The sequence below is a fragment of the Thermus brevis genome, assembly GCF_026427635.1.
GTDB lineage: Bacteria > Deinococcota > Deinococci > Deinococcales > Thermaceae > Thermus > Thermus antranikianii.
The window spans coordinates 970539-1076085 of record NZ_CP102606.1 but is presented as its reverse complement, the minus strand read 5'-3'; the positions used below and the strand labels follow the sequence as shown (position 1 = coordinate 1076085).

Annotated in this window: 132 protein-coding genes and 1 tRNA gene (2 of these 133 only partly in view); 61 read left to right on the top strand and 72 right to left on the bottom strand. The window is 65.8% G+C overall.

From position 1 onward, the window contains the following. A protein-coding gene (locus tag KQ693_RS06140) for a putative Ig domain-containing protein (RefSeq protein ID WP_267262264.1) crosses the window boundary here: on the bottom strand, positions 1–184 show its 5' portion. It extends 719 nt beyond the left edge of the window; only the first 184 of its 903 coding nucleotides appear in the window; the start codon lies at positions 182–184; its stop codon lies beyond the left edge, outside the window. Positions 185–214: 30 nt separating this feature from the next. On the opposite strand from KQ693_RS06140, the gene dcd reads away from it, so the two are divergent. The 5 genes from dcd to trmH are packed head-to-tail and all read left to right on the top strand — an operon-like array spanning position 215 to position 3630. Continuing rightward, the gene (dcd, locus tag KQ693_RS06135; protein ID WP_015716556.1) at positions 215–760 is read left to right on the top strand and encodes a dCTP deaminase; all 546 of its coding nucleotides are present in this window, start codon (positions 215–217) and stop codon (positions 758–760) included. Between the two features lie 3 nt (positions 761–763). Continuing rightward, positions 764–1369: a peptidylprolyl isomerase gene (locus KQ693_RS06130; RefSeq protein ID WP_267262263.1), complete on the top strand. Its 606-nt coding sequence runs from the start codon at positions 764–766 to the stop codon at positions 1367–1369. Next, complete coding sequence (locus KQ693_RS06125; RefSeq protein WP_267262262.1) at positions 1366–2451, top strand: ATP phosphoribosyltransferase regulatory subunit; 1086 nt, start codon at positions 1366–1368, stop codon at positions 2449–2451. The genes KQ693_RS06130 and KQ693_RS06125 overlap by 4 nt, the downstream gene beginning before the upstream one ends. Continuing rightward, positions 2448–3071: an ATP phosphoribosyltransferase gene (hisG, locus tag KQ693_RS06120; RefSeq protein ID WP_267262261.1), complete on the top strand. Its 624-nt coding sequence runs from the start codon at positions 2448–2450 to the stop codon at positions 3069–3071. The genes KQ693_RS06125 and hisG overlap by 4 nt, the downstream gene beginning before the upstream one ends. Next, complete coding sequence (gene trmH / locus KQ693_RS06115) at positions 3055–3630, top strand: tRNA (guanosine(18)-2'-O)-methyltransferase TrmH (RefSeq protein WP_267262260.1); 576 nt, start codon at positions 3055–3057, stop codon at positions 3628–3630. Before hisG ends, trmH begins: the two co-directional genes overlap by 17 nt. Here trmH and KQ693_RS06110 read toward each other — a convergent pair. Together KQ693_RS06110 and KQ693_RS06105 are read right to left on the bottom strand one after the other, a co-directional pair. Beyond that, positions 3620–4573 carry a branched-chain amino acid transaminase gene (locus tag KQ693_RS06110; RefSeq protein ID WP_219759984.1) on the bottom strand — a complete coding sequence of 318 codons (954 nt, stop codon included), beginning with the start codon at positions 4571–4573 and terminating at the stop codon, positions 3620–3622. The two genes, trmH and KQ693_RS06110, sit on opposite strands and share 11 nt — an antisense overlap. A 37-nt stretch (positions 4574–4610) precedes the next feature. Next, positions 4611–5507: a LysR family transcriptional regulator gene (locus tag KQ693_RS06105; RefSeq protein WP_219759985.1), complete on the bottom strand. Its 897-nt coding sequence runs from the start codon at positions 5505–5507 to the stop codon at positions 4611–4613. A 102-nt stretch (positions 5508–5609) separates the two neighbouring features. Here KQ693_RS06105 and KQ693_RS06100 point away from each other — a divergent pair, with 102 nt between their 5' ends. Further along, on the top strand, positions 5610–6518 hold the full coding sequence (locus tag KQ693_RS06100; protein ID WP_219759986.1) for a manganese catalase family protein: 909 nt from the start codon (positions 5610–5612) through the stop codon (positions 6516–6518). A gap of 39 nt (positions 6519–6557) precedes the next feature. Here KQ693_RS06100 and dprA read toward each other — a convergent pair whose 3' ends face one another. Next, the gene (gene dprA / locus KQ693_RS06095) at positions 6558–7559 is read right to left on the bottom strand and encodes a DNA-processing protein DprA (RefSeq protein WP_219759987.1); all 1002 of its coding nucleotides are present in this window, start codon (positions 7557–7559) and stop codon (positions 6558–6560) included. Between the two features lie 121 nt (positions 7560–7680). On the opposite strand from dprA, the gene era reads away from it, so the two are divergent. From era to KQ693_RS06080, 3 genes are read left to right on the top strand one after another with little or no spacing between them, the layout of a single operon-like run. Next, positions 7681–8586, top strand: coding sequence for a GTPase Era (gene era, locus KQ693_RS06090; protein WP_219759988.1), 906 nt, complete (start codon positions 7681–7683; stop codon positions 8584–8586). A gap of 44 nt (positions 8587–8630) precedes the next feature. Then, complete coding sequence (locus tag KQ693_RS06085) at positions 8631–9512, top strand: acyltransferase (RefSeq protein ID WP_038068424.1); 882 nt, start codon at positions 8631–8633, stop codon at positions 9510–9512. Positions 9513–9515: 3 nt separating this feature from the next. Then, a complete protein-coding gene (locus tag KQ693_RS06080) occupies positions 9516–10325 on the top strand; it encodes a HesA/MoeB/ThiF family protein (RefSeq protein ID WP_219759989.1) in 810 nt (269 codons plus the stop codon). 128 nt (positions 10326–10453) lie between these two features. Here KQ693_RS06080 and KQ693_RS06075 read toward each other — a convergent pair whose 3' ends face one another. Both KQ693_RS06075 and KQ693_RS06070 read right to left on the bottom strand, forming a co-directional pair. Further along, entirely contained in the window at positions 10454–11587 is a 1134-nt protein-coding gene (locus tag KQ693_RS06075; protein WP_219759990.1) for a citrate synthase/methylcitrate synthase, read from the bottom strand. A gap of 81 nt (positions 11588–11668) precedes the next feature. Then, a complete protein-coding gene (locus tag KQ693_RS06070) occupies positions 11669–12814 on the bottom strand; it encodes a class I SAM-dependent rRNA methyltransferase (protein WP_267262259.1) in 1146 nt (381 codons plus the stop codon). Positions 12815–12847: 33 nt separating this feature from the next. On the opposite strand from KQ693_RS06070, the gene sppA reads away from it, so the two are divergent. From sppA to KQ693_RS06055, 3 genes are all read left to right on the top strand, one after another. Beyond that, the gene (gene sppA / locus KQ693_RS06065) at positions 12848–13780 is read left to right on the top strand and encodes a signal peptide peptidase SppA (protein WP_267262258.1); all 933 of its coding nucleotides are present in this window, start codon (positions 12848–12850) and stop codon (positions 13778–13780) included. Beyond that, complete coding sequence (locus KQ693_RS06060; protein ID WP_267262257.1) at positions 13774–14208, top strand: RDD family protein; 435 nt, start codon at positions 13774–13776, stop codon at positions 14206–14208. Before sppA ends, KQ693_RS06060 begins: the two co-directional genes overlap by 7 nt. Positions 14209–14326: 118 nt before the next feature. Then, positions 14327–14638, top strand: coding sequence for a hypothetical protein (locus KQ693_RS06055; protein ID WP_267262256.1), 312 nt, complete (start codon positions 14327–14329; stop codon positions 14636–14638). Between the two features lie 49 nt (positions 14639–14687). On the opposite strand, the gene chrA is transcribed toward KQ693_RS06055, so the two are convergent. Both chrA and KQ693_RS06045 read right to left on the bottom strand, forming a co-directional pair. Continuing rightward, positions 14688–16082, bottom strand: a complete 1395-nt coding sequence (gene chrA, locus KQ693_RS06050) for a chromate efflux transporter (RefSeq protein ID WP_267262255.1) — start codon at positions 16080–16082, stop codon at positions 14688–14690. 289 nt (positions 16083–16371) lie between these two features. Beyond that, positions 16372–16773, bottom strand: a complete 402-nt coding sequence (locus tag KQ693_RS06045; RefSeq protein WP_246584385.1) for a metal-sulfur cluster assembly factor — start codon at positions 16771–16773, stop codon at positions 16372–16374. A gap of 232 nt (positions 16774–17005) precedes the next feature. On the opposite strand from KQ693_RS06045, the gene KQ693_RS06040 reads away from it, so the two are divergent. Both KQ693_RS06040 and KQ693_RS06035 read left to right on the top strand, forming a co-directional pair. After that, positions 17006–17701, top strand: coding sequence for a TerC family protein (locus tag KQ693_RS06040; protein WP_015716538.1), 696 nt, complete (start codon positions 17006–17008; stop codon positions 17699–17701). Position 17702: 1 nt separating this feature from the next. Continuing rightward, complete coding sequence (locus tag KQ693_RS06035) at positions 17703–18233, top strand: DedA family protein (RefSeq protein WP_267262254.1); 531 nt, start codon at positions 17703–17705, stop codon at positions 18231–18233. Here KQ693_RS06035 and KQ693_RS06030 read toward each other — a convergent pair. Both KQ693_RS06030 and KQ693_RS06025 read right to left on the bottom strand, forming a co-directional pair. Then, positions 18230–18532 carry a P-II family nitrogen regulator gene (locus KQ693_RS06030; protein WP_015716536.1) on the bottom strand — a complete coding sequence of 101 codons (303 nt, stop codon included), beginning with the start codon at positions 18530–18532 and terminating at the stop codon, positions 18230–18232. The two genes, KQ693_RS06035 and KQ693_RS06030, sit on opposite strands and share 4 nt — an antisense overlap. Positions 18533–18535: 3 nt before the next feature. Beyond that, positions 18536–19492 (bottom strand): sodium-dependent bicarbonate transport family permease, encoded by a 957-nt coding sequence (locus KQ693_RS06025; RefSeq protein WP_219759999.1) that lies wholly within the window; start codon positions 19490–19492, stop codon positions 18536–18538. Positions 19493–19539: 47 nt separating this feature from the next. On the opposite strand from KQ693_RS06025, the gene purE reads away from it, so the two are divergent. The 4 genes from purE to KQ693_RS06005 all read left to right on the top strand — a co-directional run bounded on the left by purE (position 19540) and on the right by KQ693_RS06005 (position 23500). Further along, the gene (purE, locus tag KQ693_RS06020; protein ID WP_041438080.1) at positions 19540–20034 is read left to right on the top strand and encodes a 5-(carboxyamino)imidazole ribonucleotide mutase; all 495 of its coding nucleotides are present in this window, start codon (positions 19540–19542) and stop codon (positions 20032–20034) included. Further along, the gene (locus tag KQ693_RS06015; RefSeq protein ID WP_267262253.1) at positions 20031–21134 is read left to right on the top strand and encodes a 5-(carboxyamino)imidazole ribonucleotide synthase; all 1104 of its coding nucleotides are present in this window, start codon (positions 20031–20033) and stop codon (positions 21132–21134) included. The genes purE and KQ693_RS06015 overlap by 4 nt, the downstream gene beginning before the upstream one ends. A gap of 38 nt (positions 21135–21172) precedes the next feature. After that, on the top strand, positions 21173–22309 hold the full coding sequence (locus KQ693_RS06010) for a phenylacetate--CoA ligase family protein (RefSeq protein ID WP_219760001.1): 1137 nt from the start codon (positions 21173–21175) through the stop codon (positions 22307–22309). A gap of 270 nt (positions 22310–22579) precedes the next feature. Further along, on the top strand, positions 22580–23500 hold the full coding sequence (locus KQ693_RS06005) for a carbohydrate kinase family protein (protein ID WP_267262252.1): 921 nt from the start codon (positions 22580–22582) through the stop codon (positions 23498–23500). Here KQ693_RS06005 and hisH read toward each other — a convergent pair. From hisH to KQ693_RS05985, 4 genes are read right to left on the bottom strand one after another with little or no spacing between them, the layout of a single operon-like run. After that, positions 23471–24067, bottom strand: a complete 597-nt coding sequence (hisH, locus tag KQ693_RS06000) for an imidazole glycerol phosphate synthase subunit HisH (RefSeq protein ID WP_267262251.1) — start codon at positions 24065–24067, stop codon at positions 23471–23473. The two genes, KQ693_RS06005 and hisH, sit on opposite strands and share 30 nt — an antisense overlap. 3 nt (positions 24068–24070) lie before the next feature. Then, on the bottom strand, positions 24071–24655 hold the full coding sequence (gene hisB, locus KQ693_RS05995; RefSeq protein WP_038071583.1) for an imidazoleglycerol-phosphate dehydratase HisB: 585 nt from the start codon (positions 24653–24655) through the stop codon (positions 24071–24073). Beyond that, positions 24648–25700: a pyridoxal phosphate-dependent aminotransferase gene (locus KQ693_RS05990; RefSeq protein ID WP_267262250.1), complete on the bottom strand. Its 1053-nt coding sequence runs from the start codon at positions 25698–25700 to the stop codon at positions 24648–24650. Before KQ693_RS05990 ends, hisB begins: the two co-directional genes overlap by 8 nt. A gap of 13 nt (positions 25701–25713) precedes the next feature. Then, positions 25714–26649: a thiamine-phosphate kinase gene (locus KQ693_RS05985; RefSeq protein ID WP_038031345.1), complete on the bottom strand. Its 936-nt coding sequence runs from the start codon at positions 26647–26649 to the stop codon at positions 25714–25716. 27 nt (positions 26650–26676) lie between these two features. Here KQ693_RS05985 and KQ693_RS05980 point away from each other — a divergent pair, with 27 nt between their 5' ends. From KQ693_RS05980 to KQ693_RS05965, 4 genes are all read left to right on the top strand, one after another. Then, positions 26677–27393: a 2-phosphosulfolactate phosphatase gene (locus KQ693_RS05980; RefSeq protein WP_267262249.1), complete on the top strand. Its 717-nt coding sequence runs from the start codon at positions 26677–26679 to the stop codon at positions 27391–27393. Beyond that, positions 27381–28085, top strand: coding sequence for a WecB/TagA/CpsF family glycosyltransferase (locus tag KQ693_RS05975; protein ID WP_267262248.1), 705 nt, complete (start codon positions 27381–27383; stop codon positions 28083–28085). Before KQ693_RS05980 ends, KQ693_RS05975 begins: the two co-directional genes overlap by 13 nt. Before the next feature lie 9 nt (positions 28086–28094). Next, positions 28095–29990, top strand: a complete 1896-nt coding sequence (locus KQ693_RS05970) for a tetratricopeptide repeat protein (RefSeq protein WP_267262247.1) — start codon at positions 28095–28097, stop codon at positions 29988–29990. A gap of 228 nt (positions 29991–30218) precedes the next feature. Then, on the top strand, positions 30219–31328 hold the full coding sequence (locus tag KQ693_RS05965; protein WP_267262246.1) for a motility-associated ABC transporter substrate-binding family protein: 1110 nt from the start codon (positions 30219–30221) through the stop codon (positions 31326–31328). 186 nt (positions 31329–31514) lie between these two features. Here KQ693_RS05965 and KQ693_RS05960 read toward each other — a convergent pair whose 3' ends face one another. The 46 genes from KQ693_RS05960 to KQ693_RS12955 form a co-directional block, all read right to left on the bottom strand. Beyond that, positions 31515–32165 carry a M23 family metallopeptidase gene (locus KQ693_RS05960; protein WP_267262245.1) on the bottom strand — a complete coding sequence of 217 codons (651 nt, stop codon included), beginning with the start codon at positions 32163–32165 and terminating at the stop codon, positions 31515–31517. Further along, positions 32162–32458, bottom strand: coding sequence for a hypothetical protein (locus KQ693_RS05955; protein ID WP_267262244.1), 297 nt, complete (start codon positions 32456–32458; stop codon positions 32162–32164). Before KQ693_RS05955 ends, KQ693_RS05960 begins: the two co-directional genes overlap by 4 nt. Next, positions 32455–32637: a hypothetical protein gene (locus tag KQ693_RS05950; protein ID WP_267262243.1), complete on the bottom strand. Its 183-nt coding sequence runs from the start codon at positions 32635–32637 to the stop codon at positions 32455–32457. The genes KQ693_RS05955 and KQ693_RS05950 overlap by 4 nt, the downstream gene beginning before the upstream one ends. A gap of 271 nt (positions 32638–32908) precedes the next feature. Continuing rightward, a complete protein-coding gene (locus KQ693_RS05945) occupies positions 32909–33292 on the bottom strand; it encodes a hypothetical protein (protein ID WP_267262242.1) in 384 nt (127 codons plus the stop codon). Positions 33293–33311: 19 nt separating this feature from the next. Continuing rightward, positions 33312–33743 carry a hypothetical protein gene (locus KQ693_RS05940; protein ID WP_267262241.1) on the bottom strand — a complete coding sequence of 144 codons (432 nt, stop codon included), beginning with the start codon at positions 33741–33743 and terminating at the stop codon, positions 33312–33314. Continuing rightward, positions 33740–34699 (bottom strand): WD40/YVTN/BNR-like repeat-containing protein, encoded by a 960-nt coding sequence (locus KQ693_RS05935; protein WP_267262240.1) that lies wholly within the window; start codon positions 34697–34699, stop codon positions 33740–33742. The genes KQ693_RS05940 and KQ693_RS05935 overlap by 4 nt, the downstream gene beginning before the upstream one ends. Position 34700: 1 nt before the next feature. Further along, positions 34701–35258, bottom strand: coding sequence for a phage tail protein (locus KQ693_RS05930; RefSeq protein ID WP_267262239.1), 558 nt, complete (start codon positions 35256–35258; stop codon positions 34701–34703). Beyond that, positions 35259–36350, bottom strand: coding sequence for a baseplate J/gp47 family protein (locus tag KQ693_RS05925; RefSeq protein WP_267262238.1), 1092 nt, complete (start codon positions 36348–36350; stop codon positions 35259–35261). It abuts the gene before it with no gap. Continuing rightward, the gene (locus tag KQ693_RS05920) at positions 36334–36717 is read right to left on the bottom strand and encodes a GPW/gp25 family protein (RefSeq protein WP_267262237.1); all 384 of its coding nucleotides are present in this window, start codon (positions 36715–36717) and stop codon (positions 36334–36336) included. The genes KQ693_RS05925 and KQ693_RS05920 overlap by 17 nt, the downstream gene beginning before the upstream one ends. Next, a complete protein-coding gene (locus tag KQ693_RS05915; protein ID WP_267262236.1) occupies positions 36714–36983 on the bottom strand; it encodes a PAAR domain-containing protein in 270 nt (89 codons plus the stop codon). Before KQ693_RS05915 ends, KQ693_RS05920 begins: the two co-directional genes overlap by 4 nt. 4 nt (positions 36984–36987) lie before the next feature. Then, positions 36988–37383: a hypothetical protein gene (locus KQ693_RS05910; protein WP_267262235.1), complete on the bottom strand. Its 396-nt coding sequence runs from the start codon at positions 37381–37383 to the stop codon at positions 36988–36990. After that, the gene (locus KQ693_RS05905) at positions 37370–38017 is read right to left on the bottom strand and encodes a hypothetical protein (RefSeq protein ID WP_267262234.1); all 648 of its coding nucleotides are present in this window, start codon (positions 38015–38017) and stop codon (positions 37370–37372) included. The genes KQ693_RS05910 and KQ693_RS05905 overlap by 14 nt, the downstream gene beginning before the upstream one ends. Before the next feature lie 4 nt (positions 38018–38021). Beyond that, positions 38022–38504: a hypothetical protein gene (locus KQ693_RS05900; RefSeq protein ID WP_267262233.1), complete on the bottom strand. Its 483-nt coding sequence runs from the start codon at positions 38502–38504 to the stop codon at positions 38022–38024. Further along, a complete protein-coding gene (locus KQ693_RS05895) occupies positions 38497–40761 on the bottom strand; it encodes a tape measure protein (RefSeq protein WP_267262232.1) in 2265 nt (754 codons plus the stop codon). The genes KQ693_RS05900 and KQ693_RS05895 overlap by 8 nt, the downstream gene beginning before the upstream one ends. Positions 40762–40913: 152 nt before the next feature. Continuing rightward, positions 40914–41228, bottom strand: a complete 315-nt coding sequence (locus tag KQ693_RS05890; RefSeq protein ID WP_267262231.1) for a DUF6848 family protein — start codon at positions 41226–41228, stop codon at positions 40914–40916. A gap of 2 nt (positions 41229–41230) precedes the next feature. Then, positions 41231–41650 (bottom strand): hypothetical protein, encoded by a 420-nt coding sequence (locus KQ693_RS05885; protein WP_267262230.1) that lies wholly within the window; start codon positions 41648–41650, stop codon positions 41231–41233. A gap of 10 nt (positions 41651–41660) precedes the next feature. Continuing rightward, positions 41661–43091, bottom strand: a complete 1431-nt coding sequence (locus KQ693_RS05880) for a DUF2586 family protein (RefSeq protein ID WP_267262229.1) — start codon at positions 43089–43091, stop codon at positions 41661–41663. Beyond that, positions 43091–43282: a hypothetical protein gene (locus KQ693_RS05875; protein WP_267262228.1), complete on the bottom strand. Its 192-nt coding sequence runs from the start codon at positions 43280–43282 to the stop codon at positions 43091–43093. The genes KQ693_RS05880 and KQ693_RS05875 overlap by 1 nt, the downstream gene beginning before the upstream one ends. A gap of 10 nt (positions 43283–43292) precedes the next feature. Beyond that, complete coding sequence (locus KQ693_RS05870; protein WP_267262227.1) at positions 43293–43736, bottom strand: hypothetical protein; 444 nt, start codon at positions 43734–43736, stop codon at positions 43293–43295. After that, positions 43733–44248 carry a phage virion morphogenesis family protein gene (locus KQ693_RS05865; RefSeq protein WP_267262226.1) on the bottom strand — a complete coding sequence of 172 codons (516 nt, stop codon included), beginning with the start codon at positions 44246–44248 and terminating at the stop codon, positions 43733–43735. Before KQ693_RS05865 ends, KQ693_RS05870 begins: the two co-directional genes overlap by 4 nt. After that, positions 44245–44637: a phage protein Gp36 family protein gene (locus KQ693_RS05860; RefSeq protein ID WP_267262225.1), complete on the bottom strand. Its 393-nt coding sequence runs from the start codon at positions 44635–44637 to the stop codon at positions 44245–44247. The genes KQ693_RS05865 and KQ693_RS05860 overlap by 4 nt, the downstream gene beginning before the upstream one ends. Then, positions 44615–44857: a helix-hairpin-helix domain-containing protein gene (locus tag KQ693_RS05855; protein ID WP_267262224.1), complete on the bottom strand. Its 243-nt coding sequence runs from the start codon at positions 44855–44857 to the stop codon at positions 44615–44617. Before KQ693_RS05855 ends, KQ693_RS05860 begins: the two co-directional genes overlap by 23 nt. 25 nt (positions 44858–44882) lie before the next feature. After that, positions 44883–45689 (bottom strand): phage major capsid protein, encoded by an 807-nt coding sequence (locus tag KQ693_RS05850; protein ID WP_267262223.1) that lies wholly within the window; start codon positions 45687–45689, stop codon positions 44883–44885. 79 nt (positions 45690–45768) lie between these two features. Continuing rightward, positions 45769–47076, bottom strand: coding sequence for a phage protease (locus tag KQ693_RS05845; RefSeq protein ID WP_267262222.1), 1308 nt, complete (start codon positions 47074–47076; stop codon positions 45769–45771). Between the two features lie 181 nt (positions 47077–47257). Beyond that, entirely contained in the window at positions 47258–48394 is a 1137-nt protein-coding gene (locus KQ693_RS05840) for a PBECR2 nuclease fold domain-containing protein (protein WP_267262221.1), read from the bottom strand. Then, positions 48381–49808 (bottom strand): phage portal protein family protein, encoded by a 1428-nt coding sequence (locus KQ693_RS05835; RefSeq protein ID WP_267262220.1) that lies wholly within the window; start codon positions 49806–49808, stop codon positions 48381–48383. Before KQ693_RS05835 ends, KQ693_RS05840 begins: the two co-directional genes overlap by 14 nt. Beyond that, the gene (locus tag KQ693_RS05830; RefSeq protein WP_267262219.1) at positions 49801–50082 is read right to left on the bottom strand and encodes a hypothetical protein; all 282 of its coding nucleotides are present in this window, start codon (positions 50080–50082) and stop codon (positions 49801–49803) included. The genes KQ693_RS05835 and KQ693_RS05830 overlap by 8 nt, the downstream gene beginning before the upstream one ends. Positions 50083–50090: 8 nt before the next feature. Continuing rightward, on the bottom strand, positions 50091–50216 hold the full coding sequence (locus KQ693_RS05825) for a hypothetical protein (protein ID WP_267262218.1): 126 nt from the start codon (positions 50214–50216) through the stop codon (positions 50091–50093). Positions 50217–50314: 98 nt separating this feature from the next. Further along, entirely contained in the window at positions 50315–51568 is a 1254-nt protein-coding gene (locus KQ693_RS05820; protein WP_267262217.1) for a terminase large subunit domain-containing protein, read from the bottom strand. Then, complete coding sequence (locus tag KQ693_RS05815; protein WP_267262216.1) at positions 51561–51881, bottom strand: hypothetical protein; 321 nt, start codon at positions 51879–51881, stop codon at positions 51561–51563. The genes KQ693_RS05820 and KQ693_RS05815 overlap by 8 nt, the downstream gene beginning before the upstream one ends. A 336-nt stretch (positions 51882–52217) precedes the next feature. Next, complete coding sequence (locus tag KQ693_RS05810; RefSeq protein ID WP_267262215.1) at positions 52218–52475, bottom strand: hypothetical protein; 258 nt, start codon at positions 52473–52475, stop codon at positions 52218–52220. Positions 52476–52620: 145 nt separating this feature from the next. Further along, positions 52621–52860, bottom strand: coding sequence for a hypothetical protein (locus KQ693_RS05805; RefSeq protein ID WP_267262214.1), 240 nt, complete (start codon positions 52858–52860; stop codon positions 52621–52623). Then, complete coding sequence (locus KQ693_RS05800) at positions 52857–53204, bottom strand: RusA family crossover junction endodeoxyribonuclease (protein ID WP_267262213.1); 348 nt, start codon at positions 53202–53204, stop codon at positions 52857–52859. Before KQ693_RS05800 ends, KQ693_RS05805 begins: the two co-directional genes overlap by 4 nt. After that, entirely contained in the window at positions 53201–53407 is a 207-nt protein-coding gene (locus KQ693_RS05795) for a hypothetical protein (protein ID WP_267262212.1), read from the bottom strand. The genes KQ693_RS05800 and KQ693_RS05795 overlap by 4 nt, the downstream gene beginning before the upstream one ends. Further along, positions 53404–53871, bottom strand: coding sequence for a DUF488 domain-containing protein (locus tag KQ693_RS05790; protein WP_267262211.1), 468 nt, complete (start codon positions 53869–53871; stop codon positions 53404–53406). The genes KQ693_RS05795 and KQ693_RS05790 overlap by 4 nt, the downstream gene beginning before the upstream one ends. Next, positions 53868–54089, bottom strand: a complete 222-nt coding sequence (locus KQ693_RS05785; RefSeq protein ID WP_267262210.1) for a hypothetical protein — start codon at positions 54087–54089, stop codon at positions 53868–53870. The genes KQ693_RS05790 and KQ693_RS05785 overlap by 4 nt, the downstream gene beginning before the upstream one ends. Before the next feature lie 3 nt (positions 54090–54092). Further along, entirely contained in the window at positions 54093–54254 is a 162-nt protein-coding gene (locus KQ693_RS05780) for a hypothetical protein (RefSeq protein WP_267262209.1), read from the bottom strand. A gap of 59 nt (positions 54255–54313) precedes the next feature. After that, the gene (locus tag KQ693_RS05775) at positions 54314–54988 is read right to left on the bottom strand and encodes a hypothetical protein (RefSeq protein WP_267262208.1); all 675 of its coding nucleotides are present in this window, start codon (positions 54986–54988) and stop codon (positions 54314–54316) included. After that, positions 54982–56601, bottom strand: coding sequence for an ATP-dependent helicase (locus KQ693_RS05770; RefSeq protein ID WP_267262207.1), 1620 nt, complete (start codon positions 56599–56601; stop codon positions 54982–54984). Before KQ693_RS05770 ends, KQ693_RS05775 begins: the two co-directional genes overlap by 7 nt. After that, the gene (locus tag KQ693_RS05765) at positions 56582–57526 is read right to left on the bottom strand and encodes a hypothetical protein (protein WP_267262206.1); all 945 of its coding nucleotides are present in this window, start codon (positions 57524–57526) and stop codon (positions 56582–56584) included. The genes KQ693_RS05770 and KQ693_RS05765 overlap by 20 nt, the downstream gene beginning before the upstream one ends. Next, positions 57514–58152 carry a hypothetical protein gene (locus tag KQ693_RS05760; RefSeq protein ID WP_267262205.1) on the bottom strand — a complete coding sequence of 213 codons (639 nt, stop codon included), beginning with the start codon at positions 58150–58152 and terminating at the stop codon, positions 57514–57516. Before KQ693_RS05760 ends, KQ693_RS05765 begins: the two co-directional genes overlap by 13 nt. Further along, a complete protein-coding gene (locus tag KQ693_RS05755; protein ID WP_267262204.1) occupies positions 58146–58715 on the bottom strand; it encodes a hypothetical protein in 570 nt (189 codons plus the stop codon). Before KQ693_RS05755 ends, KQ693_RS05760 begins: the two co-directional genes overlap by 7 nt. A 28-nt stretch (positions 58716–58743) precedes the next feature. Next, positions 58744–59109 (bottom strand): hypothetical protein, encoded by a 366-nt coding sequence (locus KQ693_RS05750; protein ID WP_267262203.1) that lies wholly within the window; start codon positions 59107–59109, stop codon positions 58744–58746. Next, a complete protein-coding gene (locus KQ693_RS05745; RefSeq protein WP_267262202.1) occupies positions 59102–59401 on the bottom strand; it encodes a hypothetical protein in 300 nt (99 codons plus the stop codon). The genes KQ693_RS05750 and KQ693_RS05745 overlap by 8 nt, the downstream gene beginning before the upstream one ends. Before the next feature lie 16 nt (positions 59402–59417). Then, positions 59418–59654 carry a helix-turn-helix domain-containing protein gene (locus KQ693_RS05740; protein ID WP_267262201.1) on the bottom strand — a complete coding sequence of 79 codons (237 nt, stop codon included), beginning with the start codon at positions 59652–59654 and terminating at the stop codon, positions 59418–59420. Continuing rightward, on the bottom strand, positions 59647–59859 hold the full coding sequence (locus tag KQ693_RS12955) for a helix-turn-helix domain-containing protein (RefSeq protein WP_416376368.1): 213 nt from the start codon (positions 59857–59859) through the stop codon (positions 59647–59649). Before KQ693_RS12955 ends, KQ693_RS05740 begins: the two co-directional genes overlap by 8 nt. A gap of 127 nt (positions 59860–59986) precedes the next feature. On the opposite strand from KQ693_RS12955, the gene KQ693_RS05735 reads away from it, so the two are divergent. From KQ693_RS05735 to KQ693_RS05725, 3 genes are read left to right on the top strand one after another with little or no spacing between them, the layout of a single operon-like run. Beyond that, positions 59987–60598, top strand: a complete 612-nt coding sequence (locus tag KQ693_RS05735) for a S24 family peptidase (RefSeq protein WP_267262200.1) — start codon at positions 59987–59989, stop codon at positions 60596–60598. A gap of 12 nt (positions 60599–60610) precedes the next feature. Beyond that, entirely contained in the window at positions 60611–61129 is a 519-nt protein-coding gene (locus KQ693_RS05730; RefSeq protein WP_267262199.1) for an FxLYD domain-containing protein, read from the top strand. A gap of 5 nt (positions 61130–61134) precedes the next feature. Beyond that, entirely contained in the window at positions 61135–62268 is a 1134-nt protein-coding gene (locus tag KQ693_RS05725; RefSeq protein ID WP_267262198.1) for a tyrosine-type recombinase/integrase, read from the top strand. A gap of 76 nt (positions 62269–62344) precedes the next feature. On the opposite strand, the gene KQ693_RS05720 is transcribed toward KQ693_RS05725, so the two are convergent. Together KQ693_RS05720 and KQ693_RS05715 are read right to left on the bottom strand one after the other, a co-directional pair. Next, positions 62345–62420 (bottom strand) — tRNA-Ala (locus tag KQ693_RS05720). A 37-nt stretch (positions 62421–62457) separates the two neighbouring features. Further along, the gene (locus KQ693_RS05715) at positions 62458–62820 is read right to left on the bottom strand and encodes a hypothetical protein (protein ID WP_219760038.1); all 363 of its coding nucleotides are present in this window, start codon (positions 62818–62820) and stop codon (positions 62458–62460) included. A 74-nt stretch (positions 62821–62894) separates the two neighbouring features. On the opposite strand from KQ693_RS05715, the gene KQ693_RS05710 reads away from it, so the two are divergent. The 26 genes from KQ693_RS05710 to KQ693_RS05585 all read left to right on the top strand — a co-directional run bounded on the left by KQ693_RS05710 (position 62895) and on the right by KQ693_RS05585 (position 86904). Next, positions 62895–64274, top strand: coding sequence for a hypothetical protein (locus KQ693_RS05710; RefSeq protein ID WP_267262197.1), 1380 nt, complete (start codon positions 62895–62897; stop codon positions 64272–64274). Positions 64275–64279: 5 nt separating this feature from the next. Next, a complete protein-coding gene (locus KQ693_RS05705; protein ID WP_267262196.1) occupies positions 64280–64528 on the top strand; it encodes a hypothetical protein in 249 nt (82 codons plus the stop codon). Beyond that, positions 64528–64830, top strand: coding sequence for a hypothetical protein (locus KQ693_RS05700; protein ID WP_153186794.1), 303 nt, complete (start codon positions 64528–64530; stop codon positions 64828–64830). The genes KQ693_RS05705 and KQ693_RS05700 overlap by 1 nt, the downstream gene beginning before the upstream one ends. A gap of 306 nt (positions 64831–65136) precedes the next feature. Next, entirely contained in the window at positions 65137–65289 is a 153-nt protein-coding gene (locus KQ693_RS05695; RefSeq protein WP_267262195.1) for a hypothetical protein, read from the top strand. 115 nt (positions 65290–65404) lie between these two features. Then, complete coding sequence (locus KQ693_RS05690; protein WP_267262194.1) at positions 65405–66916, top strand: hypothetical protein; 1512 nt, start codon at positions 65405–65407, stop codon at positions 66914–66916. Between the two features lie 415 nt (positions 66917–67331). Beyond that, positions 67332–67763, top strand: a complete 432-nt coding sequence (locus KQ693_RS05685; protein ID WP_267262193.1) for a hypothetical protein — start codon at positions 67332–67334, stop codon at positions 67761–67763. Then, the gene (locus KQ693_RS05680) at positions 67760–68677 is read left to right on the top strand and encodes a zonular occludens toxin domain-containing protein (RefSeq protein ID WP_267262192.1); all 918 of its coding nucleotides are present in this window, start codon (positions 67760–67762) and stop codon (positions 68675–68677) included. The genes KQ693_RS05685 and KQ693_RS05680 overlap by 4 nt, the downstream gene beginning before the upstream one ends. Positions 68678–69191: 514 nt before the next feature. Beyond that, complete coding sequence (locus tag KQ693_RS05675; protein WP_267262191.1) at positions 69192–70124, top strand: IS110 family RNA-guided transposase; 933 nt, start codon at positions 69192–69194, stop codon at positions 70122–70124. A 5-nt stretch (positions 70125–70129) separates the two neighbouring features. Beyond that, complete coding sequence (locus tag KQ693_RS05670) at positions 70130–70774, top strand: Rad52/Rad22 family DNA repair protein (protein WP_015716522.1); 645 nt, start codon at positions 70130–70132, stop codon at positions 70772–70774. After that, positions 70771–71520 carry a metallophosphoesterase gene (locus KQ693_RS05665; protein WP_267262190.1) on the top strand — a complete coding sequence of 250 codons (750 nt, stop codon included), beginning with the start codon at positions 70771–70773 and terminating at the stop codon, positions 71518–71520. The genes KQ693_RS05670 and KQ693_RS05665 overlap by 4 nt, the downstream gene beginning before the upstream one ends. Beyond that, positions 71510–72328, top strand: a complete 819-nt coding sequence (gene rsmA / locus KQ693_RS05660) for a 16S rRNA (adenine(1518)-N(6)/adenine(1519)-N(6))-dimethyltransferase RsmA (RefSeq protein ID WP_038071569.1) — start codon at positions 71510–71512, stop codon at positions 72326–72328. The genes KQ693_RS05665 and rsmA overlap by 11 nt, the downstream gene beginning before the upstream one ends. Before the next feature lie 167 nt (positions 72329–72495). Next, entirely contained in the window at positions 72496–72855 is a 360-nt protein-coding gene (locus KQ693_RS05655; protein ID WP_015716519.1) for an NADH-quinone oxidoreductase subunit A, read from the top strand. After that, a complete protein-coding gene (locus tag KQ693_RS05650) occupies positions 72846–73391 on the top strand; it encodes a NuoB/complex I 20 kDa subunit family protein (RefSeq protein ID WP_015716518.1) in 546 nt (181 codons plus the stop codon). The genes KQ693_RS05655 and KQ693_RS05650 overlap by 10 nt, the downstream gene beginning before the upstream one ends. A 3-nt stretch (positions 73392–73394) precedes the next feature. Then, the gene (locus KQ693_RS05645) at positions 73395–74015 is read left to right on the top strand and encodes an NADH-quinone oxidoreductase subunit C (protein WP_267262189.1); all 621 of its coding nucleotides are present in this window, start codon (positions 73395–73397) and stop codon (positions 74013–74015) included. Continuing rightward, entirely contained in the window at positions 74012–75232 is a 1221-nt protein-coding gene (nuoD, locus tag KQ693_RS05640; RefSeq protein WP_267262188.1) for an NADH dehydrogenase (quinone) subunit D, read from the top strand. The genes KQ693_RS05645 and nuoD overlap by 4 nt, the downstream gene beginning before the upstream one ends. Before the next feature lie 13 nt (positions 75233–75245). Continuing rightward, the gene (gene nuoE / locus KQ693_RS05635) at positions 75246–75791 is read left to right on the top strand and encodes an NADH-quinone oxidoreductase subunit NuoE (protein ID WP_015716515.1); all 546 of its coding nucleotides are present in this window, start codon (positions 75246–75248) and stop codon (positions 75789–75791) included. Further along, positions 75788–77101: an NADH-quinone oxidoreductase subunit NuoF gene (gene nuoF / locus KQ693_RS05630; protein WP_267262187.1), complete on the top strand. Its 1314-nt coding sequence runs from the start codon at positions 75788–75790 to the stop codon at positions 77099–77101. Before nuoE ends, nuoF begins: the two co-directional genes overlap by 4 nt. Positions 77102–77103: 2 nt before the next feature. Continuing rightward, positions 77104–79452 carry an NADH-quinone oxidoreductase subunit NuoG gene (gene nuoG / locus KQ693_RS05625; RefSeq protein WP_267262186.1) on the top strand — a complete coding sequence of 783 codons (2349 nt, stop codon included), beginning with the start codon at positions 77104–77106 and terminating at the stop codon, positions 79450–79452. Further along, complete coding sequence (gene nuoH / locus KQ693_RS05620) at positions 79449–80567, top strand: NADH-quinone oxidoreductase subunit NuoH (RefSeq protein ID WP_219760045.1); 1119 nt, start codon at positions 79449–79451, stop codon at positions 80565–80567. Before nuoG ends, nuoH begins: the two co-directional genes overlap by 4 nt. Beyond that, complete coding sequence (gene nuoI / locus KQ693_RS05615) at positions 80564–81112, top strand: NADH-quinone oxidoreductase subunit NuoI (RefSeq protein WP_038031322.1); 549 nt, start codon at positions 80564–80566, stop codon at positions 81110–81112. The genes nuoH and nuoI overlap by 4 nt, the downstream gene beginning before the upstream one ends. Then, positions 81109–81648 carry an NADH-quinone oxidoreductase subunit J family protein gene (locus KQ693_RS05610; protein ID WP_219760048.1) on the top strand — a complete coding sequence of 180 codons (540 nt, stop codon included), beginning with the start codon at positions 81109–81111 and terminating at the stop codon, positions 81646–81648. The genes nuoI and KQ693_RS05610 overlap by 4 nt, the downstream gene beginning before the upstream one ends. Further along, the gene (gene nuoK, locus KQ693_RS05605) at positions 81645–81932 is read left to right on the top strand and encodes an NADH-quinone oxidoreductase subunit NuoK (RefSeq protein ID WP_267262185.1); all 288 of its coding nucleotides are present in this window, start codon (positions 81645–81647) and stop codon (positions 81930–81932) included. Before KQ693_RS05610 ends, nuoK begins: the two co-directional genes overlap by 4 nt. 2 nt (positions 81933–81934) lie before the next feature. Then, positions 81935–83755 (top strand): NADH-quinone oxidoreductase subunit L, encoded by a 1821-nt coding sequence (gene nuoL / locus KQ693_RS05600; RefSeq protein ID WP_267262184.1) that lies wholly within the window; start codon positions 81935–81937, stop codon positions 83753–83755. Next, entirely contained in the window at positions 83749–85158 is a 1410-nt protein-coding gene (locus KQ693_RS05595) for a complex I subunit 4 family protein (protein ID WP_267262183.1), read from the top strand. Before nuoL ends, KQ693_RS05595 begins: the two co-directional genes overlap by 7 nt. After that, complete coding sequence (locus KQ693_RS05590; protein WP_267262182.1) at positions 85155–86435, top strand: NADH-quinone oxidoreductase subunit N; 1281 nt, start codon at positions 85155–85157, stop codon at positions 86433–86435. Before KQ693_RS05595 ends, KQ693_RS05590 begins: the two co-directional genes overlap by 4 nt. Before the next feature lie 85 nt (positions 86436–86520). Further along, the gene (locus KQ693_RS05585; protein ID WP_038031307.1) at positions 86521–86904 is read left to right on the top strand and encodes a hypothetical protein; all 384 of its coding nucleotides are present in this window, start codon (positions 86521–86523) and stop codon (positions 86902–86904) included. Here the strand turns inward: KQ693_RS05585 and KQ693_RS05580 are convergent. Beyond that, the gene (locus KQ693_RS05580) at positions 86894–87379 is read right to left on the bottom strand and encodes a DUF2939 domain-containing protein (protein WP_267262181.1); all 486 of its coding nucleotides are present in this window, start codon (positions 87377–87379) and stop codon (positions 86894–86896) included. The two genes, KQ693_RS05585 and KQ693_RS05580, sit on opposite strands and share 11 nt — an antisense overlap. A gap of 154 nt (positions 87380–87533) precedes the next feature. Here KQ693_RS05580 and KQ693_RS05575 point away from each other — a divergent pair, with 154 nt between their 5' ends. Continuing rightward, positions 87534–89321, top strand: a complete 1788-nt coding sequence (locus KQ693_RS05575; RefSeq protein WP_267262180.1) for a WD40/YVTN/BNR-like repeat-containing protein — start codon at positions 87534–87536, stop codon at positions 89319–89321. A gap of 230 nt (positions 89322–89551) precedes the next feature. Here the strand turns inward: KQ693_RS05575 and rocF are convergent, their stop codons facing one another. Beyond that, on the bottom strand, positions 89552–90442 hold the full coding sequence (gene rocF / locus KQ693_RS05570) for an arginase (RefSeq protein ID WP_267262179.1): 891 nt from the start codon (positions 90440–90442) through the stop codon (positions 89552–89554). A gap of 84 nt (positions 90443–90526) precedes the next feature. Here rocF and KQ693_RS05565 point away from each other — a divergent pair, with 84 nt between their 5' ends. From KQ693_RS05565 to lysN, 9 genes are all read left to right on the top strand, one after another. Beyond that, positions 90527–91063, top strand: a complete 537-nt coding sequence (locus KQ693_RS05565; protein WP_267262178.1) for a DUF177 domain-containing protein — start codon at positions 90527–90529, stop codon at positions 91061–91063. 58 nt (positions 91064–91121) lie between these two features. After that, complete coding sequence (gene rpmF / locus KQ693_RS05560; protein ID WP_015716502.1) at positions 91122–91304, top strand: 50S ribosomal protein L32; 183 nt, start codon at positions 91122–91124, stop codon at positions 91302–91304. Between the two features lie 92 nt (positions 91305–91396). Next, positions 91397–92365 carry a beta-ketoacyl-ACP synthase III gene (locus KQ693_RS05555; protein WP_267262177.1) on the top strand — a complete coding sequence of 323 codons (969 nt, stop codon included), beginning with the start codon at positions 91397–91399 and terminating at the stop codon, positions 92363–92365. Next, positions 92365–93282, top strand: coding sequence for an ACP S-malonyltransferase (fabD, locus tag KQ693_RS05550; protein ID WP_267262176.1), 918 nt, complete (start codon positions 92365–92367; stop codon positions 93280–93282). Before KQ693_RS05555 ends, fabD begins: the two co-directional genes overlap by 1 nt. Next, positions 93275–94012, top strand: coding sequence for a 3-oxoacyl-[acyl-carrier-protein] reductase (gene fabG, locus KQ693_RS05545; RefSeq protein ID WP_267262175.1), 738 nt, complete (start codon positions 93275–93277; stop codon positions 94010–94012). The genes fabD and fabG overlap by 8 nt, the downstream gene beginning before the upstream one ends. A gap of 53 nt (positions 94013–94065) precedes the next feature. Then, positions 94066–94308: an acyl carrier protein gene (gene acpP / locus KQ693_RS05540; RefSeq protein ID WP_015716498.1), complete on the top strand. Its 243-nt coding sequence runs from the start codon at positions 94066–94068 to the stop codon at positions 94306–94308. A 73-nt stretch (positions 94309–94381) separates the two neighbouring features. Beyond that, a complete protein-coding gene (gene fabF / locus KQ693_RS05535) occupies positions 94382–95608 on the top strand; it encodes a beta-ketoacyl-ACP synthase II (protein WP_267262174.1) in 1227 nt (408 codons plus the stop codon). A gap of 3 nt (positions 95609–95611) precedes the next feature. Beyond that, positions 95612–96742, top strand: coding sequence for a deoxyguanosinetriphosphate triphosphohydrolase (locus KQ693_RS05530; protein WP_219760060.1), 1131 nt, complete (start codon positions 95612–95614; stop codon positions 96740–96742). Positions 96743–96773: 31 nt separating this feature from the next. Next, a complete protein-coding gene (gene lysN, locus KQ693_RS05525) occupies positions 96774–97967 on the top strand; it encodes a 2-aminoadipate transaminase (protein ID WP_267262173.1) in 1194 nt (397 codons plus the stop codon). Here the strand turns inward: lysN and KQ693_RS05520 are convergent. The 8 genes in view from KQ693_RS05520 to KQ693_RS05485 are tightly spaced (at most 57 nt apart) and all read right to left on the bottom strand, a layout consistent with a single transcriptional unit that may run on beyond the window. Next, the gene (locus tag KQ693_RS05520; protein ID WP_267262172.1) at positions 97950–98615 is read right to left on the bottom strand and encodes a hypothetical protein; all 666 of its coding nucleotides are present in this window, start codon (positions 98613–98615) and stop codon (positions 97950–97952) included. The two genes, lysN and KQ693_RS05520, sit on opposite strands and share 18 nt — an antisense overlap. Continuing rightward, positions 98606–99535 (bottom strand): DNA-methyltransferase, encoded by a 930-nt coding sequence (locus tag KQ693_RS05515; RefSeq protein ID WP_267262171.1) that lies wholly within the window; start codon positions 99533–99535, stop codon positions 98606–98608. Before KQ693_RS05515 ends, KQ693_RS05520 begins: the two co-directional genes overlap by 10 nt. Before the next feature lie 7 nt (positions 99536–99542). Next, the gene (locus KQ693_RS05510; protein WP_267262170.1) at positions 99543–100466 is read right to left on the bottom strand and encodes an RluA family pseudouridine synthase; all 924 of its coding nucleotides are present in this window, start codon (positions 100464–100466) and stop codon (positions 99543–99545) included. Positions 100467–100523: 57 nt separating this feature from the next. Continuing rightward, positions 100524–101354: an ABC transporter ATP-binding protein gene (locus tag KQ693_RS05505; RefSeq protein ID WP_267262169.1), complete on the bottom strand. Its 831-nt coding sequence runs from the start codon at positions 101352–101354 to the stop codon at positions 100524–100526. A gap of 42 nt (positions 101355–101396) precedes the next feature. After that, positions 101397–102599, bottom strand: a complete 1203-nt coding sequence (locus KQ693_RS05500) for an ABC transporter substrate-binding protein (protein ID WP_267262168.1) — start codon at positions 102597–102599, stop codon at positions 101397–101399. Between the two features lie 40 nt (positions 102600–102639). Further along, the gene (locus tag KQ693_RS05495) at positions 102640–103707 is read right to left on the bottom strand and encodes a branched-chain amino acid ABC transporter permease (RefSeq protein WP_219760065.1); all 1068 of its coding nucleotides are present in this window, start codon (positions 103705–103707) and stop codon (positions 102640–102642) included. Next, complete coding sequence (locus KQ693_RS05490) at positions 103704–104597, bottom strand: branched-chain amino acid ABC transporter permease (protein WP_038040001.1); 894 nt, start codon at positions 104595–104597, stop codon at positions 103704–103706. The genes KQ693_RS05495 and KQ693_RS05490 overlap by 4 nt, the downstream gene beginning before the upstream one ends. Next, positions 104594–105547 carry the 3' end of a long-chain fatty acid--CoA ligase gene (locus KQ693_RS05485; protein ID WP_267262167.1) on the bottom strand. Its footprint extends 981 nt past the window's final position, so only the last 954 of its 1935 coding nucleotides appear in the window; its start codon lies off the right edge, out of view; its stop codon occupies positions 104594–104596. Before KQ693_RS05485 ends, KQ693_RS05490 begins: the two co-directional genes overlap by 4 nt.

Below are 105547 nucleotides of genomic sequence, written 5' to 3'. Positions count from 1 at the left end.
CCTCGAGGCTAAAGGTGTAGGGCCGCACCCCACCTTCGGCGCTGAAGGTGGCGGTGTAGGCCTCCCCCAGGTAGGCGGGAGGAAGGCTGGTGCTGGTGAGGCGCAGGGGTTCCATTCCCGCCCCCGTGGGGTCTTGGGTGCCACAGGCGGCCAGGAGGAGGAAGAGGGGCCAGAGCTTCCGCATGGGTCCAGTCTAGCGGGTATAGTTGAAGGCATGATTAAGCCGGACTGGTGGATCCGGGAGATGGCCAAAAAGGGAATGATCGAGCCCTTTGAGGAAAGGCTGGTGCGGGAAGGGGTGATCAGCTACGGGCTTTCCAGCTTCGGCTACGACCTCCGCGCCGCCCCGGAGTGGAAGATCTTCACCAACGTCTTTTCCACGGTGGTGGATCCCAAGGGCTTTGACCCCAAAAGCTTCGTGGAGTACGAGGGCGAGGAGGTCATCATTCCCCCCAACTCCTTCGCCCTCACCCGGAGTATCGAGTACATTCGGATGCCGGAGAACGTGATCGCCATTGCCCTGGGCAAAAGCACCTACGCCCGTTGCGGCATCGTGGCCAACGTAACCCCTTTAGAACCTGGCTGGGAAGGGCACGTCACCCTGGAGATCTCCAACACCACCCCCCTGCCCGCCAAGGTCTACGCCAACGAGGGCATCGTGCAGATCATCTTCCTCGAGGGCCCGCGGCCCGAAACCACCTATAAGGACCGCCGGGGCAAGTACCAAGGGCAGAAGGGCATCACCCTGCCCCGGGTGTAGGCTATGAAGGTGCGCCTCCTCTTCCTCGCCTTCCTTCTCCTCCTGGGCGCCTGCAAGGGTGAGAGCATGCGACCCCTTCCCTACCTTTCGGAAACACCGGTCCGATCCTTCAAGGCACCCCAAAAGGTGCTGGAAGACGGCAAGGATTACTACGCCCGCCTGAGGACCACCAAGGGGGATATTCTTCTGGACCTCCTGGAGAAGGAGGCCCCCAACACGGTGAACTCCTTCGTCTTCCTGGCCCTCCACCGCTTCTTTGAAGGGGTAGTGTGGCACCGGGTCATCCCGGGCTTCGTGGCCCAGACGGGGGATCCCACGGGCACCGGCCGGGGTGGGCCCGGGTATAGCTTCGGGTTGGAGATCACTCCCGGCCTAGCCTTCGACCGGGAAGGCATGGTGGGCATGGCCCGCACCCAGGACCCCAACTCCAACGGCAGCCAGTTCTTCATCACCCTGGCCCCCACCCCCCACCTCACCGGGCAGTACACCCTCTTCGCCAAGGTGGTGGAGGGCATGGAGGTGGTAAGGCGCCTTGCCCCCACGGAGGGCCCAGGCGCCACGGGGGAACGGGACAAGATCCTCAGCGTGGAGATCCTGGTCAAGGAATGATCCCCGAAGGCACCCGTTTTCTGCTTCCCCCCGAGGCCCGGCTTAAGGCCGAGCTTATGGCCCGGCTACGGGATCTCTTCCTCCGCCACGGGTATGAGCCCGTGGAACTCCCGGCCCTCGAGGTCTATGACCCCTCCCATCCCCTGGCGGAACGGGCCTTCAAGCTGGTGGACAAAACCGGGGAGGTCTTGGCCCTTAGGAGCGAGTTCACCACCCTTCTGGCCAAACTCCTAAGGCCCCACCTGGGGGAAGGGGTGGCCCGCTTCCAGTACGCCGGGGCCCTTTGGCTTAGGGAAGGGGATGCGGAACTCGGCCGCTACCGGGAGTACACCCAGGTGGGGCTGGAACTCATCGGGGCCACGGGCCCCCTGGCGGATGCCGAGATCCTCTCCCTGGCCTTTTCCGCCCTCGAGGCCCTGGGCCTGGAAGGGGAGGTGGAGGTGGGCCTCCCCAGCCTGGTGGGGGAGGTGCTCAAGGCCTCGGGCCTGCCGGAGGAGGCCCGCAAGGAAGCCCAGAGGGCCATCCATCGCAAGAACCTACCCGAGCTCACCGAGCTCCTCTCCCGCCACCCGGTCTCCCCTGAGGCCCGGCGCACCCTCCTGGCCCTCCCCGACCTCTACGGGGGCATGGAGGTGCTGGCCGAGGCCAAGAGCCTCCCCCTCCCCGAAAGAGCCAGGAAGGCCCTGGAGGATCTGGAAAAGACCCTGGAACTTCTGGAAAGGCCCGTGCTTTTGGACCTGGGCATGGCCCGGCGCTACGAGTACTACTCTGGGGTCTTCTTCCGCGCCTACACCCCGGGGTTCGGCCTGCCCCTTTTAGGAGGCGGCCGGTACGACGGGGCCCTCCTCCCCAGGGCGGCGGGGTTCGCCATAGGGGTAGAGCGGGCCCTGGAGGCCCTAAAACCCCCCAGGGTGGACGTAAGCCCCGAGGTTTTGGCCCTGGACCTGAAGGCCCTTCGCCGCTTCGCCCGGGAGAAGCGGGTGGAGCTCTTCCACGGGGAAGATCCCGTGGCCTACGCCAAGGCCCGGGGCATTCCCTACCTGGCCCAAGGGGAGCGCATCTTTAAGGTGGAGGAGGCATGAAGCGCTTTGCCCTCACCATTGCCCTGCCCAAGGGACGAATGTTTCAGGAGGCCTACGAGGCCTTAAGGAAAGCGGGGCTGGAACTCCCTTCCATAGAGAACCAGCGGGCCCTCCTCCACGGCAAGGAAGGAGGGATCGCCCTCCTGGAGCTTCGCAACAAGGATGTGCCCGTGTATGTGGACCTGGGGATCGCCGAGGTGGGGGTGGTGGGCAAGGATGTGCTTTTGGACTCGGGCCGGGACCTTTTCGAGCCGGTGGACCTGGGCTTCGGAGCCTGCCGCCTTTCCCTCATCCGGCGCCCCGGCGACACCTCCCCCATCCGGCGCATCGCCACCAAGTATCCCCTCTTCACCACCCGGCTCCTGAAGGAACGGGGCTGGGTGGCGGATGTGGTGGAGCTATCCGGAAACATCGAGCTGGCCGCGGTCACGGGCCTGGCGGATGCGGTGGTGGACGTGGTCCAGACCGGGGCCACCCTTAGGGCGGCGGGCCTTGTGGAGGTGGAGGTCCTGGCCCACTCCACCGCCCGCCTCATCGTGAACCGGCAGGCCCTCAAGCTTAAACGCTCGCTTTTAAAGCCCCTGATCGCTAAGCTGAGAAACCGTGACGGAGGCCCGTAGACGCCGCATAGAGGAGGTCCTAAGGAGGCGCCAACCCGACCTCACCGTTTTGCTGGAAAACGTGCACAAACCCCACAACCTCTCGGCCATCCTGAGGAGCTGCGATGCAGTGGGGGTCCTCGAGGCCCATGCGGTGAACCCCACCGGGGGCGTGCCCACCTTCAACGAGACCAGCGGGGGAAGCCACAAATGGGTCTACCTGCGGGTGCACCCCGACATCCAGACGGCCATCGGCCACCTGAGGGAGCGGGGCTTTCGGATCTACGCCACCGCCTTGCGGGAGGATGCCCAAGACTTCCGGGAGGTGGACTACACCCAGCCCACCGCCATCCTCCTGGGAGCGGAGAAATGGGGGGTTTCCGAGGAGGCCCTGGCCCTTTCCCATGGAGCCATAAAGATCCCCATGCTGGGCATGGTGCAGAGCCTGAACGTGAGCGTGGCGGCGGCGGTGATCCTCTTTGAGGCCCAAAGGCAAAGGTTAAAGGCGGGGCTTTACGAGCATCCCCGCCTGGACCCAGAGCTTTACCAAAGGGTCCTCGAGGACTGGCTCAGGAAGTGACGTAGGTAAGCCAGCCCTCGTACTCGGGCCGCAAGCCCCTGGCGGCCTCTAGGTAGACCTCCCGTAGCCTCAGGGCAATGGGCCCGGCGGTACCCGAGCCAATGGGCCGCCAGTCGATCATGGAAACCGGGGTCACCTCGGCGGCAGTGCCGGTCATGAAGACCTCGTCGGCCATGTAGAGCTGGTCCCGGGTGGCCCGCACCACCTGGACCTCGTACCCTAGGTCCCTAGCGATGTGGATCACGGAATCCCGGGTGATCCCCTCCAGGTTCACCGAGTGCTCGAGGGCATAGATCACCCCGTCCCGCACGAAGAAGAGGTTCTCCCCGCTGCCCTCGGCCACATACCCCTCCTCGTCCAAAAGGAGCGCCTCGTCGGCCCCGGCCGCCACCGCCTCCATCTTGGCCAGGGCCGAGTTCACGTAGTTCCCTCCCACCTTGGCCTTGCCCGGCATCACGTTGGCGGGGAAGCGGGCCCAGGAGCTGGTGATGAGCTTGGCCCCTTTGCGCACCGCCTCCTCCCCCAGGTAGGCCCCCCACTCCCAGGCGGCCACCATCACCTCGGCGGGGTTGTTGGGCAGGGGGTTCACCCCCAAGGCCTTGGCCCCCATCCAGGCCAGGGGGCGGATGTAGCAGCTTTTGTAGCCGTTTCGCCGCACCACCTCCTTGATGGCCTCCTCGATCTCCTCCGGGGTGAAGGGGATCTCCATGCGCAGGACCTTGGCGGAGTTGAAAAAGCGCCGCACGTGCTCCTTTAGGCGGAAGATGGCCGCACCCTTGGGGGTTTCGTAGGCCCGTATACCCTCAAAGACGCTGGTCCCGTAGTGCAGGGCATGGCTTAGAACGCTGGTCTTGGCCTCCTCCTGGGGCAGAAGGGCCCCGTTCATCCAGATGAGACCGGCTTTGATATGAACATCCCCACCTTTAGCCTCGGGCTTCACCATGGCGAACCTCCGCCCCCATCATAACGCTTTTCCGCCCCTAGCCCTTTAACCGTAGCTCTTGGAAAACCCCCTTGGCCTCCTCCCCCAGGGCCCGGGCCACAGGTGCCTTGAGGCTTCCCTCCCGCAAAAGAAGATAGACGGTCCGCCCCGCCCCTGGGGGGCTTAGGGGCCTTAGGTGGATGCGCTTAGCCCGGGGAAGGGTCCATAGGGCCACCTCGGGCAGAAGGGTAAGCCCCCCCACCTCCTCTACCAAAAGGATCAGGGTTTCCAGATCCCCGCTTTGGAACTCCACCCTGCGCCTTTCCAGGCTGGGGCGGCAGACGGAAAGGACCTGGTCCCGGAAACAGTGGCCCTCCGAAAGGATCCAGGTGTCCTCGAGGGGGATCTCCAAGGGGTGGAGGCTCTCCCTGGCATAAAGGGGGTGCCCCGGGGAGATGTAGGCCAGAAACTCCTCGGAAAAAAGGGGAAGGCTCTGCACCCCCGGTGCACGCTCCTCCGTACCCACCAACCCCGCATCCAACCGGCCCTCCACCAGCCCCTGAAGGATGGCCGGGGTGAGCTCCTCCTGCACCGAGACCTCGAGGCCCGGATACCTTTCCAGCAACCGGGGCAAAAGCCTTGGCAGAAGATAAGGGGCCAGGGTGGGGATGACCCCCACGCGGAAAGGACCTTGGAAGACCCCCTCCTCCCCCCGGGCGATGGCCTTGACCCTGGCCACCTCCTCCAGCACCCGGCGGGCCTGGGCCGCCACCCTTTCCCCCACCTCCGTGGGCTTCCCCTGCCTGCGGTCAAAGAGCTTGACCCCAAGCTCCTCCTCCAGCTTGCGGATCTGCACGCTGAGGGCAGGCTGGGTGAGGTAGACCCGCTCCGCCGCCCGGGTAAAGCTCCTCTCCTCCACCAAGGCCACCAGGTAGCGTATCTGCTCCAGGGTCATAAGTCCAATTTATCCCGACAACCAGTGAGATGTATTGGACTTATGCGTGGATCCCCCCTAAGGTGAGAACTGCCTGGCCTTGCCAGGCAGGAGGTGACGAGGATGTTCCTGAGAATAGACCGCCTGCAGATCGAACTCCCCATGCCCAAGGAGCAGGACCCCAACGCCGCCGCCGCGGTACAGGCCCTACTGGGAGGGCGCTTCGGGGAAATGTCCACCCTGATGAACTACATGTACCAGTCCTTCAACTTCCGGGGGAAGAAGGCCCTTAAGCCCTACTACGACCTCATCGCCAACATCGCCACCGAGGAGCTGGGCCACATCGAGCTGGTGGCCGCCACCATCAACAGCCTCCTGGCCAAGAACCCGGGGAAGGACCTCGAGGAAGGCGTGGACCCGGTGGCCGCCCCCCTGGGCTTCGCTAAGGACGCCCGCAACGCCGCCCACTTCATCGCCGGCGGGGCCAACAGCCTGGTGATGGGAGCCATGGGGGAGCACTGGCACGGGGAGTACGTGTTCACCAGCGGCAACCTTATTCTGGACCTTCTCCATAACTTCTTCCTCGAGGTGGCCGCCCGCACCCACAAGCTCCGGGTCTACGAGATGACGGATAACCCCGTGGCCCGCGAGATGATCGGCTACCTCCTGGTGCGGGGTGGGGTGCACGCCGCTGCCTACGGCAAGGCCTTAGAAAGCCTCACCGGGGTGGAGATGACCAGGATGCTCCCCATCCCCCGCATCGACAACAGCAAGATCCCCGAGGCCAAGAAGTACATGGACCTGGGCTTCCACAGGAACCTCTACCGCTTTAGCCCCTCCGACTACCAGGACCTGGGGCTCATCTGGTCCGGCCCCTCCCCGGAGGACGGCAGCCAGGTAAGGGTGGTGGACGGCCCCCCCGAAGGCGGCCCCGTCTTTGACCCCGGCCACGACGCCGCCGAGTTTGCCCCCGAGTTCCATCCGGGCGAGCTCTACGAGATCGCCCAGAAGCTTTACGAGAAGGCCAAGTAGGCGGGTTCTGCCCGGCTGGGCCTCTTAGCCCAGTCGGCCCTAGAGCGCCCCATACCTCCCCCCGGGTAGGGCCTGGGCCAGCCCCTTAAGCTCCAGCAGGGTGAGAAGGGAAAGCACCTTTTCCGCAGGAACCCCCAAGGCCTGGGCCAGGTCCTCGGGTAGGGCTTCCCCTTGCCTAAGGAGGGCGTAAAGCCCCTCCTCCTCCTGGGAAAGCTCCACCGCCTTTTTGGGCTTCCTGGAAAATCCCAGGTAGGAAAGAACGTCCTCCGCGGAGAGCACCGGATAGGCTCCATCCTGGATGAGGCGGTTGGTCCCCAAGGAGTTCGCATCCGTGGGACGGCCCGGCACCGCCAAAACCTCCTTGCCCAGTTCCAGGGCATACCGGGCGGTGATGAGGGCTCCGGATTCCATGGGGGCCTCCACCACGATCACCGCCCGCACCAGCCCCGCAATGATGCGGTTTCTTCTCGGGAAAAACTCCGGCTTGGGTCCGGTGCCGAAGGGGAACTCGGAAACCAGGGCCACCTTCCGGGCCAGCTCCCGGTGCTCGGGAGGATAGATGCGGTCCAAGGCACTTCCCAAAACCCCCAGGGTGGACCCACCTCCCTCCAGGGCCCCCAGGTGGGCCTCCCGGTCCACCCCCCTGGCCAGGCCGGAAACCACGCAAAGCCCGGCCTCGGAAAGCTCCCGGGCAAGTTTGCGGGTGAAGGAAAGCGCCCAGGTGGAGGCTTTCCTGGTGCCCACGATGGCCACCGCCTTCCCCTCCCCCGGAAGATCCCCTTGCACATAGAGGTGGGTGGGAGGTTGGGGAAGCCTCCTAAGCCCCTCGGGAAAGGCCTCTTCCCAAAGCCCCAGAATCCGAGCCCCCAGGGCCTCCGCCCGCTCCCTTTCCCGCCTGGCCTGCCCTTCCGCCTGGGGAAGCTCGGTTGCCGCCTGGGGAAAGCGTTCTTTTAAGGAAAGAAGGGGGTTTTCCTCTGCCAAAAGCTCAAGAAGCCGCTTAGGCCCGATGCCGGGAAGCAGGGCCAGGGCCAAGGGATCCACGGGTTTAGAGTATACTGAAACATCTGGGTCACGGGCGGAGCCTGTATCCCGGAGTCCGTGCCCGAAGGTCCGGCCCCAGGCCCCAAGGCCAATCCAAGGGGGTCGGGATGACCTAGCAGATATGGAAGAGAAAACCTACTCCGGCTTTGTGGCCATCGTGGGCAAGCCCAACGTGGGCAAGTCCACCCTCCTCAACAACCTCCTGGGGGTGAAGGTGGCCCCCATCAGCCCCAGGCCCCAGACCACCCGGAAGCGCCTTAGGGGCATCCTCACCGAGGGAAACCGCCAGATCGTCTTCGTGGACACCCCGGGCCTTCACAAGCCCATGGACGCCCTGGGGGAGTTCATGGACCAGGAGGTCTACGAGGCCCTTTCCGACGTGAACGCCGTGGTGTGGGTGGTGGACCTCCGCCACCCCCCTACCCCTGAGGACGAGCTGGTGGCCAAGGCCCTCAAGCCCCTGGTGGGGAAGGTGCCCATCCTCTTGGTGGGCAACAAGCTGGATGCTGCCAAATACCCCGAGGAGGCCCTCAAGGCCTACCACGCCCTCCTGCCCGTGGCTGAGGCCAGGATGCTTTCCGCCCTGGACGAACGCCAGGTGGCCGAGCTCAAAGCGGAACTCCTGGCCCTTCTCCCCGAAGGCCCCTTCTTCTACCCCGAGGACTTCGCCAAAAGCGACCAGGACTTCGGGGAGTGGGTAGCGGAGATCATCCGGGAGGAGGCCATGAAGCGCCTCTGGCACGAGGTGCCCTACGCCGTGGCGGTGAAGACCGAGGAGGTGGCGGAGAGGGAAAACGGCATCCTGTATATCAAGGCCGTCCTCTATGTGGAGCGCCCCTCGCAAAAGGCCATCGTCATCGGGGAGGGGGGCAGGAAGATCAAGGAGATCGGCCAAGCCGCCAGGAAACAGCTGGAGGTTTTCCTGAACCGGCAGGTGTACCTGGACCTCGAGGTCAAGGTCTACCACGACTGGCGCAAGGACCCCGAGGCCCTGCGGGAGCTGGGCTACCGATCCTCCATAGGGTGAGGAAGAGCATTCCCCTGTGGGCCTTTTCCGGTTAGCATACCCATATGCCCTGGCTCCTTCCTCGAGGCATCGCCCCCCTTCACGAAAAGGCCCTGGACCGCTTCATCGGGGCTTTGGTGGAGAAGCTTTCCGATCCCAGCGTGGACCGGAACGCCCTGGTGAGAGAGGAGCTTGCCCGCCTCCTCTACGGCCGGCCCTATGCGGAACTCCTGGAGCTAAACCCCCTGGCCGCCATGGGGCTAGACCCCGAGGGCATCACCTTTGAAGCGGAGTACTACGCCGCCACCGACCAGGAGAAGTTCCAAAAGGTTAAACCCCTCCTTTGGTTCTGGAAGGTTTTGGACCTCACCCCCATCGGCCAGTCCGTGCACTCCGGGGTGGCCATCCGCCGGGCCTTAGCCCCCTTCATCTTCAAACGGGTGGGGAAAAACCCCAAGTTCTTCCAGAACGTGGAGTTTTCCGTGGGGTACAACCTGGAGCTGGGGGACGACGTGGTGGTCCACCGCTACGTGCTCCTGGACGACATCGGGGGCATAAAGATCGGAGACCGCACCTCCCTTTCCGACTACGTGAACGTCTACAGCCACACCCACCACGTCCTGGCCTCCCCTGACGTCACCCTCAAGGAAACCATCATCGGTAGCGGGGTGCGCATCACCTACCACGCCACCATCCTGGCCGGGGTGCGCATCGGGGACGACGCCATGGTGGGCACGGGGGCCATCGTCACCAAGGATGTGCCTCCCCATGCCATTGCCCTGGGCATTCCCGCAAGGCCCACCCGCTATAAGGTCCGCCACGACTGCCCCTACTGCCGCAAGGGGGAACCCCACCCCTCGGACCTCATCCCCAGGGCCCCCGACCGCAAGGGCAACCCCGACTTCCCCGACTTCTTGCCCCCTGGATTCGGAACCCGGGAGGCCTAGGCCATGTGGACCAAGGAGGAGTTGGACCGGTACCACCGCCAGATGATCCTGCCTCAGGTGGGGCCTGAAGGACAGGAAAAGCTCAAGCGCTCCTCCGTGGTGGTGGTGGGGGCCGGAGGCCTGGGGGTGCCGGTCCTGCAGTACCTGGTGGCCGCCGGGGTGGGGCGGGTGGGCATCGTGGAGATGGACCGGGTGGAGCTCTCCAACCTCCACCGCCAGGTGCTTTACGCCACGGAGGATGTGGGCAAACCCAAGGCCCTGGCCGCCAAGGAGCGCCTCTTAGCCCTGAACCCTCTGGTGCAGATCGACACCTATCCCGTGCGCCTCACCTCGGAAAACGCCCTGGAGATCCTGAAGCCTTACGACCTGGTGATCGATGCCTCCGACAACTTCCCCACCCGCTATTTGGTGAACGACGCCTGCGTGTTCCTGGGAAAACCCCTCGTCTACGGGGCCATTTACCAGTTTGACGGCCAGGTGGCGGTCTTCCACCACCTGACCCCTGAGGGGGAGATGGGGCCCTGCTACCGGTGCCTCTTTCCCAAGCCCCCTCCTCCGGGAAGCGTTCCCTCCTGCGCCGAGGCCGGGGTCTTCGGGGTGCTGCCGGCGGTGGTGGGAAGCCTCATGGCCGCGGAGGCCCTTAAGGTGCTTTTGGGGATCGGGAAACCCCTGGCCGGGTCCCTGCTCCTCTACGATGCCCTAGAAGCCCAGTTCCGCAAGCTTTCCCTGCGCCGCAACCCCGCCTGCCCGGTCTGCGGGGACCACCCCACCCAGCGGGAGCTTATAGACTACGAGGCCTTTTGCGGCCTTTGATCCTACCGGGTGGGGGTCCCCCGGGCTACCCCCTTGGACCCTTAGGGGGCGCGCTAAGGTGGGAAAGAGCCAAAAGCTAGAGGGAAAAAGCCGGGGGTCTTACCCCCGGCTTCCCCATAGCCTCTCTCCTAAGCCCGGGCCTCGAGGGGCACGTAGGGCACGTCCAGCTCCCCGGTATACTTGGCATCCGGCCTGAGAAGGCGGTTATCCAGGGCCTTGTACTCCAGGATGTGCCCCACCCAACCGGAGATGCGGGCCACGGCGAAGATGGGGGTGAAGAACTCCAGGCCAAACCCCAGGTCGGAGTAAACCACCCCGGAGTAGAAGTCCACGTTGGGGTAGATGCCCCTGGGGTTGAGGACCTTGCCCGCCTCCTCCTCCACGATCTTCAGGATCTGGTATTCGGTGGAGTGGCCATGGGTTTCCGCCACCACCCGGGCCAGGCGCTCCAGGACCCCGGCCCGGGGGTCAAAGGCCTTGTAGACCCGGTGGCCCATGCCCATGATGCGCTCCTTCTTGGCCAGCTTCTCCCGCACCCACTCCCGCGCCCTTTCGGGGGTGCCGATTTCCTGGATCATCTTCATTACTGCCTCATTGGCTCCTCCGTGCCTGGGACCCTTGAGGGAGGCCACGGCGGCGGTGATGGCGGAGTAGAGGTCAGTTTCTGTGGAAAAGGCAGCGATGGCGGTAAAGGTGCTGGCGTTGAAGCCGTGCTCGGCGTGCAGGATAAGGGCAGCGTCCATGAGGCGCTCCTGCTCCTTGGAGGGTTCCACCCCGTTAGCCATGTACAAGAAGTTGGCGGCGTGGGAGAGGTCCTTCCGGGGAGCCAGGGGCTCCTTCCCCTCCCTCAGGCGCTTGTTGGCGGCCACGATGGTGGCGAACTTGGCGATGAGGGAAAGCCCTTTTTGGTAGAGGGCCTCTTGGGAAATCTCCCCCTCGGTGGGATCCAGCATCCCCAGCTCGGAAACCGCCGTGCGCAGGAAGCTCATGGGATGGGCCGAGAGGGGATAGCGGCGGAAGGATTCCAGGAGATGCTCGGGCAAGGCCCGTCGCTCAGCCAGCTCCTTTTTGAACGCCTCGAGCTCCTCCCGTGTGGGAAGTCTCCCATGTAGCAGAAGGAAAGTGGTTTCCTCAAAGGTGCTCTTCTCGGCCAGCTCCTGGATGGGGATCCCGTAGTAGTAGAGGCGGCCTGCCTCCCCGTCGATGAAGCACATCCGGCTTTCCGTAAAGAGCACGCCTTCCAAACCCCTTGCCACTTCCATACGCTCCTCCTTTTTTCGCACCCCAAGGGTGCTTCCACGCCCATCATACCAGGGTGGCCTGACGCTGCTGGGTTATAGCAGCTAGAGGGCATCCTCCTGCAGGATCAGGGTCTTGAGATAAAGGCTTTCCGGCACGTGCAGGCTCCAGGGATGGTCCTTGGGCTGGTAGGTGAGGCCGTGCACCCTCAGGCGCATCCCCCGGTCGGCGGCCGCCCGCCGGGCCACTTCCAGAAGGTCCTCCGCCTTGAGGTAATAGCTGCAGGTGGAAAGCCAGAGGTACCCCTCGGGCGCAAGAAGGCGCAAGGCTTCCCGCAAAAGGTCCACCAGGTGCCGCTTCATGGGGGGAATCTCCTCCGGGCGCTTCACCAGGGTGGGAGGGTCCAGGAGAATGTGGTGGAAGGACCCTTGAAGGCCCCTAAGCACCTCCAAGGCCTCCCCCTGGCGGATGTCCACCTTAAGGCCCATCCTCAAGGCCGCCTGGTCCAGGACGGCCAGGGCCTCGAGGTCCTTGTCCACCGCCAGGGCATGGGCTCCTTTCCGCGCGGCCCTCAAGGCGAAGCCCCCCACGTAGCTAAAGACATCCAAGACCCTTTCCCCAGGGCGCACCATACCCTCAAAGAGGCGGCGGTTCTCCCGCTGGTCCAAGTAAAACCCCGTCTTCTGGGCCAGGGCCAAGGGGATGGGGAAAACCAGGCCATCCTCCTCCACCGCCAAAACCTCGGGCACCTCCCCGTAGACCGCCCCCACCCTCTCGGGAAGCCCTTCCTGCCTCCTGGCCTCCACGTCGCTCCGCTCGTAAACCCCCTTGGGGCCCACTGCCTCCAGGAGGGCGGGAAACCAGACCTCCCTTAAAGCCTCCATCCCCCGGGTGCGCACCTGGAGAACCAGAACCTCTCCAAACCGGTCCACCACCAGGCCGGGGAGGCCATCCGCCTCTCCATGCACCAGGCGGTAGCTTTGGCCCATTCCCTCCCTCTTGCGCAAGGCCCGTTCAAAGCGGGCCAGAAAAAAGGCCCGATCCAAAGGGCCAGGGTCAAAGCGATAAGCCCGGAACGGGATGCGGGAGCCCGGGTCCAGGTAGCCCACCGCCAAAAAACTGCCATCGGCGGCCACCGCCTCCGCCACCCCTGCCTGCTTGGGCATCTCCTCCAGCTCGTCCCGGTAGAGATTAGGGTAGAAGTTTCGAACCTTCTTTTCCTTTCCCGGCTTGACCACCACCCTCAGCACGGGCTCAGCATACCCTTGTGCTATTTTGGAACCATGAACCGAAAACGCTGGCTGGCCCTTCTCCTCTTCGTGGCGGTGGCCCTTCTCGTGGTGGGCCTGGGGCGCCTCATCCAGTCCCGGGAAACCGGCCATCCCTGGCGGGAAGCCACCCTGTACGGCCGGGGCGAAAAAGTCGTCCTCCTGGAGGTGGTGGGCAGCATCCCCATGGGGAAGGACCTCGAGGACCTCCTCTCCAAGATCCGCCAGGCCCGGGAGGATCCGGGCATCCGGGCCGCGGTCCTCTTCGTGGATAGCCCTGGGGGTAGCGTCACGGAAACCGAGGCTATCCACCGCGCCCTGAAGGACCTGGCCCGGGAAAAGCCCCTGGTGGCTGCCTTCGGCACCGTGGCCGCCAGCGGGGGCTACTACGTGGCCACCGCTGCCCGCGAGATCTTCACCCCGGCCACCGCCGTCACCGGCTCCATCGGGGTCATCGCCACCCTTCCCCAGGTCCAGGGTTTACTGGCCAAACTGGGCGTTCAAGTGGAGGTCCTCAAGGAAGGCCGGCTCAAGGATATGGGCTCCGGCCTCCGGCCCCTCACCCCGGAGGAGCGAACCCTCATCCAGGGCTACATGCGCGAGGCGTACGAGCTTTTCGTGGCCAGGGTTGCGGAGGGAAGGCACCTTCCTAAGGACAAAGTGCGGCAACTGGCCGATGGACGCATCTACTCGGGAACCCAGGCCATCGCCCTTGGGCTTGCGGACCGGGAAGGCTACCTGGAAGACGCCGCCAAGCGGGCCGCGGAGCTGGCCGGCCTGGAGGGGTTCCGCCTGGTGCGCTATGTGAAACCTAAAGGACTGCTGGACGGACTTCTGGGCGAGGGGTTTCCCCTGGGCCTTTCCTCGGAAACCGAGCAGCTAGTTTCCCTGCTCGGCCAGAACCGGTTTCGCCTCGAGTACCGCTACCTGGGAGGAGGGTTATGGTGATCGCTAGCCCCTGGCGCAGGTTCGTGGCCTCCCTTATTGACGGGCTCATCCTGGTACCCCTGAGCTTCCTCCTGATGGCCTTGGCCGGGATAAACCCCCTGGTGCAAACCACCTTCGTCCAGGACCTCCTCTTCAACTGGATACCCAGCTGGGCCTATTACGTGATCTTCACCGCTTTGCATGGGGCAACGCCGGGAAAAATGGCCCTGGGTCTCAAGGTGGTCCGCACGGACGGTCAGCCCGTGGACTGGCTCACCGCCTTTATGCGGGAGGTGGTAGGCAAGACCCTTTCCACCCTGCCCCTCCTCCTCGGCTACCTCTGGGCTTTCTTCCACCCCAGGCGCCAGGCCTGGCATGACCTCATCGCCGACACCCTGGTGGTGCGCTCAGGCCCAGCCAGTGCCAGATCCGAAGAGGGAGCCCCGTAAACCGGGCAGGGCGGTAGAACCCCCCGCACCCCTCTGGACCCATCCCCGGAACAAGGGAAAAGGTGGGGTAGGGCTTTCCGTCCGACGGAAAACAGGCAAGGGGCTACGCTGAGGATGTATGGATAGGCTTACGGATGTTGCGGCGGGCCTTTTCCTCTATGCCCTCATGGCAGGGAAGGACAGGAAGGAAGCCCTTGCCATCGCTCTCTCCGACCCTCCTTCTCACCTTGAGGCAAGCCTCCTTGCCCTATTTGCCCAAGCCCATGGCGTGAACGGGAAGAATCTGGAGGAAATAGAAGAGTATGCCGTGAGGCTCCGAACCGGAAGCCCACTTCCACGGGAAATCTCCCCGATATCTCCCGAGGAACTGAGAGCCTTCTACCTGGAAACCTGGGGAGTGGACCCCATGCAGGAACGGAATGAGGGCTGAGGCTACACCGGCTCTCCCGCCCTCCCAATCGGGTGATCCGCCAAGCCCTTCAGCCGCCGAGCAGTGGCCTCAGCGCAAAGGCATACACCAACCCCGCCGCGCCGCAGGCGAGGATCACGGGGATGATGCCGACCTGGTAACGCACGAGCGCGACAAGGGCGGCAGCCCCCAGCAGGGCCGAGAACCATTCGAAACCGTTGAACAAGGTGTCGAGACCGAACGGTCCGGCAAGGCCCTGCGGCCAGAGCACGTGGTAGGCGAAGAACACGGCGAGGTTCAGAATCACCCCTACCACAGCGGCGGTGATGCCGGTGAGCGGTGCAGTGAAATGGATCGCCCCGCGCGTCGCCTCCACGAGCGGGCCGCCGATCAGGATGAACAGAAACGACGGCAAAAAGGTGTAGAACGTGGTGACGAGCGCCCCCAGCGTGCCCGCAAGCGCTAGGGCCTCGGGCCCGAGCGCCTCACGCTGCCAGCCCCCGAGGAAGCCGACAAAGGTCACAATCTTGATGAGCGGACCGGGCGTGGTCTCGCCGAGCGCGAGGCCATCCATCATCTGCGGCACGGTGAGCCAGCCATGGATCTCCACTGCGTGCTGATAGACATACGGTAGCGCCGCATACGCTCCCCCGAAGGTCAGGAGCGCCACCTTGGTCGAGAACCACGCCATTTGCGCGTACACACCGTTCCAGCCCTGCCAGGCGACAAGCGACCCGAACGGCACGGCCCAGATCAAAAGACCCACAATCGTGTAACGCACGAGCCTGGCGCGCGAGAAGCGCGCGTGCTCGGGGGTGGCGTGGTGATCGCCGATGAGCGCACTGTTGCCGCCATCTGCCTCCCCATCGTGCAGCGTGAAACGCTCCGGGGCATAGCGGCCGCCGAGGTAGCCGATGAGACCGGCGCCGATGATGATGAGCGGGAACGGCAGGCGCAGCGCAAAGGTCGCGACGAACGCCGCTGCCGCGATGGCCCAGAGCCAGGCGTTCCGGAGCGCCCTGCGGCCGATGCGGTAGGCGGCATACACCACGATCGCGATCACCGCCGGCTTGATGCCGTAGAGCACGCCGGCCACGGCGGGCAAATCGCCGAAGCGGAGATAGATCCAGCCGAACAGCACGATCACCAGCACCGAGGGCAGGACGAAGAGCGTACCCGCGGCGATCCCACCCCAGGTGCCATGCATGAGCCACCCGATGTAGGTGGCCAGCTGCTGCGCCTCGGGACCTGGTAGCGTCATGCAGTAGTTGAGCGCGTGCAGGAAGCGCTGCTCCGAAATCCAGCGTCGGCGCTCAACCAGCTCGTGATGCATCATGGCGATCTGACCGGCCGGACCGCCGAAGGCGAGCCATCCGAGCTTGAACCAGTATGCGAGCGCCTCCCGGAACGGGACGTGTGCCGCCAGCGGGGTCGTTTCTAGGGTCCGCACACTTTTCTTGGGCATGGATATCCCTTCTCAGGCCATCCCCCCGTGTGTGGGGACTACCCTAGGCAGGCACTATGTACACACTAGCAAAAACGGGCCATCCCCACATGCGTGGGGACTACACATGACCCAGACGGCAAAAACCTTCGCTGACCCCCTCTATGGGTATGTAAAGAGAGCCAGTCCAGATTAGCTTTTCAAGAACCCCCGTGCGCGAGCCCAGGTGCACACCCAGAGCCTAAAAGCCCTTTGAGCGCACCTGGCTCTCTCGCACCTCGAGGCCCACTATCCCACCCAGTTAAGTCCCCTACACATTGAACCCAAACATGCGCATCATGCGCTTGCCTTCCTCGGTCATTCTGGCAGGGGTCCAGGGAGGAGTCCAAACGAACTCCACATTCACCCCCTGCACCCCGGGAAGGCGCATCACCGCCATTTCCGCATCCGCCTTCACCATGTCCTGGGCGGGGCAGCCGATGGCGGTAAGGGTCATGGTGAGGTCCACCACCCCGTTTTCGTGGATCTCCACATCGTAGACCAAGCCCAGGTCCACGATGTTCACGGGGATTTCCGGGTCATAGACCACCTTCAAGGCCTCGAGGACCTGCTCCTTGGTGGGCAGACCCTCTTTGCCCCCCGCCTGGTTCACATTCCCCTCCTGCAAGCCAGCCTGCCCCTCCGGCAAACCCTCGCGGTGCCTCTCGTCCATGTTGTACAGGATACCCCTTCCCCCAGCACCCCGCCCACCCGGCCTCACCATTCCCCAAAAGCTTCCTGGTCCTGGCAAAACCGCCACGGGTGTGGCACAATGTCTTCCGGTTGGGGAGTAGCCCCAAGGCCAGCTTTCCGTCAAGACGGGCACGGGCCCCGGGAGGCTGGGGGCGGGAAGCCCGGGCAAGACCACCGCTTAAGCGGTGGTCTTTATCTTTTGGGAGGTGCGCATGGAAACCGGTGTCCTCTCGGTCATCCTAATCCTGGTGGCCCTCGAGGTCATCCTGTCCGCCGACAACGCCCTGATCCTGGGGGTCATCGTCCAAAGGTTACCCGTTCACCTCAGGCGTAGGGCCCTCTTCTACGGCATCCTGGGAGCTTACGTGCTCAGGGGTCTCGCCCTCCTTTTCGCCGCCTTGGTCATCAAGCTTTGGTGGGTCCAGGTGCTGGGCGCTGCTTACCTGCTTTACGTGGCCCTGAAGCATTTCCTCAGAGCGGAGGGAGCCCACGCGGCCCCGCCATTGGAGGTGAGCGCCGCCCAGTTTTGGAAAACGGTGGCCCAGGTGGAACTCATGGACCTGGCCTTCGCCGTGGACTCGGTTCTGGTGGCCGTGGCCCTTTCCGATAAACTCTGGGTCATCTACACCGGGGTCTTCCTGGGCATCCTGGCCCTCAGGATGCTGGCCAGCCTGGTGGTCACCCTCCTGGACCGCTACCCTCGCTTCAAACACCTGGCCTACGTGGTGGTGGGGCTTGCGGGGGTGAAGCTCCTGGTGGGCGGCTGGGACAAGCTCACCAAGGAGGTTCTCCACCGCCCCGAGCTGGCCGTGGGATTGGACAAGGAAGCCTTCAGTCTCCTCATCCTGGCAGTGCTCCTTCTGGGAAGCCTCTGGGCCTTGCGCAAGCCCGCGGCCCAACCCTCGTAGGATGAGCCTCTGGACCTATTTTCTTCTGGCCCTTCTCCTCTTTTTGGAAGTGGGGTTCCCCTTCGGCCTCCTCGTGCCCGGAGGGGACACCCTCCTCCTGGCCTTGGGAGCCCTGGCCGGGGAGGGAAGGCTAAGCCTCTTCCCCCTCCTTCCCCTCCTCTTCCTGGGAAGCTACCTGGGACACGGGGTGGGGTACGGCCTGGGGCGGATCCTGGGCCAAAGGCTCCTCAGGCGCTTTCCCGAGCACCTAAGGGAGCGGGCCATCAAGCTCCTAAGCCGTTTCGGCCCCTCGGCCCTCCTCCTTGCCCCCTTTGTGCCGGGCATGCGCACGGTGGTGCCCTTCTTGCTGGGGACCTTGGGCTTTCCCTGGCTGCACTACCTGCTCCTAGCCGCCTTGGGAAGCCTCCTCTGGACCCAGGGGCTCGTCCTCTTCGCCTACTTCCTGGGGGAAAAGCTCCCCGCCTGGCTCCTCTGGCCTATCCTGCTCCTCCTCGCCCTTCTTCCCCTTCTGCGCCGAAAGCCCAAAGTCTAGATGTACTTCTCCCCCCGTACCACCCAGACGTTCTCCACATAGGCGATCACGGCGTAATGGGGAAAGTAGGCCTCCTGCAAGCGGGCCAGGATCCTGAGGGCCACCTCCTCGGGAACGATGGTTTCCAGGCGGATGTTCTGGCCCTCCCAGTCCAGGCTGCGCATGCCCCGGGAACCCTCTCCCCTGGCGGGCACGATGGTGTACCCCTTGGCTCCCAGGCGCTTGATCTCCTCCACCAGCTTCTTCTCCAGGATGCTTTCCGCCACGATGGTGACCAGCTTCAAAGGCACCAGGTCCATGATTCACCCCCCCATCCATTGGGCCAAGGCGTGGTAGATGGGAATACCCAGAACCAGGTTAAAGGGAAAGGTTACCGTCAGGCTTGCCGCCAGATACAGGCTGGGGTTGGCCTCGGGCAGGGCGATGCGCACGGCAGCAGGGGCAGCGATGTAGCTGCTGCTGGCTGCCATGGCCCCCAAGACGGTGGCCCCGCCCACGGAAAACCCCACCAGGTGCCCCACATAGACCCCTATAGCCCCGTGAAAGAGGGGAAGGAGGGTTCCGTAGAGGATCAAACGGAAGCCCACTTGCCTTAAGGTGGCGAACCTCGAGGCCGCCACCATCCCCAGGTCCATGAGGAAAAGGGTGAGCGCCCCGTAGAAGGGATCCACAAAAAAGGGCTTTACCCGTTCCATCCCCGCCTCGCCGGAAAGGGCCCCGATGAGAAGCCCACCCACCAGGAGGACCACGCTCTTCCCGGTGAGGACCTCCTGGAAGGCCTCCCCCAGGTTTCCACCTCCCCGCTTGGCCAAAAGCAGGGCCACCACGATGCCGGGCACCTCCAAAAGGGCCACCAGGGTGGGCAAAAACCCCTCGGGCCGGTGGCCCACCGCCTGGGCGAAGGTGAGGGCTGCCAGGAAGGTCACCGCGGAAACCGAACCGTAATGGGCGGCCAGGGCCCCGGCATCCACCCGGCCCAAGACCAGAAAGCGGCGGGCCAGAACATAACTGGAAAGGGGCCGGAAAAGCCCCAAACCCAGGGTGGCCAAGGCAGGAATAAGCACGGTAGCCAGGGGCGTTTTGGAAAGCTCCACCCCCCCTTTGAAGCCAATGGCGAAGAGCAGGTAGATGGAAAGCGCCGTGTACATGGCCTCAGGGAAGGCGAGGTCGCTTCTAAGAAGCCGGGCCGCCATCCCCAGGGCGAAAGCCAGGACCATGGGGGAAAGGAGGTTGAGCCGAAGGAGCTCCAAGGCATCCATGGCCTGCCTTTTACCACAGGCGGGAGGGCTTGGTACAATCCGGTACGATGCGGCCTTTGGTGGGCGTCATCATGGGCTCCAAGTCCGACTGGGAAACCCTCCGCCATGCGGCGGAAACCCTGGAAACCCTAGGCATCCCCTACGAGGTGCGGGTGGTCTCTGCCCACCGCACCCCGGACCTGATGGCGGACTACGCCAAGACCGCCAAGGAGCGGGGGCTTATGGTGATCATCGCCGGAGCTGGCGGGGCTGCCCACCTTCCCGGCATGACCGCCGCCCACACCCCTTTGCCCGTGCTGGGGGTGCCGGTGGAAAGCAAGGCCTTGAAGGGCCTGGATTCCCTTCTTTCCATCGTGCAGATGCCCGCCGGCATCCCCGTGGGAACCTTGGCCATCGGGAAAGCGGGAGCGGTGAACGCCGCTCTCCTGGCCGCCAGCATCGTAGGGCTCTCCCACCCTGAGGTGATGGAGCGCCTCGAGGCCTATCGCAAGGCCCAGACGGAGGCCGTCTTGGCCCACCCCGATCCCCGGGAGGAAGGATGAGGCTGGGCATCCTGGGCGGGGGCCAGCTGGGGAGGATGCTGGCCCTGGCGGGCTATCCCTTGGGTCTTTCCTTTCGCTTCCTGGACCCCTCCCCCGAGGCCTGCGCCGGGCAAGTGGGGGAGCTGGTGGTGGGGGATTTTCTGGACGAAGAGGCCCTCCGGCGCTTTGCTGAGGGGCTTGAGCTGGTCACCTATGAGTTCGAAAACGTACCGGTGGAAGCCGCCCGGTTCCTTGAGGCAAGGCTTCCCGTCCTTCCCCCACCCAAGGCCCTGGAGGTGGCCCAGGACCGCCTGGCGGAAAAGACCTTCATGCACAGCCTGGGGATACCCACCCCTCCCTTTCGCCGGGTGGATGGCCTCAGGGAGCTTAGGGAAGGCCTCGAGGCCCTGGGCTTCCCCGCCCTCCTCAAGGCCCGCAGGGGCGGGTACGACGGCAAGGGTCAGGCCCTTCTCACCTCATGGGAGGAGGCGGAAAGGGCCTTCCACGCCCTGGGGGGAGGGGGATTGATCCTTGAGGGGTACGTTCCCTTCCAGCGTGAGCTTTCCATCCTGGGGGTGCGGAGCCGAACCGGGGAGATGGCCTTCTATCCCTTGGTGGAAAACCGCCACCAGGGGGGTATCCTGCGCCTCTCCCTGGCCCCGGCCCCAGGGGTTTCCCCCACCCTGCAGCAGAAGGCGGAAATCTACGCCAGGAAGGCCATGGAGGCCCTGGGATACGCGGGCGTGCTGGCCCTGGAACTCTTCCAGGTGGGAGAGGAAATCCTCTTCAACGAGATGGCCCCCCGGGTTCACAACTCCGGCCACTGGACCCTAGAGGGCGCCGAGACCAGCCAGTTTGAAAACCACCTCCGGGCCCTTTTGGGCCTCCCCTTGGGGAGCACCGCCCCCAAGGGCCATAGCGCCATGGCCAACCTCATTGGGGTGAAGCCCGACTTCGCCCAGGTCCTCGCCCTTCCCGGAGCCCATCTGCACTGGTACGGCAAGGAGGTGCGCCCGGGACGCAAGGTGGGGCACATCACCCTGCGGCGGGACACCTGGGAGGATCTGGCCCGGGACCTTCCCCATCTCCTCGCCTTGGCCCAGGCTCCCGAACCGGTATAATCCCTGTGTTCCCTGCGGGAGCGGTAAGGAGGCAGGCTATGGACCGGAACGCTCGGCTCAAAGAGGTGGTGCGCGCGGCCAAGGAACACCCCGTCTACCGGGAGAAGTTCAAGGGAGTCCACCCGGAGGAGGTCACCCTGGAAAACCTGGGGGAGCTTCCCCTCACCACCCGCGAGGAATGGGTGGCCTACCTTAAGGAAAACCCCAGGCCGCCCACGGGGGCAAGCCTCATGCACCTGACCCCAAGCCCCCTCATGGGCTGGATGCCCGAGTACCTTTCCCAGGAGGACCTCCGTTACCAGACCGAGGCCCTGGCGGAACACTACCGCAGGCTCGGCCTCACCGGCAAAAAGGTGCTGGTGGCCTTCAGCTACCACGTCTTCGCTGGGGGGTGGCTCTTCCACCAGGCCCTCTGGCGGGCGGGGAACCTGGTCTTCCCCCACGGCCCAGGGGAGGCCTCCCGCATTGCCGAGATCGGCCAGACCTATGGCTTTGACGTGCTGGTCACCAATCCCTCCTTCGCCCTCAAGGTGGGCCAGGCGGGGGGGCGGTTTGCCCTCCTCCTGGCAGGGGGAGAGCCCTTCACCTCCGTCCCCGGCTTCCGGGAAAAGGTGGAAGCCCTTTTGGGATGCACCGCCCTGGACGCCTACGGTACCAGCGAGCTCGGGATCGTGGCCGGGGAAAGGCTTAGCAAGGACGGGCTATGGGAGATCCCGGAGATGGCGGTGCTGGAGGTCTTGGATCCCGAGACCCTGAAGCCTGTGCCCGACGGGGAAAAGGGGGAACTGGTGGTCACCGCTCTGAGCCGCACCCTCATGCCCATGGTGCGCTTCCGCACCGGGGACCTGGCCGTGGCCGAAAGGCGGGAAGGGCTCACCGTCCTGCCCCGGGGGGTCTTCGGCCGCACCGACCAGATGGTGAAGGTAAAGGGGGTAAAGCTCTACCCCACGGAACTCGCCCCCATCCTGGGCGGATTCGGCCTGGACCCCAGGGGCTTCCAGGTGGTGGTGGAAAGGAAGCTGGAGGGCACGGACAAGCTGGTTCTCCGGCTTAAGGCGGAGAAGGTGCCGGCAGGGCTTTTGGAGGCCATCACCAAGGCCACGGGCCTAAGGGTGGACGAGGTGGAGCTGGTGGGGGAGCTGGAAGGCGGTCTGGTGGTGGACCGTCGCTTCTAAACCACCCCACCTTAGCTTCCGCTAAGGTGGGGGCCCTGTAATGCCACCCCACCTGGGCAAGAGCCCAGGTGGGGATCCTCGTACATCCCTTCTCCAAGGGGTGTTCTCGGGCACCCATAGAAGGGGGTACGGCGAGAAAGAGTTCAAGACCATCCTTGTAAGGCCATTTGTTATATTCTTCTCATAACCCCGGGGTATACTCCCCCCAAAGCAACGGGGCCCTTGCGCTATAGTAAGGGCAAACCCTGTGCCTTGTGGGAAGGAGGCAAGATGCGGTTTTTCGTGGTGGGCGACGTATCCGTGGACCTGCTTTTCTTCGTGGAGCGCATACCGGAGCCGGGGGAGGAGGTTCCTTCCCGCCGTGCCCTGATGAAACCGGGGGGCGCCGGGGCCACCCTGGCGGCGCAGCTTTCCAGCCTGGGCCACCGGGTCTATCTGGCTGGCCGGGTGGGGCAGGATCCCTTCGCCGAGCTGGCCCTTTCCCGGGTGCGGGAGGTGGGGGTGGACCTGAGGCACCTTCAGGAGGACCCCGACCACACCACCAGCTCGGTGCTGATCCTTCTGGTGCCAGGGGGGGAAAGGGCCATGGTGAGCGCCGAGGGGGCAAGCCGTTACCTGGATCCCTCCCTCTTCAAGCCCCGCTTCCTGGACCAGGCGGACGCCGTGGTCCTCTCCGCCTACGCCCTGGTGGGAGGCCCTAGCCGGAGCTACGCGGTGGAGGTCCTCGAGGCCGCCAGGAAGCGGGAGATGCCCATCTTCGCCGACCTGGGAACCGGGGCGGTACGGGCAGCGGGCAGGGAGCTTTTACGGTACCTGCGGGGTGTAAGCTGGCTTCTCATGAACCAGACGGAGCTTATGGCCCTGACGGAGGCCTCCTCCCTCTCCGGGGGGATCGCGCGGCTCCGGGAGGAAGGCTTCCGGCACCTGGCCATCAAGGTAGGGGCCATGGGCTCCATCCTGGTCACCCCGGAAGGGGAGGAACTCCTGGAGCCCTATCCGGTGGAGGACATCGTGGACTCCACCGGGGCGGGAGACGCCTACACCGCCGCCTTTGCCCACGCCATCCTCTCGGGGAGAAGCCCCCTCGAGGCCGGCCGCCTGGCCAATCTGGCGGGGGCCCTGGCCGCCACGGGCCTGGGGGCCCAAGGGCGGCTCCTCCGCCTAGAGGACCTGGAAGTAAAGGCGCGCTAGGGCTAAAAAGGCGAGGCCCGCCCTTCCGCTCTTCTCCGGGTGGAACTGGGGGGCCAGGAGGTTCTCCCGGGCGAGGAGGGCGGTGAAAGGGGTGCCCTCGTACGCCCCCACCCCCAGGGAGTGAGGGGTAAGAGGGCCGTAGTAGGAGTTGGCGAAGTAGAAGTGGCGGCCCGAAAGCTCCTGGAAAGCGCCTGCGAAGCGCACCCGGTTCCACCCCATCTGGGGCACGCGGCCCTGGGTAAAGCGCCTCACCACCCCCTCCACCAGGCCCAGCCCCCTGACCCCCGGGGCTTCCTCGCTTTCCTGGTACAGGATCTGCATGCCCACGCAGATGCCCAGGAAGGGAAGGCCCCTTTCCAGGTGGGCCAGGACCCGGTCCACGAACCCGCTATTCCGGAAGGCCTGCATCACCTGGCCGAAGTGGCCCTGGCCGGGAAGGACCAGGAGGCTGGCCTCGAGGTGCGCCCGGGGGTCCGAGGAGACGCTGACCTCAAAGCCCGCAGCCTCCAACGCCTTGGCAGCACTTCGGAGGTTCCCCGAACCGTAGTCGATGAGCAGGGCCTTCATGCCCTAAAGCACCCCCTTGGTGCTGGGAAGCTCCTCCCCCGTGATCCGGGTCGCCCGGTGTAGGGCCCGGGCCAGGGCCTTGAAGCTGGCCTCCACCACATGGTGCGCCTCCCTGCCGGAAAGAAGCCGAAGGTGCAGGGTGAGGCGGCCGTGGTTGACGAGCCCCCTTAGAAACTCCCTGAGGTGGTAGTGGTTCACCCCACCCGCCTCCCCCACCACGGGCCACTCCTCCGGACGGTACTCCAGGTGGGGCCTCCCCGAGAGGTCCAAGACGCAAAGCACCAGGGTTTCGTCCATGGGGGCAAAAGCCTCGGCGTAGCGTTCCACGCCCCTTCCCTCCCCCAAAGCCTCCCTTAGGGCCTGGCCCAGGGTGATGCCCACATCCTCCACCAAGTGGTGCACGTCCACCTCGAGGTCCCCCCTGGCCTCCACCTCCAGGAGAAAACGCCCGTGGCGCTGGAGCTGGAGGAGCATATGGTCCAGGAAGGGAAGCCCCGTGGCCACCTTACCCCCAGGGGGTCCATCCAAGCCCAGGCGCACCCGCACCCAGGTTTCTGCGGTCGCCCGCTCCACCGAAGACTCACGCATAGGCCACCTCAAAGGCCGCCTTCAGAAAGGCGTCCATCTCCTCCTTGGAGCCCACCGTCACCCGGATGCACCCAAAAAGGCCTGGGTAGTGGTCCTGCCTTCGCACCAGTATCCCCTGGGCGAGAAGGTGGCGGAAGGCCCTCTCAGCATCCGGGGTCCGCACCAACAGGAAGTTGGTGTGGCTCCTATAGGGCTGCCAGGTGGGATGGCCCCTAAGCCTCCCATAAACCCGCTCCCGCTCGGCCCGCACGTGGGCCGCCACCGCCTCCACGTAGCCGGGGTTTTCCAGGACCACCTCCAGGATGGTCCCGGTGTGGGCGGGAAGGACAAAGGGAGGAAGCACCTCGCGGACAAGGGCGGCCACCTCCGGCGAGGCCAACAAATAACCCGCCCTCACCCCTCCCAGGGAGAAGGCCTTGGAAAAGGTGCGCAAGAAGGCCACATGGGGGTTTCCCCGCCCCAAGGGGCTAAAGTCCGAGCCCGCAAACTCCCGGTAGGCCTCGTCCACCACCAAAAGCCCCTCCACCTCCTTGGCCCTCTCGGCCAAGGCCCAAAGGGCTTCCTCGGGGAAAAGGGTCCCCGTGGGGGCGTGGGGGTTGGGCAGGAAGAAGACCCCGCCCTGGAAGGCGGAAAGAAGCTCCTCCAAAGGCAAAGCGAATCCTTCCTCCCTTGCCTCCAGGAGTATGGCCCGGTAAGGGGTTCCCGTCACCCGGGCGGCATGGGCGTAGTGGGGAAAGGAGGGGCTTACATCCAAAACCTCCTCCGCCGCCACCGCCAGGGCCAGGATGAGGAGGTTGGAACCCGGTGCCAGGACGATGCCCTCCTCCGGCCATCCCACCCGGGCGGCAAGCCTTTGCCGCAGGGTCTCGGCGTGGATCTCCGGGTAGCGGTTCCAGGAAAGGTGGGCCAGGCGCCTCAGGGCCTCCGCCTTCAGGGCCTGGGGAAGGTCAAAAGGGCTTTCGTTCTGGTCCAGCTTCACCGGGGCATCCACCTTCTTGTAGGGATAGGGGGAGATACCCCGGAGGTGCGCCTTAAAGGCCCGCATGGGTCAAGTATAGCTAGAAGTGAGCGTAACCCCGCCGCTTTACGGGTGCGCCCAGGAAGTACACCCCCTCCCCCTCGGACACCTGTCCGGCGCGGAAAAGGGGAAGCCCCACCTCCTTCGCCCGGGCCAGGACCTGGGCCTCCTGCTCCGGGGGCACCGCCAGCACCGCCTCGAACTCCTCTCCCCCGTAAAGGACCAGCTCATGCGCCAGGGCCTCATCCCCGGCGAAGGCCAGCACATCGGGGTAAAGGGGAAGGGCCTCGAGGTCCACCCGCACCCCCTGTTCGGAAAGTTGCCAAAGGGTTTCCGCCAGGCCATCCGAGGAGTCTAAGCCACCCCGGAGGAGGCCCTTGAGGCTTAAGAGTTCCAGCCGGGGCAAAGGGTAGAAGGCCGCCTCGCGGATCTCCGGATAGGCCCCGAGGTCCCGGGCCTGGTAGTGGGCCTGGATGGCCGCCCCCGTCCTGCCCCAGCGATCCCCGGCCAGGTAGAGGAGATCCCCTGGAAGGGCCCTCCGGGGTAAGGGAACCTCCGCCTGGGCGAAGCCGGAAACGGTGAGGGCCACCTCCTCGCCGGCGTTGGTGTCCCCCCCAAGGAGCACAGCCCCAAGCCGCCCTGCCGCCTCCGCCGCACCCTTGACCAGCTCAAGGGCGAAGTCCTCCTCCAAATCCGGGGGCAGAAAAAGCCCTAGGGTAAAGCCCAAGGGCCTTCCCATCTTGCAAAGAAGGTCGGAAGCCGTGGCCGCCACCCCCCGGAAGCCCACCTCAAAGGGCCCCATCCCCAGGAGGGCCACTTCCCGGTAGAGAAAGCCATCCGTCTTCAAAAGCCAGGCTACCTCCCCCACCCAAACCCCCCCGGCATCATCCCCGGGAGGCAAGGGAGCCCCTGGGGGATAGCCGATGGGGGCAAGCTTCCCAAGAAGCGCCCGCTCGCCCAAGTCCTTAAGCCGCATACGCCCAGGCTAGGGTATCATGGCGGGGTGTGCCGGGTTGACCTTTGCCTTACGCCGGCCCGCGGCCCCCTGGTCCTGGTGGAGGTCCTCCCTGCAGGGAGCCTCCTCACCCAGCTCCTGGCCCAAGGAGCCCTGGAGGTCTGGGTGGCCCCAGGGCCCAAGGTGGCCCGCCTTCTGGCCCAGGAACTGGGACAAGGGGTCCTTCTCCTGGGCGAGGTGGAAGGCTTCCCTCCCGAGGGCTTCCACGGCCGGCTTTCCCTGGTGGACTTGGAAAGCACCCCTGTGGCGGGGAAAAAGGCCATCCTGGTGGCTCCCCTCCTCAACGCGAGCCTCCTACATGGGGAGGAGGAGGTGTACGTGGCGGGGTTTCGCAACGCCAAAGCGGTCCTGGAAGCCCTTCGCGGTCTAAAGGGGCTGGTGCTCCGACCCTCCGGGGCCCCGGAGCCCCTGCTCTCGGCGGTGGTGGCCGCCGGCTTCTTGCAGAAGCGCCTCTCCCCCGATGGCCCCACCACCCTGGCCACCGCCCTCCTCAAGGCCTTCCCCGATCCCCAGGAGGCCCTCTTCCAAAGCCCGGAGGGCCAGGCCCTTCACAAGGAGGGGCGCACGGAGGAGCTGGCGCGGGCAAGCCTCATCGGGGTGGATCCCGTGGTGCCCAGGCTTGCCGGGGTACGCTTCTTCCCCAAGGTGGAGTTCGGCCTGACCCAGGACCGCTACGCCCAGAGGTTTGTGGCATGGAACGGCTAGAACTCCTGGGCCTTCCCCTGGACCCTGTGGGGATGGAGGAAGCCCTGGCCCGAATCCAGGGCTTCCTAAAGGAGGAAGGCACCCACCAGGTGGTCACCCTGAACCCGGAGATCGCCGTGCGGGCCCAGGAGGACCAAGCCCTCAGGCAAGCCATCCTCGAGGCGGAGCTGGTAACCCCGGATGGGGTGGGCATCCTCTGGGCTGCTAAAAGGCTTTTGGGCCTGGAACTTAAGGAGCGGGTCACCGGGGTGGACCTCACCCTGACCCTTCTAAGCCGATTCCCCGGTATCCGGGTCTACCTCCTGGGGGGCAGGCCCGGGGTGGCGGAGCGGGCGGCCCTCGAGGCCAGGCGGCTCGGGGCGGAGGTGGTCGGGTACCACCACGGCTACTTCCAGGAGGAGGAAGGGGTGGTGGAGGAGATCCGGCAAAAGGCCCCGGACCTCCTCCTGGTGGGCATGGGGGAACGGCAGGAAACCTTCATCCACCGGCACAAGGCCCACCTGAGGGCCAAGGTGGCCATGGGGGTAGGTGGCACCCTGGACGTGCTGGCCGGCGAGGCCCGACGCCCCCCGGCCTGGGCGCAGAGGCTCGGCCTGGAGTGGCTTCTCCGGGTGGGCCTGGACCCCAAGCGTTGGAAAAGGGTTCCCAGGCTTTTCCGCTTCGCTTATATGGTTCTCAAGGAAAGGCGCTAGAATGCGTCCATGGTGACCCCAAGGCGCTTCCTCGCCCTTCTCCTTCTCCTGGGGCTCGGTCTGGCCCAAGGGCTGGTCCTGCCCTTTGAAGGCCCCCAGGGCTTCCTCCTGGCCCAGGCCTTCGCCCAAGGCCTCAAGGCCCCTCCCCCCACCCTTCTGGCCCTTCTCCTTCCCGACCTGCCCTGGCGGAGCAGCTACGACCTGGCCGGAGGGCTTTACAGCCGGGCGGGGGCCCGGCTGGTCCAGGCGGCCACAGGGGCCGAATGGGTCCTCCTGGGCAAACAGGAGGAAGGGAGCCTGAGGCTCTTCCTGGCCCGGAAGGATGGGGTCAAGGAGGGGCGGTTCGCCACCCCGGACCTGGCCTGGCTCTGGCTCCAGGGGGAGGGTCTAGCCCAAAAGTTCAGCGCCCTACCCCACCCCTCCCTCTCCGAGGAGGAGCTCAGGACCCTGGCCCACGGGGAAAACCCCGATCCCCTCCACCAGTCCGCCTTGGACCTCAAGGAGGGGCGGGGAAGCGGGCTTTTAGAGGGGATCCTTCCGGAAAGGCTCCTCCTTCTCTGGCAAGGGAAGCTCCCTCCCGCCTACCAGGCCTTCGCCCTCCTCTCCCAGGGCAAGCGGGAGGAAGCCCTCAAGCTGGCGGAAACCCTCCTGAAGGGGGATGTCCTGGAAAAGACCGCCGCAGAACTGGGCTTTAGAACCCTCGAGGACCCCCGCTGGAAGGAAGCAGCCCGCACCCTGGCCCAAGCCTTCCCCGAACTTCCCCTGGCGTGGGAAGAGGTGAGCTTCGCCGCCTTCGCCGACGAAAAAGGAGAGGAAGCCAGGGACGCCCTGCTGAAGGCCATCCGGCTCAGGCCGGATTACTGGCTTTACTGGACCAACCTGGGCTGGGCCTACTACCTCACGGGGGATCTCCCCAGGGCCATCCTGGCCTCAAAGCGGGCGGTGGAGCTCATGCCCAACGCCACCGCCTACTACAACCTGGGCCTGTTTAAGGCCATCTACGGGGACTTCCTGGGGGCCAAGGCCGCCTACGACCGGGCCCTGAGGCTGGACGAGGGGGAGGACTTCCCCGAGGCCCTAAAGGACCTGGAGGGGCGAACTGAGCCCCTGGCCCTTTTCTTCCGAGCCTACGTGGCGGAACGGGCAGGGCTTCCGGCCAAGGGGCTTTACCAAGCCTTTCTGGAAACCCATCCCCGGCATCCCCTGGCCCAGGCGGCAAGGAGGGCCCTGCATCAGGAAGAGGGAAGGCTTGCTCTGGAGGTGAAAAAGCTCTCCCTGATCCCCGGGGACCTGGAGGCCAGGCCCTTCCACGCTGGGGAAGCGGTCTTCCCCGAGGTCAAGCTCACGGGAAGCCCCTACCTTCCCCGGCACGAGCTGCAAACCCTCCTCTACAAGGAAGGTGCCCTGGTGGCCCAGGAGAAGAAGCCCTTGGGCTTCCCTCCCCTCACCGCCGCCCTCGAGGAGGTGGCCCCTGCGGTCAGCCTGCCCGAGCCGGGCAGGTACGTGCTGGAGGTGCGCTACGGCGAGGCCCAGGCCCTAATCCCCCTGGAGGTGGGACCCGAAAGCCTGGCCCGGAAGCTTTATGCCCTGGGCCTCGAGGTGCGGGACCTTTCCGGGAACCTCCTCCTCACCCCCAGGGAAACCCTGGGCCCGGATGGGGACCGGCTCCTTCTGGAAAGGACCCTGGAGGCTCTTAAGGAGGCTGCCCCTCTGGCCACCAGCGCCCGGCTCACCGCCCCCCTCCCCCAGGGTCCCTATGCGGGAAAGAGCGTCCAGGAACTGCTGAAGAACCCCACCTTGGAAATGGTCCGCTCCTTCTTCCAAAAGGTGGCGGAAGCCCCAGAGCTCTTGGCGGATAACGACGTGGTGAACGCCCTGGTGAACTGGCTCTTAGAAAGCCGGTAACGTTGTAACGGCCCTGTAACGCTGGGTCGGGTTTACCCTAATCCTGGTCTCATTGGACCGGATTGGAGGCGTATTCGTATGGGCATTTCTCGGCATTGGCGTTTGGGTATTGTGGCGTTGGTGGCGGCGTTGGGCGCTTGTTCCAGCCCCCAGGGGGTCAAGCCCAACATGGCGGTTCCAGGACCACGGGACGACGCCGGGGGCGACCCCGCACAGGCTTGTGGAAAAGTGACGGAGGCCCCTCTGGGCCAGGTGGGTACCCTCTTGGTGTGGAACACCCAGGACACCCTCTTCGTGCGGCTTTCCGGGGTTTCGCCCTGGCAACTTACGGAAAGCCATGCCTACGCGGGCACTTCCGCTCCCGGCAACTGGTGGGACTTCCCCGCCCAGGCGGTACACGATCCCTACGTGGGCACCTTCACCTACGCCTTCGCCCTGGCCGACCTAGGGGCCAACCCCGGGGACACCCTGCACGTGGCCGGCCACGCCTTCCTCATGACCCCCAGCTACAACTTCAACCAGGCCCAGGGGCACACGGAGTTCGTCGTGAACCGGTGCGGCACCACCCCCCCACCCCCGGGCAAGGACATCGTGGTCTTCAACGACATCAACCCCTTCGACAACACCGGTATGGCCAACGACAACAACAAGCTCATGGTGAAGAACCTCGTCAACTACACCACCTCCGGCCCCCGGGGAGCCGGCACCAAGGTCCTCTTTGACCGCGGGAGGGATTCGGTCTGCGGCGGCACCGGGGAGTGCAACGACAGCAACCTCTCCACCATGCGGAGCATCATCGCTGGGGAAGGGTTTGCCATAGAGGAACTGGGATCCACCGCAGGCTCCATCACCGCCCTCCCCTCAGACGTCAAGGTCATCTTCCTCTGGAACCCCAGGCAGACCTTCACCAACGGGGAGATCAACGTGTTCAAGCAGTTCGCCTCCGAGGGCGGGCGGGTGGTCTTCATCGGGGAGTGGCAGGGCTACTACGACGCCATCACCCTGGAGAACGACTTCCTGGGCAAGATGGGAGCGGTGATGACCAACACCGGCCAGGCGGTGGACTGCGGTTACAACACCCTGCCCCAGGCCTCCTTGCGCCCCCACCAGATCACCCAGGGCATGGCCGACGTGACTATCGCCTGCTCCTCGGTGCTGGTGCCGGGCCCCAACGACTATCCTCTCTACTACGATTCCAGCAACACCAAGGTGCTCTCCGCCGTAGCCACCATTGACGCAACCCCCTTACCCCTGGGCTTCGTCCAGCCCGCCCGGGTTACCATGGCCCCCCAGGGCCTCCATCCCCTCTTGAACCCGAGCTCGGCCACCGGCTACTAGGAAGCGCAAGCAAAAACCTCCCGCCCAGGCGGGAGGTTTTTCTGGTGGAGCCGACGGGACTCGAACCCGTGACCTCCTGAGTGCGATCCGCTCGGGAATCCCCTCATGGACCACCATGATGCGATGGGGATCGGCATGGAGCGTCATGGGGGGTCAGGGACCGGCGGGGGTACTGCTACACGTCTGCTACAGACTCTCGTTCAGCCGCACCCGGGCGAGCTCGGGGAGGGACAGGTTCACCACCACCGGCTTCTTCGTGGTCCACGCCCCCCCGGGAAGGTACAGCGTCCCCGCCGGGAACCAGTAGCGGTGCTCCTCCTCGAGGTGGGTGGCGAGGAACGCCACCGGGTCCAGGTACGCATCCTGAATCGCCCGGCGGTCCATCCCCGGCCAGTAGTCGGGGGGGAGGGGCTTCTTCCGCACTTCAAAGTGCAGATGGGCCAAGAAGGGGGCTCTGGGGTCCCCCTTCCCCACGCTTCCGATGGCCTCGCCCGCGAGCACCACATCTCCCTCTCGGACCGAGATGAACGCCAGGTGGGCGTACTGGGTGGCGAGGTAGGGGAGTCCCAGGAGCTCGGCCAGGGTGGGGTGCTCTATGAGGACGATGTTCCCCCACACCCGGTGGCTGGCCGCGTGGACCACCCGTCCCATCGCCACGGCGCACACCGGATAGCCGTAGTCCTGGTCCCCGGAGGTGCCCTGGAGGTTGTAGTCCACCCCAGGGTGCTCAGCCGGAGGAAGCCCGGCGCTCTTCCGCCACCCGGGGTAGCGCGGGTCCAGGAACCCGGCGTCTACCCGGGCCCGGGTGGGGTCTCTGAAAGGATGGACGACCCTCATCCGTACTCCCTCAGGACCACCCGCACCAGCCGGGGGAGGATGAGGAGCGCCGTCCCGGTGGCGCGAAGGAAGAGATCCAGGTCGTAGGTGTCCCCGCCGGCGTAGCTCCGCCACAGCATGACCCCGGCGAGGTAGAGCGCCCCGCCTAGAGCCTCCACGCGCTCCTCCCAGCGGGTGGGGAGGCGGGCCAGGACGCCGCCCAGGACCACCACGAGGGCGTAGACGGAGTAGGCCGTGATGACGGCGCGGGCGATCTCCACCCCGACCAGGAAGAGGGCGTCAGCGTAGCTCACTCCTCACCTCCCTTCCGCTTGAGAAGCTCACGCACCCCGAGGAGGGCGCCCCACACGCTCCCGAGGAGGAGCGCCCAGCCCTGGGGGATGTCCTCCCCGGTGAGGAGGGACCGGACGAGGAACCCCAGCCCGGCGAGGGTAGTGAAGGCCAGGAGCACGTACTCTGCCACTTTGTCCACATGCACCCTCCGTTACCAACGGACCCCCGCCCCTACAGCCCATCTCCAGGAGGCCGGGGAGCGCCCCAGCTCCAGCGTAGCCCACCAGTCCCGGAGGTAGAGGCCCAGGAGGGCGTAGAGTCCTACCTGGGCCTCCGGCCAGGTGCGCCCCTCCGCTCCCAGAGCAATCTCCAGCGGGCCCTGAGCCCAGATGACCGATTCGGCGTAGCACACCCCCCAGAGCGGGGGGCCGTAGACCATCCGGCACGCCGCACGGCCACCCGCCAGGGCGCTAGCGGAGCCTAGCGCGGCTAGCGTCAGCCCGAGTATCGCCAGACGGCGCACCTCCGTCCCCCTTCGTGAGGCTCTTCAGGTAGGCCGTGCCGCCGGAGGCCCCCAGGCCCGCCATGAGGCCGAAGACCAGCCAGTCCTGCCCCAGGTACCCGAGGGCGTGGCCGAGGTAGGCTAGGACCACGCCCAGGACCACGGACAGCCCCACCACGGCGAGGCCGTCTAGGGCCTTCAGGACATGCTTGCGCACAAGGGCCACCAGAGCGGCCACCACCGCCGCGAGGGAGGCCACATCGGTGAACCACGAGGCCACATCCGTGGGGATACCCTCACCCTGGGCAAGAGCCATCCCCATCACAACCGCTACCGCTAACACTCGTCCCATCATTCACCTCCTCTCCCCGCTACGGCTCCAGCGGGACCCAGAGCCGTATCAGCGGCCAGTTCAGAGAGCGCGGGGCGGGCATGCCGCCCGCCCCCTCCCAGGGGTGAACGGGTTCCCACAGCCCGGGCGAGAAGGGGTAGGTAAGCGGCTGGAGGAGGCCCCACGCCCGAGCCTGCCAAACGTGGTTGAGCTCGTGGGCCAGCGTGTCCCTACAACCCTTCTCCTCGGCGCGGGGGTCCACCACCACCACGCCCACGTAGTCCCCGCACAGGTTCCCGGGTAGCGATCGGTAGTAGATGGGCACGGGGTCCACAGCGAGCTCCACCGCTCCGGTCGGGCCAGGTAGGGCCACAGAGAGCTTGAGCTGGACGGCGGTGTCCCAGCTGTTTGGGGCCCCGTACTGCAGGGCCCCGAACAGGAGGAGGAGCAGTTTGAGGACGTCCACGCTCACAGCCCTAGCCCCGATGGATGGACGATTAGGTTTGGGGGCACTACTGTGATGCCTGAGCTGAGCGGAAGCACCGCGTCTTTTAGGACCCTGCCCTCAACGTCTATGACGCCGTACGAAGGGTTCAGGCATAGCAACTGACCTCGGTGAATGACCAGACGATTATCTAGGTGCCCAAACACGTCGGTGGAGACGAAGGAGTTGCTGGCCGTATCCCAGTAGTAGATGGGGTCGGTGGGCAGGTAGACCCGGTTTTTGTAAACGATGGGCCAAGAGTTCAACACGGAATTCCACGGACCGTTCACCCGGGTCCAGGAGATGCCATCCGCGCTCTTGAGGATCCTGCCGTCCGCGCTCATCCACCACGCGGACCCATCCCACACGATGCCGTAGATGCTATTTGCGCTCAGCGATCCTCCGTCTGCTGTGCCCGTGTAGGCAGTCCAGGTGTTGCCGTCATCGGTAGAGACGAAGATGTCGTTGCCTCCCACGGAGATGATCTTGGAGGGAGAGAACCCTAGAGCGTAGCTGTATTTTGAGGTGTTATTGAGGACCACAGCCCATGTGGCGCCGTGGTCGGTGGATTTCCTGATCACCGCATAACCGTAGGAGTCTGTCTGTGCGAAGAGGGACCCGGTGTACGGGTTGTAGAGGATGTAGCGGAACACTCCCGGGTTCGTCAGGGTTACGTAGCCCATGGTTTGGGTGTCAATGCGGTACAGGGTGGAGCCATTCAGCATGATCACGTAGGGGTCGTAGCGGGTGGCCTTCAGGGGGCTACTCAGAGCAATCATCTTCCTCCACGGCTTTATGAAGAGGGGGAGTGTCAGCGCCCCGCTGACCAGGTCTAAGAGCTTCTGGAAGGCTGGCTCCAGAGAAGCCGCCGTGCGGGGGTCTACCCCGTCTTCAGGCACCCAAATCTCCGCTGTGTACGATGCCGAACCTGTCAGCTTCTTCACCTCACACCTCCGGCACTAGGTCTCCTCCACCCCACTTCACCCCGTCGTTCTGCCACAAGCCGTCGTTCTGCCAAAGCTCCGCCACCCCGTACAGGATGGCGGCCAGCTTGGCGTGGGCGGGGAGGACGGCTCTCACCGCCCGGTAGAGGGCGGGTCGCTCGCTGACCGAGATGGGCCGCCCGCTTAGTAGCACGTAGACCTCGGCCCAGCGCACGTAGTTCACCCGCACGGCCTGGCCGTAGGTGAACCCCATGGCCACGGCCAGGCGGTAGACGCCCCCCGGCGTTCCCGCCCAGCGCCAGGTCTCGTGGGCCCGGGAAAGCCGCCCTCGGTAGGAGCTCTCCGTCTCGCTGGGGTAGCGGTCCAGGCGCCTCTCCCAGCCGAGGAGAGGGAGGGCGTCCGGCGGAGCCACGAGGGGGTAGCGGACGTTTCGCGCTTCCCGCGCCCGGTCCAGCTCCCCGTCCAGCACCTCTCCCACGGCGGTGGCGTAGAGCTGTCCGGTGGAGGTCTGGAACCAGGGCGGGAGGATGGCAGGTAGGGTCGTGCTGTAGCGTCCCATCTACACCCCCACCCAGGTGAGGTTTTGCGAGAGGACGGCGGCTTCCGTGACGGCGAGCTGGGTGTCCCCCACGGGGGCGGTGAGGTCCACGTCCACCACGTCAGAGCTGGACCGGATGGCGGCGATGATGGCGTCGTCATAGACCCACCCCCCGATGGGGATGGACCTCTCCAGGCTCTTCAGCGCGGCGTTCACCTGGCTCTGCGCGGTGGAGAGGGTGCCTGGCCGCACGTAGACGGTGCCCGTGATGGAGATGGTGCGGGGAGTGGCGGCGTAGACCTTGAGGTCCGCCACCAGGTCCTTCCGCTCCTGCAGGTAGGCGTCCACCGCCGCCACGTCCGCCGAGCCGATGCTCCCGTCTCCCCAGACCACCACGTCCACCGTCCCCTGGCCCCGAGGTTGCACCAGCACGGCCGCCTTCAGCACCGCCGGGGAAGCCTCTTTCGCCCAGGCCACGTACGCCTCGGCGGGCCGGGCGTAGGCCACGGTGGGCCAGAGGGAGCGGCACCTCTGCCGTAGCTCCTCGTCCGTCTCGGCGTCCCGCCCGGCGGTGATGAGCCAGCCCGAGGGGTTCGTGACCGAGAGGCCGGGGTAGGGGGTGTGGACCACGGTGATGGCCCCCGCCGCCACGTTCCAGGCGCTCCCCGGGCTCTCAGCCCGCACTCGTATGGACACGCTCCCCCCTTTTGGCACGGTGGCGTTCTCGGTGGCCACGAACCTCAGCCCGTCCGGCGTCCCCACCCAGAAGGAGCCCGCCTGGACGGTGTAGGGGCCCATGTCGGGGGCCGCCGTCAGGATCACCGTCCCCTCAGCGAACTGGGCGGGGTAGCGGGTCACGCCGTAGACGTTCTGGGCCAGGAGGTCCAGGTCCTCCCCTTCGGCGTAGGCCAGGAGCCCCGACCGGACCACCCTGGGGACCATGACGCTCACTTCGTCGGCGATAGCCATGGCGATGGCCTCCAGGAGGGTGCGGGCCACCCCGCCCGGGTACCAGTCGGTGACGGGGAAGCCCTTCCCCTGCAGGGCCGATAGGAGGAGGGACATCACCTCGTCCCTGGTCCTCGCCACGGAGAGCTCACTGAGGAGCGCCATAGAGCACCTCCACGCTCACGTCCCCTACCCGGAGGACCAGCCGGTAGGGGCCCGCCGCCGTCTCCACGGAGAGGGAGAGGCGGAACTCCCTGGGCCCCACCGCCGTCACGGAGGCGGTGGCGGACCGCACCCGGGGGTCCTTCTCCACCTCCATGACCGCCACCCGCTCTATCTCGTACTGGACCTCATCGGTCACGGTCTCCTGCAGGTACGCCCTCAGGTCGGTGCCGTACTCGGACTCGTACCAGAGAGCTCCCCTCGGGGTCATCAGCCGCCGGGCCAGGGCCTCGGCCAGGTTCTCGTACTCCCGCCGGAGCTTACCGGGGTTGAACTCGGGGAGGGCGGTGAGGTCCACGCCGAAGCTCAAGGCTCCACCTCCACCGTGGTACCCGGGCTAGCCTGCAGGACGGCCCCGCACCCCGTGACGCACCCCGCGTAGGCCACCGGGAGGCCGTCCGCCAACACCCGGCTGGAGCCACTCACGATGGGCGTGGTGCTGTGGCCCGGAAGAGGACAGACGTGCAGATCGCCCTGCCGGGCCACGCCCGCGCCGTTCGCGATGACCCGGAAGGAGCCCGAGATGACCTGGCCGCCGTGACTGGAGGTGTCTCCGACTCGTATGACCTTCGCCATGCTCTCACCCCAGAGAAACCGTGGACCCGCTGACGCTCACCGCGCCGCTGGCCGAGATGGACACGTCCCCCTGCACGGAGATGGAGACGCTCCCCTGAGTGGCGATCTCCAGCGTCTCCACCTGCGCCGGGTGGAGGACCAGGGCGTAGGGGGCCGAAGGGTCGCCGCCCTGGAAGCCCACCAGCACCAGGGAGTCCCGCCTGACCGTGGCCTTCACCCCCGGCACACCGACGGCCAGGGGAATCCACACGCCCACGGGGGGGACCACCTCGCCCCAGCTCCCCACGGGCTCCACCTGCACCTCGTTGGGTCGGGACTGGCGGACCAGGGCCGGGTAGAGGGCCAGGTACGGCAGGCGCTCGTCCCGGGCCAGGACCCGCACCGCCTCATGCGGGGTCATACCGCACCTCCGTCCGGGCCACCGAGGGGCCCCATACATGCCGCACCTCCACCACCCGCCCGTAACCCTTCAGGACCACGCCGGGCTTCAGGCCCTCGTCCAGCTCCAGCACCACCTCCGCTACCCGCTCCTCCAGGACCAGGGTCTGGGGAGCGTACTCGGGCCACGTCTCCTCCCCGGCCCACACCTTTCCCTCGGGGGTACAGCGCCAGGCCCCCTTCGCCGCCCGCACCAGAGCGGCCACGGCGCCGTAGGCGGGACCTCCCATGCGGACCCACTGAGGGGGAGAGTAGTCCAGCCTGGAAGAGCCGTCCAGCTCCTCTCCTACCTCGGAGAGGGTGTCCCGGAGGATGCCCAGGGCGTTCATCTCCTGGTACACCTTGGGCCGCACCGGCTGAGAGAGCTTCCCCTTCCCCGGCAGGACGACGGCCCGGAGGAGCCCCCGCTCCGGCCCGGCCTGGACCGCCGTCCCCTTGAAGATGGTGGAGGGGAAAGCGAGCTCCACCGCCTGGCCGGGCGTCACCTTCCCGCTGTCCCCGGCGGCGGCCAAGACCACATCCGCTCGCCACAGGCCCACCAGAGGGAGGAGGAGCTCTCCTCTGGCCGTGGGGGTGTTGTTCAGGACGATTTCCATCGCATCACCTGACCTGAATCCCGTCCAGGTCTATGACCCCGCCCGGGCCGGCGCCCCCGAGGGCCGTCCCCTTCTCAGGCGGCTTCTGCGCCTGCGGCCACCACTCCCTGAGGACCAGCCGGAGCTGGTAGCCTTCCTTCGGGCTGTAGGGCAGGAGCTCCACCCGCCACAGGTAGACCCGCTCCAGCCGCATGAGCTCAAGCTGGGGGTGGACCGCCGTGAGGGGCTTCGGCGCCTTGGCTCCCGCCGGGCGCCAGAGGTCCATGAGCCGCCGCACCTCGGGCCACTGCTTCTCGTCCCAGAGCGTGGCCTCCACGGTCACCTCCCGAGGAGCGTAGCCGAGGACGCTCACGCCCCGTTCCGGGGCCGTCTGCTCCAGCACCTCCCCGGTGGCGGTGATCCGGGGAGCGGTGAGGGTCACCTTCCCGCCCGGGCCCTGGAGGACCAGGCGGTCCCAGGCGGAGGGGTTCGCGAAGGGGCTAGACATGCCCCACCTCCATGGCCATGCGGACGAGCTCCTGCCGGATGGCGCGGGCGATGGCCGTGGGGTCGCCGCCGTCCGCCGAGACGCGGATGGCGCCCTCGTAGAGGTTCAGCACCACGCCGCCCTTCGCGGGAGAGACGGGGGCCGTGGCGGCGGGGACGGGGGCTCGGGGGACGCTCACCGGAGCCACCTCCGGCACCACGGCCAGGGTGGCGGCGGCGGCCACGGCCACGGGCATGGCCCGCTGGATGCCCCGGGCGAGGCCCAGGGCGCTCATCTCCCCCAGCCTCATCCACTCCCGGCTGGGGGAGCGCACCCCGAGAGCCGTCCTGCCGCCTTCCACGATGGCGCCGCCGATTCGCTGACCCCATTCCAGCGCTCCCCGCACCGCCCCTCCCAGCCGCTCCAGGGCGCTCAGGATGACGCTTCCTCCTGGTATGGCCCGGATGGCGCCCACCAGGGCGTCCCGGAGGGCGCCGGGGATGGAGCGGAGCGCGGCCCCGACGCGCTCGGGGAGAGCGCGGAACCACTCCACGATGGCGCCGATGACGCCCCGGAACCACTCCACCGCCCGGCCCCAGGCGCCCCGTATGCTCTCCCACACCCCGATGACGGCCTTACGGAAGGCGGGGAACCTATTCCACGCCCACGCCACCGCCGCCCCCACAGCGAGGATGGCCGCGGCGACCCAGCCGATGGGGCCGAGGGCCGCCATCCACCCGGCGCCCATGCGGAAGAGGGAGAGGGTGGTGGAGGCTACCGCCGGGACGACCCGGGTGGAGAGGAGGGCGCCGAAGCGGAGCGCCAGGGGGATGCCCTGAGCGGCCAGGACCCCGCTCCAGCGGAGGAGCGCCCCGGCCCCGCCCAGGGTGACGAGGTTGAGGAGCCGCCACGCCCCGGCGAGGGCGGCGATGTAGCCGATGGCCCGGGCCGCTCCGCTCGCCTGCCCGAGGCCGAGGCCGGCCTTCTGGCCGGGGGGGCCGGAGAAGAGCCGCCCCACGCCTTCCACCACCGGCCTCACCGCGCTCCACACGCCCCGGAGGGTGTCCACTCCGGCGGTGAAGCCTCGCCACAGCTCGGAGGCGTAGTAGCGGACCACGGGAGCCGCCCGGCGCACCCAGGCCACGGCGCGGTCCAAGGCGTCCAGCGCCCGGTCCACGAGGGCCTCCACCCTCCCCGGCTCCGTGGCCCGGGCCAGGGGGGAGAAGATGGCCGTGAAAGCGGCGGAAAAGGTTGCCTGGAGCCTTTCCTTCAGCCTCTTCCCCGTGGCGGTGTCGGGGTTCGTGGCCCGCTCTATGTTCATGAGGAACCGCTTCACCGCCGCCACGCCGGGGGTCTCGTCCAGGTCCATGAGGAGCTCCAGCGGGCGGGAGCGGAGGTTGGAGAGGAGCCCGGGGATTGAGGTGGTCAGGAGCTCCATGAGCGAGCCCAGCCTCCCGCCGGAGAACGTGGTCCTAATCACCTCCAGCACGGCGGTGATGCCGAGGTTGGGGCCGATCTTGCCGGCCTCCTGGAGCTTCCGCACCTGGTCCACGGTCGTGCCGAGCCGCTTCGCCAGCACCTCGTAGACCTTCCCGAGGGGGATACCCACCTCGGCCAGCTGCATCAGCTCCTCGGCTAGGAGCCGCTTTTTGCCTCGGATTTGCTCGAAGGTCCGAAGGACCCGCTCTATGACCTCGGGACTGAACCCCTTCAAGGCCGCGAGGTCACCCACCCCCTTGAGGATGACGGGGATCTCCACCTTCCGGAACCCGGTGGTGAGGAGGCGCTGGTAGGCGTCTACGATCTGCCCCGTATCAAAGGGCGTCCTGTTGGCGAACCGGACGGCCTCCCGGAGCAGACGGTTTGCCTCCTCGCGGGAACCTGTCAAGGTCTGGAACGCCGCCAAGGTGCTCTCCTTGAAGCTGGCGGCGTCCAGGGCCAGCTTCCCGGCGTACCCCGCCGCCCCCGCTATGAGGAGGTTCCTGAGGTTCAGCACCTGGCCCGCCACGCCGGAGACGGCGGCCCGGAGCTGGACGAACCCGGAGACGAGGGCCGCCACTCCCGCTTTAGCTCCTCCCACCGCGTACAGGGCGGTGGTGGCCAAGCGGGCCTGGGTGGCGGTGAGGGCGAGCTCCGTGCGGAGCACGCGGTAGGCCCCGGGGTAGTCCGCCGCCCGGGCCGCCTTCTCCACGGCGGCGAGCGCCCGCTCCACCCGCCTGGCGGGGGAGGTCACCTGGTCTATCAGGCGGATGTAGAGCTCCAGGACGTTCCTCGCCACCTAGTCCTCCATGGGGATCATCGCCAGCATGTGGGCCGCCTCCAGCATGGCCCCCGCCCTCGCCTCCGGGCCGTCCTCTCCCCGCTTCCACGCCCACAAGAGCTCCCCGGCGAGCACGGCGTCACGGGTGGAGAGCGCTCGCCGGAAGAGCTCTAGAGCTTTTTTAGCTGGACCTCCTCTACAGCCCCAGCGAGCTCCAGGAGCCGGGATGCCACGGCGTCCGCCAGGGCGGGGCGGGTCTCAAGGATGCGGTCCAGCTCCTCGGGGGAAGGCCACACCACGCAGTCCCGCACCAGGCGCTCCGTGGCGTCGCCCCTCCTCTCGGGGTCCAGGGTCATGGCGCGGAAGCGCCGGTACTCGGCCCGCCGGGGCGGGCGGACCACGAGCCCCACCCCGGCGGCCTCCACCCAGTAGACCTCCCCGTGCTCAGCGCGGAGCCGTTCTAGGGTCTGCTCGTCCGGGCGCATGCTCACCTAGCCTTCTTCTCAGCCAGCTTCACCTCGGCCACGTCCAGGCTGAACTTCCGCGTCAGGGGCTCGTTGCCCTGGCTGTGGCCGTCCGAGACCTCCTTGATTCGGCACCCGATGAGGCGGTCCGTGACCACCCGCCCGTTCCCCAGGGTGTAGGAGACGGTGATGTCCAGGGTCTTCTCCATGTAGCCGTTCCCCAGGGTGTTCAGGAGGTCCACGGCGTCCTCAATGTAGAGGGTGACGTCCGCCTCGTAGTCCACGTGGCCCCTGGTGTAGCCGAGCTTCTTCCCCTGCGAGCCGTAGACGGCGGTGCGTTCGGCCTTGATCGAGTAGTTGATCTCCTTGGCCTCATACTTCTTTCCGGCCACGGAAACCTCTATGGAGCCCCAGTCAGGGATGTAGCCGTTGATCGTGGGCATGCTCACCTCCTTACGCCGGGATCAGGGCGGGGTTTTCAAACCCCACCACCACCTCCAGCCAGTGCAGGTAGCCGAGGGGCCGCACCCGGACGGTGAGGGTGGTGGAGCGGGTGGAGAGGATGTTGGAGTCGCGCTTCAGCACCACGTCCACCGCCGAGGCGTGGCCGGGAGCCACGAGGGCGCCCTCCAGCTGACTGCGGATGTAGCCCTCTATGCGCTGGGCATCCCGCTCGTCTATGAGCCCGGAGTCGTCCACCCGCACGCTCTCCTGGAGGAACCTACGAGCCGCGCCCACCGCCACCCGGCAAGCCTGGTCCATCACCCGGCGGTTCTGCACCAGGTCAAAGTCGCTCCCGGGAGGAGCCTTCATTCGCCCCAGGGCGACGTAGTAGCCCGTCAGGCCGGAGTAGGTGCGGAAGGTGGTGAACCCGCCGGCGTCCAGACCGGGCAGGCGCCCCTCGTCGTGGTAGAGGCGGACGATGCCGGGGACGGGACCAGTAGCCACCCGTCCGGGGGCCTCGGAGATGGGGATGGCGGAGAGCCGCCCGGTGTAGGGCCAGGCCAGGGAGCGGCGCATCACTCGCCCGGTGAGGGGGGAGACGAGCTCGCCGTGGCCCGCCACCACCGCTACCCGGGTGGAGGTAGAGGAGCCGTACTCGGTGAGGAGGGCGTTCATCCACTGGCTCTCGGTCTCGCCATCTCCGATGTCCCGGGCCTCCAGCACGGCGAAGACGTAGCGTCCGTTGGCCTCGGCCTCAGCCATCTTGGCCGCCACGGCCCCGAACACGGTGGCCGAAGCGGCGCCCACCACGTGGACGAAGCCCCACTCCCGGGGGTCGCCGAGGAGGGCGCTCAGGGCGTCCGTGAGGTCGGTGAGGGACATGCCGGGCGGGGTGGTGGTGAAGGTGAAGCGGTCGCCCTGCTGGAAGTAGGTGGGGCCCGCGCCGTCGGTGAAGTTCAAAGTGAGCCCGGTGTCCTCCAGGGCGTAGCTCGCCGTCAAAGCCTTTTCCGCGCTCCAGGTGTCCCCTCCGTCCAGGGAGTAGCGGAAAGCGCTGTCGTTCCCGGCCACCGAGCCCGTGCGGGTGATCTCCACGATGACCTGGTAGGCGTCGGCGGGGGAACCGGTCACGGAGACCGTGCCCGTGGAGCTCCCCACCCGCTGGGCGGTAACGGGGCTGACGCTCCCGGCCACGCTAGCGTTGGCCCGCACCAGGTAGACCGGCCCACCCGCCAGGGCCAGGGCCACAGCGGCGGCCTCCACCAGAGGGCCGGTGCCGAAGGTGCTCTTGAGGTCGTCGTAGTTGGTGACCGGCACCAGCTCGTTGACGGGTCCTTGGGAGGACACACCGATCTTGGCGTGGATGTTCTCGGTCGGGACGGGGGCCACGCCCAACCCCCCGTCCTTCAGGGTCACGTACACGTCCGGCAGAGAGGGCTTCATCAGCGGATCACCTCCTTCATGGCGGTCTTCACCGCCCGCTCAAACGCCTCCCGGCTCACGGGCTGGCCCTCGGGCCAGCGCTCCTTGGCCGCCACGGCGGCCACGAGCCAGGGGGGCGTGCCCAGCTCCAGCGCCCACTCCTCGTAGGGGCGGACCAGAACCGTGGCCTCCTTCTCCTTCTCCTTCGGCATAGCTCACCTCCTACATCAGCCCGGCGCACTGCTGAGCGATGGCCTCCAGCGTTCCGTACCGAGCCCGCATGCCCACCCCCACCCGATAGACGCCCCGGAGCCGATAGGCCACGCCCAGGGCCAGCTGACCTCCCTCTATCCACTCTCCGCCTTCCCAGCTCAGCGGGAGGGGCAGGGCCCTGGCCAGGCTGAGGGCCTCGTGAAGCATGGCCTCGGTCTCGTCCCAGCCGGCGCCCCAGAGGTACAGGGAAAAGCCCACCTCACGGACGGCGAAGGGGCGGTCGCCGTCCGCGTCCAGGTAAAAGGGTGGCCCTGGGGGGGTGAAGCGCTCTTGTTCCGGTACCAGCACCAGGCGGGGCGGAACCCCGTTCTGGTCCAGGGCTTCGGTGCCGAGGTAGAGAGGCGTGCCAGGCGGGAGGGAGTCTCGCAGGGCCTGGTACAGGACCCTGATCATAACCTTTCCCAGTAAGCCTCTACCGCTTCCCGTATGCGGTCCAGGTATTCACCCAGATCGTCCACGGGGAAGAAGGGCCGGGCGGGAAGCTCTACCCGGTCGGTGGTGACCCACCTCCCCCTGCCTCCCTTCCGAACCCCCCGCCCGCCCGCCAGGCGGAAGCGCAGGTACTTGGCCCGCCTGGGGCGAATCACCGCCCCGAACTGGTGAGGGGCGGCGTAAATGACATTGGTGCCGATGGTGAAGCCATCCGGCCCAATCCGGGTCACATGGAAAGAGCGGCGCAAACGGCCCGTGTCCGAGAGGGTCTGCCCTCCCTCTAGCCGGGCCCGGAGGGACGGAACCCACGGACGGCCATGGGGGTCCGTGGCGGTGCGGAAGCGGTCACTCAGGGCGACCATAGCCCCTTCCGCTGCCGCGCGGGAGACCTCCCGCATGGCCTCGGGCCGGGTGAGGCGGTCCAGAGTCCTGAGGAGCCGGTCCAGCCCACGGAAGTCCCCCCGCACGCTCACGGCCACCTCCGCTCGCGGGTCACGGCCTGAATCGTGGAGGACGGCGAGTCAGGGGAAGCGTCCACCACTCCAGGGTCCACCCGGCCAGCCGCTACGCCCTCCAGCCAGCGGATGGCGTCCTCGTAGCGCATGCGCAGGTTCTCCTGCCCGGGGCGGGTGGGGTCGTAGCCACGCCGGCTCATGAGGTCGTAGGCGGCGATGAGGGCCACGGCCCGGGTGAGCCCGCGCCCCCAGGAGGCGAGAGGGAGGTCGTAGCGCGTCCGCAGGTACGAGTCCGCCAGGGCCGAGGCGGCCTCGAGGGCCGCTTCCTGCTCCGCCTCCGGGATGGAGGCCAGCACCGCCTCGGGGAGTCCGAGGGCGTGCAGGTCAGTCCTGCTGGCGTACGGCATTCCTAATCTGCTCCAGGGTCTTCTTGCCCACGCCCTTCACGGCGAGGAGCTCCTGGTCGGAAGCAGCCTCCACCGCCTCCAGGGTGGCGTACCCCGCCGCGAGGAGGGCGTCCCGGGCCGGGAAGCCCTCGGGGAGGGGGGTGCCCTCTGCGGGCTCAGAGGTGGGAACACCCTCCTGAGGATTCTCGGGCGCCCCCGCCCTCCGCAGCCTCTCACGCATGCGGCGTATGGCGTAGTAGCCCATACTACTGGGTCACCAGCCGCACCACCACGGGGTCGGTGTCCCCGGGCAGGCGGGAGTAGCGGTGGGCCACGAAGTAGACGTTCACGGCGGCCAGCATGGTGTCAGCCGCGATGTCCTTGTCGGTCTCAACGCTCGGCGCCCCGTTGTACCAGAGGGCGAGGGCCCCCCGGCGCACGAAGAGGGTCACGTAGGTGTTGGGGGTGCCGCTGATGACCGGGGCCCGGCGGGAGACGATGATGGGGAGCCCCAGCACCCTGGGCCTGCCGCCGCTCTGGGCGTCCACGAAAATCGGCTCGCCGGTGGTGGATTTCAGCTTCCTCAGGTCGTTCATCACCTTCGGGTGCATGACCACGGCGGCCACCGAGTCCTCGTTCTCCCCGAAGGCAGCGAGGGCGTCCACGATGGCGTCGTAGGAGATGGTGCCAGCGGAGGCGTTCACGGTCTGGACGCCACCGCCCGTGGTGGAGGCGGCCGCGTCCACCAGCGCTTTGTCAAACGCCCGCCGAGCCCCTTCAATCAGCTGGCGGGTGGCCTCGGCGTAGGGGTCGGCGTACATGGCCGCCATGCGGGCCCAGGTAGTCACCTCAAAGAGCTTCCCCGCCCGCTGCACCACGGCCTCTTCCGTGGTCATGGTCAGCGTCGCCGGGGTCAGGGAGGCGCCCTCTCCTACGATCTCGTACTCTCCAAGGACGCCGAAGTAGGGGATTTTGACCCTATCTCCACCTTTGACCCCGCCAGGCAGGGTGCGGCTCTCCACCACCGCGTCCGTGCCAATCAAAGCGACGCGGTCGGGCCACGCGCCCGCCACCGCGTCCGCCAGCACCTCCGGGATAAACAGGTCGCTCCTCGTGGTCACAGGCATCTCGTTCCCTCCTCAGCTTTCTTCCTCAGTACCCCAGCGCCTTCCGCCGCAGGGCGCGGTAGGCCTCGGGGTTCTTCTGGTACAGCTCGGCCCGCTCCTTGGGGGTCATGGCGTTCCAGTCCAGCCCCCCCAGTTCGGGCTCCTGCAGGTCGTTCTCACGTACCACCCTGGGGGCCACGGCGAGGAACGCCTCCAGCGCCTCGGGGGTCTGGCTCTCCGCCCAGGAGAGCATGGCCGGGGTGAGCTTCCCCTCCTTCTTCCCCTTCTCAATGAGGGCGCGAAGCCGCTCCCGCCGCCTCTCCTCCTCGAGGGCGGAAAGCCTCTCCTGGACTCGAGGCAGCTCCTCCGCCGCTTGCTTCCAGGCCAGGATTACCGCTTCTGCTTCATCCTCGCGGGTCTTGCCCGTTAGGGCCATCACCCGGCGAGGCCAGTCCATGAGGCGGAGAACCACCGCTTCGGCCTCCGCCTCGGAAGCGTCTTCCCTAAGCCCCAAAAGCCTCTTCACCCTTTCCATCCGGTTTTCCTCCCGCTCCCAGGGGGCCCGCTCGCCCATCTGCCGGTAGTGGCGGGCGATGTGGCGCCGCACGGCCTCTAGCTCGCTCTCCGGGATGTCCACGCCGCCCCGGGCCCCCTGGAGCGCGGCGGCGGCGGCGTAGACCCCCCGCTTGTGGACCACCAGCTTCCCGTCCACCACGTCGTGGTGGGGGAGCTTGTAGCTCCCGAACGACTCGGGGTTCCCCGAGTCGTACCAGGCGAAGGCTTTGCGGTACTTCTCCCAGTCTATGGTCTCCTTGTCCCCGCTCCCGTCCCGGCTCGCCCAGCGGCGCACCCGGGCCACGGCGGCGTCCGCGTCCCACGTCTCTCCCTCGTAGATCGGCCCCTCCTCAAAGGGCACCGCCTTGGCCACCAGGGGCTCCATGCGCTTGGTGGCGGGGAGGTTGGTGAGGGCGAGGTTGATGAGCTCCACGATGCGCCCCTCCTCGTCCACGTGGAAGGTGGGGCTGAAGTAGCGGTACTCCCGGTTGCGGAGGAGTTCCGCCGCCCTCGAGGTCCACTCCACCTCCACCGCCCAGAGGCCGTCCTCCCGCACCTCCAGGGAGAACCATCCGGCGGCGGGCACCGGCCCGTTTGTCACCGGGTGGAAGGTCTGGTGCTCGTAGTCTATGGAGAGCCGGTTGCCGTAGTCCAACCACCGCTGGTAGACCCGTTCGGCGTCCTCCCGGGTGAAGAGGAAGGTCCCCTTCGTGGTCTCGATCTCCCCGTAGGGCCAGATGCGAAACTCCCGTGGAGGCTCGCCCACGGGAAGCTCCAAGGTCAGGCTGTGCCGGGTCATGGCTCACGAAAAACCCCGGGGTAGCCCCGGGGTGCAGTTTGGCGATTCTAGGAGCATCATAGCGAAAACCGGACTCCTCTGCAAGGGGAGTGGTATAATGGCGGCAAACCCACCGGGCTGGGCCTGGGTTCCCGATAGCCCGGTGCAGGACGGGCGGCCCTCCAGGGGGCCGTTCCCCGTTTTATTGGCCCCACCGGAGGAACCCCACGCGCTGATTTTGGAGATAGCCGTAGTCTCTAGACTCCACGAAGGTCAGGGCCACCAGGACCCCCCGGTGCACCTCCGCCGAGAGGACAAGGTGCCGGTCCCGGCCCTCCCGGTAAACCTTGAGGTAGCGCTGGCGGAAGACGACTCGCCTTTCGTGTTGGAGAGGGACGAGCCACACCTCCTGCGGTGCCTCTACCAGGTCCTTGAGCCAGGCCAAAAAGCGCTCCCTCCCGTCCAGCCTAAGGTGGCCGAGGAGACCCCGGTCCACCAGGACGGGGAGGCCCGTGGGGTCCACGAGGAGGGCGGGGAGCCCGCCCAGCGCCTCCGCGAGGAGGGCCAGGAAGCGCTCCTCCCCCACCTCCGCCGCCGTGGGGAATGGGCGAGAGGGCGGGGGCACGGGGGGAAGACGCTCCGGCCTCCCGTAGGAGCGCCAGGTGGGGGGCTCCCCAGCGAAGGCGGGCGCCCACGGGAGACGGGCCGCTTCCCGCTGCCCACGGGCGTAGCCCTCCACCCACTCCTCCTCCGCCGGGGAGAGGCCGAAGCCCTCCTGCGGGGGGACGCCGGGCAGGGTCTGGGTCACGCCTCGGCGCTCGGCCTCCGCCCGGGTGAGGGCCCGCACCCCGCTTCGGCAGTTGTGGTGCAGGGGGGGCCAGTTATCCCGCCACCACGGGTCGTCCGCCGGGCGCACCACCCCGTCCCGGGCGCGGCAGATCTCCGTGGTGCGGGAGTCCAGCACGGCGTCGTACATGAGGTAGGGGTGGGAGCGCCGCACGGCGGGGTCCTGGAGCTGGTCCCAGCGCCCGGCGGAGTAAGCGGCCTGGACGTTGTTCCTGAATATGGTCTCCAGGTGGGCGTGGCTCCACCCCCCACCCAAAATGCGCAGGGCCTCCTTCCGCCACTCCTCCAAGGGCGTCCCCTCCTCCAGAGCCCGGAGGACGCTCTGGTGCAGGAGGGCGAGGCGGTCTAGGAGCGCCACCCCGGCGGCGGTGAAAGCCCGCCGGCGGGCCTCCTGGGTGAGGAGGTTCCACTCCCCCTTCAGCAGGGGGACCTTCCCCTGGAACCAGGAGACCGCCTCCTCAAAACGGGTGGGGTCCGCGCTAACGCTCCACATCGCGGATCACCGAGTACCGCCCCGCCAGGCCCGCGAGAACCAGAGCCCGCTCCGTGAGGGCGGCCACGTCCTCCGGGGAGGCCTCCCGGAAGCGCCGCATGAGGAGGGCCCGCACCTCCTCATAGCTCTGAGCTCGTGCGAGGTCGGCCTCGAGGCCCGCCAGCGGGTCGGGGAGGCGGGAGAGGAGGCGGTCCGCCAGAGCGTCCGCGTAGAGCTGGCCCTGGACGAACCCGGGGGCCTCCTGAGGCGGGTCCCCCGAGGCGAGGCGCACGAGCCCCCGCCCCTTGCGCACGGGGAGGCCGTACTCCTCCAGGAGAGCGTCCAGGTCCACGTTCGCCCCCGCCTGGGCGAAGGTCGCCACGGCCTGGGCCAGACGCTGCAGGGTCTCCGCCCGGGCGGCCAGGTCCTCGGGAGGCGTGGGGTCCCAGCGGGGCCAGGGGGCGAGGGCGGGGTCCCCCGCGTTCCACTCGGCCCAGAGGGCCAGGACGCCGTTCCTCAGACCCGTGGCCAGGGTCTCCACGTCCGCCTCCAGGAGGTCCGCGCGTACGGCCTCGTGCACCCGCGCGGCGGCGTAGCTCCCGCCCTGGACGTCCGTGGTGAGGTTCTGCCCCAGGATGGCGATGGTCATGGCCCGGTCCGCCCAGGCGATGGCCTCGGCCTTGGAGCGCCACACCCCCTCCGGGGGGGCCAGCATCTCCAGCCGCCACCCCTCGGGGAGGACCAGTCCCGTGTCGCCGCCGAGGTCCGCGAGAAGCTGGGCGAGTTCCTTCCCCGTCTCCCCCGTAGGGCCCTCGGCGTGGGCCACCCGGAGGGCCCCCACCTCGTTATCCCGGGCCCAGTAGCGCACGGCGTCCATTTTTACCAGCCAGGGCAGGGCCAGGGACCGCCACAGCCCCTTCTCCCACGGGCGCTTAGAGCCATAGGGCGTGAAGAGGAACCACATCCCCGGCTCCAGGGGGTGTTCTCGCCCCGTGGCGTCCCGCACCCGCCACGCTCCGTCCCGCATCACCAGAGCCCCGGGGTTCCAGACGTCCAGCTTCGGCCAGAGGAACCCGTCCTCCTCCACCCAGGAGACGGCGGCGAGGCCCACCCCGGTGAGGAGGGCCCAGACCATGAGCTCGTGCAGGGTTTCCTCGGGGAAGATGCTCCACCACCGCTCCTCCAGGAGTTTCGCCCAGCGCTCCCCGCCCGGAACCGGCTCCAGCGCGAACGGCAGACCTAGAAGGCCCCGGACCCGCACGGAGATGGCCGCCTGCACCCGCTCGTCCCCCAGGATGGCCCGGGCGAGCTCGGCCACGAGGCGCATGTCCCCCTGCTGGGCCAGGGCCCAGACGGCCCTGACCTCCGCCGGAGTCCACTCGGCCCGGAGCCAGCCCCTGGGCTCCTGGTACGTGTTCTGCACCGGTTTAGCCATGGATGTCCCTCCATATCTGCAGGAGCCTCGGGCGGGCGAGGGCAAAACCCACCCGGTCAGGGCGAGGGGACCAGAGGAACGCGGCCAGGTCCCTCGCCTCCTGGCTCCGCTCGTGGGGCGGGCGGTCCAGCTCCAGAGCCCTCCGGAGGGCGTCCCGCACCACGTCCCAGGGGTACCACCGCCCCCCGATCCGGATGGCGTAGCTCCCCGCCTGGGCCACCAGCCGCTCGACCTCCCCCCGGCGCCCCCGGCCAGGAGGGCCCACGCGGCGCATGCGGGCGTTCAGCGCTCCCCAGAGGAGGAAGGCGGGGTCAACACCAGGGCGACCTCGGCGCTCTCGTAGATGAGCCCGCAGCGCCCGCACCTGTACCGCCGCACCAGCATCACGTCCGGCCATTCTCCCTCCACACCCACCCGCCCCCTGGACTGCACCTCCGTGGAGCCGCACCGGGGGCAGGGCAGAGTTTTGCCGATCTTAGCCGTAGTATACGTCGTTTTGGAGCCCACTACCACCTCCCCTTCACCCGGTAGGGGCCCCCGGTAGGGGCCGCGTGCCGGGCGGCCCACACCGCGAGGGCCAGGGCCATCACCGTGTCGTCGTGCGCCCCGGAGGGGGCCTCGTAGCTCACCCCGTAGGCCGTCTGGCGGGCCTCGAGGGCCCGGAGCTCGCCGAGGAGGGCGGGGTCCGGGTAGAGGAGGAGCCTCCCCTCGGCGAGGGCCAGGCGGAGCTCCGTGACCAGGGGAGGCTTCGTCGTGTGGGTGAACCGGTACGGGTAGGTGTTGGGGTAGGCCCGCCGCAGGCGGTCGTAGACCGGGTCGCCCACGCCCGTGGCGTCCACGAGGAGCCTGGGATCGTAGGGGCGGACCAAGGCCAGGACCCTGTCTACCGTCTCCTCCCACTCCGCCCGCCAGCGCTCCAGGCGCACCAGGCGCATGGCGTCCGGCTCCGTGGCGTCCAGGATGGCGAGAGCGGTCCAGTCGTGCAGGCGGGCGAGGTCCAGCCCGGCCACGTAGCGCCGCCCCTCCCGGGGCTCCTCGGGGCCGGGCAGGCGTGTGGCCCGTTCTACGTCCTCCTCGGGGATGGCCCCCCCAGAGGAGAGGAACTCGCACAGGTACTCCTGCCGGAACCGCCACTCGCCGAGCGCGCGGCGCTCCTCCTCCAGGAAGGCGGGGTCTAGGTGGGGCACGTCATAGGCCGTCACCATCACCCGCTCCCACCCCTCCCCCTCCACCCACTCCCGCCAAAACCACCCACGGGTGCCGAAGGGGGTGGAGATGGCCACCAAGCGGCCACGGGTGGCCGCGAGCATGGGGCGCACGGCGGTGTAGAGGTCGTCGGGGATCCACGCGGCCTCGTCCAGAACCACGAGGTGGGCGCTGTATCCCCGGATGGTCCCCTCCCTGGCGGGGAGGGCGATGACCCGGCTCCCGTTGGCGAGCTCCAGGCGGAGAGCGCTCTCCGCCTGGAGCTCCAGGCTCAGGGCTTGGGCGAATCGCCGGACCTTCGCGGCCAGCTCCTGGCTCTGCCGCTGGGAGGGGGCGATGAGGAGCACCGTGGCCTCCGGGCGCACCAGGGCGGTGTGGAGGGCGAGGGCCGCGGATGCGGTGCTCTTCCCCGCCTGGCGGGAAGCGAGGAGGAGGAGGCGAGGAGCTGGCGAGAGGAGCGCCCGCCGCTGCCACGGGGCGGGGGTGATTCCCGCCCGCTTGAGGACCACCGTGGGGTCTAGGGCGAGGGCCAGGTCCTGGGCGAGCTCACGCACCGGCCTCCTCCAACCGCTCTACCAGGGCCGCCCTGGCCTCGGGGTAGGGGGCCAGGGCCTCGAGGACCAGGGCCTTCAGCCGGGCCCACTCAGGGCTCGCCACCAGCGCCACCTGGACCTTCGGGGACTCGTCCAGCTCTCCGAGGAGCCGCGCTTCAAGCTCCAGAAGCCTGGTGGCCGCGCCGATGGCCTGCACCGCCGCCGTGTAGCGTCCCCTGGCGCGGGCTTCCTCCAGGACCTCCCTGGCCTGGCGGTTGAGCTCCATGATCCTCTCCAGAACCGTTTTCCCTTGCTCAACCGCCTGCGCCTCCACGGCCTTTTGCACGGTCTCGGAGATGTGCTTGCGGTGGCGATACAGCGAATCGCGCGAAACGCCAAACTGTTGCGTTATTTCGCGGAATGAAGCGCCACTTGCGAGCAAGCGCTCAATCTCAAGCCGCTTGGGGTGCAGACAGACCGTGCACTTCCTCGGCACCTATCACCCCCTCACCCCGCCCCACCAAGAGCCCCCCGGCCCCCCAAGGCCCTTGGCGGCGCGGTTTTGCCCCAAGATATGGGTTGACCCGGTTTTGGTTAGGCGGCTCCGGAAACCGCCGATTAGGGCCGGTACCTCGGGTAGGCGGGGGTTGGACCCGCCCCCCGTGAGGGTCTAGCACCGCCTGGCCCTCCTCGCCTCCTCCTGGATGAGGAGGAGGGCCCGCTCCATGGCGCTCTCCCGCTCCCGCAGGACGCGCTCCCGCGCCAGGGCGGCCTCGAGGGAGCGGGTGGCCTCCTCGTAGCCCCGAATGACCTCCAGGATGTCCCTCTGGCACGCCTCCAGCTCCTCCCAGGTGTGTGGAGGAGCGTACTCGTAGAGGAGCTGGAGGAGCGCGGCCAGGGCGTCGCGCGCGCGGTCAGCGTTAGGCATGCCTGTCCCCCCATTGCTCCCTGAATATCTCCCACGGGAGCCCGTCCCTTGGGGTAAGAGTGGACGTCTGATAGAGGATTTCCTCATAGAGCCGGAGGAGGTTGGGGTCCACCTCCACCTTCTTCTTCTTCTTCTTCTTCGGGGGTCATCCCGACCACCACCTCCTCGCGAACTCCCCGATCTCCCCTGGCGTAGCCCTCGCCCGGGCCACTACCTCCCGGTAGACGGGGAGCCACGCGTCCAGGTCATCGGAGCGGCGGCCCTCGAGGAGCCCCGCGAAGTACAAGGAGCTAAACTGCAGGGCCATTTTCAGCCAGCGCTCCTGTTCCTCCGGTGTCATCTCGTGCCATCGGTCCAGTTCCCGCATGGCCTCTTCAGGGGTCATATCTCCTCCACCACCACCCGCACTTTCCCCCCGCCCCCAAGGGGGGGACGCCGCACCAGGTGGAGCTCGGCCACCTGATGGTCGTCCTCCAGGACCTGCGCTTTCACTAACGCGTCCAGGACCGCCTTCAGGATGTTGTCCAGGTCCCTGCGCCGGCGGTCCGGAGGATACGCCATGAGGTAGACCGCCACCTCGCCGGTGAACCGTACCCGCTGGGCCTTCAGGAGCGCCCACGCCTCCTTGTGCCACGCCTTGGCCTGGGGGGAGAGGTAGCGCCCGTTCCCCCTCGCCGCCCAGTAGTGGTTGACCGAAGGGGGCCAGGGGAAGGTAATGTCCAGGGTCATTTCCTCCTCCTCTTCCTCTTCCCCTCGGAGACCAGGACCAGGTAGGCCACCCGGTCGTAGGTGGCCGTGGCGCTCCAGCCCAGCCTGACCTTCACCGCCCGGCAGGGGCAGTAGGCGATGTAGCCGCCGGGCAAATCCTCAGAGACCGCGATGGTGCGCTCGCACCCCTCGGCGGGGCAGTGGGCTTCGTAGAGCCGCTTCATGTCTCCTCCGGGTGGTCCAGGACGGGGCGGAGGTGGACCACCTCCGCCGCCCAGCCGGCCAGGACCAGAGCTTCCGCGAGCGCCGAGCGGTGGCACCGATAGGGGTCCTCCTCGTAGCAGAGGAGGACGGTGGGTTGGGTCTGCACCATCTCACCGAGGGCCCTCAAGTCGTCACGGGCCGTGGTGGACAGGTGCTCCCGATACAGCTTCAGGTACTCGTCCCAGACGAGCTTTCCCTCCCGCAGAGCCCGCCGCCACGGCCTAGGCACCCCGAGGTGGGCGTAGTGCCGGTAGAGCAGGCCGGTGCCACGGGTGGCCCGCTGCAGGTTCTCGTCAGTCCACTCGGTCCAGGAGTAGGCGCGTTCCCGCACGTCCGCGATGACGCGGATCCCCAGCCTAGGGAGGTACTCCCGCACCGCCCAGTAGAGGTCCAGCCGCTGGTAGCCCATGGTGTAGACCTTCACGCCCACCTCCTCGCCATTTCCGTCAACCAGTCCATGACCCGCTCCATGAGGGTGGGCTGGCGAGGGGGAAGCCGCCGCCCCTCCGCGTCCGCGAGGGCGGCTTCTATCGCTTCCGCCCTCGTCGTTCCCTGGCCGTAGCCCACCACCCTCCCGTCCTGGATGACCACGGCCTCCCAGGACCAACTTTCTTCACAAAACCCGTCGTAGACGCGGCGCACGGCTCACCTCCACAGGGATGAGAGAAGGAGGCCCGCGAGGCCCCCGAGGAGGGAGATGAGGAGGTACCCCACTACGGCGCCCTCGGGGGCCTCGCGGTCGCGGTTGAGGACGAGGACAAGGACTAGGGCGGCGGAAGCGCTAATCAGGAAGGTCAGAGCCGTCATCACCGTTCACCTCAGGTGCTCAACGCCGGACCGGGCCACGCCTGGCCATGCCTGCCGCCTCACGCCGCCTCCCTCCACACGAGCCCGAGGCGCCTCCCCTCCCGGGCCAGGTAGAGGGCCCAGGGTCTGAGGTCCACCCAGGGGTCCAGCTCCTCCTGGGTGGAGGCCTCCGGGTTCTTCCGAGCCAGCTCCACCAGGAACGCCTTCCAGGCCCACTCCTCGGCCTCCCGGCTCAGGCGGTGGAGCCCCTCCCAGAAGGCCGGGTCCTCCCAGCGCATCGTCATCCGGTGGGCCTCGAGGCGCCGGAAGGCCTCCGCCCAGCGCTCCAGGGCCCGCGCCCGGAGTTCCTTCGCCTTCCCCCCCGCCACCGCTTCCTGGACGGCGGGCCAGAGCTCCCCGAGGCCCCGGAGAACGAACCCGTTCAGGGCGTCCGCGAGGAGGCACCATGTGGCGTAGGCGAGCCAGTCGGGGACGTTCTCCTCGGCTTCGGCCTCCAGCTTCGCCTCGTAGGCCAGGGCGAACTCCAGCCGGGCCTGCATCTCGGGCCCGCGCCCCCGCTCAAGGAGGAGGGAAAGGAGGAAGGGCTTCAGGGCGCGGACCGCCTCCCCGTGCTCGGCCACGAAAGCCTTCCTCCCCTCCTCCGGGCCCTTGAGGGCGAGGCGGTCGCCCTCGGCCTCGAACCGGAGGCCCCGGGACTCCGCCTCTTCCAGAAGAGCGAGCGCCTTCCTCACCACGCTCTCACCTCCTCACGCACGCCGGGCCAGGGGTAGGCGTGCGGGGCCTTCCCCTGGTCCATGAGCACGAGCCCCTTCCTCGCCCGGGTGGCGGCCACGTAGAAGAGGCGGTGGAGCTGGTCAGGATGCTCCCGAGCCGCCTTCCTCGTGTACCCGGGCCAGACGTAGACCCAGTCCGCCTCCCCGCCCTTCACGCTGTGAATCGTCCCGAGCCACACCCGGGCCCTCCCCTGGAGGACCGCCTGGGGGTTCCTGAGGGCCACCAGGAGGCACTGCCTCATGGTCTTGGGCGCCCTTCCCACCAGGTGGTCCAGGAGCCAGGACACGTCCCGGGCCACCGCCCGCTCCCGGTGCCCGGGACGGAAGACGTTCCAGATGGGATGGTCGTCGGTGAGCTTTTCCTCGTCCGGGAAGGCGTTCAGGTACTCCCTGGCCTTGGTGGCGGGCGTGGCGAACACCCCGGCCCGGACGTACTTGGCCCAAGCCTTCACGTCCGCCGCGATGCGGTTCGGGAAGAGGAAGCTACGGGCTCGCTCCCAGGCGCTCTTCGCCCCCTGGGGGAAGAGGTTGAAGGAATGGCGGTGTGGGGCGTAGGGGTTGGCGTAGGGCTCGCCCCGGAGGAGGAGCTCCTCCTTCAGCTCCTCCAGGAGGTACTTGGCCGTGGCGAGGAAGAGGACGCTCTCCCCCCGGGTCACCCGCTCCAGGGCGTCCGCCACGGCGTGGTAGGGCTCCTCCGGGGGGACCCAGAAGAGGCGCACCTCGCCTTCCTTGTCCCGGGGGGCGTAGCGCTTCGGGGCCCGGGTGGTGATCCGGGCCGCGATGGCCTCGGCCACCCGTTGCACCCGGGCAGGGACGCGGTGCGATTGGGAGAGAACGATCTCCCCGTCCACCGGGACCGAGAGGAACGAGACCCCGTCCGCTCCCATGAACCCGTAGATGGCCTGGTCGTCGTCCCCCACCAGGGCGAGCCGGGCGCCCTGGGCCCACTTCAGGACCAGCCGGAGCTGCAGGGGCGTGAGGTCCTGGGCCTCGTCCACCAGGAGGAAGCGCACCCCGAGGCCGCCGGGGCGGGCCAGGGCGAGCTCCAGCATCCCGGGGAAGTCCACCACGCCCTGGCCGTTCATCCAGCTCTTCCACGCCTGGGCGAAGGCCCGCTCCTCCTCCGTCCACCCCGCCATGGGAGCCAGGGTGTTCCGGAGGTAGACCACCCGGTCGTAGAGCCGGTCGCCGTAGGGCCGGCTGTCCTCGTCCTCGTAGGGGTCCATCACGTCCAGGAGGTCCAGGCCCCGGGCGTCCACCCTGGGGGTGATCCGCCAGGTGTCGGGGACCTTCCGGTTCCAGTCCTCGAGGGCCTCCCGGGTCAGGGCCAGAGGAGGCCTCCCGATGGCCCGGTAGGCCAGGCTGTGGATGGTGCCCAGGTTCTCCTCGGGCACCCGCCCGGCGAGCCTCCCGGCGAACTCCCGGAAGGCCGCCCGGGAGAAGGAGCACACCGCCACCTCCTCCCCCGGCACACCGGACCGGAGAAGCCGCTCCACCTCGCCCTGCAGCCAGGTGGTCTTCCCGGTGCCCGGAGGCCCGTAGACCCGGAGGCGGCTAGAAGTAGTCAGCGTCATCCTCTCCTCCTTCCTCGGTTGAGAAATCTTTCTCCGCGTTGGTAGTCAGATAGTCAGAAGCGGCGTCGTATCTGACTACCCGAGAAACGCCGTTCAGCACGGGCTTTTCAGCCTCGGTAGTCAGGTAGTCAGAGACTTGAGATGTGTTGCCCCCGTTTTTAGATCTGACTACCTGACTACCTCCCTCTTTTTCGCCGTCCTGGACGCTATTTGTGAGGTAGTCAGATACTTGCGCCCCTCCGACTATCTGACTACCTGCGAAAGCGTTCTCAGTAGCCTCCTCGGCCACTACCCAGTCCTCGGGCAAGAGGCTGGCCGGGATGGTCCAGTAGCGGCGGGTGCGGTTGGAGCCGCCCACCTTCCGCTGGACCTTCACCGGCTCCGCCCCGTAGCGCCGGAGGAGGAGGGCCATCTCCCGGGGCCGGATGCGGTGCCCCCTCCGGTCCCCCACCCAGGAGGCGAAGTTGGTGGCGTTCACGCAGAGGTCCCCCTTCCAGTAGAGGGGGAGCTCCATGCGGAAGTGGCTCTCCCAGGCCTCCCGGTCCTCCTCCAGGGCGGGGTGGCGCTCGTCCAGGTAGCTCTCCAGCCAGGCCCGGAGGAGGTCCATCTCCTCCGCCTCGGGGGCCTCCACGTCCTCCGAGGCGTCCATGATGGCCTGGGCCATGTCGTCCCAATAGCGCTGGTCCAGCCAGCGGGGGAGGACCTTCATGGCCTCGGCCACCCGGACCCGGACCTTCCGCTGGGAGGCTAGGTGCTCCACCGGGCCGATGTCCACCCGCCGCCCGTCCTCCATCACCAGGACGTACGTGCGGGGGGTGCTCTGGATGCAGAGGACCCGCTCCACCCAGGGGAGCCACTGCCGCACCCGTTCCATGGCCTCCTCCCGGGAAAGGTGTTCAGGGGGGGCGAGCTTCACTTCGCCCACGGCGGCACCACCCCCTTCCTGGGCCTAAGCCCGATGGCCCGCTCCGGCTTCTGGGCGGGGCGCTTCTTCCCGGCCTCGAGGCCCGACCTCGCCGTGGCCTCCACCTCGGAGCGCTCCGAGGCCGAGAAGACCGCCTGGGCCTCTCCGAAGATGACTTCCCTCGCCTCGTCCTCGGAGATGAGCCCGCCCCCCACCAGCCGCCCCAGGGCGTAGGCCATGCGGTTCAGGGCGTTGTTGCGGTTCCCCGGCGTGGCCTCCCTCTGGAACTCGGCCACGATGCGGGCCAGGGCCGCTTCGGCGTAGCGCCGGATGTGGTAGCCAGGCTCTTCCTCTCTGGCGTGGTCCCGCACGTACCCGCGCAGGAGGCCCTTCCTGATGGCCTCCGGGCCGTAGCGGGCCACCAGGTGGACCTCGTAGGGGTCCAGGAGGTAGCCCTCCCCCCTTTCGGGGTGCCACGCCGCCAGGAGGATGCCCTCCTCCAGCAGGGCGGCGTGGCTCTCCACCTCGTACCCCTCGGCCTCGAGGGCGAGCCTGGCCCACCGCACCGCCACCGGGGCGAAGGCGCGGTACCTCCACTCGTGGGGCTCGGGGTCGTAGAGGGCGCGGTGGGCCATGGCGTTCACCACAGGTGCTTAGCCGCTTCCTGCGCCTTCGCTTTCCTCCTGGGCACCGGGGCGTACTGGACGATGTTGTTGACTTTCCGGTCCCCCTTGTCCTTGGCGACGATGGTGAGGAGCACCGGCCTCCCCGGGGCGGTGATCTCTTCCTCCCCCATGCGGATCACCACACCCTTCACCGGCTCCTGGCCATCGGTGAAGAAGAGAGGCAGGCGGTGCAGGTCCTCCGGGCTGGAGACCCCGGGGATGTCCATGTCAAGGAGCGGGGCCTCCTGGGGGCCTATTGCCCTGCCCCAAAGGGCCCCTACCACGGCCCAGAACTTGCTCTTCTCGTTGTAGGTGAGACCGTAGCTCCCATCCGGGAGACGCCCGATGGCGGGGATATTCACCAGCCCGCTGATGCGCCCGTCATCGTCCTCAAACACGAACCGGAGGGCCGGCTTGGGCTCCTCGCTGAACTGGCTCGCGAGGAGCCCGGCTTGGACCTCTACCAGCTGGAACTCGTACGTGCCGGGCTCCCGGACCACGTACTCGCCGCTTTGCTCTACCACCATGCCCTTGAAGATTCCCATCTCTTACCTCCTCTGGCCTTCTTCGGCCTCAAAACGGCAAGGGCTGCTCCGAGGCCTCGGAGCAGCCCTCATGCCCCACACCAAAAGGCACCAGCCCCTCGCCACCACACTGGCCGCAATCCACCCACCACTCGTCCGCCAAATCGGCGGGCGTGGTGGCCGGGGAAGCGTAGGGGTGCGCCCACACCATCCCACGGCCCTGGCAGATGGGGCAGATAGCCCGGGGAGCCTGGAGGTCCTCCATGAGCTCCCACCAGGAGCCCCAGCCCATGGCCTCGAGGCGGCGGGCGATGGCCTCAGCGGCCTCTGGGCGGGAACGCGCCAGCTCCCGGAGGCGGCCGACCAGCCCCTCGGGGTTGGCCTCGTACCAGGCGGCGCGCCAGTCCCTACGCATGGCGCACCTCCTTCAGAGCTCGGCGAAGCGCCGGCACCGCAAGCCGGAGAGCCAAAATCTCGCTCCGCGCTCGGGGCCACGCGTGGGCCCAGTGCGGGTCAGAGAGGTAGTGCTCAGGCCGAGGAGGGGACTGGATCCAGTCCCCCCAGGCGTACTCCAACGCCCGAAGGCGGCCCTCCAGGCGCCGGAGGTAGTCCTCCCACGACTCCCCACGCTGGCGCATAGGGATGCCAGCGCACTCCCAGCGCTCTACCCATTCCCTGAGCCGTGTGCTACCCTGTGTATGGACCATACGCGTCCTCCTTTCCTCAGGCCAGGGCCTCCACCCTGGCCTTCCTCACGGCCTGATGGCCGTAGAGGACCTGATCAACACCCCCGCGCTCCAAAAACTCCACGAGCGCGGAGTGGGGGACGAGCACCCTGCGCCCCACGTGGGCGACCCGGATGTGGCCGCCGCGAATGAGGGCGCGGAGGGTGCTCTCCCCTATCCCCAGGACCTCCGCCGCCTGGCGGAGGTTGTAGGCGATCGGGGTGAGGTTAGGCATGGGGGGCCTCCTTCAACATTTCCATTGATAATCCGAGCTCCGAAAAGAGCCGGACCAGGACGCCAACGCTAGGGGTCTTTACTCCACGTTCTACGAGAGAGATGTGGCCCTGCGTCACACCCACGCGGCGGGCCAGCTCTTCCTGGCTCCACCCTCGGGCGGTACGGGCCGCGCGGATTACCTTTCCGAGTCGCTTGACATCCATCACCATCAACGATACCACTAATATCCTCGGATGTCAATACCTTCGGTGATACTCTGGCGGTAAGGGGGGTGAACGAATGGTGGCCCAAATAACCGAGAGTAGAGCCTCTATCGCTATTCGCCGCCGTATGAGGGAAGTGGGGCTGAGCCAAAAGGCTCTCGGGGTGGCGGTGGGGCGGTCCCAGAGCTGGGTATCTCAAGAGCTCCTTGGGTCTCCCGAGAACACGGTCCGGCTCCTGTGGGCCAGGGACCCGAAGACCTTAGAGCGTCTCCTCAACGCGCTCCAGTGGACCCCCGAGGAGTTTGCGCGGGAGACTGGCATCCAGCTCCCTGGGGCGGAAATCCCCGGGGCTATCCCGGTGGTGCAGTATCGTATTCCTGTCATAGACGCAGGAGCGGGACCGCCTATGTGGAACGAAGAGGCGGAGTACATTACCCTTCACATCCCCGAGCTCAGGGGCAAGCGGGAAGGGGAGCTCTTCGCCGTGCGGGTCAAGGGGGACTCTATGGAGCCCACCCTCCGGGACGGGGACATCGTGGTCTTCTGGACCGAAGGGGTCCCGGAGCCTGGGCGCGTGGTAGCGGTGCACGTGCACTGGGACGGGGTCATCGTCAAACGCCTCCAACGCCACAACGGTTCCTGGTACCTCTACTCTGATAATCCTAACCACCCTCCCGTTCCTCTCACCGAGAACGACCGCGTCCTCGGGGTGGCGGCCACCCTGGTGCGGAAGATGTAGGAGGTGGGAAGTATGTTCGTGGTTGGAGCGATACTGGTAACGCTTGGTGTTATAGGCTTGATCGCCTCCCCTATCATGTGGGTCCTCGGCAACAAGAACGCCAAGATAGCTTTGCGCAACGGCGTTGCGTTGTTCCTTATCGGTAGTGTTTTGCTCGCGATGGACCCTGGGAGCACTCAACCCACCAACACGTCACAGCCCACGCAGACGACCCAACCTGCCAATCCCACGCAACCGAGCCAATCTAAGCCCGCTCCCGAGAAACGCCCTGCCTTGGAGCTTCTGGAAGCGTCCAGCAACGTGGACCAATACGGGGCAAGGTACGTGGTGGGCAAGATAAGAAACAATACCAAGCGCACCTACAGCTACGTCCAGGTGGAGATCAACCTCTACGATAAAAACGGCAACCAGGTTGGGTCTACTCTCGCCAACGTGAACAACTTGGAACCCGGCGCGGTGTGGTCCTTCAAAGCTCCGATTTTTGAGGAGGAGGCCACTCAGTTCAAGGTAGCAGACATCACCGGGTTCTGATTCTGATGACCCGCAAACGCCCCCCCGGCGAGGGGTCCATCTACCAGCGCAAGGACGGCCTCTGGGTAGGGGCGATCACCATCGGGTACACCCCCAGGGGCAACCCGAGGCGGAAGGTGGTCTACGGCCGGACCCGGCAGGAGGTGGCCCGGAAACTGGCCGAGCTCCAGGTGCTCCACCACAAGGGGCTCCTCTCCGAGCCGAGCCAGATCACCGTGCGGGAGTGGGCGGAGGACTGGCTCCGGCGCAAGGCCAGCGAGGTCCGTCCCCGCACCCTGGAGAGCTACCGCTACCACTTGACTCGGGCTCTTCCCTCCCTCAAGGACCCCCAGGCTCACGACCCCCTGGGGCGCATGCGGCTCCAGGCCGTTCAGCCCCTCCACGTGCGGCGGCACCTGGACGGGCTCAAGCTCACCCCGCACGCCATGAAGAACGTCCGCTGGCTCCTCCACTCCCTCTTTGAGGACGCTCTGCGGATGGAGGTGATCCACCGCAACCCCGTGGCTCCCATACGGGTGAAGGGACCCCCGAGGAAAACTCCTGGCCGGACGCTCCAGCCCGAGGAGGCCCGGGCGCTGCTCGCCGCCCTGGACGCTCACCCCTCCCCCCTCGCCCTCGCCCTCCGGCTCATGCTCACCTGCGGCCTGAGGCGGGGGGAGGCGCTGGGGCTCCGGTGGGAGGACGTGGACCTGGAAGAGGGGGTCCTGCGGGTGCGCCGGGCGTGGGCGAAGGTGGGAGGACGCGGGGTCATCTCCGAACCCAAGACCAGCTCCGGCTACCGCACCGTCCCCATCCCCCCCACCACGCTGGAGCGCCTGCGGGCGTACCGGGAGAGCGTCCAGGGGCTCAGCGAGGAGGAGGTCCGGGCGAGCTGGCTCTTCCCCGGACGGGACCCCTCCCAGCCCGTCCACCCGGACGCTCCCGACCACCTCCTGCGGAGGCTTCTCTCCCGGCTCGGGCTCCCTCAGGTGCGGGTCCACGACCTCCGCCACACCTACGGCTCCCTCCTCCTCGCCAACGGAGCGCCGGTGGAGCTGGTGGCGGAGAGGATGGGCCACGCCAACCCCAACATCACCCTGGGCATCTACCGGCACCTCCTGGAGGAGGAGCGCCGGGGATGGGTCCTGGACATCGGCTAGCGGGGTCTCTGCTACACCTTCTGCTACAGAGCGACCCCCGGGGTTCTCCCGGGGGTCCAGATTTGCGTCCTGGTGCTGGTGGAGCCGACGGGACTCGAACCCGTGACCTCCTGAGTGCGATTCAGGCGCGCTCCCAGCTGCGCCACGGCCCCACGCGCCCTATATGGTAGCGGGGGGCTTTGGCCTTGTCTAGTCCCCTTCCTTAAGCCGCACCTCCACCCGGCCCTTCTTGTCCCTCACGGAAAGCTTGGCCTTGGCCTTACCCTTCTTGTACTCCGCCTTCCACTCGTCCTTCTTCACCTCGTACTTGACCCGCACCCAGCCCCGGCGGCGGAGGTCCTCGTCGTGGTAGCGGAAGATGGCCCCCGCCTGGGAGTAGCGGTAAACCACCACGAGCCCTTGGGGCTCCGGGAGGCGCTCCACCACCACCGCCTGGGGGAAAAGGTTAAAGGAGAGGGTGGCGGTGATGCGGAGTTCCATGGAGCCGGAGGGATTCACCTCGAGGGCCCAGGCCAGAACCAGCAAGGGTAGCATCCCGAGTATCCTGCGCATGGCCTTAGCCTAACCCATCCTTTCCCCTAACCCCTGAGGGTAGCCTAAAGTACACTTTAGGTTACAAGTAAGGCATGGCAAGGCTCCTCGGGTACGGGATTGATACCCTGGTGGTCAATCTCTACTGGCCGGAAGGTGCGTATAAGCTCCCTGAAGGTGTTGAAGACACTTTGAATGAGTTAAAGGACCTTTATAGGCGTGATCCCGAGGGGGCCATTTGGTGGGGGGTAGATGCCTACTTTCCCCTTCCTAACCCGGGGAATGGGGGTGGTCTGTTTGAGGCCGCTTTGGTGCAGTCTACCCGGCATTATGCTTGGCAACTTTCGTTTGGTGGTCTGGTGTTTGTGCGGGTGAGTGCGGTGAAGGACACTACCCGGCGGAAGGATTTCCCCGCTATGCGGGTGGAGTTTACGGGTATCTACATGCTTTATGCGGGTAGGGATGCCCAGAAGGTGGTCCAGTGGGTGCTGGATGCGGCGGAAAACTTGACCGGGGTCCGTCCGGTGCGGGTTCAGGTGTCCCGTGCTGACCTGTTTGTTGATCTGGAAGGTGAGCCGTTCAAAATCACTGACCTGGACCGGTTTACTTCCCGTTCTCGGGTTAGGGGTCTGTATTCGGTTGGGTCTTCGGATGGGGGTGTGGCCCCCGGCCTTCAGGCCGGGGCCACCCCCATAGAAGGGGGGCCCATGAGTAACACGCCCCCCGCTACGCCACTACGGGTTGCGGGGTCGTGGGCTGAGGGTCCTGAACATGTGGGGGCCTTCCTCCGTGGTCGGGACTGGAGTGGGTTCACCTTTGGCCGAGGGCCTCTTATGGCCCGGGTGTATTCCAAGAGTGTTGAGGCTAAGTCCCGGTATTCGGCCCGGTCGTTGCTCAAGCTGTATGAGGAAACGCATGGGCCTATAACGGGCGAAGTTATTCGGGTGGAGTTTGAGCTTACTACTGAGGTTCTGCGGGAGATGGTGGTAGTCGGGGACGGCACGGATATTAGGGATTGGGATACCTTCCTTTGGGCGGTCCCGGCTATTTGGGCGTATTTGGCGGGAGAGTGGTTGGTCCTGAGGGATAAAGAGAAGGTGGATGCATATGTGCGGCTTCGTGCGGTGCCGGTGGATCCTTTCTGGGTCCTCGTGCAGTCTGCTTTCACGGAAGGAGGTGGTCCGGGAGAAGGGGAACTGGTGAGGGATAAGGTCTTTCGGCGCTTGGATCCGGTGGGGCTGGCTAAGCAGGCGTTGGGTGCTTTCCTCACCGCTTTGGCGGCGGCCTCCCGGCTTGGCAAGGTGGACCTGAAAGAGTGGTGGATCGGCGCTTTTAGAGCGCTTGGCTCCGACATGGAGGAAAGGGAAAAGCTTGGGAAAGAGGCGGCGTTGGCGTACTCTAAGGCGCTTCAGCGGAAGTTAGGGGCGTTTGGGATGATGCCCGAAAAGTGGCGGTTTGAGGGTGTGCCTGCATGATGGGTATGTACCGGGTCGTGGTGGATCATCCAAAGGTGCGTGATGTCTGGGAGTTGGCGGATAAGCGGTCTGCTGTCCGTCGTTTTGAGGGTGAGGTGGCTTTCTGGAAGGGGGTGGGATGGGCGGAAACTAGTGATGTTGAGGCGCTTCGGGATGCGGAAGTGGGTTACCCGGATGCTGTCAGGTTGGAGGTCTTGGAGTTTGGCGGTGTAGGTTGCATGGTGATAGCGCTTGAGGAGAAAGGAGGTAACTGATGCAGATTTTGGTCTTGGGCGTGAACATTTTCCAGCGGAAGGATGGTACTCATGGCGCTCGGGTTACTGTGGCTTCTACTCCTCGGAACCCTAATCATAGGGGCCTAGCGGTAGCGGAGTTTGAAGCCCTTCCAGAGGTGGCCGATACCATGAAGGTCTTCCCGGCCATTTACAAGCTGGACCTGGAGCTGCCTATCGCTAACGGCTTCGGTCGGCCTAATGAGGTGAGGCCATTGGTTACTGGGGCTTCTCTGGTGGCTCCGGTTGCGCCTACGAAGAAGGATCATGCTCCTGCCTCCTGAGTTGTGGGAAGCGTTGAAAGTGCTCTCCTTTGGCTTGGGGGTGATTGCTGGTTTGCTAGCTGGGGGTGAGTGGTGAACCCTCAAGAGTGGTTCGGTTGGTTTCTGGGGCTCGTTACTATTCCTTACGCCTTGCTAGCGGCCTATCGCTACATGGGAAGGCTCTATGGAGGGCTATGATGTTCGGGACCTCTTTGCGGCCTTTTGGTGGGGAGTTGGGGCCGGTGTTGTGGCCTCATTCCTTCGCAATCTCCTTAAACGGCTTTAGGGACAACCGGGGAGTTATCCCCGTGAAGGTCCAGAAAGGAGGTGAATGCGGTGCAGCCGTTTGATCCTGTTCCTATTGCTGATGCGGTGAAGCAGTACGTGCAGGCTATTGCGGGGGCGGGCGCTGGCGTGCTGGCGCTTACTATTGGCCTGTCTGCCGCCTGGCGCTACGCCAAGCGCTTCCTGAAGGGTTAGGAGCCTGGCTATGGGGCGGCTTCTCCTTGTCGTGCTGGTGGTCCTCTCTGGGGGGGCCGCCCTTTCGGCTCCCTCTGAGTTATGGAAGGATGCGGTGAAGACTACAGTCCAGGGCATGACCCTGGACGAGATTATTCAGTGGTCTAACGCTCAATATGCAAGGCAGGCTACTATTGGCCGCTATGTCCGTTGGGGTGGCTCCATTGTCCTGGGTGCCGCCTTAGTGGCCGCAGGGTTGGACTATTACTATAACCTGCTGAAGCGTGAGACAGGTACTAGCCTGGACCAGTGGTATCACTGGGTTAGTGCGGTAGGGGCGGGGTTAGGTAGCTATTCGGTGTGGGTGGAGGGGCCGTCTTGCAGGAAGGCGGGTGGTTGTTATCAGTGGGAGTTGTCGTATCGGTGTGGCTATGGCTATCGGTGGGCGGCGTATGCGTTTGCGTTTCCTGGTGGGGTGGTAGGCGATTCGGATGGCTGGTATGGTCCCTGGGTCCAGGGGTCTGCTCCTCAGTGTGATGCTCTGGAGGAGGTGCGGCGGAAGGCGCAGGACCACTTTCGGGCGAAACTATGGAGCCCCTATTCGGGATGGCGTTATGAGCCTGTGCGTCCTGAACATGTGGGGGGAGTGCCGGAAGGGGCGCGCAGTCGGTTTCAGTCTGACTTGAGTTGGCTGGTGGATGTTCTGGTGGACCCAGGAGAAAAGCCGTCGTTGCCTGAATGGCTCCAGGCTCATCCAGATGCGGCTAACGGGGTGAAGCAGGCGGTCCAAACCTACATAGACAGCATGCCTATTGGCTCCCCTTCTCAACCCTGGCCTGGGATCCAGCTTCTACCGGTGCCTAACCCTAATCAGTGGACAGATAACCCCTTCACCCGCCCAGACATTGATACGGATGGGGACGGCTACCCGGATGCGGTGGAGTGGGAAGAGGCTAATCGCCGTGGTGTTCCGTGGCCTGACCTTATCAATAACCCGGATGCATATCCTGACCCCAAGGCGGACCCGGATGGGGATGGCTACCCTACGGGTGAAGAGATTGCCGTGGGTACTAACCCGTATGACGCTAATAGTCGCCCGGGGGGGCAAAGAACCCCGTGGGTGGATACGGATGGGGACGGCTACCCGGATCACCAGGAGATTAGTGCGGGTACAGACCCCAATAACCCGAATAGCTTTCCTTCGGACCAGGCTCCTGAGCCTAAGCCGGAAGATGAGGGCTGGCCGGGAGGTCCTCCAGCGCCGGGGTTGAAGCCGGTGGAGTTTCCTGAGCGTCAGGCTGAACGGAAGCCGTTGCCCGAGGTCAAACCCGAGGTGCTCCAGTCCTGGGAAGAACAGGTGGTTCGGCGCTGGCAAGAAGAGATGAACCGGTTGAAAGGGCAGGTGTCGGATAAGTTCCCCTTCGGCATAATCGTCCTCCTGCGTGATGTGCGGCCTAGTGCTGGGGGTCCTGCGGTGGGGTGCACCTTTACCGTGCCGTTAGGGGTGGTCCAGTCGCAAATAGATGTCTGTAACAACCCTATTTTCCAGACTATGGAGGACTTCAGGCCCATATGGGCCGCCTTGCTCTGGCTGACTGCTGGCCTGCTCATGGTGCGCCGTGCCCTGGATATTCAGGGGGGTGAGTGATGGCCACCCATGCTAATCCACATACGCCCAGGGGGAACGGAGTTAGCACCCCCAGGGGCCCCGCCTGCATCATTCATGCCTTTACGAGACCCCTAGGCGTCTATCGGGCAGACTACCTGCCTTTTTCTTTGGGGGCCGGGGGCCAAAAGGTCGCCTTTGCGTGGCTCACGATGGCCGGGTGCGCCCTCCGTCCGCCTCCCCAAGGCAGGACGGGAAAGGGCGCACCCGGCCTCTCCTCTAACCCCCCCCACGCCTTGCCTTTATCCGTTGATCCTGGAGGCCCCCGGCCCCCCCTGTCGTTTTCCTTTAACCTGCCCTTTGTTTGTCTTGCGTTGGCCCTTATGCAGGTGGGGAGGGGGGTGCTACGGAGTTCTCCCCGGTGTTATGTGCATGATTGGATGGGTCGGAGGTCGTCATGGGGGCGTTGATCCAGGGCCTATTGGAGTTATTCCAGTGGCTGGCTAAGGTTGTCGACGGCTTCTTTACTTGGCTCTGGACTACCATAACCGGCTTTCTGGGGTGGGTTTGGTCCGTTATTGACTGGGTTCTGGCTACGGCCTGGAACTGGTTCATAGAGTTTCTCCAGTGGGCCTTAAACCTGCTCTTCATGCTCATTGGATGGGTGGCGGTGTTGCCGGTGAAGGTCCTGGGGGTGTTCGTTGCCCTTCTGCCGCCTATGCCTCCCCAGTTAAATGATGTGGTGCGTGATATTGTGGTGCCTGCCCTTTCCGTGGCTGACCGCATTCTGCCGGTGTCGGATGCTATAGCGGTTCTGTCCTTGTGGGGTGTGTTCTATGGTGCCATGGCTATCTGGCGGATTGTTACGTTCCTGAGGGGTGGCCGATGATAGAGGCTTTCGTGGGTGTGCCGGGTTCGGGGAAGAGTTACGCCCTCGTGCTCAAGGGCCTCGAGGCCCTAGCTAAAGGGAAACGGGTATATGCTAACTTTGGCTTTATCCGTGAGAATGTGTATTTGTGGCTTCGCCGTCGTGCCCGTCTGGATCACCGGACGGCGGTCCTGCGTACTGACCACATAGAGGAGGTCCGGGATTACTCGGATTTGCTCAATGTGCATGATGGGGTTCTTCTCTTTGATGAGGCCCATATGTGGCTTCCTTCCCGCCAGTTTGATCTCATTCCGGTGGAGGTTATAGCGTTTTGGTCCCAACATAGGAAGGTGGGGGTAGATGTCTACCTGGCTACTCAGCGCTATGGTTCAGTGGACGCCATAGTCCGGGAGTTGGTCGCCTTTGTTTACTGGGCTCGTCCTGCCCCGGCGTGGCTCCAGTTGCTTCTACTGCCTCGTTCTCGGGGTCGGAAGGTGCTCCGCTATACCACTATCGTGGATGACACCACGGGACTGATGCAGAAGGCCGCTAGGGGGGTGGTGGAGGGGATTAGTCGCAACATGGTTGTCATTCTTGATCCCTTGGCGGCGTCTTGCTACGATACCCACGCCATTTTTGAACCGCCTATTGTCCGCCTTCAGCGGGAGTTGGACCCCAAGCGGCGGGCGGTCGTGGATCGCCTAGGGTTAAGCTGGGATGCCTCTAGGCTCAGAAGTCGCCGGGGTAGAGCACCCCGGGACGGGATGCCCTATCTCACCATGGATGAACTGGTGGAGGCATACAAGCGGGGTCGTCCGCCCCATGAGGTGCTCCGCCAAAAGTGGGCCTCCCCGGTGCCGTCCGGTCCTGACCCTGAGCCCGCCCCAGAAGTGCCCGAGGTCCCTGACTGGGGTCAGTGGGTTTGGAAATCATGAGGCATGCATTCCCCCCGTAGGGGGGAATGGCACCCATGCCTTTGGAAGCTCCCCTCCCCCGTGTCAAGGGCGAGCGTAGCGAGTTCATGGCGTCAGCCACCCTTGACACGGGGGAGGGGTTGGGGGTGGGGGCGGTAGACTTTTCCTATGACCTTGGGCCTCCTTATTTTGCTCGTGGTCATTGGCTTGGCATGGACCCTTAGGAAGAGGTCTTCTCTTTCTCCTTCTCCTTTGCGGTGTTCTCGGTGCGGCATGCCTCACCGCTTGGCCTTGCAGGTCAAGGAATACAAGCGCCATTGCCCGTATGTTGCCTATGGTCAGTGTCCCTATGACCCTCGGCGTGGTATTTACCGTTTGCGGAGGTAAGATGAAGGGGGCGGGTCGTGGCCGGGTACACTTTTGGCCTCTCATGGTCGGTCCATAGATTGGCCTTAACCCCTAGCGTGGTTAGTGTTGGCCTTTTCGGTCGCTTGTAAGCTTGCTAACGGGGTGCCCGCCCCTTGACCTTTTGCCTATGTTTGTAGGAGTGGATGTAGCGGCTAGGTGGCTGGATGTGGCCTTCGGTCCCTCTGGTGAGGTCCTACGGGTTTCTAATCCTGAGGGTATTCCTGCTTTGTTGGACCGTCTTCCGTCTGGGGCTGTTGTGGGCTTGGAGGCTACGGGTACCTACTACCGCCCTTTGGCTTATGCCTTATTCCGTGCGGGTTTTCGGGTCTATGTGCTGAACCCTGCGGCGGTTAAGGCGTTTGGTCGTTCCCTTTTGCGTCGTGCTAAGACGGATAAGGCGGATGCCCGGCTTATTGCCCGGTTCCTCTCTGAACGCTATCAGGACCTTACTCCATATCAGCCTTCGGATGATGCCCTTGCACTTTTGTCGGTGCTGGTCCGCCTGTGGGATGGCCTAACGTCTGACTGGGTGGGGGTCCTCAATCGCTTGCACGCATGGGAGTATGCGGTGCCTGGTCTATCCGGCTTGGTGCGGTATGTGCCTTCTACCATAGATGACTTGCGTGCTCGTGTGTTGCGTGAGGCGTTGGCAATAGCGACTTCTGACCCCGTTTTATCCTCGTGGTTGCAGGCTATTAGGTCTTTGCCGGGGTTTGGTCCGGTGTTGGCGTTGAAGGTGCTGGCTTACTCTGGGGACTTGCGACGTTTTTCGTCTGCTCGGGCTTATGCGGCGTTTACTGGTCTGACCCCCCGCCTGGTCCAGTCGGGTGAAGCTCGTGAACGGGCTCGGATTTCTCGGGTGGGGCCTCCCCGGTTGCGTGCTGTCTTCTACCTGGCGGGTGTTCTTGGTTATCGCTCTTCGCCTGAGTATCGGGCGTTTGTGGAGGGGCTTATGGCTCGGGGCAAGCCTAGAAAAGTTGCGCTGACGGCTTTAGCTAACCGTCTTGCTCGGGCGGTGTGGTCGGTGTGTGTGAAGGGGGGCTTGACAAAATGGGGTTAGTGTCTATGGACGAAGTCTGGCAAAAACTCTCCGAACCCTTCCCCCCCGGCGAGGTGCAGTGGCGCATTGAGGCCCTCTCTCGGGATAAAAAACGCGCCCTGGTGGTTCCCTATGTGGATGCCCGTACCGTTTTGGACCGGCTGGACCGGGTGGTGGGTCCCGAGGGGTGGCAGGACGCCTACGAGGTGCTGGCCGACGCCGAGCGTGCGGTGAGGGACGAGCGGGGGGAGCGGCGGGAACGCCTGGTGGAGGTGAAATGCCGCCTCACGGTCCTGGGGGTGACCAAGGAGGACGTGGGGGAAGGGGATTCCCTGAAGGCGGCCTTCTCCGACGCCTTGAAGAGGGCTGCGGTGAAGTTCGGGGTGGGCCGGTACCTCTACCGCCTCGAGAAACAGTGGGTGGACTACGACCCGGAGAAGGGCCGCTTCACCCCACCCAAGCTGCCCGAACCCTCCCCTGGCGAGGAGGAGGGCCTCGAGGAGGAAAAGCCCGAGGCCTACCGGCTCATCGACCAGCTTCTGGAAAGGCTCAAGGAAAAGGGCCTGGGCAAGGAGGCCGCCAAAATCGTTACCAGGTACGGCGGCTACGGCAAAACCCCCGAGGAAACTAAGCGGCTTTACGGGGAGCTCAGGGCCCTGCTTAAGGGATGAGAATCGTCGCCGTCGGGGACCTTCACGCCAACTTCCCCGCCCTTTGGCGGATCCTCAAGGCAGAGGGCCTGGCGGATGCCGGGCTTAAGCCTACCGAGGAGCTCCTTTCGGGGAAGACCCACCTGGTCCTCCTGGGAGACTTGGTCCACCCCAAGACCCCCAGGGACTACGAACGCCTGACGGGGCTTAGCCCCTTCGACCCCCTGGACCCAAACCACCTGCGCCTGGCGGCAGGGGCTCAGATTCGGGAGCTATTCCGGCTAAAGGCCTTTCAGGAGGCAGCCCAGGGGCAGGTGACCATCCTCCTGGGCAACCACGACGAGGCGGTGCTGAGGGGGGAACCCATCCTGGGAAACCAGCACCTCAAGCACCTGGAGTTCCATCCCGAACACGGGGGGCGCCCCCTTCCCGAGGCCCTCAGGGCCTGGATAGCGGGCTTCCCCCGGGAGGTGGTCTTCCATGGGGTGCACTTCGCCCACGTGGGACCTGTGCCCTGGCTCCAGGAGTACGACGAGCTCTTCTACGCCCAAAGCGAGCCCAAAACCTGGTGGTTCCGCACCCCCGACTACGTGGAGCGGATGGGCTACCGCTACGGCGTCTACGGCCATGTGCCCATGAAGGAGGGCATCCTGCTAAAGGAACGCTTCGCCCTCATCGACGCCCTGGACCTGGGGGAGTACCTGGAGCTCTTCCCAGGGGAAGAGCCCCTGCGCCCCGTGGTCAAGCGCCTGAGCCATGCTCAATAACCTCACCTCCCCCAAGGGAATACGGGAACTCCTGAAGCGCCACGGGCTTTTCGCCGACAAGCGCCTGGGGCAAAACTTTCTGGTTTCGGAAGCCCACCTAAGGCGCATCGTGGAGGCGGCCAAACCCTTCACCGGCCCCGTCTACGAGGTAGGGCCCGGCCTTGGGGTCCTCACCCGGGCCCTGGCGGAGGCGGGAGCCCAGGTCACGGCCATCGAAAAGGACCTGCGGCTCAAGCCCGTGCTGGAGGAAACCCTGAGGGGCCTCCCCGTCCGTTTGGTCTTCGCCGATGCCCTCGCCTACCCCTGGGAGGAGGTGCCGGAAAATAGCCTTCTGGTGGCCAATCTCCCCTACAATATCGCCACCCCCTTGGTCACCCGCCTCCTCAGGACCGGGCGGTTTGCCCGCCTGGTCTTTCTGGTGCAGAAGGAGGTGGCCGAACGCATGGTGGCCCGGCCCAATACCCCTTCCTACGGCCTCCTCTCCCTACGGGTGGCCTACCACGCCCAGGCGGAGAAGCTCTTTGACCTGCCCCCGGGAGCCTTCTTTCCCCCTCCCAAGGTGGTGAGCAGCCTGGTGCGCCTCACCCCCAGGAAGGTGCCGGACGACCCTGCCCTTTTCCAGCTCCTCGAGGCCGCCTTCTCCAAGCGGCGCAAGACCCTGAAAAACGCCCTCACCGCCGCCGGGTACCCCAAGGAGGAGGTGGAGGAGGCCCTTAGGAGCCTGGGTCTTCCCCCGGATATTCGGGCGGAGGCCTTGGACCTATCCCACTTCCAGAGGCTCAAGGACCTTCTCTACACCAGGGTGTAATGTCTTAGCTGCCGATAATCAAATGGCTTACACCGATTAGCCTCCCCTTCGGTGTAACCCACCCCTATTGTCCCGCACCTGGGGTGATAAGATGGGCGGGAAATGAGGAGGGGGCTTGGGGATTTTGGGCTTCCTCCTCGTGACAAGAGGCACGAAAGGAGGGGACCTTGGCGCCAACAGCAGAGTACGTGAGCATCCTGATCTATCTGGGGGTGGCCCTTTTCATCGGGGTGGCGGCCCTGGTGGTGGGGGCCCTCCTGGGTCCCAAGAAACCGGGGAAGGCCAAGCTGATGCCCTACGAGTCGGGGAACGACCCGGCGGGGGAGGTTAAGCGCTTCCCCGTCCACTTCTACGTGGTGGCCATGCTGTTCATCCTCTTTGACGTGGAGGTGGCCTTCCTCTGGCCCTATGCGGTGAGCGCAGGCACGCTCGGCCTGTACGGTTTCCTGGGCGTGGCGGGCTTCACCCTGCTCCTCTTCGTGGGCTTCCTCTACGAGTGGTGGAAGGGGGTGATGCGGTGGCACTGAAGGACCTCTTTGAGCGGGACGTGCAGGAGCTGGAGCGGGAAGGCATCCTCTTTACCACCCTGGAGAAGCTGGTGGCCTGGGGACGCTCCAATTCCCTATGGCCCGCCACCTTCGGCCTGGCCTGCTGCGCCATCGAGATGATGGCCTCCACCGACGCCAGAAACGACCTAGCCCGCTTCGGGAGCGAGGTCTTCCGGGCAAGCCCCCGCCAGGCGGACGTGATGATCGTGGCGGGCCGGCTTTCCAAGAAGATGGCCCCTGTCATGCGGCGGGTCTGGGAGCAGATGCCCGACCCCAAGTGGGTGATCTCCATGGGGGCCTGCGCCAGCTCGGGGGGGATGTTCAACAACTACGCCATCGTGCAGAACGTGGACTCGGTGGTGCCGGTGGACGTGTACGTACCCGGCTGCCCCCCGCGCCCCGAGGCCCTTATCTATGCGGTGATGCAGCTACAGAAGAAGGTGCGCGGCCAGGCGGTCAACGAGCGGGGCGAGAGGCTTCCCCCCGTGGCCGCCTGGAAGCGCGCCAGGGGGTGAGGTATGCGGCTCAATAGGGTGCTGGAAGAAGCCCAGGCCAAGGGCTACACCATAGAGGACAACGGCCTCGGCAACCTCTGGGTGGTGATGCCCCGGGAGGCCTTCAAGGAGGAGATGGTCCGCTACAAGGCCCTGGGCTTTAACTACCTGGCGGACATCGTGGGCCTGGACTACCTGGAATACCCCGACCCCCGCCCGGAGCGCTTAGCCGTGGTCTACGAGCTGGTCTCCCTTCCCGGGTGGCAGGACGGGGACGGAAGCCGGTTCTTCGTCCGGGTCTACGTGCCGGAGAAGGACCCCAGGCTTCCCACCGTCACCGACCTCTGGGGAAGCGCTAACTTTTTGGAGAGGGAGGTTTACGACCTCTTTGGGATCGTCTTTGAGGGCCACCCGGACCTGCGCAAGATCCTGACCCCGGAGGACCTCGAGGGCCACCCCCTGCGCAAGGACTTCCCCCTGGGGGAAACCCCCACCCTCTTCCGCGAGGGGCGCTTCATCGTGCCCAGCGAGTTCCGGGCCTCCCTTACCGGGAAGAACCCCGGCCTCACCCTATACCGGGGCGGTAGCCGCAAGGGGTACCGGGCCCTTTGGGCCGATCTCATGAAGGCCAAGGAGGTCAAATGAAGGACTACCTGGACCTGGACCCAAGGGTGGCGGAGGAGCCCAAGGAGCTCCGCACGGAGGTCATGACCCTGAACGTGGGACCCCAGCACCCCTCCACCCACGGGGTGCTGCGAGTGGTGGTGACCCTATCGGGCGAAGAGGTCCTGGACCTCGTCCCCCACATCGGCTACCTCCACACCGGGTTTGAGAAGAATATGGAGAACCGGACGTATACGCAGGTGATCACGTATACGCCCCGGATGGACTACCTCCACTCCTTCGCCCACGACCTGGCCTACGCCCTGGTGGTGGAGAAGCTGGTGGGGGCGGCGGTGCCCCCAAGGGCTGAAACCATCCGCATCATCCTGAACGAGCTTTCCCGCCTGGCCAGCCACCTGGTCTTCCTGGGCACCGGGCTACTGGACCTCGGGGCCCTTACCCCCTTCTTCTACGCCTTCCGGGAGCGGGAAACCATCCTGGACCTCTTCGAGTGGGTAACGGGCCAGCGCTTCCACCACAACTACATCCGCATCGGCGGGGTCAAGGAGGACCTCCCCGAGGAGTTCGTGCCCGAGCTTAAAAAGCTTTTGCAGGTCCTGCCCCACCGCATCGACGAGTACGAGGCCCTCTTTGCGGAAAGCCCCATCTTCTACGAGCGGGCCCGGGGCGTGGGGGTCATCCCCCCCGAGGTGGCCATCAACCTGGGCCTCACGGGCGGCTCCCTAAGGGCCAGCGGGGTGAACTACGACGTGCGCAAGGCCTACCCCTATGCGGGCTACGACACCTACCAGTTTGATGTGCCCTTGGGGGAGCACGGGGACGTGTTCGACCGCATGATCATCCGCATCCGGGAGATGCGGGAGTCGCTGAAGATCATCCAGCAGGCCCTGGAGAGGCTGGAACCAGGGCCGGTGCGGGACCCCAACCCCCAGATCACCCCGCCTCCCAGGCACCTTTTGGAAACCTCCATGGAGGCGGTCATCTACCACTTCAAGCACTACACCGAGGGTTTCCATCCCCCCAAGGGGGAGGTGTACGTGCCCACGGAATCCGCCAGGGGCGAGCTGGGCTACTACATCGTTTCCGATGGGGGCAGCATGCCCTACCGGGTCAAGGTGCGGGCCCCAAGCTTCGTGAACCTGCAAAGCCTCCCCTACGCCTGCAAGGGGGAGCAGGTGCCCGACATGGTGGCCATCATCGCCAGCCTGGATCCCGTCATGGGCGACGTGGACCGATAGGAGGGAAGGGAAGATGGGGTTTTTTGACGACAAGCAAGACTTCCTGGAGGAAACCTTCGCCAAGTATCCACCGGAGGGGCGACGCTCCGCCATCATGCCCCTCTTAAGGCGGGTGCAGCAGGAGGAGGGCTGGATCCGCCCGGAGCGGATAGAGGAGATCGCCCAGCTGGTGGGCACCACGGCCACGGAGGTCATGGGGGTGGCGAGCTTCTACTCCTACTACCAGTTCGTGCCCACGGGGCGCTATCACCTTCAGGTGTGCGCCACCTTGAGCTGCAAGCTGGCCGGGGCCGACGAGCTTTGGGATTACCTCACGGAAACCCTGGGCATCGGCCCGGGGGAGGTGACCCCGGATGGCCTTTTCAGCGTGCAGAAGGTGGAGTGCCTGGGAAGCTGCCACACGGCCCCCGTGGTGCAGGTGAACGACGAACCCTATGTGGAATGCGTGACCCGGGCGAGGCTTGAGGCGCTTCTGGAGGGCCTCAAGGCGGGCAAGCGCCTCGAGGAGATCGAGCTTCCCGGCAAATGCGGGCACCACGTGCACGAGGTGGAGGTATGACCGGGCCCATCGTTTCCGGACGCGACCCCCGCTTTGAAAAAACCCTCTACGCCCACGTGGGCCAGGAGGGAAGCTGGACCCTGGACTACTACCTGAAACACGGGGGATACGAAACCGCCAAGCGGGTTCTAAAGGAGAAAACCCCGGAGGAGGTCATCGAGGAGGTGAAGCGCTCGGGGCTTAGGGGCCGGGGCGGGGCAGGCTTTCCCACAGGGGTGAAGTGGAGCTTCATGCCCAAGGATGGGAAGCAACACTACCTGATCTGCAACGCCGACGAATCCGAGCCGGGTAGCTTCAAGGACCGGTACATCATGGAGGATGTTCCCCACCTGCTCCTCGAGGGCATGATCCTGGCAGGCTACGCCATAAGGGCCACGGTGGGGTACATCTACGTGCGGGGGGAGTACCGCAAGGCGGCGGACCGCCTGGAGGCCGCCATCCAGGAAGCCCGCGCCCGGGGCTACCTGGGGGAGAACCTCTTCGGCACGGATTTTTCCTTTAACGTGCACGTGCACCGGGGGGCCGGGGCCTACATCTGCGGGGAGGAAACCGCCCTCATGAACTCCCTGGAGGGCTTAAGGGCCAACCCCCGCCTGAAGCCTCCCTTCCCCGCCCAATCCGGCCTCTGGGGCAAGCCCACCACCATCAACAACGTGGAAACCCTGGCCTCGGTGGTGCCCATCCTGGAACGGGGGGCCGACTGGTTCGCCAGCATGGGCACCGAGCAGTCCAAAGGGATGAAGCTCTACCAGATCTCCGGCCCGGTAAGGCGGCCAGGGGTTTATGAGCTTCCCATGGGCACCACCTTCCGGGAACTCATCTACGACTGGGCGGGAGGGCCCCTGGAGCCCATCCAGGCCCTCATCCCCGGGGGATCCTCCACCCCGCCCTTGCCCTTTACCGATGAGGTCCTGGACACCCCCATGAGCTACGAGCACCTGCAGACCAAGGGCTCCATGCTGGGCACCGGAGGCGTGATCCTCATCCCGGAGAGGGTCAGCATGGTGGACGCCATGTGGAACGTGACCCGCTTCTACGCCCACGAGTCCTGCGGCAAGTGCACCCCCTGCCGGGAGGGGGTGGCGGGTTTCATGGTGAACCTCTTCGCCAAGATCGGCTCCGGGGAGGGGGAGGAGAAGGACGTGGAAAACCTGGAGGCCCTTCTGCCCCTCATCGAGGGCCGGAGCTTCTGCCCCCTGGCGGATGCGGCGGTGTGGCCGGTGAAAGGCTCCTTGAAGCACTTTAAGGACCAGTACCTGGCCCTGGTGCGGGAAAAGAAGCCCGTGCCCAGGGTGAACCTCTGGAGGTGAAGGTGGTTAAGGTCAAGGTCAACGACCGCATGGTGGAGGTGCCCCCGGGGACCAGCGTCATGGACGCGGTCTTCCACGCGGGGTACGACGTGCCCCTCTTCTGCTCGGAAAAGCACCTCTCCCCCATAGGGGCCTGCCGCATGTGCCTGGTGCGCATCGGCCTGCCCAAAAGGGGCCCGGACGGCAAGCCGGTCCTGAACGAGAAGGGAGAGCCCGAGATCGCCTGGCAGCCCAAGCTGGCGGCCAGTTGCGTCACCGCCGTGGCGGACGGCATGGTGGTGGACACCCTTTCGGAGGTGGTGCGGGAGGCCCAGGCGGGGATGGTGGAGTTCACCCTCCTCAACCACCCCTTGGACTGCCCCACCTGCGACAAGGGGGGAGCCTGCGAGCTCCAGGACCGCACGGTGGAGTACGGGCTTTACGAGAAGTATTACCAGAAGGCCCCCCTTGAGCTTCCCACCTATACCCGCTTCGAGTTCACCCGCCGCCACGTGGACAAGCACCATCCCCTCTCCTCCTTCGTGGTGCTGGACCGGGAGCGGTGCATCCACTGCAAGCGCTGCGTGCGCTACTTTGAGGAGATCCCGGGAGACGAGGTCCTGGACTTCATCGAGCGGGGGGTGCACACCTTCATCGGCACCATGGACTTCGGGCTTCCCTCGGGGTTTTCCGGGAACATCACCGACATCTGCCCGGTGGGAGCCCTTCTGGACCTCACCGCCCGCTTCCGGGCCCGCAACTGGGAGATGGAGGAAACCCCAAGCCACTGCGCCCTATGCCCTGTGGGGTGCGGCATCACCGCGGACACCCGTAGCGGCGAGCTTTTAAGGATCCGGGGCCGGGAAGTCCCTGAGGTGAACGAGATCTGGCTTTGCGATGCGGGCCGGTTCGGGCACGAGTGGGCGGACGAGAACCGGATCAAATACCCCCTGGTGCGGAAAGGGGAAAGGCTGGTGGAGGCCACCTGGGAGGAGGCCTTCGCCGCCATCCGGGAGGGCCTCAAGGGGGCCAGGAAGGAGGAGGTGGGCATCTACCTACCCCACGACGCCACCCTCGAGGAGGGCCTCATGGCGGCGGAGCTGGCCCGGGGGCTAAACACCCCCCACCTGGACTTCCAGGGCCGCACCGCCGCCCCAGCGAGCCTCTACACACCCGCCACCTTTGAGGACCTCCTCAGGGCCGATTTCACCCTGGTCCTAGGGGATCCCACGGAGGAAGCCCCCCTCCTGCACCTCCGCCTAAGCGAGTTCGTGCGGGACCTCAAGCCCGCCCCCAGGTTCGCCCACGGCACCCCCTTCGCCGACCTCTCCATCAAGGAGAGGATGCCCCGCCGCACCGACAAGATGGCCCTCTTCGCCCCCTACCGCGCCCCCTTGATGAAGTGGGCCAGCCTCGCAGGGGTCCACGCCCCCGGGGAGGAGCGGGAGATCCTCCTGGCCCTTCTTGGGGACAAGGAGGGGAGCGAGGCGATCAAGCAGGCCAAGGAGGCCTGGGAGAAGGCCCAAAACCCCATCCTCATCCTGGGGGCTGGGGTCTTGCAGGATGCGGTGGCGGCGGAAAGGGCAAGGCTTTTGGCCGAGCGCAAGGGGGCCAAGGTGTTGGCCATGACCCCGGCAGCGAATGCCCGGGGCCTCGAGGCCCTGGGGGTCTGGCCCGGGGAGAAAGGGGCGGCCTGGGACGAACCCGGAAGCCCCTATGCCTACTACGGCTTCGTACCTCCGGAAGGGGCCCTAAAGGACAAACGCTTCCTGGTCATGCACCTAAGCCACCTCCACCCCCTGGCGGAGCGGTATGCGGATGTGGTCCTTCCCGCCCCCACCTTCTACGAGAAGCGGGGGCAGGTGGTGAACCTGGAAGGACGGGTCCTCTCCCTCAACCCCTCCCCCATCGAAAACGGCGAGGCGGAGGGCGCCATCCAGGCCCTGGCCCTGCTGGCCGAGGCCCTTGGGGTGCGGCCCCCCTTCCGGCTTGGCCTCGAGGTGGAGCGGGAGCTCAAGAAAAAGGTGTCCGCTCCTAATGGCCTGCTCACCCACCGCACCCAGCGCCTGCGGCCCAGGGCCCAGGAGGGAAGGCTCTACCTTAGGCCCACCATGTGGAGGGCCTGGCAGCTTACGGGCAAGGTGGCCCAGACCGTCCGCCCCGAGCTTTGGGTCCACCCGGAAACCGCCAGGGCCGAGGCCCTCTTGGAGGGAGCCCGGGTGGAGGTGGAAGGCCCCTTGGGCCCGGTCCTGGCCCAGGTGGTCCACCGGGAAGACCTGCCCAAGGGCTTCCTCTACCTCTCCGCCCTCGGTCCCTTTGCGGGCAGGAGGATGGAGGCCAAGGTGTTGGTTCCCACGGGAGGTGAGGCATGAACCCCTATCCCTTGGATCCCTACTGGATGGTGGCCTTGAAGGCCCTCCTGGTGGTGGTGGGCCTCCTCACCGCCTTCGCCTTCATGACCCTGATCGAGCGCCGCCTTCTCGCCCGCTTCCAGATCCGCCTGGGCCCCAACCGGGTGGGGCCCTCGGGCCTTCTCCAGCCCGTGGCCGACGCCATCAAGAGCATCTTCAAGGAGGACCTGGTGGTGGAGCGGGCGGACAAGGTGCTCTTTGTCCTGGCTCCCTTGATCGGCGTGGTCTTCGCCCTCCTGGCCTTCGGGGCTATCCCCTTCGGCCCCCCGGGGAGCTTCTTCGGCTACCAGCCCTGGGTCTTGAACCTGGACCTTGGCCTCCTCTACCTCTTCGCCGTGAGCGAGATGGCCATCTACGGCATCTTCCTGGCGGGCTGGGCCTCCGGGAGCAAGTATAGCCTCCTGGGCTCCTTGCGCTCCTCGGCAAGCCTCATCTCCTACGAGCTGGGGCTCGGCATGGCCCTCCTCTCCCCTGTCCTTCTGGTGGGGAGCCTGAACCTGAACGACATCGTGAACTGGCAGAAAGAACACGGCTGGCTCATCCTCTACGCCTTCCCCGCCTTCCTCCTTTACGCCATCGCCGCCCTGGCGGAGGCCGCCCGCACCCCCTTTGACCTGCCCGAGGCGGAGCAGGAGCTCGTGGGGGGGTACCACACGGAGTACAGCTCCATCAAGTGGGCCCTCTTCCAGATGACCGAGTACATCCACTTCATCACCGCCAGCGCCCTCATCCCCACCCTCTTCCTGGGAGGCTGGACCATGCCCTTCCTGGAGGTTCCCTACCTCTGGATGTTCCTCAAGATCGCCTTTTTCCTCTTCCTCTTCATCTGGATCCGGGCCACCTGGTTCCGGTTGCGCTACGACCAGCTCCTGCGCTTCGGCTGGGGCTTCCTCTTCCCGGTGGCCCTGGTCTGGTTCCTGGTGACCGCCCTGGTGGTGGCCTTAGACCTTCCCCGCTCCTACCTCCTCTACCTCTCCCTGGCCGCCTTCTTGGTCCTTCTGGGAGCGGTGATGTACAGCCCCAAACCCACCCGCAAGCCAGCCCCCAAGGGGCTATCCAAGGGAGGTGGCGCATGACCCTAAAGGCCCTGGCCCAAAGCCTCGGCATCACCCTCAAGTACCTCTTCTCCAAGCCGGTGACCGTTCCCTATCCCGATGCCCCCGTGGCCCTCAAGCCCCGCTTCCACGGCCGCCATGTGCTCACCCGCCACCCCAACGGCCTGGAGAAGTGCATCGGCTGCTCCTTGTGCGCGGCCGCCTGCCCCGCCTACGCCATCTACGTGGAGCCCGCGGAAAACGACCCGGAGAACCCGGTTTCAGCGGGGGAGCGCTACGCCAAGGTCTACGAGATCAACATGCTCCGGTGCATCTTCTGCGGGCTTTGCGAAGAGGCCTGCCCCACCGGGGCCATCGTGCTGGGCTACGACTTCGAGATGGCCGACTACGAGTACTCCGACCTCATCTACGGCAAGGAGGACATGCTGGTGGATGTGGTGGGCACGAAGCCCCAGCGCCGGGAAGCGAAGATGACCGGCAAGCCCGTGAAGCCCGGCTACGTGGTGCCCTACGTCCGCCCGGAGCTGGAGGGGTTTAAAGCCCCCACAAAAGGAGGCAAAAAATGACCCCCTGGGAAGCCTTGGCCCTCCTGCTCCTCCTTTTCACCGGGGTCCTGGTGGTCACCCTGAAAAACGCCATCCACGCCGCCTTGGCCCTCATCGGGAACTTCCTGATCCTGGCCGGAATCTACGTGGCCCTCGAGGCCCGCTTCCTGGGCTTCATCCAGATCATCGTGTACGCCGGGGCCATCGTGGTCCTCTTCCTCTTCGTGATCATGCTCCTCTACGCCGCCCAGGGCGAGGTGGGCTTTGACCCCCTGGTGCGAAGCCGTCCCCTGGCCGCCCTCCTGGCCTTGGGGGTAGCCCTGGCCCTCCTCTCGGGGCTTTGGGGCCTGAACCTCGCCTTTACCAAGGACCTGCAGGGGGGCCTGCCCCAGGCCCTGGGGCCCCTCCTCTACGGGGACTGGCTTTTCGTCCTGCTGGCGGTGGGCTTCCTCCTCATGGCGGCCACGGTGGTGGCGGTGGCTCTGGTGCAACCCACCCGCCCCCTGGACGCCCTAAGCCCTGAGGAGCGCAAGGAGGAGAAGGAGGTGGTGCGGTGACCTACCTGTACGCCTCCGTCCTCCTCTTCGCCCTGGGGGTCTACGGGGTTTTGACCCGCAGGACCGCCATCCTGGTCTTTCTCTCCATCGAGCTCATGCTCAACGCCGCCAACCTCTCCCTGGTGGACTTCGCCCGGGCCTTTGGCCTGGAGGGCCAGGTGGCCGCCCTCATGGTCATCGCCATCGCCGCCGCCGAGGTGGCGGTGGGTCTGGGCCTCATCGTGGCCATCTTCCGCCACCGGGAGAGCACCGCGGTGGACGATCTCTCGGAGCTTAGGGGGTGAAGATGCTGCTGCTGACCATCCTCCTTCCCCTCTTGGGCTTTGCCCTTTTGGGGCTTTTCGGAAAACGGATGAGAGAACCCCTCCCCGGGGTCCTGGCCTCGGCCCTGGTCCTGGCCTCCTTCCTGGTGGGGGTGGGCCTTCTTCTTTCGGGCGGGGCCCGCTACGAGGCGGAATGGCTTCCCGGGATCCCTTTTAGCCTGCTTCTGGACAACCTCTCCGGTTTCATGCTCATCATCGTCACCGGGGTGGGCTTCCTCATCCACGTGTACGCCATCGGCTACATGGCCGGGGATGCGGGCTATAGCCGCTTTTTCGCCTATTTCAACCTCTTTATCGCCATGATGCTCACCCTGGTTCTGGCCGACAGCTACCCGGTGATGTTCATCGGCTGGGAGGGGGTGGGCCTGGCCAGCTTCCTCCTCATCGGCTTCTGGTACAAGAACGCCCACTACGCCGACTCCGCCCGCAAGGCCTTCATCGTGAACCGGATCGGCGACCTGGGCTTCATGCTGGGCATGGCCATCCTGTGGGCCCTTTACGGCACCCTTTCCATCAGCGGGCTGAGGGAGGCCCTGGAAGGCCCCTTGAAGAACCCCAGCCTCCTGGCCCTGGCGGGCCTCCTCCTCTTCCTGGGGGCCGTGGGCAAAAGCGCCCAGGTGCCCCTCATGGTCTGGCTTCCCGACGCCATGGCCGGTCCCACCCCGGTTTCCGCCTTGATCCACGCGGCCACCATGGTGACCGCCGGGGTTTACCTCATCGCCCGTAGCTCCTTCCTCTACGCCAACCTTCCCGATGTTTCCTACACCATCGCCGTCATCGGCCTCATCACTGCCCTTTACGGGGCCCTTTCCGCCTTCGGCCAGAACGACATCAAAAGGATTGTGGCCTACTCCACCATCAGCCAGCTGGGCTACATGTTCCTGGCGGCGGGGGTGGGGGCCTACTGGGTGGCGCTTTTCCATGTCTTCACCCACGCCTTCTTCAAGGCCCTCCTCTTCCTGGCCTCGGGAAGCGTGATCCACGCCCTGGGCGGGGAGCAGGATGTGCGGAAGATGGGCGGCCTCTGGAAGCACCTGCCCCTAACCCGCTGGCACGGGCTCATCGGGGCCCTGGCCCTGGGGGGCCTGCCCCTGCTCTCCGGCTTCTGGTCCAAGGACGCCATCCTCACCGCCACCCTCACCTACCCCTTCGGCGGCCTGGGCTTCTACCTGGGGGCGCTCTTCGTGGCGGTCCTCACGGCCATGTACGCCATGCGCTGGTTCGTCCTGGTCTTCCTGGGCGAGGAGCGGGGCCACCACCATCACCCCCACGAGGCCCCTCCCGTGATGCTTTGGCCCAACCACCTCCTGGCCCTGGGCTCGGTGCTGGCGGGGTACCTGGCCCTGCCCCTGCCCTTCCCCAATGCCCTCGAGCCCTTCTTGAAGCCCACTCTGGCGGAGGTGGAAGCCCACCACCTCTCCCTGGGAGCGGAGTGGGGGCTCATCGCCCTCTCGGGTGCGGTGGCCCTCCTTGGGCTTTGGCTGGGCTACACCTTCTTCCAGAGGAAGGCCTTCCCCAGCTGGTACCTCACCTTTGAGGCCTGGAGCCGGGAAAGCTTCTACGCCGACCGGGTGTACAACGCCCTCATCGTCAACCCCTTGAAGGCCTTAGCGGAAGCCCTCTTCTACGGGGATGGCAGCCTCCTTCGCGGCTACTTCGGCGTGGGCGGGACGGTGCGGAACCTGGGACAGGGTATCGCCCGCCTGCAGACCGGCTATCTAAGGGTCTACGCCCTGCTTTTCGTGCTGGGCGTTCTGGTGTTGCTGGGGGTGATGCGGTGGTAGTCCTGGCGATCCTCCTACCCATCCTCTTCGGCCTTCTCCTCCTCCTGGGCCTTCCCCGCGCCCTGGGGGTCCTGGGAGCGGGCCTGAGTTTTCTCTTGAACCTCTACCTCTTCCTCACCCACCCGGGCGGGGTGGCCCATGGGGTCCAGGCCCCCCTCCTTCCCGGGGCCGGGGTCTACTGGGCCTTCGGTTTGGATGGCCTTTCCGCCCTCTTCTTCCTCACCGTCGGCCTCACCGTCTTCCTGGGGGCCCTGGTGGCCAAGGTGGAGGGGCGGTTTTTGGGGCTTGCCCTTCTCATGTCCGGCCTCCTCCTGGGGCTTTTCGCCGCCCGGGACCTTCTGGTCTTCTACCTCTTCTTCGAAGCGGCCTTAATCCCAGCCCTCCTCATGCTCTTCTTCTACGGGGGTGAGGGAAGGATCCGGGCCATCTACACCTTCCTCCTCTTCACCCTGGCGGGCTCCTTGCCCATGCTGGCCGCCATCCTGGCGGTGAAGGCGTTAGGGGGTAGCCCCACCTTCCTCCTCGAGGACCTCCTGGCCCATCCGGTTAAGGGAGGCGCCGCCCTTTGGATCTTTTTGGGCTTCGCCCTGGCCTTCGCCGTCAAGACCCCCTTGTTCCCCGTGCACGCCTGGCTCCCCCTCTTCCACCAGGAAAACCATCCCTCGGGGCTCGCCGACGCCCTGGGCACCCTTTACAAGGTGGGGGTCTTCGCCTTCTTCCGCTTCGCCATCCCCCTCGCCCCCGAGGGGTTTGCGGAGCTTCAGGGGCTTCTCCTCTTCCTGGGAGCCCTCTCCGCCCTCTACGGGGCCTGGGTGGCCTTCTCCGCCAAGGACTTCAAAACCCTCCTGGCCTACGCCGGGGTTTCCCACATGGGGGTGGCCGCCTTGGGCGTCTTCTCCGGTACCCCGGAAGGCGCCCTAGGAGGGCTCTTCCTCCTGGCGGCCAGCGGGGTGTACACGGGAGGGCTCTTCCTTCTGGCGGGGCGGCTTTACGAGCGGCTTCACACCCTCGAGATCGGCCGCTTCCGGGGCCTGGCCGAAAGCGCCCCCGGCTTAAGCGCCCTGGCCCTCTTCCTCTTCCTGGCCATGGTGGGGCTTCCTGGGCTTTCCGGCTTCCCCGGGGAGCTTATGACCCTCCTGGGCACCTACAAGGCCAGCCCCTGGCTCACCGCCATCGCCTTCCTCTCGGTGATCGCCGGGGCCGCCTACGCCCTCACCGCCTTCCAGAAGGTCTTCTGGGAGGAGGGCCAAAGGGGAGCGGAGGACCTCAAGGGGGCGGAATGGCCTTTCGCCTTCCTGGCGGTGGCCGCTTTGGTCCTCATGGGGGTCTTCCCCGGGTTCTTCGTAAAGGGCCTTGAGCCCCTGGCGGAGGCCTTCGCCAAGATCCTTGGAGGTGGCGCATGATCCTTTTGGTGCTGAGCTCCTTTGCCGTAGCCCTCACCCTTGTGGGCTTCTTCGTTTCTGTGCCCCTTTTCAAGCGCCTCACCATCCTGGGGCTCTCCTTGGCCCTGCTCTCCCTCCTCTTCACCTGGGGGAAGCCCTTCGCCCTTGGCCCGTACCAGGTGGACGGCATCTCCCAGGTCTTCACCCTGCTCGTCCTTCTGGGAGCCCTCTGGACCGTGGGGCTGGTGCGCACCCGGCGGTTTGAGTTCTACCTCCTGGTCCTCTACGCCGCCCTGGGCATGCACCTTCTCGCCTCCACCAAGAACCTCATCCTGATGCTGGTGGCCCTCGAGGCCCTCTCCCTGCCCCTTTACGCCCTGGCCACCTGGCGGCGGGGAGAAGGCCTGGAAGCCGCCTTGAAGTACTTCCTTCTGGGGGCCCTGGCGGCCGCCTTCTTCCTCTACGGCACCGCCCTCCACTACGGGGCCACGGGAAGCCTCCTGGCGGGAACCCCTGGCGAAGGTCCGCTTTACGCCCTGGCCCTGGGCCTCCTCCTGGTGGGGCTTGGCTTCAAGGTGGCTCTGGCTCCCTTCCACTTCTGGACCCCGGATGTCTACCAGGGTAGCCCCACCCCGGTGGTGCTCTTCATGGCCACGGGGGTGAAGGCAGCGGCCTTCGCCGCCCTCCTCCGGGTGGTGGGACCGGGTGCCCTGGATGCCCTGGCCCTCCTCATCGCCCTCTCCGTCCTCCTAGGGAACCTGGCCGCCTTGGGCCAGAAGGAGGCCAAGCGGCTTCTCGCCTATAGCTCCATCGCCCATGCGGGGTACATGGCCTTGGCCCTTTACACGGGGAACCTGCAGGCCCTGGGCTTCTACCTCCTCACCTACGTGCTGGCCACGGGGCTGGCCTTTGCCGTGCTCTCGGAGATCTCCCCCGACCGCGTGCCCCTGGAGAGGGTAAAGGGCCTCTTCCACCAGGACCCCCTCCTGGGCCTTGGCCTCTTCGTCTCCTCCCTCTCCCTCCTGGGCCTGCCCCCGCTGGCGGGCTTTTGGGGCAAGTACCTGGTCTTCAGCGAAGCCGCCAAGGCAGGGGCCTGGGGGCTTCTGGTCCTGGCCCTGGTGACCAGCGCCGTGAGCGCCTACTACTACCTGGCCCTGGGCTTGGCCGTGTTCCAGAAAGGGGCAGCCGAGGCCCATCCCCGTCCCTTGGCCCGGAGCGTGGCCCTGGGGGTGGCTCTTCTCCTCATCCTGCTGGGCCTTATCCCCGGGGCGGTTCTCCCCGCCCTGGCCGCGGGCTAAGCCCGGGGCCTTCTTTCGGGCCCTGGGGCACGGAAGGTATCCCGGGGCCCGGGTTTTTTTCCCACTTCAGGTTTACACTCTAAGCATGGAGGACCCCCTGGCCCACCTGCCGCGGGAGCTTCTGCACAAGGATCCCCTGGGCTACGTGGCCCGGGGGGCCCAGGCCTTGCCCAAGGACCTCCGGGGGGCCTGGCTCCTAGGGGTGGTGAGCGGCTTCCTCTGGCCGGAAGCCCCTGCGCCCAAGGATCTTTCCGCCTTCTTCCGCCGGAGCGAGGGAGCCTGGCGGGAGGCGGAGGAGTACTTCCTGGAAACGGGGCTGGACTTTCCCGTGCTGGTGAGCCAGTGGGCCAGGGAGGCCCTGGACCCCCTTCTTCACCGCAAAAAGGAACCTCCCTGGGAAAGCCTCGCCCTGGCCTTCCACGGAGGGCAGAAGCTGGGACGGTACCTGCGGAGCCAGGCTAGGGGTTAACCACCATCCGCACCACCCGCCACCTTAACCCCTGGCGCTCCATCACCAAACCGGTTTGCGGGTCATCCCGGTGGTGGACAAAGACCCGTGAAAGCCCCTGCCGTTTGAGCCGCCACTGGCGCACCTCTTCCAGACTGGCCTCCCCGGGGTCTTTCCCCGTGCCCAAGCTGGCAAGACCCTCAGGCGTAAGCAGGGCATCCACCAAGGCCTGGATCAGGCTCCCGGCGAAGAGCAACCCCAAAGCCGCAAAAGGATTGTCCTGGGCCTTTTCCAGCTCCTTGGCCATGGCGGCATTGAGGTCCGCCTTGAGGTTTTCCCTAACCCGGGGAAAGTCCACGTACCGCTCCAGTGCTGCCGCATCCTGGCGCTCGATGGCTGCCTGGAGCCCTCGCAGGGCAAAGTAAGGCGAGAGAACCAGGTAGCCTCCCAAAACCAGGAATAGGAGAAGGATCCCCACCCACCAGCGAGCCTTCATGGGGCTAATCTAGCCAGTATAAACCCTGGCGTCAATTCTTAAAAACTAAGGACCGACCTTCTCGCAGGAGTTCAGATACCCCTGGAATTGCCCTGAAAAAGTCCTGTATCCTGAGAGCAGGACCCCAGTACAAGGGTCTAAAAGGAGGTGGTGAATGCAAAACTCCATATCCATAGGATCTAGGTTTATCAACTTTCTTCTTACCCTACCCCTTCTCCTCCTGGCTGCCTACGCCAACCCCGGTGGCCAGGAAGGAAAAGGAGCCGGGGGGACAGTCTGGCGAGTGGTCCAGACGTACCCGCCCCTGTCTGCTGTCACCTACGGTAACGGTCTCTTTGTAGCCGTGGGGGAGGAAGGGGTTATCCTTGTCTCCTCAGATGGGAACACATGGGAAAAAGCCCAGACTCCAATAACGGATTTAACCCTTCTTGGTGTCACTTACGGCAACAGTCTCTTTGTAGCGGTGGGGGAGAATGGCATCATCCTCACCTCTCGAGATGGGCGTACATGGCAACCCCAGAACTCGGGGACAGATGTATCCCTATATAGTGCCTCCTACGGCAACGGCCGCTTTGTGGTCGTGGGCGCGGATGGTACCATCGTCACCTCTGCCGATGGAACCAGGTGGACGCCCCGAACCTCAGGAACGACTCAGGACCTCAACGGCGTTACCTTTGGTAAGAGTCTTTTCGTGGCCGTGGGGGGTGAAGGTGTCATAGTAACCTCTCCAGATGGGAGCAAGTGGACGGCCCAAAGCTCGGGGATGCCCTTGAACCTCAGTGGCATTGCCTATGGTAAAGGCCTCTTCGTGGCTGTGGGGGCTGAGGGCATCATCCTCACCTCCCAAAATGGGAGTTCGTGGGAGGCCCAAATTTCGGGGACGAATAGACGGCTCAATGGTATCACCTATGGTAACGGCCTTTTCGTAGCTGTTGGAGATAGAGGCTGCATCCTCATTTCCCAAGATGGGGAAGCATGGGAAGATCAAACTCCACAGAGGATAGAACCCCTCTTTGGGGTTACCTACGGTAACGGTCTCTTCGTAGCAATAGGGGGAGGCACCTTCCTAGGAACTAAAAGCACCATTCTTACCTCCAGAAATGGGAACACATGGGAGGAACCTCGCGCCTCAAGGACGAATTTGAGCCTCCTTGATATTACCTACGGTAATGGCCTCTTCGTGGCCGTGGGGGGCGAAGGAACCATCCTCACCTCGGATGATGGGAGCAGGTGGACAGCCCGAACCTCAGGGACAAATGCGTACCTCCGTGGTGTCACCTACGGTAACGGCCGCTTCGTGGCTGTGGGGTATGGAGGCATCATCCCCACCTCCCGTGATGGGATTGAGTGGACCCGCCGCAATTTAGAGATGCTCGGAGGCCTCAGTGATGTTACCTACGCCAACGGACTTTTCGTGGCAGTGGGAGATTACGGTACCATCCTTACGTCCCGAGATGGAAGTAGGTGGACGCGCCAAACTTCGGGAACGAGAGCAACCCTCTCTAACGTCACGTATGCTAACGGCCTCTTTGTAGCGGTGGGGGATAAAGGTACCATCTTAACCTCCCCAGATGGGATCACGTGGACGCAACGGATCTCAGGAACGAATGCGTGGCTTCGTGACGTCACCTACGCTAACGGCCTCTTTATGGTGGTGGGGTATGAAGGCACCATCCTAACCTCCTCAGATGGGAGTACATGGAAAGCCCAAAACTTAGGAAGGAATGAACCCCTTTTCGCTGTCACCTACGGCAATGGCCTCTTCGTAGTGGTGGGGGGAAACAGCGCCCTAGGGAGTAGAGGCATCATCCTCACCTCCCGAGATGGGAGCAGATGGGAGGCCCAGACCCCGGGAACGGGAGCGGGACTTAGCGGTGTCGCCTTCGGTAACGGCCGCTTTGTGGCAGTAGGTGAACGCAACACCATCCTGGTTTCCCCCTAGTCCGGCTAAGGTAGGACCAGCCGTCCCGTGGGGGGACCGCCCTTTCCTGTTACGGCTCTCGCGCATGGGGCCCTAAGGCTCTTCCACCAGGCCCCGGGAAGCCCTCGGGAAAGGAGGGGTACAAGTCGGCCGAAACTGGATACCCCCCACAAAGGCATGGGATACTTGGCTAATGCCCCTAGAGCGCACAAAAGGGGGCGGAGATTTCTGAATTTAAGGGCGAAGGTCAGTTAAAGGATACGCTTTCCCAGGAGACTCGAGGCCAACCCCACCATCATCTCCGCGGTGCGGTTACGCTCGTCCAGAATGGGGTTCACCTCCACCAGGTCCAGGCTCCGCACCCGGCCCGACTGGGCCAGGATCTCCATGAGGAGGTGCGCCTCCCGGTAGGAAAGGCCCCCGGGCACCGGGGTCCCCACCCCGGGAGCCAGGGTGGGATCCAGGACGTCGGCGTCCAGGGAAACGTGGAGGGGCAGGCCGGAAAGCCTTTCCAAAACCTCCTCGGCGATGCGGGCTACCCCCAGGCGGTCCACCTCGTGCATGGTGTAAACGGTAACCCCCATTTCCCGAAGAAGCCGCCTCTCCCCGGGGTCCAGGCTCCGCACCCCCACCAGGACCACCCTCTTGGGATCCACCGCCTGGAAGGCCTCCGTGAGGCGGGGGTGCCCAAGCCCGCAGAGCACCGCCAGGGGCATGCCGTGAATGTTTCCCGAAGGGCTGGTTTCCGGGGTGTTGAAGTCCGCATGGGCATCCACCCAGACCACCCCCAAGGGCTCCTTGGCCACCCCGCTCACCGAACCCATGCTCAGGGAATGGTCCCCGCCCAGCACGATGGGAAATACCCCCTCCGGCAGGGAGCGGAGCCGCTCCTTGAGCTCGAGGGCCGCCTGGCGGATCTCCTCCAAGTAGTTCTCCCCGCTCGGGCGCAAGCCCTTTCGCCTGAGGGTTTCCGCCACGGGTACCCGCACGTCCCCCAGGTCCTCCACCGCCAGACCCAGGGCCTCGAGCTCCTCCGCCAGCCGGGCATAGCGCAAAGCGGAAGGCCCCATGTCCACCCCACGCCGGCCTGCGCCTAAGTCCATGGGCACACCCAGGATGGCCACCCGCTCCATGGGGGGCATGCTAGCAGAAAACCCCATGCACCGCTTGGGAACTTTATGCCGACCCCCTAGGAGGAAGGGGCTTTTGGCGCTATACTTAAAAGGATGGAACACCGCGAGGTGGCAAGCATCAACCTGGCCCGCCTCTTGCGGGAAGGAGGTACGGCCCGCGCCGCAGGCGTGGTGCGGGAGGCCTTTCGGGTAGGCGAGGAGCGCTTCCCCCTGGAAGGAGAAGCCACCTGGAAGGTGGCGGTTTCCGCCGTGGGAGGGGATGAGTACTGGCTTTCGGGTGAGGTGAAAGGCGTGGTCCTCATGGAGTGCCGCCGCTGCCTCAAGCCCACCCCCACCCCCATCCACGCCCACTTCCAGCACCTCCTCCGCTACCAGCAAGGCCTGGAAGAGGTGGTCTTCCACGAGGAGAAAGAGGAGGAGTACTACGCCTTTGGCGAGCCCGACCTGGACCTTCTCCCCTTCCTCACCGAGGCGTTCGTGACGGAGATGCCCTACACCGTCCTCTGCGAGGAAGGGTGCAAGGGCCTCTGCCCGGTCTGCGGGGCGGACCGCAACCTGGTGGACTGTGGCCACGAGCCGGAGGTCCACCACCCCTTCCTCGGCCTTAAGGACCTCCTTCCCGAACTCTAGCGGGTCTGCTATACTACCAGGGGTTTAGCGGGGGCCAAGCCCCCCTGGAGGATTGGAGATGGCCAAGCACCCTGTACCCAAGAAGAAGACCTCTAAGGCGCGGCGCGATGCCCGCAGGAGCCACCATGCCCTGACCCCCCCGACCCTGGTCCCCTGCCCCGAGTGCAAGGCGATGAAGCCCCCGCACACCGTCTGCCCGGAGTGCGGCTACTACGATGGGCGCAAGGTTCTAGAAGTCTAGACCCGGTCAAGACTTAAGGGACCCCGGTCTCCGGGGTCTCAACTTTTTGCGCCATGGGCCGGTATAGTGGAGCCCATGACGGGAGGTCAGGCATGAGCGGCATCCTGGCCCTGGGGGCTTACGCCCCCGAGAGGGTCATGAAGAACGAGGAATTCGAGGCCTACCTGGACACCTCGGACGAGTGGATCGTGACCCGCACGGGCATCCGGGAACGGCGCATCGCCGCCGAGGACGAGTACACCTCGGACCTGGCCTTCAAGGCGGTGGAGGACCTTCTTGGGCGCCACCCGGGGGCCCTGGAAGGAGTGGACGGGGTCGTCGTGGCCACCAACACCCCCGATGCCCTCTTCCCCGACACCGCCGCCTTGGTGCAGGCCCGTTTCGGCATCCAGGGCTTCGCCTACGACCTGTTGGCGGGTTGCCCGGGCTGGCTTTACGCCCTGGCCCAGGCCCACGCCATGGTGGAGGCGGGCCTGGCCCGTAAGGTCCTGGTGGTGGGGGCCGAGGCCCTTTCCAAGATCGTGGACTGGAACGACCGGGCCACCGCGGTCCTCTTCGGGGACGCCGGGGGAGCGGCGGTGGTGGGCAGAGTGCGGGAAGGCTTCGGCTTCCGCTCCTTCGTGCTGGGGGCCGACGGCACCGGGGCCAAGGAGCTCTATCACGCCTGCGTGGCCCCCAGGCTTCCCGACGGGACCTCCATGCGCAACCGCCTCTACATGAACGGGCGGGAGGTCTTCAAGTTCGCCGTGCGGGTGATGAACACCGCCACCCTCGAGGCCATAGAAAAGGCCGGCCTCACCCCGGAGGAGATCAAGGTCTTCGTGCCCCACCAGGCAAACCTCAGGATCATCGACGCCGCCCGGGAGCGCCTGGGCCTTCCCTGGGAACGGGTGGTGGTGAACGTGGACCGCTACGGCAACACCTCCACCGCCTCCATCCCCCTGGCCCTTAAGGAGGCGGTGGACGAGGGCCGCATCCGGGAAGGGGACCACGTGCTTCTGGTTTCCTTCGGGGCTGGGCTCACCTGGGCGGCCGCCGTAATCACCTGGGGGGGAGCTTGATGTACGCCGCCCTTTTCCCGGGACAGGGCTCCCAGCGGGTGGGGATGGGCAAAGCCCTTTACGAGGCCTCGCCCGCCGCCAAGGAGGTGCTGGACAGGGCCGAGGCTACCCTGCCCGGCCTCCTTAAGCTCATGTGGGAAGGACCCGAGGAAACCCTCACCCTCACGGAAAACCAGCAACCCGCCCTTCTGGCGGTGGGCTATGCCGCCTACCGGGCCTTCCTGGCGGAAGGGGGAACCGAACCTTCCTTAGCCGCCGGGCACTCCCTGGGGGAATGGACCGCCCATGTGGCCGCGGGCACCCTGGAGCTGGAGGATGCCCTGAAGCTGGTGCGCCTCCGGGGCCGGTACATGCAGGAGGCCGTGCCCCCAGGGGAAGGCGCCATGGCCGCCATCCTGAAGCTTCCCCTCGAGGCCATCCAGGAAGCTTTGGCGGGGTTAGAGGGGGTGGAGATCGCCAACCTAAATGCCCCCGAGCAGACGGTGATCTCCGGCAGGAAGGAGGCGGTGGAAGAGGCGGCAGAAAGGCTAAAGGAAAAACGGGCCCGGGTGGTCTTCCTCCCGGTCTCCGCCCCCTTCCACTCCTCCCTGATGGCTCCTGCCAAGGAGCGCCTGGCCCGGGACCTGGCCCAGGTGACCCTGAGGAAGCCCCGCTTCCCCGTCTACTCCAACGTGACCGCAACGCCCGAGGAGGATCCCGAGCGCATCCGTGCGCTTCTCCTGGAACAGATCACCGCCCCGGTACGCTGGGTGGAAACCCTAAAGGACATGGAAAAGAGGGGCATCCGGCGCTTTTTGGAGTTCGGTAGCGGCGAGGTGCTCAAGGGCCTGGTGGCCCGCACCCTGAAGGAAGCGCACGCCCTTTCCGTGGGGGACCCGGAAGGGGTAAGGAAGGCGTTGGAGGTGGAGGATGCGTAAGGCACTGGTGACGGGGGCCAGCCGGGGCATTGGCCGGGCTATCGCCCTCAGGCTGGCCCGGGAGGGCTACGCCCTGGTGATCCACTACGGGCAGAACCGGGAGAGGGCGGAGGAGGTGGCGGAGGAGGCCAGGAGGCTGGGAAGCCCCCTGGTGGGGGTTTTGGGGGCCAACCTCCTGGAGGCGGAGGCCGCCACGGGCCTGGTCCACGGGGCGGCGGAGATCCTGGGGGGTCTGGACACCCTGGTGAACAACGCCGGCATCACCCGGGACACCCTCCTCGTCCGCATGAAGGACGAGGACTGGGAAGCCGTGCTGGAAGCCAACCTCTCCGCGGTCTTCCGCACCACCCGTGAGGCCATCAAGCTCATGATGAAGACCCGCTTCGGGCGCATCGTGAACATCACCAGCGTGGTGGGCATCCTGGGCAACCCCGGCCAGGCCAACTACGTGGCCTCCAAGGCGGGGCTTATCGGCTTCACCCGGGCGGTGGCCAAGGAGTACGCCGCCCGAGGGATCACGGTGAACGCCGTGGCCCCCGGGTTTATCGAAACGGAGATGACGGAAAAGCTTCCGCCCGAGGTGCGGGAGGCCTACCTGAAAAGCATCCCCGCAGGCCGCTTCGGCCGGCCGGAGGACGTGGCCGAGGCGGTGGCCTTTTTGGTCTCCGAGGCCGCGGGCTACATCACCGGCCAGACCCTGTGCGTGGACGGGGGGCTCACCCCCCATTGAAGGGGCCGGGCCCTAGGCTATACCCCGTGGTAAAATCCCCAAGGGAGGTTTTCATGACGGAGCAGGAGATCTTTGAAAAGGTGAAGGCGGTTATTGCGGACAAGCTCTCGGTGGAACCCGAGAAGATCACCCTCGAGGCCCGCTTCATCGAGGACCTGGGGGCGGACAGCCTGGATACCGTGGAGCTCATCATGGGCCTCGAGGACGAGTTCGGCCTGGAGATCTCCGACGAGGAGGCCGAAAAGATCCGCACCGTGAAGGATGCGGTGGCCTACATCCAGGCCAAGCTGGGCTAGGGCTTAGGGCTTTAAGGGGCGCTTCCTGCGCCCCTTTTCTTTTTCCCAGGGCTTTTCCCGGTATACTACCCCCATGCGACGCGTGGTGGTTACCGGCCTCGGACCCCTCACCCCCATCGGTATGGGGGCGGAAGCTTACCATAAGGCCCAGCTTGCCGGGAAAAGCGGGGTGCGCCCCATCACCCGCTTTGACGCCTCGGCCCTGCCGGTGCGCATCGCCGCCGAGGTGGACGTCAATCCCGAGGAGTTCATTGACAAAAAGGAACTGAGACGCCTGGACCGCTTTGTCCAGTACGCCCTGATCGCCGCCGAGCTGGCCCTGAAGGATGCGGGACTGGAGCCCAGCGCCCTGGATCCCGAGCGGGTAGGCACCCTGGTGGGCACGGGCATCGGGGGCATGGAAACCTGGGAGGCCCAGAGCAAGGTCTTCCTGGAGCGGGGCCCGAACCGGATAAGCCCCTTCTTCATCCCCATGATGATCGCCAACATGGCCTCGGCCCATATCGCCATGCGCTACGGCTTCATGGGACCCAGCTCCACCGCCGTCACCGCCTGCGCCACGGGGTCGGATGCCATCGGAAACGCCCTCCGCATGATCCAGCTGGGGGAAGCCGACGTCGTCCTCGCCGGGGGCACGGAGGCCGCCATCACCCCCATGGCCATCGGGGCCTTCGCCGTGATGCGGGCCCTTTCCACCCGGAACGAGGAGCCCACCAAGGCCAGCCGCCCCTTCACCCTAAGCCGGGATGGTTTCGTGATGGGGGAAGGAGCCGGGGTCTTGGTGCTGGAGGAGTACGAGCACGCCAAGAGGCGGGGAGCCAGGATCTACGCCGAGCTGGTGGGCTTCGGCCGGAGCGCCGACGCCCACCACATCACCGAGCCCCACCCCGAGGGCAAAGGTGCCGCCTTAGCCATGCGCCGCGCCCTTTTGGACGCTAAAGTTCACCCCGAGGAGGTGGGCTACATCAACGCCCACGGCACCTCCACCCCCGTGGGGGACCGGGCCGAGGTCCTGGCCATCAAGGAGGTCTTCAAGGAGCACGCCAAGAGGCTCATGGTTTCCAGCACCAAGAGCATGACCGGCCACCTCCTGGGGGCTGCCGGGGGGATCGAGGCCATCGCCACGGTGCAGGCCCTCTACCACGGGGTCATCCCCCCCACCATCAACCTGGAGGACCCCGACCCCGAGCTGGACCTGGACTTCGTGCCCGAGCCCCGGGAGGCCAGGGTGGCCTACGCCCTCTCCAACTCCTTCGCCTTCGGCGGTCAAAACGCCGTGCTCCTCTTCAAACGGGTTTAGGGGATGCTGTACTCCAGGGAAAGGCTTCTGGATCTGGAGGCGGAAAGGCTGGCGCCCTACGCCCAGAAGGCCCGGGACACCCGGGGGCGGAAATACCCGGAGCCCGAGTCCCCCTACCGCACGCCCTTCCAGAAGGACCGGGACCGCATCCTTCACACCACCGCCTTCCGGCGCCTGGAGTACAAGACCCAGGTCTTTCCCAACTGGGCCGGGGACTACTACCGCACCCGCCTCACCCACACCCTCGAGGTGGTCCAGGTGGCCCGCTCCATCGCCCGCGCCCTAGGCCTCAACGAGGACCTCACGGAGGCCATCGCCCTTTCCCACGACTTAGGCCACCCCCCCTTTGGCCACACGGGGGAGAAGGTTCTGAACGAGCTCATGCGGGACCACGGGGGGTTTGAGCACAACGCCCAGGCCCTGAGGATCCTCACCCAGCTGGAGGTGCGCTACCCCGGTTTCAAGGGTTTGAACCTCACCCACGAGGTCCTGGAGGGAATCGCCACCCACGAGGCCGCCTATGCCCCGGGCTTCAAGCCGGCATACGAGGGCAGGGGCACCCTCGAGGCCCAGGTGGTGGACCTTTCCGACGCCATCGCCTATGCGGCCCACGACCTGGACGACGGGCTCCGTAGCGGCCTCCTTCGCCCCCAAGAGCTCACCGAGGTGCCCTTCCTGGCGGAGCTGGCCCGGGAAGAAGGCCTGGACCTTTCGGAGCTAACCGAGCTCTCCCGCCGGATCCTGGTGCGCCAGCTTCTGGGCTTTTTCATCACCGCCTCCATAGAGGCCACCCACCAAAGGGTGGAAGGGGCCGGGGTGAGGAGCCCAGAGGAGGTGCGCCGGCATCCTGAACGCCTGGCTGCTCTCACCCCTGAGGCCGAGCGGGCCCACCGGGAACTCAAGGCCTTTCTCATGGAGCGCTTTTACCGCCACCCCGAGGTCCTGAGGGAGAGGCGTAAGGCGGAAATCGTTCTGGAGAATCTTTTCCACACCTACACCCAGTACCCCGAGATCCTGCCCAAGGAGGTCCAGGCCCGGATCCCCGAGGAGGGGGTGGAGCGGGCGGTGTGCGACTACATCGCCGGGATGACGGACCGGTATGCCCTCGAGGCCTATCGGAAGCTCTTCCCCTGAAACCCCAGGGGGCGAGGGATAAAATGGGTAGGTGAAAACCCTGGACTGGAATACCCTTTTTGGCGAGCGGGCCAGGCGCATCCAGGCCTCCACCATCCGGGAGCTTTTAAAGCTCACCCAGCGCCCCGGCGTCCTCAGCTTCGCCGGGGGCCTTCCCGCCCCCGAGCTCTTCCCCAAGGAGGAGGCGGCGGCCAAGGCGGCCGAGATCCTAAGGGAAAAGGGCGAGGTGGCCCTGCAGTACGGGCCCACGGAGGGCTACTTCCCCTTAAGGGCCTGGGTGGCGGAGTGGCTTGGGGTGAGCCCGGAGGAGGTCCTCATCACCACGGGAAGCCAGCAGGCCCTGGACCTTCTGGGGAAGGTCTTTTTGGACGAGGGAAGCCCGGTTCTCTTGGAAGCCCCCAGCTACATGGGGGCCATCCAGGCCTTCCGGGCCTATGGCCCCCGTTTCCTCACGGTGCCGGCCGGGGAAGAGGGGCCGGACCTCCGTGCCCTGGAGGAAGCCCTAGACCAGGAGCGCCCCCGCTTCCTCTACCTCATCCCCTCCTTCCAGAACCCCTCCGGGGGGCTCATGCCCCTGGAAGCCCGCAGGCACCTTCTGGAAATGGCGATGGAACGGGGGTTGGTGGTGGTGGAGGATGACGCCTACCGGGAGCTCTACTTTGGGGAAAGCCGCCTGCCAAGCCTTTTTGAGCTGGCCCGGGAGGCGGGCTACCCCGGGGTTATCTACCTGAGCAGTTTCTCCAAGGTGCTGGCCCCGGGCCTGAGGGTGGCCTTCGTGGTGGCCCAGCCCGAGGCCATCCTCAAGCTCACCCAGGCCAAGCAAGGGGTGGACCTGCACACCCCGGTCCTCAACCAGATCCTGGTGCACGAGCTGGTGAGGGAAGGCTTCCCGGAACGCCTGGAGAGGATCCGCACCACCTACAAGGCCAAGGCCCAGGCCATGCTGGAGGCCCTGGACCGGGAGATGCCCAAGGAGGTGGCCTATACCCGGCCCAGGGGAGGGATGTTCGTCTGGATGACCCTCCCCGAGGGGCTTTCCGCCGAGGCCCTTTTCCGGCAGGCCCTCGAGGAGAACGTGGCCTTCGTGCCCGGAGGCCCCTTCTTTGCCAACGGCGGCGGGGAGAACACCTTGAGGCTCTCCTACGCCACCATGGACCGGGAGCGCATAGCAGAAGGGGTCCAGCGCTTGGCCAAAGCCTTAAAGGGTCTACTCGCTTTTGTCTAAAAACAGTAAGGGCTCCCTCTGGCGAAGAGCGTTCACCAAGGCATCCAGAAAATCTTCACCCCTTTTTACTGTTTCCAACGGGTCCAGCAAGGCTGGCTGGCGTCGGGTGTCTATCTCCACCACCCAATACCCTTCGATCAGCCCTTGAGCCCAAAGAGGAGGCTCCCTTTTAGCAAGAGCCGCAAGGCCATTCTTGAAGCGTTTATAGAGCACCTCAAGCTCATCGCCCATGGGACGCTTGCCTTTCGTAGGAGCCCCGTGGTCCAAAACCACCCCATATCCCACCACTACTTCAGGAAAAAGCATCTGAACAGAGGACACTTCACCCACAAGGTCGTCAAGGCGATTGGGCCATGACCCAGAGGGATTAGCCAAAATGGATTTAAGGGACATCAGCATGCGGGGTTTTTTAAGGCTTCCTTTTCCTCCAGGGTAAACTAGGCCCAGATCCCAAGACTTCTCCCGCGCCAAGCCGGGTACCCTTGTTTCTCTTTGCACATATGGTAAGAGGTGGGGCGGCAACCGTTGGCTCAACCTTTTCAAAATATAGTCTGCCAGGGGATTCTGGCGTCCACTACTGGTAACTGCCGATCCGAGCATCTGCTGGAGCGCTTCCTCCAGCTCATGGACCAAGGCGTTTAGCTCCACACCATTACCTCCAGGAATAGATGGTTCCCAGGTATAGCCTGGATGAAACGCTCCCGGGCCAGCTCCGCATAGCGGGGGACCAGCTCTATACCGATGGAATGGCGGCCATGGCGGGCGGCAGCGACCAGGGTTGTCCCCGTCCCCGCAAAGGGATCCAGCACCGTATCCCCCACAAAACTGAACATGCGAACAAGCCTCTCGGCCAGCTCCAGGGGAAAGGGAGCCGGATGCGCCTTGGTGCTCTCACCCGGTATGTCATCCCATAGCTGTCGGAACCATTGGTGGAAAAGCTCTTTGGGGATTCGGCTCCTCTCCCTTTGTTCAGGGGTGGGCTTCCGATAACCACCGGGCTTTCTTTGCATAAGGATGTACTCCACCTCGGTTTTGATGATGGCCCCGGGTTCGTAAGGCTTCCCCAGAAAGAAGCCGGGCCGGTTGGCCTCGAGGGTGGCATTGGTGTGCTTAAGCCACAGGATGGGGTTAAGGTTGTCAAAGCCCAGCTTGCGGCAACGCACCTGGATGTCCGCATGCAGGGGGAAGACCACATGCCTCCCAAAGCGCTTTCTTGAGACGGCCACATCCCCCACCACCACGATCAAGCGCCCGCCGGGAACCAGCACCCGGAAAACCTCTTCCCAAACCCTATCCAGCTGGTCCAAGAAGGCCTCGTAGTCCTCCACATGCCCAAGCTGGCCGGGAAGGTCCTCGTAGCGCTTAAGGTTCCAGTAGGGAGGGGATGTTAGGACCAGGTGCACCGAATCCGGGGGCAGGGAGCGCAAAACCTCCCGTGCATCCCCGATGAGGAGGAGATGGCGGCTTGGAAAAAAAGTCAGGGGAGCATCTTCCTGGGCAAAATCACCCTCTTTTTCCACGAGTACTGCCTCTTTGCCGCCAGAAAGGAGTTCCCTTAAAGAGTCCATTTATCCGTTAGTATAGCGCCCTAGAAATCTCCGGGTATACCGCCGGCCACCTTCCCCCCAAAGCCTCCCAGGCCTGGACCATATCCCCAGGCACCGGGGCCAGAAACTCTAGGATGCGCCCGGTGCGGGGATGGGGAAGGCGAAGCTCGTAGGCATGGAGGGCCTGGCGGGAGATCACGGGGCTTTCCCGCCCATAAACCCCATCTCCCAGGATGGGGGCCTTCAGGTGCTTGAGGTGGACCCGGATCTGGTGGGTACGGCCGGTGTGGGGCCGGGCCTCCACCAGGGCGTAGGGCCCGGCGGTGGCGAGAATGCGGAACTCGGTTTCCGCATAGCGGGGCGCAATCCCCCCCACGTGCATCTTGTGCCGCTCCACGGGATGCCGGCCTATGGGGGCGATGAGGGTGCCCTCCCTGGGGTGCCCCTCGGTGATGGCCAGGTAGCGCTTCATCACCAGCCTGTCGCGGAAGGCCCTGGCCAGGGCCTCGAGGGCCCCTCCATGCTTGGCCACCACCAGGACCCCGCTGGTGTCCTTGTCCAGGCGGTGCACGATGCCGGGACGCACCTCCTCGGGCCGCTCGGCCTCCTGGAGAGGAAAGTACCGCCCCAACAGGGCGTTGACCACGGTGCCCGTGTATACCCCGGGAGCCGGATGGGTAAGAAGCCCCGCAGGCTTGTTGAGGACCAGGAGGTCCTCGTCCTCGTAGAGCACCGGGATGGCCAGGTCCTGAGGGGCCACGAAGGGCTTTTCCTCCGGGGGAACCACCAGCACCTCTTCCCCCTTAAGGCGGTAGGAGGGCTTTTCCACCACCTTTTCCCCCACCTGAACCCGGCCCTGGGCGATCCACTCCTGGGCCCGGCTGCGGCTTACCCCGCAGGCCTCGGCCACCGCCTGGTCCAGGCGCACCCCTTCCATGCGAAAGCGCACCACGCTCTCCATGATACGAGCCCCGGCGCGGCCCTCGCCACGCCGGGGTCCTGCGGCAGGCTACATGAACCGCTTCCGCCTCTTGTAGGCCTTTACCTCCTTGAAGCTCTTGCGTCCGCCCCCTTTGGCCACCCCCAGGTAGAACTCCTGCACGTCGGGGTTTTCCAGAAGGTAGTCCCGATCCCCCTCCAGGACAATCCGCCCCGTTTCCATGATGTACCCGTAATGGGCGATGGAAAGCGCCACCCGGGCGTTCTGCTCCACCACCAGGACCGTGACCCCTTCCTCGGCGTTCACCCGTGCCACGATGTCAAAGATCTCCCGCACCAAAAGGGGAGCCAGGCCCAAGGAGGGCTCGTCCAGGAGGAGAAGCCGGGGTTTGGCCAGGAGGGCCCGGCCGATGGCGATCATCTGCTGCTCTCCCCCCGAGCAGTACCCGGCCAGGCGGGTCCTGATCTCGCCCAGGCGGGGGAAGTAATGGTAGATGCGCTCCAGATCCTCCTTAAGACGGCTGTCCTTACGGGTCAAGGTGCCCACCCGCAGGTTCTCCTCCACCGTGAGGTGCTTGAAAACCCGCCGGCCTTCCAGCACCTGGACGATACCCATCCTCACGATCTCCTCGGGGGGGCGATTATGGATGGGCTTTCCCTGGTAGAGGATCTCTCCCCTCACCACCTCCCCGTCCTCGGGGATCAAAAGGCCGGAGATGGCCCGGAGCGTGGTGGTCTTCCCGGCCCCGTTCGGGCCCAAGAGGGCGGTGATGCGCCCCTCGGGGACCTTCAGGGAAACCCCGCGCAGGACCTGGATGATGTCGTGGTAGACCACCTCGATGTTGTTGACCAAAAGGAGGATGGGGCCTAAGTCTTCGGGGCGCGTGGGGTTCAGGCTCATGGCGTAAGGAATGCCCGGGGGAGTTCCCCCGGGCCGAACGTCTTACTTGCCGTAGTGCACCTTGCGGAAGAGGGCCGAGGTGAAGGGCTCGGTCACGGGGACGAAGCGGCCCCCCTTGGCCTCGAGGATCCTCAAGCCCTCCGCCCCGGTGTGCTCGCTCTTGGTGAAGTCGATCTCAATGCCCTGCTTGGTGGAAACGGCAAACCCCGGCTTGAAGGCGTTGGGCCCGTTCATCCCCACGAGGGCCTGGTAGACGGTTTCCCCCGTGATACGCTTGAACCGCTCCTGGGCCCGGCGCATGGCCTCCACCGCAATGGCGGTGGCCAGCATGCCGTTGGTGTAGTTCACGCTCTCCACGATGGCCTGCGGCCGCCCGTACTTCTGCCCGAGCTCCTTCTGCAAGCGGATACCCGGGGCATCCTCGTGGAACATGTAGAAGCTGGTGGCCCAGAGGAACCCCTCCGCCGCATCCCCCGCCAGCTTGATCAGGTCGGGGCCACCGGTGTAGTGGGCCCCAAGCTGCCTCATCTTCTTATCCAGGCCCAGGCGCTTGGCATCCTTCAGGATGTTGGCCACAGGGCCGGCCACGTTCTGGTGGACGATGTACTCCACCCCTGCCGCTTCAAAGCGCTTCAGGAGAGCGGTATTGTCCAGGTTGCCCGCCCCCACCTCCTGGACATCCACAATCTGGAGCCCCAGCTGGGCTGCCGCCTTCCGGGCATCGGCCACCGGGGCCCGGCCGAAGGGAGAGGGATGCACCACCAAGGCCACCTTAGCCCCCTTCTTCTGCTTGGCGATGTATTCCAGAAGGGCCACCACCTGCTCGGAATAGGTGGAGGTGGGGATGAAGAAGTAGTCGTTGTTGGGGGGGTCGATGAGTTCCACGTGCATGGAGGCAGGGATCGTGGGTACCTTCACCTCCTGGATCAGGGACTTGAGTTGCAAGTTGGCCCCGGTGGCGTAGGAAAGGAACACGGGAATCTTGAAGCGGTCCAGGGCCTCCTCAAAGAAGCGCTGGGTGCTGGCGTTGTTGTACTGGTCGTCCCGCACCAGGCAGTTCAGGACCACCCCGGGGATCAGCTTCTTCTCGTTGGCGTACTTGCAATAGTCCTCCACCGCTGCCCCGTAAGGAGCCCCCGCATCCGAGGTGGGGCCGGTGATGGCCCCCGACCACAGGATGGTCACCTGCTGCTGGCCCAAGGCCAGCCCCGCCGTCGCCAGTAGACCAAACCAGAGTTTTCGCATCTGCCTCACCTCCCATTGCCAACCCCATAAGGGGGGTTGCCTAGTACTTGAAGGGCCAGGTGCGGAAGTAGCTTCGCACGATCCGCCACCAGTTGTAAAGCCCCCTGGGCTCAAACATCAGGAAGAGCACGATGATGAGACCAAAGGCCAAGGGCCTTAAGGCGCTGGCCACATCCACCCCGGCCACGCTGAAGCCCAGGGCCTTGATGAGGTTGGAAAGCGCCTCCATGTTCACGTCCAAGAGCTCCAGGAAAACCGGCCCCAGGAAACTCCCCACCAGGGTACCCAACCCTCCCACGATGGCCATGGCCAAAAGCTTGATGGAAACCGCAAAGGTGTAGTCCTCTATGACCACGGCCCGGGAAAGGTAGGCGTAAAGCACCCCCGCCACCCCGGCGTAAAAGGCCCCCAGGGCAAAGGCGAAGAGCTTGGTGCGGCCAGGGTCCATGCCCATGGCGTCCGCCGCCCGGTCGTTGTCCCTCACCGCTACCAAAGCCCTCCCGTAGCGGGTGCGCAGGAGGTTGCGGAAGAAGACCGCAAGAAGGACCAAAACCACCAGGGAAACGTAGTACCAGAAGTGGAAGTGGTTGCGAAAGCCTGCCTCGTATCCCAAAAAGCTGGCCCGGGGCATGTCCATGGCCCCGCCCTGCTTTAGAAGGGGCATATGCCCCACGGTCCACTCAAACACCACCTGGAAGGCCAGGGTGGCCAGGGCCAAATACAGGTGCTTCACCCGCAAGGAAGGGATGCCCACCAGGAAGCCGAAAAGGGCCGCCACCAACCCGCCCAAGGGAACCGCCAGCCAAAAGGGGAGCCCCTGGGGGGCGAGAAGGGCCGCCGTGTAGGCCCCCACCCCCATGAAGGCCGCCTGGCCGATGTTGATGAGGCCAGCGTAACCGGTGGTGATGTTCAGCCCCAAAACCGCGATGCTGTAGACCAGGATCAGGTCCAGGATGAAGACCTGCGTGCGGGAGAGGAAGAGGGGTAGAACCAGGAGAAAGCCCAGGAAGAGAAGAAGGGAAACCAGCTCCCGATGGGTGGCAAAGATGCTGGTGTCCTGTCGGTACGAGGTGCGATAGTTTCCAGTCTGGGCCCAGGGGTTTCTCATACGCGCTCGATCTCCTCCGTGCCAAAAAGGCCATGGGGCTTGAACCAAAGGACCAAAAGCAAAACCAGGAAGGGGAAGACATCCCGGGTGCCCCCACCGGGGATAAAGGGGTCCAGAAAGCCCGCGGCCAGGTTTTCCAAGACCCCGATGAGGATCCCCGCCACCACCGCCCCCGGGATGGAATCCAACCCTCCCAGGATCACCACGGGAAAAACCCGCAGGCCGATGTGCACCAGGCCGTCCAGGTTGAGGCCGGAGATGGTCCCCACCACCATCCCCGCGGCCGCCGCCGTCAACCCCGCCGCCGCCCAAGCCAAGGCGAAGACCCGTTCCACGGAAACCCCCAGGCTCATGGCCGCCATCTGGTCATCGGCCACGCTGCGCATGGCCACGCCCAGGGTGGAACGCTGGAAAAACCAGGTGAAGGCCAGGAGGAAAAGCAAGGTGAAGGCCACCGCAAGAAGCTGAGCGTACGAGATCTGGACGCCCAAAAGGGTGAGGCCCCCAGCAGGAAGGAAGCTCGGGTAGCTAAAGTTCCCCGCCCCGTAGGGGGTGAGATGGATGAGGCCGTCCAGCAGGGAGGCCAAGCCGATGGTGGCCATGATGACCGAGATGATGGGCTGGCCCACCAGACGCTTGAGGAAAACCCGCTCCACCCCAAAGCCCAAAAGGGCGGTCAGGGCCAAGGCCAAGGCCGCCGCCAGGAGGAAGGGTGCCCCCAGGGACACCATGGCCCAGTAGGCCAAAAAGGCCCCTATAGCGATGAACTGCCCCTGGGCGAAGTTCACCACCCGGCTGGCCTTGTAGATGAGCACAAAGCCCAAAGCCGCCAGGGCGTAGACCAAGCCCAGGACGATGCCAGAAAAAAGGAGCTGTAAGAAGAAGCTCACACCGCCACCTCCTCCCGCAGGTCCAAAACCGGTACCCGGGCCCGCACCCGCTGGACGGTCCCGTCCTGGTAGCGGTATTCCGCCTCCACCTCCACCGCCTCGGCCTGGGAATACAAGGCCTCCACCAAGGGCGCGTACTTCTTGGCGATGAGGCCCCGGCGCACCTTACCGGTGCGGGTGAGCTCCTCATCGTCGGCATCCAGAAGTTTGTAGAGCAGGACAAAGCGCCGGATCTTGAGGTCCTCGGGAAGCTCCTGGTTCACCTTCTCCACCTCTTTGCGGACGAGTTCGGCTACCTCGGGCTTCAAGGAGAGGTCCAGATAGGTGGTGTAGGCCAACCCCCGGTCCTCCGCCCACTTGCCCACCGTCTGGGGATCTATGTTGATCAAGGCCGCCAAATAGGGCTTGCGGTCCCCGAAGACCACCGCCTCCTTGATGTAGGGGGAGAACTTCAACTTGTTCTCCACAAACTGGGGGCTGAAGACCGTGCCCTTCTCCGTGCGCATCACGTCGGAAAGTCGGTCGATGACCACTAAATGCCCGTCCTCCGTCAGGTAGCCGGCATCCCCCGTGTGGAGCCAGCCATCCCGGAAGGTTTCCGCCGTGGCCTCGGGGCGCTCCCAGTACCCGGCGCAGACCGCATCGGAGCGGCAGAGGATCTCCCCCTCCTCGCTGATCCGGACCTCGGTGCCGGGGATGGGCAGGCCCACGGTATCGTGGCGCACGTCCCCATCCCGGTGGACGAAGGCGATGCCGATGATCTCGGTCTGGCCGTAGATCTGCTTCAGGTTTACCCCGATGGCGTGGAAGAAGCGGAAGACATCGGGGCCCAGGGCAGCACCCCCCGTATAGGCCCGCCTCAGGCGCAAGAAGCCCAGCTGGTCCCGTAGGGGTCTGAAGAGCACCTGGTCCGCCAGCCAGTAGGCCAGGCGTAGCCCGAGAGGCATGGG

Excerpts from the sequence above, each read along its gene's own strand:
- dcd (WP_015716556.1), top strand. The coding sequence starts at position 215 with ATGATTAAGCCGGACTGGTGGATCCGGGAGATGGCCAAAAAGGGAATG.
- KQ693_RS05990 (WP_267262250.1), bottom strand. The coding sequence starts at position 25,700 with ATGCGGGCCTTTAAGGCGCACCTCCGGGGTATCTCCCCCTATCCCTAC.
- KQ693_RS05580 (WP_267262181.1), bottom strand. The coding sequence starts at position 87,379 with ATGAAGGCTCGCTGGTGGGTGGGGATCCTTCTCCTATTCCTGGTTTTG.
- KQ693_RS06080 (WP_219759989.1), top strand. The coding sequence starts at position 9,516 with ATGTGGACCAAGGAGGAGTTGGACCGGTACCACCGCCAGATGATCCTG.
- KQ693_RS06025 (WP_219759999.1), bottom strand. The coding sequence starts at position 19,492 with ATGGATGCCTTGGAGCTCCTTCGGCTCAACCTCCTTTCCCCCATGGTC.
- KQ693_RS05750 (WP_267262203.1), bottom strand. The coding sequence starts at position 59,109 with ATGCGTAGGGACTGGCGCGCCGCCTGGTACGAGGCCAACCCCGAGGGG.
- KQ693_RS05890 (WP_267262231.1), bottom strand. The coding sequence starts at position 41,228 with ATGCGCCCGGACGAGCAGACCCTAGAACGGCTCCGCGCTGAGCACGGG.
- KQ693_RS05945 (WP_267262242.1), bottom strand. The coding sequence starts at position 33,292 with ATGGGACGAGTGTTAGCGGTAGCGGTTGTGATGGGGATGGCTCTTGCC.
- KQ693_RS05610 (WP_219760048.1), top strand. The coding sequence starts at position 81,109 with ATGACCCCCTGGGAAGCCTTGGCCCTCCTGCTCCTCCTTTTCACCGGG.
- KQ693_RS05665 (WP_267262190.1), top strand. The coding sequence starts at position 70,771 with ATGAGAATCGTCGCCGTCGGGGACCTTCACGCCAACTTCCCCGCCCTT.
- KQ693_RS05735 (WP_267262200.1), top strand. The coding sequence starts at position 59,987 with ATGAGGGAAGTGGGGCTGAGCCAAAAGGCTCTCGGGGTGGCGGTGGGG.
- KQ693_RS05745 (WP_267262202.1), bottom strand. The coding sequence starts at position 59,401 with ATGGTCCATACACAGGGTAGCACACGGCTCAGGGAATGGGTAGAGCGC.
- KQ693_RS06045 (WP_246584385.1), bottom strand. The coding sequence starts at position 16,773 with ATGGACGAGAGGCACCGCGAGGGTTTGCCGGAGGGGCAGGCTGGCTTG.
- KQ693_RS06055 (WP_267262256.1), top strand. The coding sequence starts at position 14,327 with ATGGATAGGCTTACGGATGTTGCGGCGGGCCTTTTCCTCTATGCCCTC.
- KQ693_RS05985 (WP_038031345.1), bottom strand. The coding sequence starts at position 26,649 with ATGCGGCTTAAGGACTTGGGCGAGCGGGCGCTTCTTGGGAAGCTTGCC.
- rpmF (WP_015716502.1), top strand. The coding sequence starts at position 91,122 with ATGGCCAAGCACCCTGTACCCAAGAAGAAGACCTCTAAGGCGCGGCGC.
- KQ693_RS06110 (WP_219759984.1), bottom strand. The coding sequence starts at position 4,573 with ATGGTGAAGCCCGAGGCTAAAGGTGGGGATGTTCATATCAAAGCCGGT.
- nuoE (WP_015716515.1), top strand. The coding sequence starts at position 75,246 with ATGGGGTTTTTTGACGACAAGCAAGACTTCCTGGAGGAAACCTTCGCC.
- KQ693_RS06010 (WP_219760001.1), top strand. The coding sequence starts at position 21,173 with ATGGACCGGAACGCTCGGCTCAAAGAGGTGGTGCGCGCGGCCAAGGAA.
- KQ693_RS05830 (WP_267262219.1), bottom strand. The coding sequence starts at position 50,082 with ATGCGCCGCGTGGGCCCTCCTGGCCGGGGGCGCCGGGGGGAGGTCGAG.
- KQ693_RS05845 (WP_267262222.1), bottom strand. The coding sequence starts at position 47,076 with ATGACCCGGCACAGCCTGACCTTGGAGCTTCCCGTGGGCGAGCCTCCA.
- KQ693_RS05875 (WP_267262228.1), bottom strand. The coding sequence starts at position 43,282 with ATGCCGAAGGAGAAGGAGAAGGAGGCCACGGTTCTGGTCCGCCCCTAC.
- KQ693_RS05530 (WP_219760060.1), top strand. The coding sequence starts at position 95,612 with ATGCTGTACTCCAGGGAAAGGCTTCTGGATCTGGAGGCGGAAAGGCTG.
- KQ693_RS05810 (WP_267262215.1), bottom strand. The coding sequence starts at position 52,475 with ATGCCTAACGCTGACCGCGCGCGCGACGCCCTGGCCGCGCTCCTCCAG.
- KQ693_RS05590 (WP_267262182.1), top strand. The coding sequence starts at position 85,155 with ATGATCCTTTTGGTGCTGAGCTCCTTTGCCGTAGCCCTCACCCTTGTG.
- KQ693_RS05805 (WP_267262214.1), bottom strand. The coding sequence starts at position 52,860 with ATGACCCCTGAAGAGGCCATGCGGGAACTGGACCGATGGCACGAGATG.
- KQ693_RS05925 (WP_267262238.1), bottom strand. The coding sequence starts at position 36,350 with ATGGCGCTCCTCAGTGAGCTCTCCGTGGCGAGGACCAGGGACGAGGTG.
- KQ693_RS05575 (WP_267262180.1), top strand. The coding sequence starts at position 87,534 with ATGCAAAACTCCATATCCATAGGATCTAGGTTTATCAACTTTCTTCTT.
- KQ693_RS06125 (WP_267262262.1), top strand. The coding sequence starts at position 1,366 with ATGATCCCCGAAGGCACCCGTTTTCTGCTTCCCCCCGAGGCCCGGCTT.
- rsmA (WP_038071569.1), top strand. The coding sequence starts at position 71,510 with ATGCTCAATAACCTCACCTCCCCCAAGGGAATACGGGAACTCCTGAAG.
- KQ693_RS05915 (WP_267262236.1), bottom strand. The coding sequence starts at position 36,983 with ATGGCGAAGGTCATACGAGTCGGAGACACCTCCAGTCACGGCGGCCAG.
- KQ693_RS05975 (WP_267262248.1), top strand. The coding sequence starts at position 27,381 with ATGGAACGGCTAGAACTCCTGGGCCTTCCCCTGGACCCTGTGGGGATG.
- KQ693_RS06005 (WP_267262252.1), top strand. The coding sequence starts at position 22,580 with ATGCGGTTTTTCGTGGTGGGCGACGTATCCGTGGACCTGCTTTTCTTC.
- acpP (WP_015716498.1), top strand. The coding sequence starts at position 94,066 with ATGACGGAGCAGGAGATCTTTGAAAAGGTGAAGGCGGTTATTGCGGAC.
- KQ693_RS05495 (WP_219760065.1), bottom strand. The coding sequence starts at position 103,707 with ATGAGAAACCCCTGGGCCCAGACTGGAAACTATCGCACCTCGTACCGA.
- KQ693_RS05780 (WP_267262209.1), bottom strand. The coding sequence starts at position 54,254 with ATGACGGCTCTGACCTTCCTGATTAGCGCTTCCGCCGCCCTAGTCCTT.
- era (WP_219759988.1), top strand. The coding sequence starts at position 7,681 with ATGGAAGAGAAAACCTACTCCGGCTTTGTGGCCATCGTGGGCAAGCCC.
- KQ693_RS05885 (WP_267262230.1), bottom strand. The coding sequence starts at position 41,650 with ATGCCCACGATCAACGGCTACATCCCTGACTGGGGCTCCATAGAGGTT.
- KQ693_RS05970 (WP_267262247.1), top strand. The coding sequence starts at position 28,095 with ATGGTGACCCCAAGGCGCTTCCTCGCCCTTCTCCTTCTCCTGGGGCTC.
- fabG (WP_267262175.1), top strand. The coding sequence starts at position 93,275 with ATGCGTAAGGCACTGGTGACGGGGGCCAGCCGGGGCATTGGCCGGGCT.
- KQ693_RS06040 (WP_015716538.1), top strand. The coding sequence starts at position 17,006 with ATGGAAACCGGTGTCCTCTCGGTCATCCTAATCCTGGTGGCCCTCGAG.
- KQ693_RS05900 (WP_267262233.1), bottom strand. The coding sequence starts at position 38,504 with ATGTCTAGCCCCTTCGCGAACCCCTCCGCCTGGGACCGCCTGGTCCTC.
- KQ693_RS12955 (WP_416376368.1), bottom strand. The coding sequence starts at position 59,859 with ATGGATGTCAAGCGACTCGGAAAGGTAATCCGCGCGGCCCGTACCGCC.
- chrA (WP_267262255.1), bottom strand. The coding sequence starts at position 16,082 with ATGCCCAAGAAAAGTGTGCGGACCCTAGAAACGACCCCGCTGGCGGCA.
- KQ693_RS05910 (WP_267262235.1), bottom strand. The coding sequence starts at position 37,383 with ATGACCCCGCATGAGGCGGTGCGGGTCCTGGCCCGGGACGAGCGCCTG.
- KQ693_RS05835 (WP_267262220.1), bottom strand. The coding sequence starts at position 49,808 with ATGGCTAAACCGGTGCAGAACACGTACCAGGAGCCCAGGGGCTGGCTC.
- KQ693_RS06015 (WP_267262253.1), top strand. The coding sequence starts at position 20,031 with ATGAGGCTGGGCATCCTGGGCGGGGGCCAGCTGGGGAGGATGCTGGCC.
- KQ693_RS05870 (WP_267262227.1), bottom strand. The coding sequence starts at position 43,736 with ATGATCAGGGTCCTGTACCAGGCCCTGCGAGACTCCCTCCCGCCTGGC.
- nuoD (WP_267262188.1), top strand. The coding sequence starts at position 74,012 with ATGAAGGACTACCTGGACCTGGACCCAAGGGTGGCGGAGGAGCCCAAG.
- KQ693_RS05565 (WP_267262178.1), top strand. The coding sequence starts at position 90,527 with ATGGAACACCGCGAGGTGGCAAGCATCAACCTGGCCCGCCTCTTGCGG.
- fabD (WP_267262176.1), top strand. The coding sequence starts at position 92,365 with ATGTACGCCGCCCTTTTCCCGGGACAGGGCTCCCAGCGGGTGGGGATG.
- KQ693_RS05800 (WP_267262213.1), bottom strand. The coding sequence starts at position 53,204 with ATGACCCTGGACATTACCTTCCCCTGGCCCCCTTCGGTCAACCACTAC.
- KQ693_RS06075 (WP_219759990.1), bottom strand. The coding sequence starts at position 11,587 with ATGGAAGTGGCAAGGGGTTTGGAAGGCGTGCTCTTTACGGAAAGCCGG.
- nuoF (WP_267262187.1), top strand. The coding sequence starts at position 75,788 with ATGACCGGGCCCATCGTTTCCGGACGCGACCCCCGCTTTGAAAAAACC.
- KQ693_RS05700 (WP_153186794.1), top strand. The coding sequence starts at position 64,528 with ATGCAGATTTTGGTCTTGGGCGTGAACATTTTCCAGCGGAAGGATGGT.
- KQ693_RS05905 (WP_267262234.1), bottom strand. The coding sequence starts at position 38,017 with ATGGAAATCGTCCTGAACAACACCCCCACGGCCAGAGGAGAGCTCCTC.
- KQ693_RS06100 (WP_219759986.1), top strand. The coding sequence starts at position 5,610 with ATGTTCCTGAGAATAGACCGCCTGCAGATCGAACTCCCCATGCCCAAG.
- hisB (WP_038071583.1), bottom strand. The coding sequence starts at position 24,655 with ATGCGTGAGTCTTCGGTGGAGCGGGCGACCGCAGAAACCTGGGTGCGG.
- KQ693_RS05500 (WP_267262168.1), bottom strand. The coding sequence starts at position 102,599 with ATGCGAAAACTCTGGTTTGGTCTACTGGCGACGGCGGGGCTGGCCTTG.
- KQ693_RS06035 (WP_267262254.1), top strand. The coding sequence starts at position 17,703 with ATGAGCCTCTGGACCTATTTTCTTCTGGCCCTTCTCCTCTTTTTGGAA.
- KQ693_RS06060 (WP_267262257.1), top strand. The coding sequence starts at position 13,774 with ATGGTGATCGCTAGCCCCTGGCGCAGGTTCGTGGCCTCCCTTATTGAC.
- hisG (WP_267262261.1), top strand. The coding sequence starts at position 2,448 with ATGAAGCGCTTTGCCCTCACCATTGCCCTGCCCAAGGGACGAATGTTT.
- KQ693_RS05860 (WP_267262225.1), bottom strand. The coding sequence starts at position 44,637 with ATGCCGTACGCCAGCAGGACTGACCTGCACGCCCTCGGACTCCCCGAG.
- KQ693_RS05515 (WP_267262171.1), bottom strand. The coding sequence starts at position 99,535 with ATGGACTCTTTAAGGGAACTCCTTTCTGGCGGCAAAGAGGCAGTACTC.
- KQ693_RS05755 (WP_267262204.1), bottom strand. The coding sequence starts at position 58,715 with ATGGGAATCTTCAAGGGCATGGTGGTAGAGCAAAGCGGCGAGTACGTG.
- KQ693_RS05705 (WP_267262196.1), top strand. The coding sequence starts at position 64,280 with ATGTACCGGGTCGTGGTGGATCATCCAAAGGTGCGTGATGTCTGGGAG.
- KQ693_RS05960 (WP_267262245.1), bottom strand. The coding sequence starts at position 32,165 with ATGAGGGTCGTCCATCCTTTCAGAGACCCCACCCGGGCCCGGGTAGAC.
- KQ693_RS05690 (WP_267262194.1), top strand. The coding sequence starts at position 65,405 with ATGACCCTGGACGAGATTATTCAGTGGTCTAACGCTCAATATGCAAGG.
- purE (WP_041438080.1), top strand. The coding sequence starts at position 19,540 with ATGCGGCCTTTGGTGGGCGTCATCATGGGCTCCAAGTCCGACTGGGAA.
- KQ693_RS05725 (WP_267262198.1), top strand. The coding sequence starts at position 61,135 with ATGACCCGCAAACGCCCCCCCGGCGAGGGGTCCATCTACCAGCGCAAG.
- KQ693_RS05795 (WP_267262212.1), bottom strand. The coding sequence starts at position 53,407 with ATGAAGCGGCTCTACGAAGCCCACTGCCCCGCCGAGGGGTGCGAGCGC.
- nuoH (WP_219760045.1), top strand. The coding sequence starts at position 79,449 with ATGAACCCCTATCCCTTGGATCCCTACTGGATGGTGGCCTTGAAGGCC.
- KQ693_RS05770 (WP_267262207.1), bottom strand. The coding sequence starts at position 56,601 with ATGACGCTGACTACTTCTAGCCGCCTCCGGGTCTACGGGCCTCCGGGC.
- KQ693_RS05555 (WP_267262177.1), top strand. The coding sequence starts at position 91,397 with ATGAGCGGCATCCTGGCCCTGGGGGCTTACGCCCCCGAGAGGGTCATG.
- fabF (WP_267262174.1), top strand. The coding sequence starts at position 94,382 with ATGCGACGCGTGGTGGTTACCGGCCTCGGACCCCTCACCCCCATCGGT.
- KQ693_RS05715 (WP_219760038.1), bottom strand. The coding sequence starts at position 62,820 with ATGCGCAGGATACTCGGGATGCTACCCTTGCTGGTTCTGGCCTGGGCC.
- KQ693_RS06085 (WP_038068424.1), top strand. The coding sequence starts at position 8,631 with ATGCCCTGGCTCCTTCCTCGAGGCATCGCCCCCCTTCACGAAAAGGCC.
- KQ693_RS05930 (WP_267262239.1), bottom strand. The coding sequence starts at position 35,258 with ATGGGACGCTACAGCACGACCCTACCTGCCATCCTCCCGCCCTGGTTC.
- KQ693_RS05855 (WP_267262224.1), bottom strand. The coding sequence starts at position 44,857 with ATGCGTGAGAGGCTGCGGAGGGCGGGGGCGCCCGAGAATCCTCAGGAG.
- KQ693_RS06030 (WP_015716536.1), bottom strand. The coding sequence starts at position 18,532 with ATGGACCTGGTGCCTTTGAAGCTGGTCACCATCGTGGCGGAAAGCATC.
- KQ693_RS05685 (WP_267262193.1), top strand. The coding sequence starts at position 67,332 with ATGGGGGCGTTGATCCAGGGCCTATTGGAGTTATTCCAGTGGCTGGCT.
- KQ693_RS05740 (WP_267262201.1), bottom strand. The coding sequence starts at position 59,654 with ATGCCTAACCTCACCCCGATCGCCTACAACCTCCGCCAGGCGGCGGAG.
- KQ693_RS05670 (WP_015716522.1), top strand. The coding sequence starts at position 70,130 with ATGGACGAAGTCTGGCAAAAACTCTCCGAACCCTTCCCCCCCGGCGAG.
- KQ693_RS05730 (WP_267262199.1), top strand. The coding sequence starts at position 60,611 with ATGTTCGTGGTTGGAGCGATACTGGTAACGCTTGGTGTTATAGGCTTG.
- KQ693_RS05880 (WP_267262229.1), bottom strand. The coding sequence starts at position 43,091 with ATGAAGCCCTCTCTGCCGGACGTGTACGTGACCCTGAAGGACGGGGGG.
- KQ693_RS06105 (WP_219759985.1), bottom strand. The coding sequence starts at position 5,507 with ATGACCCTGGAGCAGATACGCTACCTGGTGGCCTTGGTGGAGGAGAGG.
- nuoI (WP_038031322.1), top strand. The coding sequence starts at position 80,564 with ATGACCCTAAAGGCCCTGGCCCAAAGCCTCGGCATCACCCTCAAGTAC.
- KQ693_RS05585 (WP_038031307.1), top strand. The coding sequence starts at position 86,521 with ATGGAGGACCCCCTGGCCCACCTGCCGCGGGAGCTTCTGCACAAGGAT.
- KQ693_RS05710 (WP_267262197.1), top strand. The coding sequence starts at position 62,895 with ATGGCAAGGCTCCTCGGGTACGGGATTGATACCCTGGTGGTCAATCTC.
- KQ693_RS06130 (WP_267262263.1), top strand. The coding sequence starts at position 764 with ATGAAGGTGCGCCTCCTCTTCCTCGCCTTCCTTCTCCTCCTGGGCGCC.
- KQ693_RS05680 (WP_267262192.1), top strand. The coding sequence starts at position 67,760 with ATGATAGAGGCTTTCGTGGGTGTGCCGGGTTCGGGGAAGAGTTACGCC.
- nuoL (WP_267262184.1), top strand. The coding sequence starts at position 81,935 with ATGCTGCTGCTGACCATCCTCCTTCCCCTCTTGGGCTTTGCCCTTTTG.
- KQ693_RS05675 (WP_267262191.1), top strand. The coding sequence starts at position 69,192 with ATGTTTGTAGGAGTGGATGTAGCGGCTAGGTGGCTGGATGTGGCCTTC.
- rocF (WP_267262179.1), bottom strand. The coding sequence starts at position 90,442 with ATGCCCCCCATGGAGCGGGTGGCCATCCTGGGTGTGCCCATGGACTTA.
- KQ693_RS05645 (WP_267262189.1), top strand. The coding sequence starts at position 73,395 with ATGCGGCTCAATAGGGTGCTGGAAGAAGCCCAGGCCAAGGGCTACACC.
- hisH (WP_267262251.1), bottom strand. The coding sequence starts at position 24,067 with ATGAAGGCCCTGCTCATCGACTACGGTTCGGGGAACCTCCGAAGTGCT.
- KQ693_RS05840 (WP_267262221.1), bottom strand. The coding sequence starts at position 48,394 with ATGTGGAGCGTTAGCGCGGACCCCACCCGTTTTGAGGAGGCGGTCTCC.
- KQ693_RS05505 (WP_267262169.1), bottom strand. The coding sequence starts at position 101,354 with ATGAGCCTGAACCCCACGCGCCCCGAAGACTTAGGCCCCATCCTCCTT.
- sppA (WP_267262258.1), top strand. The coding sequence starts at position 12,848 with ATGAACCGAAAACGCTGGCTGGCCCTTCTCCTCTTCGTGGCGGTGGCC.